General features: G+C 60.8%; 110 protein-coding genes, 1 tRNA gene and 2 pseudogenes (1 of these 113 cut by a window edge). 42 read left to right on the top strand and 71 right to left on the bottom strand.

Translation table 11 applies throughout. The features are described 5' to 3' along the window. Window positions 1-426 carry the 5' portion of a lipoprotein-releasing ABC transporter permease subunit gene (locus Q0O99_RS04810; RefSeq protein WP_293749111.1) on the bottom strand. The gene continues 843 nt to the left of window position 1, outside the view, so 426 of the gene's 1,269 nt are visible here — the first part of the coding sequence; its start codon is at window positions 424-426; the stop codon falls past the left edge of the window. A 187-nt stretch (window positions 427-613) separates the two neighbouring features. Here Q0O99_RS04810 and Q0O99_RS04805 point away from each other — a divergent pair, with 187 nt between their 5' ends. Genes Q0O99_RS04805 through recJ form a run of 3 tightly spaced genes read left to right on the top strand, consistent with a single transcriptional unit; the run spans window position 614 to window position 4,012 of the window. Further along, the gene (locus Q0O99_RS04805) at window positions 614-1,312 is read left to right on the top strand and encodes a DUF2076 domain-containing protein (protein WP_293749109.1); all 699 of its coding nucleotides are present in this window, start codon (window positions 614-616) and stop codon (window positions 1,310-1,312) included. Between the two features lie 21 nt (window positions 1,313-1,333). Further along, entirely contained in the window at window positions 1,334-2,284 is a 951-nt protein-coding gene (locus Q0O99_RS04800; protein WP_293749107.1) for a hypothetical protein, read from the top strand. Between the two features lie 18 nt (window positions 2,285-2,302). After that, window positions 2,303-4,012 carry a single-stranded-DNA-specific exonuclease RecJ gene (gene recJ / locus Q0O99_RS04795; RefSeq protein ID WP_293749105.1) on the top strand — a complete coding sequence of 570 codons (1,710 nt, stop codon included), beginning with the start codon at window positions 2,303-2,305 and terminating at the stop codon, window positions 4,010-4,012. A gap of 121 nt (window positions 4,013-4,133) precedes the next feature. Here recJ and coaD read toward each other — a convergent pair whose 3' ends face one another. Both coaD and rsmD read right to left on the bottom strand, forming a co-directional pair. Continuing rightward, complete coding sequence (gene coaD / locus Q0O99_RS04790; protein ID WP_293749103.1) at window positions 4,134-4,640, bottom strand: pantetheine-phosphate adenylyltransferase; 507 nt, start codon at window positions 4,638-4,640, stop codon at window positions 4,134-4,136. Beyond that, window positions 4,637-5,335: a 16S rRNA (guanine(966)-N(2))-methyltransferase RsmD gene (gene rsmD / locus Q0O99_RS04785; protein WP_293749101.1), complete on the bottom strand. Its 699-nt coding sequence runs from the start codon at window positions 5,333-5,335 to the stop codon at window positions 4,637-4,639. The genes coaD and rsmD overlap by 4 nt, the downstream gene beginning before the upstream one ends. Before the next feature lie 240 nt (window positions 5,336-5,575). On the opposite strand from rsmD, the gene Q0O99_RS04780 reads away from it, so the two are divergent. Then, window positions 5,576-6,112 carry a hemerythrin domain-containing protein gene (locus tag Q0O99_RS04780; protein ID WP_293749099.1) on the top strand — a complete coding sequence of 179 codons (537 nt, stop codon included), beginning with the start codon at window positions 5,576-5,578 and terminating at the stop codon, window positions 6,110-6,112. An 18-nt stretch (window positions 6,113-6,130) separates the two neighbouring features. Here the strand turns inward: Q0O99_RS04780 and Q0O99_RS04775 are convergent, their stop codons facing one another. After that, on the bottom strand, window positions 6,131-7,495 hold the full coding sequence (locus Q0O99_RS04775) for a pitrilysin family protein (protein WP_293749147.1): 1,365 nt from the start codon (window positions 7,493-7,495) through the stop codon (window positions 6,131-6,133). A 56-nt stretch (window positions 7,496-7,551) separates the two neighbouring features. Then, complete coding sequence (locus Q0O99_RS04770; RefSeq protein ID WP_293749097.1) at window positions 7,552-9,000, bottom strand: pitrilysin family protein; 1,449 nt, start codon at window positions 8,998-9,000, stop codon at window positions 7,552-7,554. Window positions 9,001-9,028: 28 nt separating this feature from the next. Here Q0O99_RS04770 and ftsY point away from each other — a divergent pair, with 28 nt between their 5' ends. From ftsY to Q0O99_RS04755, 3 genes are all read left to right on the top strand, one after another. Beyond that, a complete protein-coding gene (ftsY, locus tag Q0O99_RS04765) occupies window positions 9,029-10,057 on the top strand; it encodes a signal recognition particle-docking protein FtsY (protein ID WP_293749145.1) in 1,029 nt (342 codons plus the stop codon). 156 nt (window positions 10,058-10,213) lie between these two features. Continuing rightward, complete coding sequence (rpoH, locus tag Q0O99_RS04760) at window positions 10,214-11,146, top strand: RNA polymerase sigma factor RpoH (protein ID WP_293749095.1); 933 nt, start codon at window positions 10,214-10,216, stop codon at window positions 11,144-11,146. Between the two features lie 108 nt (window positions 11,147-11,254). Next, window positions 11,255-12,262, top strand: coding sequence for a tripartite tricarboxylate transporter substrate binding protein (locus tag Q0O99_RS04755; RefSeq protein ID WP_293749093.1), 1,008 nt, complete (start codon window positions 11,255-11,257; stop codon window positions 12,260-12,262). 56 nt (window positions 12,263-12,318) lie between these two features. Here the strand turns inward: Q0O99_RS04755 and Q0O99_RS04750 are convergent, their stop codons facing one another. Genes Q0O99_RS04750 through Q0O99_RS04730 form a run of 5 tightly spaced genes read right to left on the bottom strand, consistent with a single transcriptional unit; the run spans window position 12,319 to window position 16,372 of the window. Further along, window positions 12,319-12,927, bottom strand: a complete 609-nt coding sequence (locus tag Q0O99_RS04750) for an SCO family protein (protein WP_293749091.1) — start codon at window positions 12,925-12,927, stop codon at window positions 12,319-12,321. A 10-nt stretch (window positions 12,928-12,937) separates the two neighbouring features. Further along, entirely contained in the window at window positions 12,938-13,834 is an 897-nt protein-coding gene (gene cyoE / locus Q0O99_RS04745) for a heme o synthase (protein WP_293749090.1), read from the bottom strand. Then, on the bottom strand, window positions 13,831-14,961 hold the full coding sequence (locus Q0O99_RS04740) for a heme A synthase (RefSeq protein WP_293749088.1): 1,131 nt from the start codon (window positions 14,959-14,961) through the stop codon (window positions 13,831-13,833). The genes cyoE and Q0O99_RS04740 overlap by 4 nt, the downstream gene beginning before the upstream one ends. A gap of 3 nt (window positions 14,962-14,964) precedes the next feature. Continuing rightward, the gene (locus Q0O99_RS04735) at window positions 14,965-15,678 is read right to left on the bottom strand and encodes a redoxin domain-containing protein (RefSeq protein WP_293749086.1); all 714 of its coding nucleotides are present in this window, start codon (window positions 15,676-15,678) and stop codon (window positions 14,965-14,967) included. Beyond that, window positions 15,629-16,372 (bottom strand): SURF1 family protein, encoded by a 744-nt coding sequence (locus tag Q0O99_RS04730; RefSeq protein WP_293749085.1) that lies wholly within the window; start codon window positions 16,370-16,372, stop codon window positions 15,629-15,631. Before Q0O99_RS04730 ends, Q0O99_RS04735 begins: the two co-directional genes overlap by 50 nt. Before the next feature lie 14 nt (window positions 16,373-16,386). On the opposite strand from Q0O99_RS04730, the gene Q0O99_RS04725 reads away from it, so the two are divergent. Further along, window positions 16,387-16,620: a twin transmembrane helix small protein gene (locus Q0O99_RS04725; protein WP_293749083.1), complete on the top strand. Its 234-nt coding sequence runs from the start codon at window positions 16,387-16,389 to the stop codon at window positions 16,618-16,620. A gap of 115 nt (window positions 16,621-16,735) precedes the next feature. Here Q0O99_RS04725 and Q0O99_RS04720 read toward each other — a convergent pair whose 3' ends face one another. From Q0O99_RS04720 to Q0O99_RS04685, 8 genes are all read right to left on the bottom strand, one after another. Then, the gene (locus Q0O99_RS04720; RefSeq protein WP_293749081.1) at window positions 16,736-17,617 is read right to left on the bottom strand and encodes a cytochrome c oxidase subunit 3; all 882 of its coding nucleotides are present in this window, start codon (window positions 17,615-17,617) and stop codon (window positions 16,736-16,738) included. A gap of 42 nt (window positions 17,618-17,659) precedes the next feature. Then, window positions 17,660-17,875 carry a DUF2970 domain-containing protein gene (locus Q0O99_RS04715; protein ID WP_293749079.1) on the bottom strand — a complete coding sequence of 72 codons (216 nt, stop codon included), beginning with the start codon at window positions 17,873-17,875 and terminating at the stop codon, window positions 17,660-17,662. Next, window positions 17,872-18,501, bottom strand: coding sequence for a cytochrome c oxidase assembly protein (locus tag Q0O99_RS04710; protein ID WP_293749077.1), 630 nt, complete (start codon window positions 18,499-18,501; stop codon window positions 17,872-17,874). The genes Q0O99_RS04715 and Q0O99_RS04710 overlap by 4 nt, the downstream gene beginning before the upstream one ends. 10 nt (window positions 18,502-18,511) lie before the next feature. Next, window positions 18,512-18,622: a cytochrome oxidase small assembly protein gene (locus tag Q0O99_RS04705; protein ID WP_293749075.1), complete on the bottom strand. Its 111-nt coding sequence runs from the start codon at window positions 18,620-18,622 to the stop codon at window positions 18,512-18,514. Window positions 18,623-18,633: 11 nt separating this feature from the next. Continuing rightward, on the bottom strand, window positions 18,634-20,250 hold the full coding sequence (ctaD, locus tag Q0O99_RS04700; protein WP_293749073.1) for a cytochrome c oxidase subunit I: 1,617 nt from the start codon (window positions 20,248-20,250) through the stop codon (window positions 18,634-18,636). 32 nt (window positions 20,251-20,282) lie between these two features. Continuing rightward, the gene (coxB, locus tag Q0O99_RS04695; protein WP_293749071.1) at window positions 20,283-21,455 is read right to left on the bottom strand and encodes a cytochrome c oxidase subunit II; all 1,173 of its coding nucleotides are present in this window, start codon (window positions 21,453-21,455) and stop codon (window positions 20,283-20,285) included. Between the two features lie 75 nt (window positions 21,456-21,530). Then, window positions 21,531-22,007, bottom strand: a complete 477-nt coding sequence (locus tag Q0O99_RS04690; RefSeq protein ID WP_293749069.1) for a DUF2244 domain-containing protein — start codon at window positions 22,005-22,007, stop codon at window positions 21,531-21,533. Window positions 22,008-22,102: 95 nt separating this feature from the next. Beyond that, on the bottom strand, window positions 22,103-23,020 hold the full coding sequence (locus tag Q0O99_RS04685; protein ID WP_293749067.1) for a biotin synthase: 918 nt from the start codon (window positions 23,018-23,020) through the stop codon (window positions 22,103-22,105). 89 nt (window positions 23,021-23,109) lie between these two features. Here Q0O99_RS04685 and Q0O99_RS04680 point away from each other — a divergent pair, with 89 nt between their 5' ends. Beyond that, on the top strand, window positions 23,110-23,856 hold the full coding sequence (locus Q0O99_RS04680) for a ComF family protein (protein WP_293749065.1): 747 nt from the start codon (window positions 23,110-23,112) through the stop codon (window positions 23,854-23,856). Between the two features lie 22 nt (window positions 23,857-23,878). Further along, window positions 23,879-24,376, top strand: a complete 498-nt coding sequence (gene trmL / locus Q0O99_RS04675) for a tRNA (uridine(34)/cytosine(34)/5-carboxymethylaminomethyluridine(34)-2'-O)-methyltransferase TrmL (RefSeq protein WP_293749063.1) — start codon at window positions 23,879-23,881, stop codon at window positions 24,374-24,376. On the opposite strand, the gene Q0O99_RS04670 is transcribed toward trmL, so the two are convergent. From Q0O99_RS04670 to Q0O99_RS04660, 3 genes are all read right to left on the bottom strand, one after another. After that, complete coding sequence (locus Q0O99_RS04670; RefSeq protein ID WP_293749061.1) at window positions 24,367-24,822, bottom strand: MaoC family dehydratase; 456 nt, start codon at window positions 24,820-24,822, stop codon at window positions 24,367-24,369. The two genes, trmL and Q0O99_RS04670, sit on opposite strands and share 10 nt — an antisense overlap. Window positions 24,823-24,892: 70 nt before the next feature. Continuing rightward, window positions 24,893-25,147, bottom strand: a complete 255-nt coding sequence (locus Q0O99_RS04665) for a hypothetical protein (protein WP_293749059.1) — start codon at window positions 25,145-25,147, stop codon at window positions 24,893-24,895. Beyond that, window positions 25,144-25,503: a hypothetical protein gene (locus tag Q0O99_RS04660; protein ID WP_293749057.1), complete on the bottom strand. Its 360-nt coding sequence runs from the start codon at window positions 25,501-25,503 to the stop codon at window positions 25,144-25,146. The genes Q0O99_RS04665 and Q0O99_RS04660 overlap by 4 nt, the downstream gene beginning before the upstream one ends. A gap of 409 nt (window positions 25,504-25,912) precedes the next feature. On the opposite strand from Q0O99_RS04660, the gene uppS reads away from it, so the two are divergent. Beyond that, a complete protein-coding gene (gene uppS / locus Q0O99_RS04655; RefSeq protein ID WP_293749055.1) occupies window positions 25,913-26,608 on the top strand; it encodes a polyprenyl diphosphate synthase in 696 nt (231 codons plus the stop codon). A gap of 19 nt (window positions 26,609-26,627) precedes the next feature. Here the strand turns inward: uppS and Q0O99_RS04650 are convergent, their stop codons facing one another. Both Q0O99_RS04650 and Q0O99_RS04645 read right to left on the bottom strand, forming a co-directional pair. Next, a complete protein-coding gene (locus Q0O99_RS04650; RefSeq protein WP_293749053.1) occupies window positions 26,628-27,176 on the bottom strand; it encodes a transcription termination/antitermination NusG family protein in 549 nt (182 codons plus the stop codon). Window positions 27,177-27,344: 168 nt separating this feature from the next. After that, window positions 27,345-27,644 carry an H-NS histone family protein gene (locus Q0O99_RS04645; RefSeq protein WP_293749051.1) on the bottom strand — a complete coding sequence of 100 codons (300 nt, stop codon included), beginning with the start codon at window positions 27,642-27,644 and terminating at the stop codon, window positions 27,345-27,347. A 270-nt stretch (window positions 27,645-27,914) separates the two neighbouring features. On the opposite strand from Q0O99_RS04645, the gene Q0O99_RS04640 reads away from it, so the two are divergent. Further along, entirely contained in the window at window positions 27,915-28,742 is an 828-nt protein-coding gene (locus tag Q0O99_RS04640) for a symmetrical bis(5'-nucleosyl)-tetraphosphatase (RefSeq protein ID WP_293749049.1), read from the top strand. A gap of 9 nt (window positions 28,743-28,751) precedes the next feature. Here the strand turns inward: Q0O99_RS04640 and Q0O99_RS04635 are convergent, their stop codons facing one another. The 4 genes from Q0O99_RS04635 to Q0O99_RS04620 all read right to left on the bottom strand — a co-directional run bounded on the left by Q0O99_RS04635 (window position 28,752) and on the right by Q0O99_RS04620 (window position 33,575). Then, window positions 28,752-29,390: a Smr/MutS family protein gene (locus Q0O99_RS04635; RefSeq protein ID WP_293749047.1), complete on the bottom strand. Its 639-nt coding sequence runs from the start codon at window positions 29,388-29,390 to the stop codon at window positions 28,752-28,754. Window positions 29,391-29,449: 59 nt separating this feature from the next. Then, on the bottom strand, window positions 29,450-29,854 hold the full coding sequence (locus Q0O99_RS04630; RefSeq protein ID WP_293749045.1) for a group II truncated hemoglobin: 405 nt from the start codon (window positions 29,852-29,854) through the stop codon (window positions 29,450-29,452). Between the two features lie 42 nt (window positions 29,855-29,896). Next, window positions 29,897-32,461, bottom strand: a complete 2,565-nt coding sequence (locus Q0O99_RS04625) for an FtsX-like permease family protein (protein WP_293749043.1) — start codon at window positions 32,459-32,461, stop codon at window positions 29,897-29,899. Window positions 32,462-32,567: 106 nt separating this feature from the next. Continuing rightward, window positions 32,568-33,575 carry a LysR substrate-binding domain-containing protein gene (locus Q0O99_RS04620; protein ID WP_293749041.1) on the bottom strand — a complete coding sequence of 336 codons (1,008 nt, stop codon included), beginning with the start codon at window positions 33,573-33,575 and terminating at the stop codon, window positions 32,568-32,570. Between the two features lie 106 nt (window positions 33,576-33,681). Here Q0O99_RS04620 and Q0O99_RS04615 point away from each other — a divergent pair, with 106 nt between their 5' ends. The 4 genes from Q0O99_RS04615 to Q0O99_RS04600 are packed head-to-tail and all read left to right on the top strand — an operon-like array spanning window position 33,682 to window position 39,719. Beyond that, the gene (locus Q0O99_RS04615; RefSeq protein WP_293749039.1) at window positions 33,682-34,929 is read left to right on the top strand and encodes an aminotransferase class V-fold PLP-dependent enzyme; all 1,248 of its coding nucleotides are present in this window, start codon (window positions 33,682-33,684) and stop codon (window positions 34,927-34,929) included. Between the two features lie 34 nt (window positions 34,930-34,963). Then, window positions 34,964-37,081, top strand: coding sequence for a hydantoinase/oxoprolinase family protein (locus Q0O99_RS04610; RefSeq protein ID WP_293749037.1), 2,118 nt, complete (start codon window positions 34,964-34,966; stop codon window positions 37,079-37,081). Next, a complete protein-coding gene (locus Q0O99_RS04605; protein WP_293749035.1) occupies window positions 37,078-38,751 on the top strand; it encodes a hydantoinase B/oxoprolinase family protein in 1,674 nt (557 codons plus the stop codon). The genes Q0O99_RS04610 and Q0O99_RS04605 overlap by 4 nt, the downstream gene beginning before the upstream one ends. Then, the gene (locus tag Q0O99_RS04600; protein ID WP_293749033.1) at window positions 38,748-39,719 is read left to right on the top strand and encodes a Bug family tripartite tricarboxylate transporter substrate binding protein; all 972 of its coding nucleotides are present in this window, start codon (window positions 38,748-38,750) and stop codon (window positions 39,717-39,719) included. The genes Q0O99_RS04605 and Q0O99_RS04600 overlap by 4 nt, the downstream gene beginning before the upstream one ends. Before the next feature lie 79 nt (window positions 39,720-39,798). Here the strand turns inward: Q0O99_RS04600 and Q0O99_RS04595 are convergent. Beyond that, a tRNA-Met gene (locus Q0O99_RS04595) sits at window positions 39,799-39,875 on the bottom strand. Between the two features lie 84 nt (window positions 39,876-39,959). Here Q0O99_RS04595 and Q0O99_RS04590 point away from each other — a divergent pair. Both Q0O99_RS04590 and Q0O99_RS04585 read left to right on the top strand, forming a co-directional pair. After that, entirely contained in the window at window positions 39,960-40,787 is an 828-nt protein-coding gene (locus Q0O99_RS04590) for a fumarylacetoacetate hydrolase family protein (RefSeq protein WP_293749031.1), read from the top strand. Between the two features lie 3 nt (window positions 40,788-40,790). Continuing rightward, entirely contained in the window at window positions 40,791-41,786 is a 996-nt protein-coding gene (locus Q0O99_RS04585; protein WP_293749029.1) for an asparaginase, read from the top strand. Between the two features lie 10 nt (window positions 41,787-41,796). On the opposite strand, the gene Q0O99_RS04580 is transcribed toward Q0O99_RS04585, so the two are convergent. The 3 genes from Q0O99_RS04580 to Q0O99_RS04570 are packed head-to-tail and all read right to left on the bottom strand — an operon-like array spanning window position 41,797 to window position 44,641. After that, window positions 41,797-42,975 carry an MFS transporter gene (locus tag Q0O99_RS04580; protein ID WP_293749027.1) on the bottom strand — a complete coding sequence of 393 codons (1,179 nt, stop codon included), beginning with the start codon at window positions 42,973-42,975 and terminating at the stop codon, window positions 41,797-41,799. A gap of 60 nt (window positions 42,976-43,035) precedes the next feature. Further along, complete coding sequence (locus tag Q0O99_RS04575) at window positions 43,036-44,013, bottom strand: tripartite tricarboxylate transporter substrate-binding protein (protein ID WP_293749026.1); 978 nt, start codon at window positions 44,011-44,013, stop codon at window positions 43,036-43,038. A gap of 37 nt (window positions 44,014-44,050) precedes the next feature. After that, entirely contained in the window at window positions 44,051-44,641 is a 591-nt protein-coding gene (locus Q0O99_RS04570) for a carboxymuconolactone decarboxylase family protein (RefSeq protein WP_293749024.1), read from the bottom strand. A 267-nt stretch (window positions 44,642-44,908) separates the two neighbouring features. On the opposite strand from Q0O99_RS04570, the gene Q0O99_RS04565 reads away from it, so the two are divergent. Both Q0O99_RS04565 and Q0O99_RS04560 read left to right on the top strand, forming a co-directional pair. Next, on the top strand, window positions 44,909-45,607 hold the full coding sequence (locus Q0O99_RS04565; RefSeq protein WP_293749022.1) for a glutathione S-transferase N-terminal domain-containing protein: 699 nt from the start codon (window positions 44,909-44,911) through the stop codon (window positions 45,605-45,607). An 8-nt stretch (window positions 45,608-45,615) separates the two neighbouring features. Then, window positions 45,616-46,320, top strand: a complete 705-nt coding sequence (locus Q0O99_RS04560; protein ID WP_293749020.1) for a hypothetical protein — start codon at window positions 45,616-45,618, stop codon at window positions 46,318-46,320. Here Q0O99_RS04560 and Q0O99_RS04555 read toward each other — a convergent pair. The 11 genes from Q0O99_RS04555 to Q0O99_RS17525 form a co-directional block, all read right to left on the bottom strand. Next, window positions 46,317-46,808, bottom strand: coding sequence for a GNAT family N-acetyltransferase (locus tag Q0O99_RS04555; RefSeq protein ID WP_293749018.1), 492 nt, complete (start codon window positions 46,806-46,808; stop codon window positions 46,317-46,319). The genes Q0O99_RS04560 and Q0O99_RS04555 overlap by 4 nt on opposite strands. Continuing rightward, a complete protein-coding gene (locus tag Q0O99_RS04550) occupies window positions 46,805-47,701 on the bottom strand; it encodes an isocitrate lyase/phosphoenolpyruvate mutase family protein (RefSeq protein ID WP_293749016.1) in 897 nt (298 codons plus the stop codon). The genes Q0O99_RS04555 and Q0O99_RS04550 overlap by 4 nt, the downstream gene beginning before the upstream one ends. After that, on the bottom strand, window positions 47,698-49,113 hold the full coding sequence (locus Q0O99_RS04545) for an FAD-dependent oxidoreductase (RefSeq protein ID WP_293749014.1): 1,416 nt from the start codon (window positions 49,111-49,113) through the stop codon (window positions 47,698-47,700). Before Q0O99_RS04545 ends, Q0O99_RS04550 begins: the two co-directional genes overlap by 4 nt. 4 nt (window positions 49,114-49,117) lie before the next feature. Next, window positions 49,118-49,720, bottom strand: coding sequence for a cysteine hydrolase (locus tag Q0O99_RS04540; RefSeq protein WP_293749012.1), 603 nt, complete (start codon window positions 49,718-49,720; stop codon window positions 49,118-49,120). Next, window positions 49,717-51,789 carry a hydantoinase/oxoprolinase family protein gene (locus tag Q0O99_RS04535; RefSeq protein WP_293749010.1) on the bottom strand — a complete coding sequence of 691 codons (2,073 nt, stop codon included), beginning with the start codon at window positions 51,787-51,789 and terminating at the stop codon, window positions 49,717-49,719. Before Q0O99_RS04535 ends, Q0O99_RS04540 begins: the two co-directional genes overlap by 4 nt. Then, on the bottom strand, window positions 51,786-53,468 hold the full coding sequence (locus Q0O99_RS04530; protein ID WP_293749008.1) for a hydantoinase B/oxoprolinase family protein: 1,683 nt from the start codon (window positions 53,466-53,468) through the stop codon (window positions 51,786-51,788). The genes Q0O99_RS04535 and Q0O99_RS04530 overlap by 4 nt, the downstream gene beginning before the upstream one ends. A 5-nt stretch (window positions 53,469-53,473) precedes the next feature. Then, complete coding sequence (locus Q0O99_RS04525; RefSeq protein ID WP_293749006.1) at window positions 53,474-53,977, bottom strand: 3-isopropylmalate dehydratase; 504 nt, start codon at window positions 53,975-53,977, stop codon at window positions 53,474-53,476. Further along, window positions 53,974-55,254 (bottom strand): 3-isopropylmalate dehydratase large subunit, encoded by a 1,281-nt coding sequence (locus tag Q0O99_RS04520; protein WP_293749004.1) that lies wholly within the window; start codon window positions 55,252-55,254, stop codon window positions 53,974-53,976. Before Q0O99_RS04520 ends, Q0O99_RS04525 begins: the two co-directional genes overlap by 4 nt. Beyond that, the gene (locus Q0O99_RS04515; protein ID WP_293749002.1) at window positions 55,251-56,243 is read right to left on the bottom strand and encodes a tripartite tricarboxylate transporter substrate binding protein; all 993 of its coding nucleotides are present in this window, start codon (window positions 56,241-56,243) and stop codon (window positions 55,251-55,253) included. Before Q0O99_RS04515 ends, Q0O99_RS04520 begins: the two co-directional genes overlap by 4 nt. A 68-nt stretch (window positions 56,244-56,311) precedes the next feature. After that, entirely contained in the window at window positions 56,312-57,022 is a 711-nt protein-coding gene (locus tag Q0O99_RS04510; protein WP_293749000.1) for an ABC transporter ATP-binding protein, read from the bottom strand. Further along, on the bottom strand, window positions 57,019-57,195 hold the full coding sequence (locus Q0O99_RS17525) for a hypothetical protein (RefSeq protein WP_367185193.1): 177 nt from the start codon (window positions 57,193-57,195) through the stop codon (window positions 57,019-57,021). The genes Q0O99_RS04510 and Q0O99_RS17525 overlap by 4 nt, the downstream gene beginning before the upstream one ends. A gap of 15 nt (window positions 57,196-57,210) precedes the next feature. On the opposite strand from Q0O99_RS17525, the pseudogene Q0O99_RS17520 reads away from it, so the two are divergent. Beyond that, window positions 57,211-57,387, top strand: a pseudogene (locus Q0O99_RS17520) (hypothetical protein); the annotation flags it as partial. Here the strand turns inward: Q0O99_RS17520 and Q0O99_RS17515 are convergent. From Q0O99_RS17515 to Q0O99_RS04480, 6 genes and pseudogenes are all read right to left on the bottom strand, one after another. Beyond that, window positions 57,316-57,795 (bottom strand): annotated as a pseudogene (locus Q0O99_RS17515) (ABC transporter ATP-binding protein); the annotation flags it as partial. The pseudogenes Q0O99_RS17520 and Q0O99_RS17515 overlap by 72 nt on opposite strands. Beyond that, window positions 57,792-58,769: a branched-chain amino acid ABC transporter permease gene (locus Q0O99_RS04500; protein WP_293748996.1), complete on the bottom strand. Its 978-nt coding sequence runs from the start codon at window positions 58,767-58,769 to the stop codon at window positions 57,792-57,794. The pseudogene Q0O99_RS17515 and the gene Q0O99_RS04500, both read right to left, overlap by 4 nt. Continuing rightward, the gene (locus tag Q0O99_RS04495) at window positions 58,766-59,638 is read right to left on the bottom strand and encodes a branched-chain amino acid ABC transporter permease (protein WP_293748994.1); all 873 of its coding nucleotides are present in this window, start codon (window positions 59,636-59,638) and stop codon (window positions 58,766-58,768) included. The genes Q0O99_RS04500 and Q0O99_RS04495 overlap by 4 nt, the downstream gene beginning before the upstream one ends. A gap of 27 nt (window positions 59,639-59,665) precedes the next feature. After that, complete coding sequence (locus tag Q0O99_RS04490; RefSeq protein WP_293748992.1) at window positions 59,666-60,868, bottom strand: ABC transporter substrate-binding protein; 1,203 nt, start codon at window positions 60,866-60,868, stop codon at window positions 59,666-59,668. 19 nt (window positions 60,869-60,887) lie between these two features. Further along, window positions 60,888-61,691, bottom strand: a complete 804-nt coding sequence (locus tag Q0O99_RS04485) for a GntR family transcriptional regulator (protein ID WP_293748990.1) — start codon at window positions 61,689-61,691, stop codon at window positions 60,888-60,890. Between the two features lie 228 nt (window positions 61,692-61,919). Then, entirely contained in the window at window positions 61,920-63,491 is a 1,572-nt protein-coding gene (locus Q0O99_RS04480; protein WP_293748988.1) for an acyl-CoA synthetase, read from the bottom strand. Between the two features lie 60 nt (window positions 63,492-63,551). Between Q0O99_RS04480 and Q0O99_RS04475 the strand changes: the two genes are divergently transcribed. From Q0O99_RS04475 to miaB, 4 genes are all read left to right on the top strand, one after another. Further along, window positions 63,552-64,127 carry a DUF2889 domain-containing protein gene (locus Q0O99_RS04475; RefSeq protein WP_293748986.1) on the top strand — a complete coding sequence of 192 codons (576 nt, stop codon included), beginning with the start codon at window positions 63,552-63,554 and terminating at the stop codon, window positions 64,125-64,127. Between the two features lie 30 nt (window positions 64,128-64,157). Next, a complete protein-coding gene (locus Q0O99_RS04470; RefSeq protein WP_293748984.1) occupies window positions 64,158-64,439 on the top strand; it encodes a YlcI/YnfO family protein in 282 nt (93 codons plus the stop codon). Then, window positions 64,436-64,753: a type II toxin-antitoxin system RelE/ParE family toxin gene (locus Q0O99_RS04465; RefSeq protein ID WP_293748982.1), complete on the top strand. Its 318-nt coding sequence runs from the start codon at window positions 64,436-64,438 to the stop codon at window positions 64,751-64,753. The genes Q0O99_RS04470 and Q0O99_RS04465 overlap by 4 nt, the downstream gene beginning before the upstream one ends. Window positions 64,754-64,944: 191 nt before the next feature. After that, window positions 64,945-66,306, top strand: a complete 1,362-nt coding sequence (gene miaB, locus Q0O99_RS04460) for a tRNA (N6-isopentenyl adenosine(37)-C2)-methylthiotransferase MiaB (protein ID WP_293748980.1) — start codon at window positions 64,945-64,947, stop codon at window positions 66,304-66,306. A gap of 40 nt (window positions 66,307-66,346) precedes the next feature. On the opposite strand, the gene Q0O99_RS04455 is transcribed toward miaB, so the two are convergent. Next, window positions 66,347-66,742 (bottom strand): gamma-glutamylcyclotransferase, encoded by a 396-nt coding sequence (locus Q0O99_RS04455; protein ID WP_293748978.1) that lies wholly within the window; start codon window positions 66,740-66,742, stop codon window positions 66,347-66,349. A 191-nt stretch (window positions 66,743-66,933) separates the two neighbouring features. On the opposite strand from Q0O99_RS04455, the gene Q0O99_RS04450 reads away from it, so the two are divergent. Genes Q0O99_RS04450 through Q0O99_RS04440 form a run of 3 tightly spaced genes read left to right on the top strand, consistent with a single transcriptional unit; the run spans window position 66,934 to window position 70,169 of the window. Continuing rightward, entirely contained in the window at window positions 66,934-68,325 is a 1,392-nt protein-coding gene (locus Q0O99_RS04450; protein ID WP_293748976.1) for an aromatic ring-hydroxylating dioxygenase subunit alpha, read from the top strand. Continuing rightward, complete coding sequence (locus Q0O99_RS04445; protein ID WP_293748974.1) at window positions 68,322-69,803, top strand: glutamine synthetase family protein; 1,482 nt, start codon at window positions 68,322-68,324, stop codon at window positions 69,801-69,803. Before Q0O99_RS04450 ends, Q0O99_RS04445 begins: the two co-directional genes overlap by 4 nt. Window positions 69,804-69,839: 36 nt before the next feature. Beyond that, window positions 69,840-70,169, top strand: coding sequence for a 2Fe-2S iron-sulfur cluster-binding protein (locus Q0O99_RS04440; RefSeq protein ID WP_293748972.1), 330 nt, complete (start codon window positions 69,840-69,842; stop codon window positions 70,167-70,169). A gap of 116 nt (window positions 70,170-70,285) precedes the next feature. On the opposite strand, the gene ffh is transcribed toward Q0O99_RS04440, so the two are convergent. Continuing rightward, entirely contained in the window at window positions 70,286-71,668 is a 1,383-nt protein-coding gene (gene ffh, locus Q0O99_RS04435) for a signal recognition particle protein (RefSeq protein WP_293748970.1), read from the bottom strand. Between the two features lie 79 nt (window positions 71,669-71,747). Between ffh and Q0O99_RS04430 the strand changes: the two genes are divergently transcribed. The 6 genes from Q0O99_RS04430 to Q0O99_RS04405 all read left to right on the top strand — a co-directional run bounded on the left by Q0O99_RS04430 (window position 71,748) and on the right by Q0O99_RS04405 (window position 78,741). After that, window positions 71,748-72,551, top strand: a complete 804-nt coding sequence (locus Q0O99_RS04430) for an inner membrane protein YpjD (RefSeq protein WP_293748968.1) — start codon at window positions 71,748-71,750, stop codon at window positions 72,549-72,551. Continuing rightward, window positions 72,548-72,787, top strand: coding sequence for a PP0621 family protein (locus tag Q0O99_RS04425; RefSeq protein ID WP_293748967.1), 240 nt, complete (start codon window positions 72,548-72,550; stop codon window positions 72,785-72,787). The genes Q0O99_RS04430 and Q0O99_RS04425 overlap by 4 nt, the downstream gene beginning before the upstream one ends. 78 nt (window positions 72,788-72,865) lie before the next feature. Further along, window positions 72,866-73,456: a 1,6-anhydro-N-acetylmuramyl-L-alanine amidase AmpD gene (gene ampD / locus Q0O99_RS04420; RefSeq protein ID WP_293749143.1), complete on the top strand. Its 591-nt coding sequence runs from the start codon at window positions 72,866-72,868 to the stop codon at window positions 73,454-73,456. 446 nt (window positions 73,457-73,902) lie between these two features. After that, a complete protein-coding gene (locus Q0O99_RS04415; RefSeq protein ID WP_293749141.1) occupies window positions 73,903-76,782 on the top strand; it encodes a ribonucleoside-diphosphate reductase subunit alpha in 2,880 nt (959 codons plus the stop codon). 141 nt (window positions 76,783-76,923) lie between these two features. Next, a complete protein-coding gene (locus tag Q0O99_RS04410) occupies window positions 76,924-78,063 on the top strand; it encodes a ribonucleotide-diphosphate reductase subunit beta (protein ID WP_293748965.1) in 1,140 nt (379 codons plus the stop codon). A gap of 192 nt (window positions 78,064-78,255) precedes the next feature. Then, window positions 78,256-78,741, top strand: a complete 486-nt coding sequence (locus Q0O99_RS04405; RefSeq protein WP_293748963.1) for a histone — start codon at window positions 78,256-78,258, stop codon at window positions 78,739-78,741. A 77-nt stretch (window positions 78,742-78,818) separates the two neighbouring features. Here Q0O99_RS04405 and Q0O99_RS04400 read toward each other — a convergent pair whose 3' ends face one another. The 6 genes from Q0O99_RS04400 to Q0O99_RS04375 form a co-directional block, all read right to left on the bottom strand. Next, window positions 78,819-79,706: a zinc-ribbon and DUF3426 domain-containing protein gene (locus Q0O99_RS04400; RefSeq protein WP_293748961.1), complete on the bottom strand. Its 888-nt coding sequence runs from the start codon at window positions 79,704-79,706 to the stop codon at window positions 78,819-78,821. 19 nt (window positions 79,707-79,725) lie between these two features. Continuing rightward, a complete protein-coding gene (gene prmA / locus Q0O99_RS04395; RefSeq protein ID WP_293748959.1) occupies window positions 79,726-80,622 on the bottom strand; it encodes a 50S ribosomal protein L11 methyltransferase in 897 nt (298 codons plus the stop codon). A gap of 6 nt (window positions 80,623-80,628) precedes the next feature. Continuing rightward, window positions 80,629-81,978, bottom strand: coding sequence for an acetyl-CoA carboxylase biotin carboxylase subunit (accC, locus tag Q0O99_RS04390; protein ID WP_293748957.1), 1,350 nt, complete (start codon window positions 81,976-81,978; stop codon window positions 80,629-80,631). Between the two features lie 15 nt (window positions 81,979-81,993). Further along, the gene (gene accB / locus Q0O99_RS04385; RefSeq protein WP_293748955.1) at window positions 81,994-82,449 is read right to left on the bottom strand and encodes an acetyl-CoA carboxylase biotin carboxyl carrier protein; all 456 of its coding nucleotides are present in this window, start codon (window positions 82,447-82,449) and stop codon (window positions 81,994-81,996) included. Window positions 82,450-82,607: 158 nt separating this feature from the next. Beyond that, window positions 82,608-83,150: a TlpA disulfide reductase family protein gene (locus Q0O99_RS04380; RefSeq protein WP_293748953.1), complete on the bottom strand. Its 543-nt coding sequence runs from the start codon at window positions 83,148-83,150 to the stop codon at window positions 82,608-82,610. A 14-nt stretch (window positions 83,151-83,164) separates the two neighbouring features. Next, complete coding sequence (locus tag Q0O99_RS04375; RefSeq protein WP_293748951.1) at window positions 83,165-83,749, bottom strand: hypothetical protein; 585 nt, start codon at window positions 83,747-83,749, stop codon at window positions 83,165-83,167. A gap of 60 nt (window positions 83,750-83,809) precedes the next feature. Between Q0O99_RS04375 and mpl the strand changes: the two genes are divergently transcribed. Continuing rightward, entirely contained in the window at window positions 83,810-85,177 is a 1,368-nt protein-coding gene (mpl, locus tag Q0O99_RS04370) for a UDP-N-acetylmuramate:L-alanyl-gamma-D-glutamyl-meso-diaminopimelate ligase (RefSeq protein WP_293748949.1), read from the top strand. Between the two features lie 9 nt (window positions 85,178-85,186). On the opposite strand, the gene Q0O99_RS04365 is transcribed toward mpl, so the two are convergent. The 8 genes from Q0O99_RS04365 to Q0O99_RS04330 form a co-directional block, all read right to left on the bottom strand. After that, a complete protein-coding gene (locus Q0O99_RS04365) occupies window positions 85,187-86,308 on the bottom strand; it encodes a 3-deoxy-7-phosphoheptulonate synthase (RefSeq protein WP_293748947.1) in 1,122 nt (373 codons plus the stop codon). A gap of 233 nt (window positions 86,309-86,541) precedes the next feature. Further along, window positions 86,542-88,002, bottom strand: a complete 1,461-nt coding sequence (tldD, locus tag Q0O99_RS04360; protein ID WP_293748945.1) for a metalloprotease TldD — start codon at window positions 88,000-88,002, stop codon at window positions 86,542-86,544. Between the two features lie 75 nt (window positions 88,003-88,077). Then, window positions 88,078-88,965 carry an NAD(P)-dependent oxidoreductase gene (locus Q0O99_RS04355; RefSeq protein ID WP_293748943.1) on the bottom strand — a complete coding sequence of 296 codons (888 nt, stop codon included), beginning with the start codon at window positions 88,963-88,965 and terminating at the stop codon, window positions 88,078-88,080. Continuing rightward, window positions 88,962-90,149, bottom strand: coding sequence for a rod shape-determining protein RodA (gene rodA / locus Q0O99_RS04350; RefSeq protein WP_293748941.1), 1,188 nt, complete (start codon window positions 90,147-90,149; stop codon window positions 88,962-88,964). Before rodA ends, Q0O99_RS04355 begins: the two co-directional genes overlap by 4 nt. A 6-nt stretch (window positions 90,150-90,155) precedes the next feature. Continuing rightward, window positions 90,156-91,157 carry an NAD(P)H-dependent glycerol-3-phosphate dehydrogenase gene (locus tag Q0O99_RS04345; RefSeq protein ID WP_293748939.1) on the bottom strand — a complete coding sequence of 334 codons (1,002 nt, stop codon included), beginning with the start codon at window positions 91,155-91,157 and terminating at the stop codon, window positions 90,156-90,158. A 24-nt stretch (window positions 91,158-91,181) separates the two neighbouring features. Further along, window positions 91,182-91,661, bottom strand: a complete 480-nt coding sequence (gene secB, locus Q0O99_RS04340; protein WP_293748937.1) for a protein-export chaperone SecB — start codon at window positions 91,659-91,661, stop codon at window positions 91,182-91,184. A gap of 138 nt (window positions 91,662-91,799) precedes the next feature. After that, entirely contained in the window at window positions 91,800-92,060 is a 261-nt protein-coding gene (gene grxC, locus Q0O99_RS04335; RefSeq protein WP_293748935.1) for a glutaredoxin 3, read from the bottom strand. A gap of 27 nt (window positions 92,061-92,087) precedes the next feature. Further along, entirely contained in the window at window positions 92,088-92,489 is a 402-nt protein-coding gene (locus Q0O99_RS04330) for a rhodanese-like domain-containing protein (protein WP_293748933.1), read from the bottom strand. A 113-nt stretch (window positions 92,490-92,602) separates the two neighbouring features. Here Q0O99_RS04330 and gpmA point away from each other — a divergent pair, with 113 nt between their 5' ends. From gpmA to Q0O99_RS04315, 3 genes are all read left to right on the top strand, one after another. Continuing rightward, the gene (gene gpmA, locus Q0O99_RS04325) at window positions 92,603-93,340 is read left to right on the top strand and encodes a 2,3-diphosphoglycerate-dependent phosphoglycerate mutase (RefSeq protein WP_293748931.1); all 738 of its coding nucleotides are present in this window, start codon (window positions 92,603-92,605) and stop codon (window positions 93,338-93,340) included. A gap of 99 nt (window positions 93,341-93,439) precedes the next feature. Then, window positions 93,440-94,888: a S41 family peptidase gene (locus Q0O99_RS04320; protein WP_293748929.1), complete on the top strand. Its 1,449-nt coding sequence runs from the start codon at window positions 93,440-93,442 to the stop codon at window positions 94,886-94,888. Between the two features lie 26 nt (window positions 94,889-94,914). Then, complete coding sequence (locus Q0O99_RS04315; RefSeq protein WP_293748927.1) at window positions 94,915-95,697, top strand: molybdopterin-synthase adenylyltransferase MoeB; 783 nt, start codon at window positions 94,915-94,917, stop codon at window positions 95,695-95,697. Window positions 95,698-95,763: 66 nt separating this feature from the next. Here the strand turns inward: Q0O99_RS04315 and Q0O99_RS04310 are convergent, their stop codons facing one another. After that, complete coding sequence (locus Q0O99_RS04310; RefSeq protein WP_293748925.1) at window positions 95,764-96,219, bottom strand: thermonuclease family protein; 456 nt, start codon at window positions 96,217-96,219, stop codon at window positions 95,764-95,766. A 278-nt stretch (window positions 96,220-96,497) separates the two neighbouring features. Here Q0O99_RS04310 and Q0O99_RS04305 point away from each other — a divergent pair, with 278 nt between their 5' ends. The 3 genes from Q0O99_RS04305 to Q0O99_RS04295 are packed head-to-tail and all read left to right on the top strand — an operon-like array spanning window position 96,498 to window position 100,551. After that, a complete protein-coding gene (locus Q0O99_RS04305; protein ID WP_293748923.1) occupies window positions 96,498-97,496 on the top strand; it encodes a tripartite tricarboxylate transporter substrate-binding protein in 999 nt (332 codons plus the stop codon). 4 nt (window positions 97,497-97,500) lie between these two features. Continuing rightward, window positions 97,501-98,841 carry a sulfatase-like hydrolase/transferase gene (locus Q0O99_RS04300; RefSeq protein ID WP_293748921.1) on the top strand — a complete coding sequence of 447 codons (1,341 nt, stop codon included), beginning with the start codon at window positions 97,501-97,503 and terminating at the stop codon, window positions 98,839-98,841. 24 nt (window positions 98,842-98,865) lie between these two features. Further along, window positions 98,866-100,551 carry a SulP family inorganic anion transporter gene (locus tag Q0O99_RS04295; RefSeq protein ID WP_293748919.1) on the top strand — a complete coding sequence of 562 codons (1,686 nt, stop codon included), beginning with the start codon at window positions 98,866-98,868 and terminating at the stop codon, window positions 100,549-100,551. A 21-nt stretch (window positions 100,552-100,572) separates the two neighbouring features. Here Q0O99_RS04295 and Q0O99_RS04290 read toward each other — a convergent pair whose 3' ends face one another. From Q0O99_RS04290 to Q0O99_RS04265, 6 genes are all read right to left on the bottom strand, one after another. After that, window positions 100,573-101,529 (bottom strand): putative transporter, encoded by a 957-nt coding sequence (locus tag Q0O99_RS04290; RefSeq protein WP_293748917.1) that lies wholly within the window; start codon window positions 101,527-101,529, stop codon window positions 100,573-100,575. Between the two features lie 13 nt (window positions 101,530-101,542). Then, complete coding sequence (locus Q0O99_RS04285; protein WP_293748915.1) at window positions 101,543-101,932, bottom strand: cupin domain-containing protein; 390 nt, start codon at window positions 101,930-101,932, stop codon at window positions 101,543-101,545. 155 nt (window positions 101,933-102,087) lie between these two features. Further along, window positions 102,088-103,083: a glucokinase gene (locus Q0O99_RS04280; protein ID WP_293748913.1), complete on the bottom strand. Its 996-nt coding sequence runs from the start codon at window positions 103,081-103,083 to the stop codon at window positions 102,088-102,090. 12 nt (window positions 103,084-103,095) lie between these two features. Beyond that, window positions 103,096-104,076 carry a LacI family DNA-binding transcriptional regulator gene (locus Q0O99_RS04275; protein WP_293748911.1) on the bottom strand — a complete coding sequence of 327 codons (981 nt, stop codon included), beginning with the start codon at window positions 104,074-104,076 and terminating at the stop codon, window positions 103,096-103,098. 154 nt (window positions 104,077-104,230) lie between these two features. Next, a complete protein-coding gene (locus tag Q0O99_RS04270; protein ID WP_293748909.1) occupies window positions 104,231-106,588 on the bottom strand; it encodes a glycosyl hydrolase in 2,358 nt (785 codons plus the stop codon). Then, the gene (locus Q0O99_RS04265) at window positions 106,576-107,991 is read right to left on the bottom strand and encodes a hypothetical protein (protein WP_293748907.1); all 1,416 of its coding nucleotides are present in this window, start codon (window positions 107,989-107,991) and stop codon (window positions 106,576-106,578) included. Before Q0O99_RS04265 ends, Q0O99_RS04270 begins: the two co-directional genes overlap by 13 nt. 459 nt (window positions 107,992-108,450) lie before the next feature. Here Q0O99_RS04265 and Q0O99_RS04260 point away from each other — a divergent pair. Further along, a partial coding sequence (locus Q0O99_RS04260) for a glycoside hydrolase family 16 protein (RefSeq protein ID WP_293748905.1) occupies window positions 108,451-111,466 on the top strand: 3,016 nt, incomplete at its 3' end.

The following is a 111,466-nucleotide window of genomic DNA, read 5'->3' as shown; positions in this document are numbered from 1 at the left end:
TTGCGTGTCGTTCGACAAATCGCTGACTTCGGGCTCCAGAGCCGGGTCGATGCCGCGCACCAGCACGCCCTTCATGTCCTCGCCGCGCGCCAACAGGGCTTGCGCGGTGATGAAGGGGGCGGCGCCCAGCACCTGAGGGTGCGCCTTCAGGCGGGCCAGCAAGGCCGGCAAATCGGCCACGGCCGCGCCGTCGGCGGCATAGACCTCGATGTGCGAGACCACGCCCAACATGCGGTCACGCACTTCTTTTTGAAAGCCGTTCATCACGCTCAGCACGATGATGAGCGCGGCCACGCCCAGGCCAATGCCCATCATGGACACGCCCGAAATGAAGGAAATGAAACCGTTTCGCCGCGTGGCACGGCCGGCACGGGTATAGCGCCAACCCAGCACCAGCTCGTAGGGGATGTTTTTGAAAAAAGACATAGGCCGCTATTGTGACCAATCGACCGCGCCCATTGCGCAGGCAGACTCAAATAGGCAGGCCCACCGCCCTTCAGGGGGCCTGCGGTTTTTTGAACTGGCGGTCGGTGTGCCTTTGCAGGTGAGCGCCTGGACCGCTTGGTTTGTGTTTGTCCATAATGGCCCATCCCATGCCTGAAAGGTTCCTCTGATGAACACCACTGAACGTGACCAGCTGCAGCAATTTTTGAGCGCTTTGCGCCAGACGCGTGCCGACCCCAAAGACCCCACGGCAGACGGTCTCATCAGCGATGCGTTCAGGGCTCAAGCCGACGCCCCTTATCTGCTGGTGCAGCGGGCCATGGGTTTGGGCATGGCGCTGGACGCGGCCCAAATCCGCATTGCGCAATTGGAGGCGCAAAGCGCGCAACAGTTGGCTCAGCTGGCCCAATGGCGAGCGACCCAAACCACCCCAGCAAGCGCGCCCGCCTCCAACGGTTCTTGGATGTCGGGCGCGCAGGCTTGGGGCCGTGGGCCAGAAACACCTGCGAAAGCCATGCCAGTCCACAATGCCACGGCCCATTTCGCCTCCAACTCGCCTGTGGCCACACGCCCAGCAGCCATGCCTGCGCAGGCCCCCACCAGCGCTTGGGGTGGCGGCATGATGGCCCAAGTGGCCACCACCGCAGCGGGCGTGGTGGCGGGCGGCTTGTTGTTTCAGGGCGTGCAAAACCTCATGGGGCACAACAAGCCTTCACCCGCACCCAACGCCGACGCAGCCCCCGCAAACTCCCTCGCATCGCCCTCGGGCACCGCCCAAGATGAAAGCTTGCCTGGTCTGGTGTCGCCACAGGCATCGGCAGACGATGCGGGTGACAGCTCTTGGGACTCTGGGGAAGACTGGGCTTGAAACCCAAGTTTCATCTGGCCCATGCACTTGATCATTCCCTACGCCGCCAGCCATGCCCTCAACAGCCCTGAGAGTTGGGCTCGCTTGCAACTGCCGAATTTGCAAGCCGTGCTGGGCCTGATGCAGCGCCAGCACGTGCTGCAAGACCCTGAAACCGCACCGCTGCACTTGCCGCACGAACGCCTGCACGCCCAGGCGCTGGGATGGCCCCCTGCGGCCACTGCCCTGCCCTGGGCCGCCTGGCACCACTCCCAACAAGGCCACCCCCGCAATGCACCCCAAGCCTGGATGACGCCCTGCCACTGGCAAGTCGGCATGGACCAAGTGGTGATGGCCGACCCAGCGCATTTGCACCTGTCGGACGAAGAATCGCAGTCACTGCTGCAGGCCATGCAACCGTTTTTGCAAGAAGACGGCTTGCAAGTGACTTGGCACAGCGCCTGGCTGTGGCATGCCCAAGGGGCGATGCTGACCGATTTACCCACCCCATCGCTCGACCGGGTGATCGGCCAAAACGTCAAAGACTGGCTGCCCGACCACCCCGCGGCCCGGCCGCTGCAACGCCTGCAAAGCGAAATGCAGATGCTGCTGTACAACCACCCGGTGAACGACGCCCGCGACGCCCGCAGGCAGCACACCGTGAACGCTTTTTGGCTGCACGGCGCGGGCACGCTGCCCGTCACTGGCCCGGTGTCTGCGCCGCCCTCAGTGACCGTTTCAACCACCTTGCGGTCAGCCGCCTTGCACGGCCAAGTGCAGGCCTGGCAACAAGCTTGGCAACAACTCGATGCCAGTGCCGTGGCCGACTTGTTGCAACACGTCAAAACCACCGGCCAGGGTACGCTCAGCCTGTGCAGCGAACACACGGCCCACACTTACACAGCCGGGCCTGCGGCTTGGCACCAGCGGATCACCCGCCTGTTTAAAAAAACCTCCCCTGCAGCGGCACTCCAAGCCCTCATTGCCTCCTGAACTCTCCCTGAAGCCCCCATGAATTTGCTCACCCGAGATGTGCCCCCCCGCAGCGCCTGGGCGTTGGAACAAGCAGGCATCCACCCCTTGCTGGCCCGCCTGTATGCCGCCCGCGGCGTGTTGTCCAAAGACGAACTCGACGATGCACTGAACCTGTTGCTGCCCCCGGCCAGCATGCTGGGCACGCACGAAGCGGCAAAGTTGTTGGCCGATGCCATGGCGCAAAACAAGCGCCTGTGCATCGTGGCCGACTACGACTGCGACGGCGCGACCGCCTGCGCCGTGGGCGTGCGCGGCCTGCGCATGCTGGGCGCAAGCCACGTGAGTTATCTGGTGCCCGACCGCGTGGTGGACGGCTACGGCCTGACCCCACCGATTGCCGAGCGTGTGCACGCACAAGGGGCCGATGTGTTGATCACGGTGGACAACGGCATTGCCAGCGTGGCGGGCGTGCAAGCGGCGCAAGCCCTGGGCCTGCAGGTGCTGGTGACCGACCACCATTTGCCCGGCAGCGAACTGCCTTCGGCCGAAGTCATCGTCAACCCCAACCAGCCCGGCTGCAACTTCACCAGCAAGTCCATCGCGGGTGTGGGTGTGATGTTTTATGTGCTGCTGGCCTTGCGCGCCGAGTTGCGCCAGCGCGGCGTGTTCGATGCCAGCAACCAACCGAGGTTGGACGCCCTGCTGCCCTTGGTGGCGCTGGGCACGGTGGCCGATGTGGTCAAGCTCGATGCGAACAACCGCCGCCTGGTGGCGCAAGGTTTGCGCCGCGTGCGGGCGGGCGCATTGCCCCCCGGCATGTCGGCGCTGATGCGGGCCGCCAGCCGCGAAACCGCCAAGGCCACCACCTTTGACTTTGGTTTTGCCTTGGGGCCGCGCATCAACGCGGCAGGCCGCCTGGCCGACATGACCCTGGGCATCGAATGCCTGTTGACCGACGACGCGGGCCGCGCCGACGAGTTGGCCAAACAACTGGATGCGATCAACCGCGAGCGCCGCGTGATCGAGGGCGACATGCGCGAAATGGCGATGGAAATGGCCGAGTCGCTGTTTGACGAAGGCGACGAGCCGCCCCCGGCCATTTGCGTGTTCGACCCGGATTTTCACGAAGGCGTGGTCGGCATCGTGGCCTCGCGCATCAAGGACAAGCTGCACCGCCCCACTTTTGTGTTCGCGGCCAGCAGCGCGCCGGGCAAGGAGCACGAACTCAAAGGCTCAGGCCGCTCGATTGCGGGATTTCATTTGCGCGACGCGCTCGATCTGGTGGCCAAGCGCGCCCCGGGCGTGTTGCTGCGCTTTGGCGGGCACGCCATGGCGGCAGGTTGCACGGTGGCCGAAGAACACCTCGATGTGTTTGAGGAAACCCTGAACCAGGTGGCCCTGGAATGGCTGGACGCCGCCACGCTGCAACGCCGCCTGGAAACCGACGGGCCGCTGCCTGCCGAATACCGCCGAGTCGATTTGGTGGACATGTTGCACCACGAGGTCTGGGGCCAGGGCTTTGCACCGCCCGTTTTTTGCGAAGAGATCGAGATCGTGTCGCAGCGCCTGGTGGGTGAGAAACACCTGTCGCTCAAGATGAAGCACCAGGGCCAACCGGTCGACGGCATCTGGTTTGGCCGCACCGAGCCGCTGCCTGCGCGCGTGAAGCTGGCTTATCGGCTGGACGCCGACGAGTGGCAGGGGCAAAAGCGGGTGCGGTTTTTGGTCGAAGGCGCGGAGGTTTGAAGAATGTCGGACCTGAAGGCCCGACCTACAAGTCGAGTTGGGCAAGTAAGAGGTGTAGGCCCGACATTGCCTACGGGGCCATGTATCTGTAGGTCGGCGGCTTCAGCCCCGACATGCACCTTCATTGCTTGGTCGCGACCTTGGCCTGCAAGGCGTTGAGCACCGGGGCGGACACCAGACCTGACACATCACCGCCGAGCTTGGCGATTTCGCGCACCAGCGTACTACTGATGTGCTGCACGTGGGCGCTGGTATACAGAAAAACCGTGTCGATTTCAGGCGCCAGGTGGCGGTTCATGCCCGACATCTGGGTTTCGTAGTCGTAATCGGTCAACGAGCGCAGGCCGCGCACGATCACTTGGGCGTTTTGCGCCCGCACAAACTCCACGATCAGGCCGTCAAACGGCAGCGCCTTCACGTTCGGGCAATCAGCCAGCGCGGCTTTCGCTAAGGCCACGCGCTCGTCCAGGCTGAACACGGTTTTTTTGTGGTGCGCCACAGCCACGGCAATGATGACCTGGTCAAACATCTGTGCGGCACGGCGGATCGCGTCTTCGTGGCCCAGCGTCAGCGGGTCAAAGGTGCCGGAATAAACAGCGGTCACAGCGGCATTGGCAGATCGGCTCATAGCGTGTCTCCTTCAACAGGAATGGCAATAGAGGTGGGGGCAGATTCAGGACTGACCCGTTGCAACAAATGCGCATGCACCGCACCTGCCTTCAGGTGGCGCTCGCTGTGCAAGCCCAAAGCACCCAGCGCCTGGGCAGGCCAGGCCACAGGCGCCTCCAGGTAAATCCAGCCGCCCACGGGCACGGCACGGGCCGCCGCTTTGAGCGCAGGCTCAAACCAGGGGCCATCAAAAGGCGGATCGATGAAGACCAGGTCCACACTGCCCGCAGGCAAACGGCCCAAAGTGCTCACCGCGTCGCCGCGCTGCACGCTCACCATGCTGGCTTTCAGGCGGGCGGCGTTCTCTTGCAAATCGCGCACCAGCACGGCGTCTTGCTCGACCATCAGCACATGCGCCGCGCCACGCGATGCAGCCTCAAGGCCCAGCACACCTGTGCCTGCAAACGCGTCCACACAGCGCCAGCCGCTCAGGTCCTGGCCCAGCCAGTTGAACAGGGTTTCGCGTACACGGTCGGGCGTGGGCCGCAAGCCTGGTTTGTCCAGCACCTTGAGTCGGGTGCGACGCCACTGCCCGCCGATGATGCGGATCTCGTGCGAGGGCGGGCCTTTGGGCACCGGGTTTTGGGGCTTTTTGGCGGCGGCGTGGCGGGCAGCGCCGTCTTTCGATGCGCGTTGGGAAGGGGATGAGGGCATAGGCTGCAAGTGTAAAGGGGCGCAGAGGGGCTGAGCAGGCCCCCATCCGATGCGCACCCAACGCCACCCAAGGCACTGGCCTCATTCCTGCGCTTTGGCCTGGTTTTCAACCGTTTCAACCGGGTTTGATCTGTGTCATTGGCCACGCATGATGCACATCAAATCCGGCTCAGATCGCACTGGGCAAGGCGGGTGTAGCCCCTTAAAGTGATGCCTACCTTTTCAAGAGGAACACTCCTCATGCACAACAGCGACCAAGATACCAACGCCCCGATCACGCATTTCGCCAACGGCCACTTGAGCATCTTTGCGCAGTTGTCGCGCTTGGGCGATTTGCCTGCTTTGCTGGGGCCTGCGGCCCAGGCGCGAAAAATTGCCAACGAATCCTTGGCCTTTTTTGACAAGGCCTTGCACAGCCACCACAGCGAGGAAGAAAAAGACCTCTTTCCGGCGGTGGCCCAAAGCGCACAAGCCGGTGCCGAACGCCTTCAGGTGGACACGCTGATCGAGCAACTGACCCACGACCACCGGGCTTTGGAAAAACTCTGGGCCTCGCTGGCGTCAGGCTTGCGCAAAGTGGCCAAGGGCCAGGACACTGCACTCGATGTGCTGGCGCTGCAGGCCATGGTGCAGCGCTACCAGGCCCACGCCCAGTTGGAAGAACAGGCTTTTTTGCCCTTGGCGCAAAAGGTTTTGGGGCGCAACGGCAACCACATGGCGGCTTTGGGCCTGAGCCTGCACATGCGGCATGTGCCGCAATTTGCGGCGTACATTTGACCCGGCCAAAGGCCCCGATCAGGGCGCAGCACCCACCACCACGGTCACCATGCGCTCGGGCTGCAACACCCGGGCCATGGCGCGTTGAATATCGGCGGCGCTGACGCGCTCGATTTGCTGCGTCCAGGTGCTCAGGTAGTCCAGCGGCAACCGGTTCCAGGCGATGTTGGCCACGTTGTCCAGCAGCTTGCGGTTGCTGTCAATGCGCAGCGCAAAGCCCCCCACCAGGTTCGATTTGGCCGCTTGCAATTCGGCCTCGGTCGGGCCCTGGCGCACAAAATTTTGCACCACCTCTTGGGCCACGGCCACTGCTTGCGTGGCCTGGTCGGGGCGGGTTTGCAGCCCCACAGTGAATGCGCCAGCGTGCAGGCCCGGGGAAAAAGCGCTGTACACGCTGTAGCTCAGGCCGCGTTTTTCGCGCACCTGCTCGGTCAGGCGCGAGACAAAACCGCCGCCGCCCAAAATGTGGTTGCCCACCAGCAGCGCAAAAAAATCGGGGTCGGTGCGCTTATAACCGGGCTGACCGATCAGCACATGGGCCTGGGCCGAGTCAAAGGGCAAGTTCAGGTTTTGTGCGGCGACCAACGGGGCCACTTCGGGCACGGGCGGCAGGCTTGGGCAAACTGATTCGCGGGGCCACTGCGCCAGCAGGCGCTGCACCAAAGCATCGGCCTGAGCCCGGGTCAAAGCCCCCACCACGCTCACCGTGGCGCGGCAAGCGCGCAAAGCCTGGGCGTGCAGATTTTTCAGGTCTTGCGCGCCGATGCGCGACAAGCTCTCAGGTGTAGCACGAAAGCCATAAGGGTGAGTGCCATACACCGCCTGCGCAAAGCGCTGCTGCACCACCGTGCCGGGCTTGGTCAGCGACTCTCGGATGGACGCACTGATGCGCTCGCGGTCGCGCAGCCACAGGGCTTCAGGAAAAACCGGGTGCGCCATTTGACGTGCGGCCAAGGCCACAGCTTTGTCCAGCAGATCCGGGTAGCTCAGGCTGCGCAGGCCAAAGCTCATGCGGTCACCGCCTGCGCTGCCCCCAAAGCTCGCCCCCAAGTCAGCCCAGGCTTCGCCAATCTGGTTTTCATCCAGGGCCTGGGGGTACGGGCCTTGGCCCTGTCCTTGAACTTGTGGCTCAGCGCGGGTGCCATTGGCCATTTGCCCCGCCATGACCGAGGCCAGGCCCGCCTGCGCCGCCGGATCGCGGCGGCTGCCCGCGTCGATGTCGATCTGCACATCGACCATGGGAATGGCGTGGCTCTCGACCAAAAACACGCGCGCACCGCTGGGCTGGGTCCAGTGTTGAATAGGCAAGGACGCGTGCGCCCACCCCACCGCGCCCCAGCAGGCCAGCACCAAAGCTGAACGGTGCAAAGCCCGTGCGGTCATGGACCAAGATGGCATCAAAAACATGGGGGGTGTGACTTTCAAGAGATGCGCGCGGTTCAATGGCGGGCTCCCGGCGCGGCGCGACGCGCACGGGGCTGGCCCGACAAAGGCTGAGGCAGCAAGGTGGCCACGGTGAGGTTGTCGTCACCAAAATACTTTTGCGCCACGGCCTGCACCTGGGCGGGCGTGACTTGGCGCAAACGGGCGATCAGCTGCGCCCCGTAGTCGGGTGGCAGTCCCAGCGTCCAGGCCACGCCCAGTTCACGGGCCTGGTTGAACACCGAGTCGAGTTTGTAAATTTCGCTGGCCACCCATTGGGTTTTCACGCGCTGCAGCTCGGCCTTGTTCACGCCTTCGGTGGCCACGCGCTGCACTTGTGCGCGCAAGGCGGCTTCGAGTGCTTGTGGCGTTTGGCCTTTGGCGGGCACGCCTTCCAGGTAAAAGAACTGTGGACCCCGGCCCATGAGGCCGTTGTAGGCCCCGGCGCTGTCAGCCAAGCGCTTGTCGCCCTGCGTCAGGGCGCGGTCCAGACGCGCACCGCTGTAGCCATCCAGCACGGCGGCCAACACGGTCAAAGCCAAGGCGTCGTCATGCTCGGGCGTGACCGCCAAGCTGGCCAGGCGCGGCACCTTGAAGGCCAGCGCCACATACGACTGCTCGGCCGGAGCTTTGAATTCGAGGCGGCGCAGGCCTTGCTGCGCCGGCTCGTCCCGGGGTTTGCGATCGGGCACCGCTCGGGTCGGGATGCTGCCGTAATACTGGTCGGCCAGCGCCTTGACTTGCAACGGGTCTACATCGCCCGCCACCACCACGACCGCGTTGGCCGGGGTGTACCACTTGCGGTAAAAGTCACGGGCGTCTTGCGCTGTCATGGCCTCCAGATCGCTCATCCAGCCCACGATGGGGCGGCGGTAGGGCGAGGCCGACAAAGCGGTGGCCGAGAGCATTTCGTGCAACTGCGCGCGGGGGTTGTCGTCGGTGCGCAGGCGGCGCTCTTCCTTCACCACCTCCAGCTCTTTGGCGAACTCGGCATCGGGCCACTGGTTGTTGGCAAAACGGTCCGACTCCAGGCGCATCACGGCTTCGAGTTGGCGGGAGGGGATTTGCTGGAAGTAACCGGTGTAGTCCTTGGCGGTGAAGGCGTTTTCTCGCCCACCCAAGGCCGCCACACGGCGCGAAAATTCGCCTGGTACCAGCGTGGGCGTGCCTTTGAACAGCATGTGTTCCAGCACATGGGCCACGCCGCTGGTGCCGTCCACCTCGTCCATGGAGCCCACGCGCAGCCACACCATGTGCACCGCGGTGGGGGCACGGCGGTCGGGTTTGACCCACAAGCCCATGCCATTGGCCAAAGTGAAGGTGTGGACTTGGGCCGCGCTGGCTGCTGGGGCCTGGCCTGTGGGTTGTGAGGCCGTTTGACCTTGCGGGGCCAGCGCCGTGGCGCTGAAGCTGCTGGCCAGCAGGGCTGATGCCAGCGAAAGTCCCAAGAGAAAGTTTGGTTTCATAGAATGCATGATCCTTGAAATCCACGACATGTTCAGCTTCTTCAAAAAAAAATCCCCCCCGCCCGAGGTGCCATCGCCTCCCGCGACGATTGCGCCCCCTATGGCGCAGCCTGCCGCACCAACGCCGACGCAGCCTGAACCCGCGCCCGCACCGGCCGCCCGTCAGGGCTGGCTGGACCGCCTGAAAGCGGGCCTGCGCAAAACCGGCTCCAGCATCACCACCGTCTTCACCGGCACACGCATCGACGACGAACTGTACGAAGAGCTGGAAACCGCGCTGCTGGTGGCCGACACCGGCGTCAAAGCCACCGAGCATTTGCTGCATGACCTCAAGCGCCGGGTCAAAGAGGCCAAAGCCACCGAGCCGTCTCAGGTCAAAACCCTGCTGGCCGACGCCATCACCGACTTGCTGACGCCCCTGCAAAAACCCTTGTCCATTGGCGACCACCACCCCACCGTGATCATGGTGGCGGGCGTGAACGGCGCCGGCAAAACCACGTCCATTGGCAAACTGACGAAACACCTGGCCGACGAGGGCCTGAGCGTGCTGCTGGCCGCCGCCGACACTTTCCGCGCCGCCGCCAAAGAGCAACTGGCTGTTTGGGCCACCCGCAACACGGTCGAGATCATCAGCCAACAAGGCGGTGACCCGGCCGCCGTGAGCTTTGACGCGGTCAGCGCGGGCCGCGCCCGGGGCCGCGATGTGGTTCTGGTGGACACGGCAGGCCGCCTGCCCACCCAAACGCATCTGATGGAAGAGCTGAAAAAGATCAAGCGCGTGGTGCAAAAGGCCGATGGCACCGCCCCACACGAGGTGCTGCTGGTGATCGACGGCAACACAGGTCAAAACGCCTTGGCTCAGGTCAAGGCCTTTGATGACACACTGGGCCTCACGGGCCTGATCGTCACCAAGCTGGACGGCACCGCCAAGGGCGGGGTGCTGTGTGCCATCGCCCGCGAAAAGCCGATTCCGGTCTATTTCATTGGCGTGGGCGAGAAGCTCGAAGACCTGGAAACCTTCAACGCCCGCGAGTTTGCCCAAGCCCTTTTGAGCTGAAAGCCCCAGCCAGCGCCGTGGCCCAGCGCACAGACGGACCCAGCTCCCCCTCTTAAAATCAGGGAAAACCCGAGGAACCTCAGACCCCCGAGGCCGTCCTTTAGCACTCCTCACCAGAGAGTGCTAATATTGGGGTATTCTGAAAGGAGTTCTGGTATGAACATTCAAACTGGTTCCCCCGCCACAGCCATTGCGCTGAGCAATCCTTGGGCGGTCGTGCCCTCGCTCGGCCACTTGGACGCCTACATCTCTGCGGTCAACCGCATGCCCATGCTCACCCTTGAGGAAGAGCAAGAGGCCGCCCGCCAACTCAAAGCCAACGACGACCTCGAAGCCGCGCGCAAGTTGGTGCTGTCGCACCTGCGTTTGGTGGTGTCGGTGTCTCGCCAATACCTAGGCTACGGCCTGCCGCACGGCGACCTGATCCAGGAAGGCAATGTGGGCCTGATGAAAGCCGTCAAGCGCTTCGACCCCGATCAAGGCGTGCGCCTGGTCAGCTACGCGCTGCACTGGATCAAAGCCGAAATCCACGAGTACATCCTGAAAAACTGGCGCATGGTCAAAGTGGCCACCACCAAGGCCCAACGCAAACTGTTCTTTAACCTGCGCTCGATGAAGCAAGGCTACAAGGCCGATGCCGATGAAGGCACCCACCGCGACACCCTGACACCCGACCAGGTGGATTCGATGGCGCACAGCCTGAACGTCAAGCGAGAAGAAGTGCGCGAGATGGAAATGCGCATGTCCGGCGGCGATGTGCTGCTGGACCCCGCCCCATCGGACGACGGCGAGCAGGCCTTTGGCCCCATCGCCTACTTGGCCGATGTGAACCACGAGCCCACCGCCATGCTTGAAGCGCACGAGCGCGACGTGATGTCCAGCGATGGCCTGGCCACGGCCCTCAATGCCTTGGACGAACGCAGCCGCCGCATCGTGGAAGAGCGCTGGCTCAAGGTCAACGACAACGGCTCGGGCGGCATGACGCTGCACGACCTGGCCGACGAATTCGGCGTGAGCGCCGAGCGCATCCGCCAGATCGAAGTCGCGGCCATGAAGAAAATGAAAAAGGCCTTGGTCGAGTTCGTTTGACCGCAGGCCTTGTGAGCCACCTTTGATTCAGATACCCGGTTTTGTCCGGGTATTTTATTGGCCACAGTGCGCTAAAGTCAGGGCAGTTTTGTTTTGAAAGCAACCACCATGACCATTCGCACTTCCGCTGGTTTTTCTCGCCGCCATTTGGCCCAAGCTGTTGCCGCTGCTTTGGCTTGGGGACTGACGCCATCATGGGCCAACCCAGCGGCCACGGGGGCATGGCCCACACAAACCGTGCGCTTGGTGGTCGGCTTCCCGGCTGGCTCCAGCCCCGACCTGACGGCCCGTGCGCTGGCCGAGCCTTTGTCCAAGGCCTTGGGCCAAAACGTGATCGTCGAGAACAAAGTGGGGGCTGGCGGCAACATCGCCGCCGACTTCGTGGCCAAGTCCACCGACGGCCACACCTTGGGCCTGATGATTAACGGCAACATGACGATTGCCCGCATCCTGAACTCCAAGGTGCCTTATGACCCCCTCATGGACCTCGCGCCCATCAGCCTGATCGGCAAAGCGCCCCTGGTGCTGACTGTCCCAGCCAATGCACCCGGTCAAACTGCCGCCGAATGGTTGAGCCTTGCCCAAAAGGCAGGCAACCAACTCAGCTACGCCTCGCCCGGTGTCGGCACCGTGGCGCACCTGGGCATGGAGCTGCTCAAAACCAAAGCCGGCATTGCGCCTGTGCATGTGCCCTACCCAGGCAACCCGCAAATCATCACCGCCATGTTGGGGGGCCAGGTGCAGCTGGCTTTGCTGCCACCGGCCATGGCGGCCGCCCAGGTGCGCGGCGGCAAACTGCGGGCCATTGGGGCTTCGAGCACCGGGCGCAGCCCGGTGGCCGCCGAAGTGCCCAGCCTGTCCGAAATCGGCGTGAAGGATTACCAACTGGAAATCTGGAACGCGGTGGCCGCCCCGGCTTCGATGCCCGCTGCTGTGGCCACCCAACTGTCGGCCATGGTCAGCGAGATCGTGCGTGCCCCCGAGATGCGTGCGCGTTTGTTCCAGCAAGGCTGGCAGGTGGTGGGCTCTTCGCCTGAGGGCTTGCGCAACCGGATTCAGTCAGACACAAAAGCTCTGGGCGACATCATCCGCAGCCAGAAGATCGAGTTGAACTGAAGCCCTGAATCGGTCTTTGAAGCGGCGTGTTCAGCCCCGAGCCCTGCGGCCCGGGTTCACTTGCCGTCGAGCAAAATCTTCACGTCGGCAGCCAGCGTCTCGGCACCGCTGGCGTGGCGGTTGTACAAGCGGATGCGGCCTTTCGGATCAAAGGTGAAACTGCCCGCCGAGTGGTCCAGGGTGTAACTGGTGGGGGTTTTACCTTCGACCTTTTTGTAATAGATCTTGAAGTCTTTGGTGACTTTGGGCAGTTGCTCGGCCGAGGGGCGAAAGGCCACAAAATCCGGTCCGAAATTGGCCATGTAGGCCTTGAGCAACTCCGGTGTGTCGCGCTCGGGGTCGACGGTGATGAAGATGCCCTGGAGCTTGGCCCCATCGGCACCCAGCAACAGTTTGGCCTGGGACATTTCCTGCAAGGCGGTCGGGCAAACATCAGGGCACTGGGTGAAGCCAAAAAACACCACCACGGCCTTGCCCGCAAAGTCCTTCAGGGTGCGCACTTGGCCGTCTTGGTCACTCAACTCCCAGCCTTGGGCGTAGTCGGCCCCGGTGATGTCCACACCGCGAAATGAAGGTTTGTCCGCGCCGCAGCCGCTCAAGCCCCACACCGCGCCGGCCAAACCCAGGACCAGGGCGGCTTTCGAAAAAATTCTGCGTTGCGACATGCCTGAAGCCCTAAAAAATGTAGTGGTCCAGCAGCAAAGCGGCAAACAAGGCGCTCAGGTGGATCAGTGAAAAACGGAAAGTCTTTCGGGCCAGCTCGTCCGAATAATCTCGGTACAAGGCCAACGCATAGCCGATGAAACCGATGCTCAGCACCACTGCGGTGGCCAAGTAAAGCCAGGAGCTCATGCCGTAGACAAAGGGCATCAGGCAGGACGCCATCAGCACGATGGTGTAAAGCAAGATTTGCAAACGGGTGAACGCGTTGCCGTGCGTCACGGGCAACATGGGCAAGCCCGACTTGCGGTAGTCCTCGACCCGGTAAAGCGCCAGCGCCCAAAAGTGCGGCGGGGTCCAGAGGAAGATGATCAAGAACAGAATCAAGGCTTCAGGCCCCACCTGACCGGTCATCGCAGCCCAGCCCAGCACCGGGGGCATGGCGCCACTGGCTCCGCCAATCACGATATTTTGCGGCGTGAGCGGCTTCAGGATCACGGTATAGACAATGGCGTAACCCACAAAGGTGGCAAACGTAAGCCACATCGTGAGGGGGTTCACAAACACATACAGCACCAACGATCCCAAGGCGCACAAGGCCGCAGAAAACACCAAGGCCTGGCGGTCGCTCAACTCGCCTTTGGCGGTGGGCCGCCAAGAGGTACGCTTCATTTTGGAATCGATGGTCTTTTCAACCAGGCAGTTGAAGGCCGCCGCTGCCCCCGACACCAGCCAGATGCCAAGGCAGGCCCACAAACCCAGCTTCAATTCGGCCAGACTAGGCACACCGGGGACGGCCAGCACCATGCCGATCAGGGCACAGAAAACGATCAATTGAACCACGCGCGGTTTGGTCAGCGCGTAATACTGTTGCCAGACATTCATGGGCAAACGGGCGATGGCGACGGTCATTCGGCAAACTTTTCGGAAAGGGGAACACGCCCTGAATTATCAACCCGACTGACGCTCAAAGCCCAAGTCAGTGTCAAGGCCATGGCAGCCGCTCCTCCGGTGTGCATCACGGCAGCCAGCAAGGGCCAGCCCAGCACCACATTGCTCAACCCAGTGGCGAACTGTAAGGCGCACAGGCCCAACAACCAGCGCCCGGCTGCGGCCAGGCCCGGCTGCCCACGCAAACGCCAGCCCAACCACAACAGCACCGCCAACACCAGCCAAGCGGCCGAGCGGTGCACAAAATGAATGGATACCAGCGATGCGAAAGGCAAGAGTTCACCCGCCGGGGTGTAGCCCAGTTCACGCCAAAGGGTGAAGCCTTGCCAGTTCATCTCTGGCACCCACTGGCCGTGGCAGGTGGGGAAATCCGGGCAGGCCAACACCGCGTAATTGGTGCTGACCCAGCCACCCAAGGCAATTTGCAGACACAGCAAAACAAAGCCAGCCCACAGACCTGCGCGCCATAGCGACGGCAAGGGCCGCGTGCCTGCACCGTCGTAGCGGACGGCTTGCGCCATCAACAAAACCAACAAGCCGATGCCGCCCATCAGGTGCAAGGTGACGATGGCCGGAAACAGCTTCATGGTCACCGTGAGCGCGCCAAACGCCCCTTGCATGCACACCCACACCAACGTGAGCGTGGGCAACCAAGGGCTCACCTCACGGCTTTGGCGGCGCAGCCACCAGGTCATGGCGGCCAACGTCAGGATCAGGACGCCCACCCCCGTGGCCAAGTAACGGTGCACCATCTCGATCCAGGCTTTGCTGTGCGTGACCGGTCCGGTGGGCATGGCCGTTTGAGCCGCCGTGATTTCGGCCTTGGCCCCCATGGGCGTGGCGCTGCCGTAGCAACCTGGCCAGTCGGGGCACCCCAAGCCGGAATCGGTCAGCCGGGTGAACGCCCCAAACAGCACCAGATCGAAGGTCAAAAACAAGGTGATCAGGGTCAAGGCCTTGAGCCGCCCCGATGGCGTGGTGCTGCGCTGGCGCCACAGCCACCAGCCCAAGGGCAGTGCTGCCACCGCCAGGCCCACGGCCATGAGCTCCAAAATGGGCTCCAGGTTGTACAGGTCCACTTCGGTCATGACTCAGCGTCCTGCATTGTCCCAAGACGAGGAGGCCTTGAGCAAGCGCTCCAGATCACGCTTGGCTTTGGAGGCACTGGGCACGTCCATGTTGGCGGGGAAACGCATCATGAAGTTGCCCATCGGATCGACGACGTACAAATGGTCCTGCAACTGCTGCCCTGGGGCCGGGCTGATCCAGCTTTGCACCGAGGCCGCATCCAGGCGCAGCACATGCGCCATGTTCAAGGCAGGCAAGAGACCAGAGGCCACAGGCGTATCGTCGGTGACCAACCAGACGCGGTCGACCCGGTCCTTTTCGCGGGCCAAAATTTCGCGCAATTGGCGCTGAAAATACAGGTTTTGTTGGCAGCGTTCATCGCAAGCGCCCGGCGCGACAGTCACCAACAACCACTGGCCTTTGAGGCTGCTCAGCGTGACCGATTCGCCCTGCAGGTTTTTGGCGCTGATCTGAGGCATGTCTTTTTGCGGCTGGATCAGCTCGCCATACACACGACGGCCTTCGGGGCGGATCACGTAATAAGTGAAATACGAGGCGATGACCGGAGAAGCGCAGACCAGCATCATGAGGATCATTTTCCAGCGGCCCATGCGGGTGCGCTGAGCATCGGCTTGCACCACTGAACCGGGGTTGGGCAAGTCGTGCACCGTCATGGCCAGGGGGCTGTCAGGCAGGTCGTTTTTGGCGGCGGGGTTGGACAATTTGGAACCAGACATAAAGTAAAGCGATCAGGCCACTCAGGCCAAACCATTGGAAAGCGTATCCGTGGTGCTTGGCGACACCACTGGCCACCACGGGCCATTCGCGCAGCAGGCCTTCCGAGGGCCCGCCCGACTGCAGTAAGGTGACTTCGAGCACCTTCAAGCCCGATTCTTGACGGTAAGCGGTCAGGTCGAGATTTTGCCGTATCGGACCCGTCTCGGCGCCACCGAAGTCATAGAGCCTTGAAGGCCATGGGGCCAAATGGCCCTCGACTTGAATCCGGTCTTCAGACGTCTGCACTGGCGGCAATGCGGCACGGTCAGTGAAAGATCGCTGCGCCCAACCGCGCTGCACCACCAAGACCTCGCCCGTGCCTTCGATCTGCAACGGGGTTAGCACAAAAAATCCAGGCTTGGCATTCATCTGCCGGTTGTCCAAGTACACCGTGTGGTTGGGCAGCCATCGTCCCGTCACCACCAAGCGGCGGTGAATCAACGCGCTGCGCTGCGCCACACCTTCAGGCCCACCACTCAGGGTGCGGCCGTCCAGCGCCTCTTTGCTCGCTTGCTGTGTGCGCGCATCTTGCAAAGCGGTTTTCTCCTCGGCGCGGCCAAGCTGCCACAGCCCCAGAGAAAAGGTGATGGCCACGCCTGCGGAAGCCACTGCCAGCACCAGCCATCTTTTCCAGTGAAGGGGTTTGTCAGTCATCGGATAATGTGCCCATGAAAATTCTTGTCGCCATCGCGTTTCTTGCCATTTTGGTCAGTCTGGGCTCGGCCCTGATGTACATGATGCGGGGCAGTGCCCCACCCGTTGAGGGCCAAGCACCCAAAAAAGGCAACATGGCCACCGCGCTGGCCTTCCGTGTCGGCTTTTCCATTGTCCTCTTCATCTGCGTTCTGGCGGCCTGGAAATTGGGCTGGATCCAGCCTACAGGCATTCCTCCAGGGGCTTGATCGAGGCTTCGATCTTTGTGGCCACCGCCATGTCGATTTGATCGGCATTTTTGCGTCATCCATCTCCAACAAAAAAGCGCCCTTGGGCGCTTTTTTGTTGGGGCCAAGGGCAGGCTTACATCCAATACACCAGGATGTACAAACCCAGCCACACCACGTCCACAAAGTGCCAGTACCAAGCCGCACCCTCAAAGCCGAAGTGACGGTCTTTGGTGAAGTGGCCTTTTTGCAAACGCAGGGTGATGAACAAGAGCATCAACATGCCCACGAACACGTGAAAGCCGTGGAAACCGGTCAGCATGTAGAAAGTAGAGCCGTAAATGCCGGAAGACAATTTGAGGTTCAGATCACCCCAAGCGTGGGCATATTCGTAACCCTGCACCAAGAGGAAAGTGACGCCCAGCAACACCGTCATCCACATGAACTTGATGGTCTTGCTGCGGTCACCCACCTGCAGGGCATGGTGAGCGATGGTCAAGGTCACGCCCGATGTCAACAGCAAAGCGGTGTTGATGGTCGGCAACCAGAAAGGGCCCATGGTTTGGAAGGGCTCAACAAAGCCGGCTGGCGAGGTGGTGGCACCGGCCACCACGCTGGGCCATGCGGCTTTGAAGTCAGGCCAAAGCAGTGCATTTTCCAAGCTGCCGAGCGCAGGGATCGAGTGTGCCCGGGCCCACCACAGTGCGGTGAAGAAGGCACCGAAGAACATGACTTCGGAGAAAATGAACCAGGTCATGCTCCAACGGAAAGACAAATCGATTTTGCGACCGTACATGCCGGTTTCGCTTTCGTGCACGGACTCAGAGAACCACTGGTACAAAACGATCAACCACCATGCCATGCCGAAGAACAGGCAATACATGCCCCAGTCGGCACCGTTGATCCACTGACCAGCACCCAGAATCAGGAAAAACAGGCCGATGGCGGCCATCACCGGGTGACGCGATGGGTGCGGAACGTAGTAATAAGGCGTGGTGCCGTGTGCTGCTGAACTCATGGGGACTCCTGCTCTCTCTTATTCGAAATCAAACGATGCGGGTTAAAGGCCAATCGGCTGTGCCACCACCCAATTGACCAGGGCGATCAGCCCCAAAACAAACAACAATGCCATCCCGATGGCCACACCGATGATGTGGAAGGGGTTGAGCTTTTCAATGTCTTGCTGCGATTCGGAATTCTTGCGAAGCCCGACAAAGGACCACAGCACCACTTGAATGGTGCGCAGCCATGAAGTTTGACGAACAGGCGCTGTCATGAACCCCAACCTGTCTTGACCGTGACGGGCTGTACGGCAGCGGCCAATGGTGCGGTCGGTGCCACTGGTGTTTTGCCACCCACTTCAAAGAAGGTGTAGGACAGCGTGATGGTGGTCACGTCTTTGGACAACTTGGGGTCGATCACGAAGGCCACAGGCCAGGACTTCTTTTCACCCGGCTCCAGTGTGTACTGGTTGAAACAGAAACACTCGAGTTTGTTGAAATGGCTGGCAGCCTGTTGTGGGGCATAGCTGGGAATGGCTTGGGCAGCCATGCGGCGGTTTTGCACGTTTTGAAATTCGTACATCACGGTGCTCAGCTCACCAGGGTGAACCTGCATGGAGCGTTTTTCCGGCTTGAAATCCCAAGGTCCGCGCACATTCGCATCGAATTCCACGGTGATGGTTCGGCTGGTGTCCACTTGGCTGTTGCGCAACACTTCGGCTGCTTTGCCCGCCTTGGCGTTGCCCGGGACCTGCGTCTCAGAAATCGACAGGATGTTGATGCCCGTGATCTCGCAAATGGCCTTGTAAATGGGCACCAGCGCATAGCCGAACCCGAACATGCCAGCGGTGACGATCGCCAACTTGCCCACCATCTTCACATTTTCACCGCGCAGGTTCATCTTGGTTCTCTCAGGAATTCAAGATCAATATCTTGGCCACAAAACCAGCCAACACAACGCAGGCCACCGAAGCCAAGATCAGGCCCAGGCGCACGTTGCTTTTTCTTTGTTCAGGGGTCATGGCCGTGTCCATCAACCAATCACGCGGGTGGCTGTAGCGTCCAGCTTGGGCGGATTTTCGAAGGTATGGAAAGGTGCTGGCGAAGGCACTTCCCACTCCAGGCCTTCAGCGCCTTCCCAAGGCTTCTGCGGGGCTTTTTCGCCCTTCCCTAGCATACAAGGCAAGACCACGAATAAGAAGAAATACACCTGAGCGAAACCGAAGAAGAAGGCACCCACCGAGGCGATCATGTTGAAGTCGGTGAACTGCATGGGGTAGTCGGCGTAGCGACGGGGCATGCCAGCCAGACCCAGAAAGTGCATTGGGAAGAAGGTGATGTTGAAGGAAATCAGCGACCACCAGAAGTGGATCTTGCCGCGTGATTCGTTGTACATCACACCCGTCCACTTGGGAATCCAGAAGTAAACACCGGCGAACAGCGCGAACAAGGAACCCGCCACCAGCACGTAGTGGAAGTGGGCCACCACGTAGTAAGTGTCTTGCAACTGGATGTCAATCGGGGCCATGGCCAAGATCAATCCGGTGAAACCACCCATGGTGAACACAAAGATGAAGCCCACCGCAAACAGCATCGGGGTTTCAAACGTCATGGAGCCGCGCCACATGGTGGCAATCCAGTTGAAGATCTTCACAGCGGTCGGCACGGCGATCAGCATCGTCGCGTACATGAAGAACAACTGACCGGTGACGGGCATGCCGGTGGTGAACATGTGGTGCGCCCACACGATGAACGACAGGATGGCAATGGACGATGTGGCGTACACCATGGAGGCGTAACCGAACAGTTTCTTGCGCGCGAAAGCAGGCACGATGTGGCTGATGATGCCGAATGCCGGCAAGATCATGATGTACACCTCGGGGTGACCGAAGAACCAAAAAATGTGCTGGTACATGACCGGGTCACCACCACCCGCGGGGTTGAAGAAGCTGGTACCAAAGTGACGGTCAGTCAAAGTCATGGTGATCGCGCCCGCCAACACGGGCATCACGGCAATCAGCAGGTAAGCGGTGATCAGCCAAGTCCAGGCGAACATGGGCATTTTCATCAAGGTCATGCCCGGGGCGCGCATGTTCAGGATGGTCACGATGATGTTGATCGAGCCCATGATGGAGGAAGCGCCAAGGATGTGCATCGCAAAAATCGCTGCATCCATCGATGGGCCCATTTGCAGGGTCAAGGGGGCGTAAAGCGTCCAGCCAGCTGCGGGTGCGCCGCCAGGCATGAAGAATGAACCCATCAGCATCAAGGACGCAGGAATCATCAGCCAGAAGCTGAAGTTGTTCATGCGGGCAAAAGCCATGTCAGCGGCGCCAATTTGCAAAGGAATCATCCAGTTTGCAAACCCCACAAAGGCCGGCATGATCGCACCGAACACCATGATGATGCCGTGCATGGTGGTGAACTGGTTGAACAACTCGGGGTTGACGATTTGCAAGCCTGGCTGGAACAACTCGGCACGGATGCCCAGGGCCAGCACACCGCCCACCATCAGCATGGCGAAGCTGAACAGCAGGTACAAGGTACCAATGTCTTTGTGGTTGGTGGCATACACCCACCGACGCCAGCCCGCAGGCGCGTGACCGTGGTCGTCATGGGCGTGATCGTGATGGTCGAGAACGGCACTCATCTTGATTTCCTTTGATTTGAATACGGTACGGTTTATTTGCGCGCGGCCAGAATTTCAGCCGGCTGCACAATTTGCCCGGTCTTGTTGGACCAGTTGTTCTTGGTGTAGGTAATCACGGCTGCGATTTCAGTGTCCGACAACTGCTTCCATGCGGGCATGGCACCGTTGTTTTGGCCGTTCAGCAACACAGCGATTTGCTTGGATTTGTCCGCGTCCAGGACGAGTGCGGAACCGTCAAGGGCTTTAATGGCACCCGCCGCTTTGCCGGTGGCTTGGTGGCAAGCCGCGCAGTTGGCAGCGTAAACTTTTTCACCACGCTTGGACAAATCGTCCATGGCCCAGACTTTGGCCGGATCATCGGCTTTGGCGGCTTGCTTTTTCTTTTCTTCCACCACCCATGCAGCGTAATCTTGTGCAGACAACACTTTCACATGGATGGGCATATACGCATGCTCTTTTCCGCACAACTCTTGGCACTGACCGTAAAAGTCGCCAGTTTTTTCAGCACGGAACCAGGTGTCACGCACGAAGCCGGGTATCGCATCTTGTTTGATGCCGAAAGCAGGCACCGCAAATGCGTGGATCACATCGTTGGCTGTGGTGATCACGCGTACTTTTTGGCCCACCGGAACCACCAACGGGTAGTCAACCTTGAGCAAATAGTTATCACCTTCGGGCTTGCCCGCATTGGACATGGCGCGATGGCCGGAATCCAGAGTTGAGATGTAACTCAGACCTTCGCCCTCACCCTTGATGTAGTCGTAGCCCCACTTCCACTGGTAGCCGGTGGCTTTGATGGTCAGATCGGCATTGGTGGTGTCTTTTTGCGCGACCAGAACTTTGGTAGCGGGCAAAGCCATCAAAATCACAATCACGAAAGGCACTGCCGTCCAGATCACTTCCACCGTGATGGATTCTGTGAATTTGGCTGGCTTGTGGCCGACCGACTTGCGGTGCTTCCAGATGGAATAGAACATGACCGCGAACACGGCAATGAAAATCACCGTGCAAAGGATCAGCATGAACCAGTGAAGCCATTGCTGCTCTTCGGCAATTTTGGTGGCAGCAGGGTGCAAATTGAGCTGATTGACCGCAGGGCCACCCGGCAAATCATTGACCGCATAAGCTGCCGTGGTTGCCCACGCGCCTGCAAAGATGCCCGCGCGGGACAGCAAAGAAGCCAATTGGTTGGAAATATTCTTCATGGTTCTCACTAACTTCCAAGACTCTGTTGAACTCAAACTTTTGGCCAAGCCGGGCGTCCCGTTTGGCCAGTGTCATCACGCTGAGCGCAATGCCCTCCTGATTTCTCGCGCCAGCACTTGCCGGAGCTCGGGCCTGACAAATCGGCCCACTTCGATGGATCGACCTTGACCTGACAACTCGATCAGGCTTTGGTCACCGGACTTGGGCTCAACCCGCACCCACTGGCGCTCAAATTCAGCCCGTTCCAGTCGGCCCGCCGTTTCCAGCTCAACCACCAGGTTGCTGCCTTGCAGGGAAATCATCTCTCCATCCGCGGCGTGTCGGGCATAGGTCAAAAAAGCCAACCCCACCACCGCCACCTCAACGCCTGCAAAGGCCAGCACCAAAGTGGCCCCCTGCATCCAGAAGAACACCCCGATGCCCAAGGACAGCGTGCACAACGAAAGGTACATCCAGCCCAACTGGACCGGCGTGACCGAGCAATTGCGTTTAAGCCGCCATTGAACAGCAGGGCCCGACACTTGCGCTAATTGGTAATTCTGATTTGACATCCGTCAACTTTCATTAACCCTACACCCTGTCAAGCCAGTTCTGTGATCAAAAACCTACTGATTTTACCTGAGATCAAATCATCTTTTGACAGTTCTCAAACTTTGTCCTGTATACCCCCACCCGATTGCAGCATAAGCCGCATCTGATCCAGACCGATTTGGGTTTTTGCGGCCATTTTCATGCGCGGTTGAGGCTTCAGGGCATGACCGTAAACAATCTCGAATCCCAAGGACAAGCGTCCGCCCTCTTCGGGGCGCGCCAGCGTCAGCAAGGCCTCTGACAAGCGTGAACGCCATTGGCGCGAACGCAAGCCCTGAAATCGCTGCACATGCAAATTGCGCCCCAGCCCCCGCAACTCGGCCAACAAAGTATCAGGGCTGGCATAGGTCAAGGTGATCCGCTCCATGTCCATGACCGGCTCGGCAAAACCGGCTTCCACCAGCATGTCCCCCCAGTCGTGCATGTCGGTGAACTCGTGCGCGGGCTCGGGCCAGCCCGCCTGGGCATACACCTGGCGCAAACCACGCAGCGTATCGGGGCCCAGGCAAGAAAACATCAAGAAACCATCAACCGCCAAGGCACGGTGCCATGTTTGCAGCAAGGCCTGGGGCTCGGCACTGGCATGCAGGTGCATGTTGGCCCACAGCATTTGCACCGAGTGCTCGGGTGGCAAACCTTCATGCCGCTTGGGGCCACGCCAGTGCTGCACTTGCCACCACGGCGTTTGAAGTGCCTGCCGGGTGGCCTGTGCATGCGTTGGCGGCTCTCCGGCCAGCCACACCTGCGCCTTGGGATAACGCTGCTCGAGCGCACGTTGTGCTGCCAGCCCGCCGCGCAGAGGCTTCCAATGCACCCACTGTTCCGGTTGCAGTTTGATGAAATCCAGCCGCTCCTGCATGCGCGTGGCCACCTCTTCATGCAGCCAAGGCGACTGTGCGTCCAACACAGGCAGGCCCTGCCAGCGGGCAGCGGCAACAGGGTCCAAAGAGGGGGGGCGAAGGGCTTGGGGCATGGGGCAGGGGTCTCAATGGAGCTGGGCCCGCTCAAGCTCCAACAGCTTGTGTGCTTGTTCTGTCAGCCCGGGCTGAGTATATTGACTGCATGAGACCCGCTTGGCTTCAGGGCTTGCTTGACACATCGACCGCGACGCGCCCTGGTGGGTTTTGGCGCTGGCTGCCCAGCCGCTGCGCCATTTGCCAAAGCTGGCCCCATTCGCCGCTGTGCGAGACCTGCATCAGCCGCTTTGCCCAACCCCAGCAGCGCTGCCCCAGTTGCGCCCTGCCCTTGCCATACCCTGCCAGGCGCTGCGGCGCTTGCCTGAAATCACCGCCCCCGCTGGACCTGTGCCTGACGGCCACCGCCTACGCCTGGCCCTGGGTGGACCTGATCGCCCACTACAAGTTTCAGCAGCAACCCGGCTGGGCCGGGGCTTTGGCCATGCTGATGCTGAGCACCCCTTTGGCGGAAGACGCACTCGACGAGGCCGACTGGGTGCTGCCGATTCCGCTGTCGGCCCAGCGTCTGGCCGAGCGCGGCTACAACCAGTCATGGTTGCTGGCACGCCAACTCAGCCCGCACAAAGCCGACGCCGGTTTGCTGCTGCGCACCCGCGACACGCCCTCGCAGCGCACCCTGCCACGGACCGAACGGCTGGCCAATTTGGTGGGGGCTTTTGCGGTAGAGCCTTTGCGGTCCGCGCAGTTGCGCGGCAAAAAGGTGGTGCTGATCGATGACGTGATGACCAGCGGTGCCTCCCTGCACACGGCGGCGCGGGTGTTGCGCGAGGCGGGGGCGGTGCAGGTCAGCGCCCTGGTGCTGGCACGCACCGAAGCGGGCAGCGACGCCTGAAGACCAATGCACAATACGGGCCATGTTCCATATCGTCCTGGTTGAGCCTGAAATCCCGCCGAACACCGGCAACGTCATCCGCCTGGCGGCCAACACCGGCTGCACGCTGCACCTGATCGAGCCCTTGGGGTTTTCAATGGACGACAAACACATGCGACGGGCAGGCCTGGACTACCACGAGTACGCCGACCTGCGGCGCCACGCCGACTGGCAGGCATTTTTGGCCCATGAAAAACCCAAGCCCGAGCGAATGTTTGCCCTGACCACGCGCGGCAGCCGAGCCGCCCACGGCGTGGTTTTTGCACGAGGCGATTGGTTGGTGTTTGGCTCGGAAACGCGGGGCCTGTCACCTGAGTTGCGCGAACAGTTCACCCCAGCCCAGCGCATCAAGCTGCCCATGCGCGACGGTCAACGCAGTTTGAATCTGTCGAACGCGGTGGCCGTCACCGTATTTGAGGCCTGGCGACAAAACGGCTTTGCCGGGGCCAACCCAGCGCCAGACCTGCCGCCTCAGGCGTAAATGCGCACCAGCGATTCGGCGGCACACACCGGTTTGTCACTCCCCTCGCGCTCCACCGTCACGTTCCACTGCAGCTGCAGGCCGTTCACATCAATAGGCGTGGCTGAATGTAAATGCAGATGGGCCCGCAAACGGCTGCCCACCGGCACCGGTGCCATGAAACGCACCTTGTTCAAGCCGTAATTGACGCCCATGCTTTTGGCACTGACCAGAATGGTTTTGTCAAAAAACTGCGGCAACAAGGACAAGGTCAGAAAACCGTGCGCGATCGGTGCGCCAAAGGGGCCTTGCTTGGCCCTTTCCACATCGACGTGGATCCACTGGTGATCCCCCGTGGCCTCGGCGAACTGGTTGACCTGTTGCTGGGTGATGGTCACCCATTCGGACACGGCCACATCCTGACCGACACAAGCGGCCAACTCGGCCAAGTTTGCAAATGTTTTCATAGGCTTGACTTTATTCACCTGCGCGTCTTCAGGCTGTCGGTGACGTGACACCACCCAATGGACCTTGGGCTCAAGCAGGGGGAGCGGCCTCCTTGGCACTGATCTGCCGGAGCTCTTCACGCAAACGGGCCAATTCGGCGCGGTAGTTTTCGGCATCGCCGTAATCGGCAAAGCCGTGGTAATGCGCATGCGCTTGCATCCTGCGGCGGGCGTGCTTGATGGGACACCAGTATTTTTCGGTCAGTGCTACCACCTCGCGGCCATAAGCCATCAGGCCGTTGCCATATGAACAATAAGCGCAGTTGATTTTTTCCAGCCAATTCAAATAAGCCAGGTGCGTTCGGTCGTACACAAAATACGAAGAGCGCTTGACTCGGGGAATGCCACACAAGGGGAAACACGCCCATTGGTAGAGCGTGACGAAGGCATCGAGAAGCAACATGGGCCCAGCACCGGGTAAATGAAGGGCACGCACAGCACATGGCGCCAATCGGCCGTGAGCACATAACCGAGCAAGCCCTCCTTGAAGCGCTTTTGCTGGGCCAGCACCTCTTTTTCAAAGCGCACCTTGCGCTCTTCGAAGTCGGCCTGCCACTGCTGTCGGTGGCTTTTGGCCTCTTGCTCAATGGCCGCTTCCAGCTGCTGGATACGGTCCAGAAATTCCTGAATTTGAGATTTCATGGGGGTCTCCTTGGAAGTGCACGGACAGACAAAAAGCCAGCGCTTCGACCGCCATTGGCGTTCGTCAAAACCTGCGGGCATTGGCGCTCGTAAACGGTGCAACGCCCATGGCACCCGATCACCCATCAGATCACCTTAACACCACCCAAGGCCTGACAACAACCCAGGCCCGCGCACGGCTGGCAAAAGACGGGCCCAGGACATGGCGCAGGGCACACTTCGGGCAGTGTGGCAACGCCTGCATGACCTGTTGCACCAAACCCTGCTTGCTTTGCTGGCCTGGTTGGCCCTTTCCCGGGCTGAAAGATCACGCACGGCGACCCCTCAGTTCAACCTGGCAGCAGAGCCAGTAAAATCAATTACTGTTACAAAGCGAGTCCCTCTGTTGCACCTGTCACCCACTGCCCCTTTGCCACAGCACATTGCCATCATCATGGACGGCAACCGCCGTTGGGCAAAAAGACGCTTCATGCCTACAGCTTTGGGACATGCAGCGGGGGCACAGCGGGTGCGTGACATCGTCAAAGCCTGCGCAGAAATCGGCATCCCCCAACTGAGCCTATTTGCCTTCAGCACCGAAAACTGGAAACGTCCCGAAGAGGAAATCAGCAGCCTCATGGGCTTGTTCACGACTTACCTGAAAAAGGAAATTCGCAACATGAACACCAACGGGGTGCGGCTGAAGGTGTTGGGCGACACGGGCCGGTTTTCTCCCGCCTTGCAAACCCTGATCGCCGATGCCCAAGCCCAAACGGCGAACAACCGAGTCATCACCTTGAACATTTGCGCCAATTACGGCGGCCGATGGGACATGCTCCAGGCCACCAAAGCCTGGCAAAAGGCGCACCCCAACGAGCCGCTCGACGCTCTGACCGAAGAAATCCTGGCCCCGTACCTGAGCACGGCCGACGCACCGGAGGTGGATTTGCTGATCCGCACGGGCGGGGAGTCCCGGGTGAGCAACTTCCTGCTCTGGCAAGCGGCTTATGCCGAATTGTTTTTCTGCGACGAACTCTGGCCGGACTTCACAAGCCAAACCCTGAAACAGGCGCTGTCCTGGTTTGCCACGCGCGACCGGCGCTTTGGCTCCTCTGCCCCTCTGTGACGCGGAGGCTGGCCCCGCTTCAAACGCTGGCTTCGACCTGGTGGTGATCCACCTGAACCACTGTGGGCCGCCCCAAAATCTCCAGCAGTACAGCCACCCTTTTGCTGGACACGTTGTGCACCAAACCCTCGATGGCACCCAATGCGGTGTGCTTCAGAAGCACTTTCTGACCTATCTTGAGGTGGTTCAGCTCTTCGATCGTAGCCTGATGGCGCAATTGCTCCATCAGGCGAATCCGCTGCACCACATCGTCCGTCACCAGGGCGGGCTCAAAGCCAAATCGAACGATCGTGGTCACGCCTTTGGTGCTGCGCACGGCTGAAATGCTTTGCCCTGAACGGCTGGGTCGAAACAGGATGTAGCGTGAAAACATGGGCTCAAAGAGCGCGACCGGGCCTTGTTCGGTTTTTTTGAATTTTTTAAACAACGGCAAATAGGCTTCAAACCCTTGCCGTGCCAGATTGACCTGCACCAAGGTCTCTTGCCTGGGTTTGGTGTAAGCCAAATACCACCGGTCAACGGTCTGATTTTCAACGTCACCGTGATCCAAATCGTTAATTCCGCTCATTCAAAATTTGTAGTTTTATTTTAAAAATGTATTGTATGGCCAGCTGGGGGCACCTCAGACGACCAGACAGTAAAAACCCCGCCAAGGCGGGGCTGCGGGAACATTCTCTTGGAATGGCAACATCTGTCGGGCTCACAGTTTCATGAGCCGTTCAAATGGCTGTCCATTTCAGGCAATGACAAATGGCGTGCGGTCTTTGCCTTCGATCCACTTGGGGGCTTTGCCGCGACCCGTCCAGGTCTGGCCTGTTGCTTCGTCGCGGTACTTGGCTGCCACCTTGCTGGCGGCCTTGACTGCACCAGTTTTGGCGCCTCGACCTGGGAAAATATCCTGGGCCGTCAAGCCATACTCGGCCACCAAGTCGCGGACTTTGGCCACAGCGCTTGAAATTTCATTTTGACGGGCTTGGGCAATGGCCAACTCCAAAGCTTCGCGCTGCTGCAATAATTCTTTATAAGTTTGTGACATGGTAAGCATTCCAATTAAAAATATGAAGTGGCGAATATACAGCAAACTGCGTCTTCATTTGAAAAAACATCTGCTTTTTTTGAATAACCCCGAGACGATAGATTATTTCGACAGGTACATTGACTGAGATTAACGACATTGAAACCCGATTCCACCCATTTATACCAATTTTGGTACTAACAACGGTTGGCATTTTCGCGCACCGGGCTGACAATTCCAACCGATTGGCCCAATTAAGACAGGAAACCTTGTTTTAAATCAAAGGAAGAAATGGCTGTTTACTGGATCGGTGATATTCAAGGCTGCGATGCCCCGCTGGGCCAATTGCTGGACAAGGTGGCGTTTTCACCCAGCCGTGACCACTTGATCGTGCTGGGTGATCTGGTTAATCGCGGCCCGGATTCCGCCGGCGTGCTGCGCCGATTGATGGCATTGCAAGGCAGTGTGCAGTGTGTGCTGGGTAACCACGATTTGCATGCCTTGGCTGTGGCTTTTGGCCACAGCCGCCCCAAACGGCTGGACACGCTGGATGGCCTGCTGCAAGCGACCGACCGCTGCGCACTGATCGATTGGCTGCGCCAGCAGCACTTGGCGCTTTGGTCTCACAAGGTTTTGTCGGTGCACGCGGGGGTTTTGCCTGGCTGGACCCTGGACAAAACCTTGTCCTTGGCAAGCGAAGTGCAAGCCGTTTTGCGCGGGCCAGATTTGCCGTATTTTTTGGCCCACATGTATGGCAACGCGCCGGCCGCTTGGCGCGACGATTTGGAAGGCCTGGATCGATGGCGCATCGTGGTCAACGCCTTGACGCGCCTGCGCTTGTGCGCTGCCGATGGCACCATGGAATTTGCCACCAAAGCAAGTGCTGCTCAGGCGCCAGCCGGCTTCATGCCCTGGTTCGATGTGCCGGGACGGCGCACATCCGACATCACAGTGGCCTTTGGCCACTGGTCTACGCTGGGCCGACAAGCCCGCAGCGACGTCTGGGCTTTGGACACGGGTTGCGTCTGGGGGGGCTGCCTCACCGCGATGCGCCTTGGAGAAGACGGGCAGCATCAACGTGTTCATGTGGCATGCGAGCAGGCGCAGGTGCCGGGTTGATGGCAGGCCTCAACCGCCTGGCTTGAGCAAAACCAACAAGGCGCCTGCCCCGCCCTCGGCCGGCTTGGCCTGAACGAAAGCCATGACCTGATTTTTTTGCACCAGCCAGCTGTGCACTTTGGACTTGAGAACTGGCGTTTTGCCGGGCGAGCCCAAGCCTTTGCCATGCACCACGCGCAAGCAACGCAAGCCTTGACGTTGCGCCTGTCGGATGAACTCGGACAGTGCCGCGCGGGCTTCGTCGGTGCGCAGGCCGTGCAGATCGATCTCACGCTGAATCGACCAATCACCCTTGCGCAGCTTGTGGATCACGTCACGGCCAATGCCCGGACGGCGAAAACTCAGCGCGTCATCGGTGTCGAGCAAGGTGCTGGCATCGAATTCGTCGCTCAGGCAATCGCGCAGCACCGCTGCGTTGTCCTTGTGGTGTTGGTGCGCAATCGGGGCTGGACTGGGGCCGTCCAGCTGAACTTGGCCGTGCGCAGGCAAGCGCTGCACGACACCCACTGCTCGCACAAACAGGTTGCTTTCGGCCTCGCGCTGGCGCGCAGCCAAAGCCTCAGCAGCCGCCTCGGCCTGGGCTTGCGCGTGGGCTTGGGCCAGCTTCTGGCGGACTTTTTTCAGGTCTTGCAAGGCGTTGATTTTCACGGGAAATCCTGGCTGGACGTTGGTGGGCGTGCAGGACGCACAAGCAGATCGGATGCGCCTCAATCGCCCCGATTGCGCATCCAATCGCCGGTCTTGAAAAAGCTGGCATTCAGCCGCTCGCGCAGCACGGGGTCCACATGCGTCTCGGTCATGGCCTGGTCCATGCAGGCCAGCCACTGGTCGCGCTCGAGGACGCCAATCGAAAACGGCATGTGGCGCATGCGCAAACGCGGATGGCCAAATCGCTCGGTGTAATGCTCAGGCCCACCCAGCCAGCCGCACAAAAACCAAAACAGCTTGTCGCGGGCACCATCCAGGGTGTTGCCGTGCGCGTCGCGCAGCGCCTTGTAGCCTGGCTCGATGTCCATCAGGTCATAAAAGCGGTCAACCAAGCTGCGCACAGCCGCTTCGCCCCCGATCCAAGCAAACGGACTGTCCAAGGGCGGCTTTTCTTCGGTGTTCATAGGGCTCGATGGTGCAATGTGCAAAGGGGCAAGCCAACGGCTTTACTGCGCCGATTGGCGCAAAGTCTGCACCACCGGCTGGCGCAACACGCCAGCCAGACTCAGGCTGGCGGCACCCCAGGCCAGCAAGGCTCCAACCAGGCCACCGGCCAAGGGGGCCCACAGGGGCGGCTGCCAAGGAAATTCAAAGGCATAACGGGCCAAGGCCCAGCCCACCAGCAGGGCCATGGCGCTCGCCATGAACCCGGCCAGGCAACCAATGCCCAACAGCTCAGTGCGCTGCACCTGCGCCAGCAGGCTGCGGCCCGCGCCCAGCGCCCGCATGATGGCGTATTCGCGCTCACGCGCTTGGCGACTCGCGCCCACCGCGGCCAACAAAACCATCAGGCCCGCCGCCAAGGTGAAGGCAAACAAAAACTCCACAGCCCGGATCACCTGGTCCATGACCCGCTGGACCTGCGCCAGTGTGCTGCGCATGTCCACACTGGTGATGTTGGGGAAGGCATTGACCATGGCGTTTTCAAAACCTGGCATTTCCTTTGGCGACTGAAAGGCAGCCATGTAGGTCATGGGCAAGTCGGGCATGTGCGAGACCGGAAACAGCATGAAGAAATTGGCCCGCATGGAGGCCCAGTCCACCTTGCGCAAAGAGGTGACCCGCGCCTCGTGTGGCTGACCGGCAATGTCAAAACCCAGGCGGTCCCCCAGCTTCAGGCCCAGCGCCTGGGCAATGCCCTCTTCAACGCTCACGCCATCGGCCTCTTCAGCCTGCCAGCGCCCGGCCACCAAGGGGTTGTGTCCGGGCAAGACCGCGCTGTGCGAGAGGTTGACTTCACGGTCAACGAAACGTTTGCCCCGGTCTGCTTGCAGGTCATCGGGGCCGATGGCCCGGCCATTGATGGCCACCAGACGGCCCCGGATCATGGGGAACCAATCGGGCGCCTCAACACCAGCTTTTTTCAGGTGCGCCAAAAAGGCCTCGGCCTGATCGGGTTGCACATTGATGACAAAGCGGTCGGGCGCATTCACCGGCGTGGCCTGACGCCAGCTGGCGATCAGGTCGGTGCGCAGCAAAACCAGCAAAGCCAACGCCAACAAGCCCACCGACAAAGCACTGACCTGCACCACGGCAAACACCGGCCGCGCCGCCACTTGCCGCGTGGCCAAGCGCAACCAGCGCGGGGCCGATTCATCGGGCACCGCACGGCGTAGCAAAAACAAAGCTGCCGCCGCCAGAGCGGCAAACACCAGGAGCGCCACTGCAAAACCGCCGACCGTGATCAGGCCCAGCGTCAAGTTGCGGCTGACCATGAGCAAAGTGACGGCAAAGCCGAGCAGGCCCATCACCAACACCAGGCCCGAGCGCACCTGCACATGGCCCAGGTCACGGCGAATCACGCGCAGCGGCGGCACTTTGGCCAACTGCAACACTGGCGGCAAGCCAAAGGCCACCAACAGCGTCAAGCCCATGGCCAGACCCATCAGCGCGGGCTGCAGTGTGGCGCCGGGTAAGTTGGCATCGACCAACCCCACCAGCAATTGAACAAAACCCAGGTGCACGCCATAACCGGCCAGCACCCCCAGCAAGCTGGCCACCAGGCCAGCGCCCAGAAACTCTAGGCCATAACTCAATGTGAGTGTGCGCTGGCTTTGCCCCAGGACCCGAAGCAAGGCACAGGCGTCCAACTGCCGCTCGGCAAAGCTGCGCGCTGCCAAGGCCACGGCCACGGCGCACAGCAAAGCGGCCAGTAAAGCCACCAGGTTCAAAAACTGCGAGGCCCGGTCCAAGGTCTGGCGCATCTCTGGGCGGCCGCTGCCCAGCGACTCGACTTTCACGCCGCGCACCTCGGGCTTGTCGGCCTCGGCTTGCGCCCAAGGCAAAAACTGGCCCACGGCAGCATCGCTGCCCGCCACAGCCATGCGCCAGCTCACGCGGCTGGCCGGCTGCACCAGGCCCGTCGAGGCCAAGTCGGTCATGTTCATCATCACACGCGGGGCAAAGCCCATGAAGCCCGCGCCCCGGTCGGGCTCGCGGGTGATGGTGGCGCCGATGCGCAAGCTGCGCTCGCCCAAGCCCAGCTTCTGGCCGACTTGCACATTCAAGGCCTCGAGCAAGGCCGCATCGACCCAAACCTCGCCCTCGGGCGGAATGCTGGCCGCGCTTTGGCCAGCGATCTCCAAGCGGCCACGCAAGGGATAACCGGGCTCCACGGCTTTGAGGGCCACTAAGCGCGTGGCGGGTGGGGCAGCGGGTGACGTGGAAGATGGCGTGTCAGGTGGGGAGGCGGCAGCCGGCGCGTTCATGGCCCGCGCCATGGTCGGGAAACTCACGTTGGTGTTGCTCTGCAAACCGGCATCGCGGGCCTTTTGCACAAAGGCATCGGGTGTGCGCTGGTCGCTCACGACCACCGCATCGCCGCCCAGCAATTGGCGCGCATCGCGCCACAGACCCGACTGCATGCGGTCGGCCAAAAAACCCACCGCCGTCAAGGCCGCCACGGCCAGCGCCACCGACACCATCAACAGGCGCAACTCGCCCGCGCGCAGGTCACGCCACAACTGACGCGCACCCAACTTCAAACCATGCATCCAAGACTGATTGTTCATCCCCAGACCATAACCGAGGGGCGAAGGTCTGGCAGGGCTGGGGGCTTGGCGGGCGCCTGACGCATGCCCGATGTGAGCACCCCATCGGGTCCCAGATAGGTTGGTTTTAAGCCGCACGGCCCCTGATTATGGATTGCTCGCGCGCCAACTCATACGCGGCCTGAACAAAGGATTCCTCCAGGTCTTCCCCCGCAGGGGTCGGCTGGGCATCCGACCAGCGCACGATGGCCACCCGTGCTCCGTCAATCGTTTCCTGGATGGGCACCCTGCACAAGCCACTGGCTTGCATGCGCGAGGCGTGAACCTCCATCGGCATGGCCGCCACCAAATCACTGTGCCGGGCCAGGGTCTCCAAGCCTGTCAGGGTCTGACAGGTCACCGTGCACAGGGGCTCAGCCAAACCAGCCTGCTGAAAGGCACGGTCCAAACCCCGGGCGACCGAACTCTCTAGGCTGGGCAATACCCATTGAGCCCCCACCAACTGCGACAAACTGTGGACGTTTTGCAGCGGATGTCCGGGGCGCACCACCACGGACACCGTGGTGGCATAGAGCGCGCGGGTGACGAACTCAGGCCCCAATTGTTCAGCTGGCAAAGACATCACGGCAAAGTCAGGCGCGCCTTCGCGCAAACCGCCCAACTGAAAACTGGGCGGCACGATGTTCAATTGCACCCCCGGCCAACGCAGCCGAAATGCCGGAATCACCTGGGGCAACAAGGCCATGGTGGCAAAGTGGGACAGCGCCACCACCAAACGTCCTTCTTTGTGGCCCCGTCTTTGCTGCACATCCTCACCGGCTTGACGGGCTTGGCTGCGAATCGCGCGGGCGCGCGGCAGCAAGGCCAAACCATATTCCGTGGCCTGCACGCCGCGCAAGCCTCGCTCGAACAAGGTGACCCCGAGAGACTCTTCCAGACGGCGCAGTTGTTTGCTCACGGCCGGTTGCGAACTGCCCAGCTTGCGAGCTGCAGCCGTCACACTGCCCGCGTCCGCAATTTCAGCCAGCAGCACCAGCGCAGCCGGGTCAGGCATGCCGGCTGGGGTCGACTTGCGGGGCTGCCCGTCGTGGAAAGAGGTGATGGGACCAACTGCAGAGCTTGCGGATTCAGACATCGGGTTACCCATAACAAAAAGACATGATTATTACCTTTTAAAGACTTGTTGGAATACCAACCCCTGACTACCATGGCCTTGTCTGTTCCACGATTCGGAGTCTTGTTTGCCACTGACCCTTGCCGATTGCATGCAGCTGGATGCCCACGACCCCGGTCACAGCCGTTTGGCCCAGTTGGGGGACCGCTTTGACCCGGGCACGCCCGGCACGCTGTATTTCGATGCCAACTCGATCGGGCCCATGCCGCGCACGGCACCCTTGAAAATGCAGGCCGTGCTGCAAGACGGTTGGGCCAAGTCACGGCGGCGCAGCTGGAACGAGCTGGACTGGCTGGAGCAGCCCCGCACGCTCGGTGCCTCGATGGCCCACCTGATCGGGGCGGGCAGCAACGATGTCCGGGTCACGGACACCACCAGCATCAACCAATACAAGTTGTTGCGCTATGCGCTCAGCGTTGCAGCCCCCCGCCGAGTGATCGTGCTGGAACGCCACGTGTTTCCCTCCAACCGCTATGTGGCCGAAGCCATCGCCCGGGACCATCTGGCCGAGCTGCGCTTCATCGACGGTGCGTCCGATTTGCGTGCGGCTCTGGCCCCGCAAGACGTGGCCGTGGTGGCCTTGTCCCATGTGGATTACCGCAGCAGCACGCGGCTGGACATGGCCGATTTGAACCGCTGCATTCGCGCGGCGGGTGCCTTGAGCCTTTGGGATCTGTCACATTCGGCGGGTGCCGTGGCCGTGGCCCTGCGCGAAAGCGACAGCGACTTGGCGGTGGGATGCGGCTACAAATACCTGTGCGGCGGACCTGGCGCACCGGCATTTTTGTACATCCACCCGCGCTGGGCCGATGCCGCCTGGCCTGCCATCTCGGGCTGGATGGGGCATGCCGACACCTTCGCTTTTGAGCCCAACTACAGGCCAGGCGCAGGGGCCGACCGTTTTTTGGTGGGTACCCCCGCTGTCCTGGCCAATGCGGCTTTTTCGGCTGCGGCACAACTGTGGCGCGAGGTCGACCCGCTGGCCCTGAACCAGCGCCACAGGTCATTGACCGACACATTGATTCAACTCTTCGATGAACAGTGCGCCCCTTGGCCCCTGCACTTGGCCAGCCCACGACGTCACGCCCAACGTGGCGGCCATGTGGCCCTGCAGTTCGATGGGGCCGCCGCATTGGCGCAAGCCCTGGTCGCGCAAGGCGTCATCGTTTCTTCGCGCAAACCCGACGCTTTGCGTTGGGGCGTTCACCCCTTGACCACGACCCATCAACAGCTGTGGTCGGCGGTTCAGGTCTTGCGGCAATTGCTGGTCAGCGGCAGCTGGCAGGACACCCGCTTTGAACGCCCCATGGTCTGAACCTTTTTGCCCCTGCCCTCCCCACCGGACCTCCATGATCGTCACCGCCATACCGATTGCCCAAACGAACGCCCCGATACGCCTGGCCGCTGACATCGGCGGCACGTTCACCGATGTGGTCCTTGAAACGCCCTCACGCCGACACAGCTGCAAAGTCTTGACCACACCACGCCAGCCAGAACTGGCCGTGATGGAGGGACTCGATCGCCTGCTCAAAACCTCGGGTCTCGAAGCTGCCCGCATCGAGCTGTTCGTCCACGGCACCACATTGGCCACCAACGCCCTGATCGAGCGCAAGGGTGCGCGCACAGCTTTTGTCACCACCGAAGGCTTTCGGGATGTTTTGGCCATGGGCTTTGAAAAACGCTTTGATGCCTACGACACGAACCTGGAGGGGCCAACCGAGCTGGTGCCCAGACCTTGGCGCTTGACGGTTCGCGAACGCATCGCGGCCGATGGCACGGTGCTGCTGGAGCTCAATGAAGACGACGTCAGAACGGTCGGTGCCCAGATGCGAGATGCGCACATCGAAGCAGTGGCCATCGGGTTCATGCACGCATGGGGCCACCCCGCACACGAACAACGGGCCCGCGACATCCTTGCGCCCATGCTCGGGCCGGATGTGAGCATTTGCCTGTCCTCGGAAGTGTGCCCCGAGATCCGGGAATACGAGCGTTTTTCCACCACCGTGGCCAACGCGTACGTGCGCCCCCTGATGGGCAGCTACCTTTTTCGCCTACAGGACAGCATCCGGCAAAAAGGCCTGCACTGCCCCATGTTGCTGATGATGTCGGGCGGCGGGCTGACCACGCTGGAGTTGGCCGCTCGCTTTCCGATCCGTCTGGTCGAATCCGGCCCAGCGGGCGGTGCCATTTTGGCTGCGCATCTGGCGCGAGAATGCGGCCTGGACAAGGTGCTGGCCTTTGACATGGGAGGCACCACCGCCAAAATTTGCCTGATCAACAACGGCCAGCCTGAAAGGTCACGCCGCTTCGAAATTGGCCGGGTTTGGAAAAACCTCAAAGGCAGCGGCTTGCCCATCCGCATTCCGGTGATCGAACTGGTGGAAATTGGTGCTGGCGGCGGCTCCATCGGCCGGGTCGATGCCCTGCAGCGCATCACGGTCGGACCGGATTCGTGTGGTTCCGAACCGGGCCCCGCCTGCTATGGGCGCGGCGGCGAACTGCCGGCGGTCACAGACGCCAACGTGGTGCTCGGCCGCATCGACGCCGAACGCTTTGCCTCAGGCCGGATGCCACTGGATGCGACATTGGCCCAGCAAGCCCTGATGAGCCATGTCGGCAAAGCTTTGGGCATGGACGCCTTCTGGGCCGCCGCAGGCATCAGCGAGATGGTCGAGGAAAACATGGCCAATGCGGCCCGTGTGCACGCCATTGAGCGCGGTCAAGACTTAGGGAACTTCACCATGGTGGCGTTTGGCGGTGCTGCACCCTTGCATGCTGGTCGACTCGCCCAAAAATTGGGCATCACCCGCGTGATGGTCCCCGCCGGCGCCGGGGTCGGCTCGGCCATCGGCTTTTTACGTGCGCCAGTGGCCTTCGAGGTGGTGCGCAGCGATTTGTCCGTTTTGTTGACGATGGACCCCCAAGCGATCGAGTCCCGGCTAGCGGCCATGCATGCCGAAGCACTGTCGGTGGTGGAAACCGCCAGCGCAGGGGCACCCTTGGAAGTGCTCAGAGTGGCCGAATTGCGTTATGCCGGTCAAGGACATGAACTGCGTGTCCGCCTGCCTCCCGCATCAGACGGCCCCATCGATCTGTCAGCCCTGGCTGCACTTGTAGAAGCTTTTGAAAAATCCTACGAACAAATTTACGGGCTGCGCATACCCGATGGCGAAGTCGAGGCGGTCACCTGGTCGGTCACCGTCTCCACCCTGCCGCAAGCCGTGCAGCCGATCGCCTTGCCTGAAGCGACTCGCCAACGAGAACCCTTATCGACACGGCCGGTTTGGGAGCCCGCGCTGGGCGAACCACGCGAGTTTGGCCTGCACTGGCGCTTTGACCTTCACAGCGGTGAGCAAATCGCAGGCCCCGCTTTGGTGGCCGAAGACGAAACCACCATCGTCGTTCCCGCAGGCTGGATGGCGCGGCTGGATGAGCAAGGCCATTTGATGATGGAGGCTCAATCATGAGCACGCACATGCTGCACGCCATTCGCACACAGGTGATGTGGAACCGGCTGATTTCAGTGGTCGAAGAACAAGCCCAAGCCTTGCTGCGCACCGCATTTGGTTCGGTGGCGCGGGAAGCGGGTGACCTCTCGGCCGGTGTCTACGACACGAAAGGACGCATGCTGGCCCAGGCCGTCACGGGCACGCCCGGGCACGTCAACACGATGGCTGTCGCTGTGGGGCATTTCCTGGCAAGGTTCCCACTGAAAAGTCTGGTCGCAGGGGATGTGCTGGTGACCAACGACCCCTGGATGGGCACCGGGCATCTGTTTGATTTTGTGGTCGTGACCCCGGTCTTTGTCGGGCAACGACCGGTGGCCTTGTTTGCATCCACCTGCCACACCATCGATGTGGGTGGACGCGGCTTCACAGCCGATGCTGCTTCGGTGTTTGAAGAGGGCACCTGCATTCCCCACCTCAAACTGGTGCGGGCCGGAGCGCTCAATGAAGATGTGCTGGCCATCATCCAGGCCAACTCTCGCAACCCCATCGAGGCCAGAGGGGACATCCTGTCCTTGGTCAGCAGCAACGAAGTGGGCAGTCGCCGCCTGGTCGAGATGATGACCGAGTTCAAACTGGCGAGTCTAGACACGCTGGCCGAGCACATTCTTGAGCAATCAGGACGCGCCACCCGCGAAGCCATCGCGCGACTGCCCGATGGACAATGGCGCGCCGAAATGACCATCGACGGCCATGAACATCCCGTGCGCCTGGTGGCCACCCTGCACAAGCAAGGCGAACAGATCCGCGTGGATTACGCAGGCACCAGCGTCGCATCACGCATGGGCATCAATTCGCCCAAATGCTACAGCGACGCTTATTCGGTCTTCGGCCTCAAATGCCTGATCGCGCCCGAGGTCCCGAACAACGCCGGCTCCCTGGCCCCCTTCGAAGTGATTGCCCCCGAGGGAAGCATCGTTCATCCTCAACGGCCCAGCCCGGTCACCGCTCGGCATGTGATCGGACAGATGCTCCCCGACTTGATGTTTGGTTGCTTGGAGCAAGCCCTGCACGGCCAAGTACCGGCCGAATCGGCCGGCAGCATCTGGGTGCTGGCTATGAGCCGGCATCCCGCGCAAGGCAAGGCCTTCAATGTCATGAGTGTCGGTTTAGGCGGCACGGGCGCACGCCCCACCAAAGATGGTTTGTCGACCACCGCTTTTCCAAGTGGCGTCGGTGGCATTCCGGTTGAAATCACGGAAGCGCAATCACCACTGGTGTTCTGGGAAAAAGTGTATTTGCCCCACTCGGCCGGTGCCGGTCAGTGGCGCGGGGGCCTGAGCCAGCGCATCGTGATCGGCACCCGTGACGCAGTGGGTTTTGACTGCTCGGCCGCCACCTTTGACCGCCGTGCCTACCCGGCCCGTGGCCGCAATGGCGGCATGTCGGGCACCCCCGGACGGGTCGAGATTCAATCGGCCAGTGGTGTGCCAACCCCACATGAAAGCAAAAGCACCATTCACATCCCGAACGGTGGACGTCTTTGCATTGAACTGCCCGGCGGCGGTGGTTTTGGTCCACTCGAACAACGAGACCCGGCGCTCTGCGCGCAGGATACGGTCAACCATGCGACTGCCCCCCCAGATCTTTCACCCCTGTCCTTCAACCCACTCCCCAGGAGTTCTTCATGAAACTGATCCAACGTCTGACGTATTCATTTTTTCTGCTGCTCATGGCGCTGCCATGGTCAGCACACTCCGCCGATTACAACGGCACGATCCGCATTGTGGTGGGATTCCCGCCTGGGGGAGCGACCGATGTTGTCGCGCGCATTATGGGTGAAAAATTGCGCGTGATCATGAACCAGCCGGTCATTGTGGAAAACAAACCCGGAGCCGGCGGCATGGTTGCCACGCAACAGCTCAAGGCTGCAGCGCCCGACGGCGCCATGGTGATGCTGACCATCGACCATTCCCATGTGATCATTCCCCTGACCTTCAAGGCGCCCGGATACGACCCTATCAAGGACTTCACAGCCTTGGCAGGTGTCGCCAGTTATTACAACGTCATGGCCCTGTCCAGCACAATTGCCGCCAAAACCCCTACGGAGTTTGGCACCTGGCTCAAAGCCAATCCGGGCAAGGCCAATTACGGCATCCCTGCCGTCGGCAGCGTGCCCCAATTTGCGGGTCTGCTGGTGGGCAAGTCACTGGGCACACCCATGGTGGCCATTCCTTACCGGGGTGGCGCACCCCTGGTCCAAGATCTGCTGGGTGGGCAAGTGCCCGCAGGATTTTTGTCCCTGACCGAATCCATCGAGCACCACCGCAATGGAAAAATGCACGTCATGGCCGTATCGGGCACCAGCCGTGCCAAATCAGCACCCGACATTCCCACCTTCCAGGAGTTGGGCATCAAAGGGGTCGACAAGAACCCCTGGCTGGCATTTTTTGGCCCCAAAGGCTTGCCGCCCGAATTTGTGGACCGCTTCAGCCGTTCGGTGGCCACGGCCCTGGCGGACCCAGAAGTCGTTGAAAGAATGTCCAAATTGGGCAATGTGGCCACCTACGCCAACCCAGTTCAACTGCAGGAATGGGTGTCCTCTGCCACCTTGCACTGGGGTCCGGTCATCAAGGAATCAGGGTTCGAATTGCAATGACAACGTGACTGAAAAAGTCACGCGGGCCTGAGCAGGCGCAAAAAAAGGCCATTCGATGAATGGCCTTTTTGAATGATTTTGGTGGTGATAGGTGGATTTGAACCACCGACATCAGCATTATGAATGCTGCGCTCTAACCAACTGAGCTATATCACCTGAGTTTGTTGGCACAAGCCACCAAGCCAAAAATTATACACAAGATTTCCGGGTATACCGGCAAGTTGGCGTAACAATTGGCGCATGAAACAGCCAACACCAAAACCAGCCGACCAGGAAACCTGTCAACAAGCAGCCCAAGTGATTTGGGACCATTGGCAATCAGGCCAAGTGCTGAGCAAGCTGCCCGAGGCCAGCCGACCCTGGACGGCAGCGCAAGGCTACGCCGCACAAGCGCAATTGCCCACCGTGTCCGGCCGTCAGGTGGTCGGCTGGAAAATCGCTGCCACCAGCGCCAACGGACAATTGCACATCAACGTGAGTGGCCCATTGGCAGGCCGCTTGTTGTCGGGTCAGGTGTTTGAAAGCGGCGCCACCGTGCCGTCTGCCGGCAACCGCATGCGTGTGGCCGAGCCGGAGTTTGCCTTTGCCATGGCGCAAGACCTGCCACCGCAAGCCGCGCCGTACACCCCACAGCAAGTCATGGCCGCCGTGGCCAGTTTGCATCCGGCCCTGGAGGTGCCCGACTCGCGGCTGGAACCCTTTACCGCAGCGGGAGAAGCACAACTGCTGGCCGACAACGCCTGTGCCCGCCACTTGGTGCTGGGCCCGGCCGCGCCCGATGTCTGGCGCGAGCTGGACTTGAGCACCTACCCGGTGAAGGCCCGGGTCGAACAGGGCAACCTACTGAAGTACACCCGTGAGGGCACGGGCGGCAATGTGCTGGGCGACCCGCGCATCGCCCTGACCTGGTTGGCCAACCAGCTGTCGAGCTTGGGCATCACCTTGCAAAAGGGCCATGTGGTGACCACCGGCACCTGCATGGTGCCACTGGAGCTGCAGCCCGGTGACAGCGCCAGCGCCGATTACGGCCCGCTGGGCCGTGTTGAGATGATTTTTTCGGAGACTTGAACCATGACCCAACCCACATTGGCCCTGATTGGCACCGGCGGCACCATCGCAGGCGCAGCCAGCGCCGCATCCAGCAGCACCGATTACCAACCCGCCAGCCTGAGCCTGGCCGCCGTGGTCGACACCGCGCCGGAACTGCGCCAGCGCTACGCCATCGAAGTCACCCAGCCCATGCAACTGGCCAGCTACGACGTGCGGCCCGAGCATTGGCTCGATCTGCATGCCGCCGTGATGCAAGCGGTGCACAACCCCGATGTGGTGGGCATCGTGGTCACCCACGGCACCGACACGCTGGAAGAAACCGCCACCTTTTTGCACCTGAGCGTGGACACGCACAAACCCATCGTGGTGGTGGGGGCCATGCGCCCCGCCACGGCCTATTCGGCCGATGGCCCGGCCAACTTGCTGGACGCCTGCAGTGTGGCCGCCTGCCCCGGTGCGCGGGAGCGCGGCACCTTGGTGGTGATGAACGGTCGCATCCATTCGGGCCTGTGGGTCGGTAAACGCCATGTGAGCAGTGTCGAGGCCTTTGACAGCCCACTGGCCGGTGCCGTGGGCGAGGTTGCCGATCAAGCGGTGCAGTGGTTCCGCAGCGCTGGGCGCGCACCCACCGTGGCCTGGAAAACGCCAGCCGCTTGGCCTCGGGTGGACATCGCCGTGGCTTATGCCGGGGTGGACGAGACCGCCCTGCGCGCCTTTGTGGCCGCCGGGGCGCAGGGCATCGTGCACGCCGGGTTTGGCAACGCCAACACGCCCACGGCCTACCGCGCTTTCATTCAGTCATTGCCTGCACAAGGTGTGTTGCTGGCCCGCTGCGCCCGCTTCATCACCGGCAGCGTGACGCGTGCCAGCGTCTACGCCGATGCGCAACACGGCATCCTGACCGCAGGCCCACTGCCACCGCACAAGGTGCGCATCGTCATGCTGCTGGGCCTGGCGCACGGCATGGATGGGCCCGCGATTCAAACCTGGATTGACCAGATTTTGCTGGCCGGCTGAAACCCGCTGCTCAGCGCGGTCGCTGAGTCCAATACAGCACCGTGCCACTGATGCTGGCCATGACCATGAGGCCCACAAAACCGGCGCGGTAGGTGCCAAACAGGCCCGACAAGGCGCCGAACATGGGCGGCCCCACGACCACGCCCAAAAACGTGAAAGCCAGTGTGCCCCCTGTGGCCATGCTGGCCATGCCGGGGGGGGCGCGGCGGGCCACTTCGGCCAAGTACACGCCGTTCCAGCCGATGGCCGAGGCCCCAAAGCCCACCAAAATGGCGATCACCACAGCGTGCGGCGTGTCGGTGGTCAAAAAGGCCGAGGCCAAAGCGCCCAAGGCCATCATGCTGGCCAGCAGCAGCAACATGCGCCGAGCGCCCAACCAGCGGTCAGCCACATAACCCCAGACCACGCGCCCGCCAATGCCGCCCAACTGCGTGACCGACAAAGCCAGCCCCGCCGCCACCAGACCGTAAGACAAATCGTCGTGCAAAAAAGTCACCAAATACGTGGTGAGCGACAGCTGCACCATGGAAAACATGAACGAACAAGACGCCATGGTGAGCAGTGACCGATGCGCCAGCACCAGACGGATGGGCTCGATCAAACTGCCCCAGCGGATGCGGGTGTCCGGTTGGCGGTCGCTGTCCAGCTCTGCCCGCAGGCTTTGCGACACCCAGGCGCACAGCAGGCAAACCCCTGCCACCGCCACCAAACTGAGTTGCCAATTGCCCAGCAGCGCCAAAGGCGGCACCACCGCACCCGCCAGCATGCTGCCCAAGGGCACACCGGTTTGCTTGATGGAAAACACCAGCGACATTTGGTGCTTGGGGGTGGTGCGGGCCAACAGGTGCGAGCTGGCCGGTGTGATCGGGCCATAACCCAGCCCAATCAAAACCGCGCCCAGCACCATGCAAGGCATCCAAGGCACAGCGCACAAGATCAAGCCCAAGGCACACAAGACCAGGCCCCACTGGCTCACGCGAATGGCCCCCATGCGGGCCACCGTGGCGCCGCCCATCAAGGTGGCCACCATGGCGCCGGCATAAGTCACCGACACGTACAAACCCACCAAGGCGGGCGAGACCTGCAATGTCTGCGCCACCACGGGGGCCACCACGGGCAGGCTCAACAAGGCCATGGCGACCATGGCTTGGATCACCAGGGTCAGCAGCAAGGGCCACCAGTTGCTCATCGTTTCATCTCCCGTACAGGCGAGAAGACCTCCAGGGGGCCGCAGCGATCACACCCAGCATCAGTTGGCTTTGACGCCCGCCTTGACCAACAAGCTGCCCAAAGTGTCGATCTCGTTTTTCAGGTGGGCCCGCAAGGCTTCTGGCCGCGCGAGCTCCACGCCCACGGCCGAAATGCCCATGGCCTCCAGGCGCTGGCGCACCTCCGGGTCGGCCACTGACTTTTGCAGGGCCGAGGTCAGCTGATCGAGCACTGGCTTGGGAGTCCCTTTGGGCGCATATAGGCCAAAGGAGATGTTGATGTCAAAGCCTTCCACACCGGCATCGCTGATGGCGGGCACTTCAGGCAATTGGGGCAAACGGGCTTTTCCGGCCGAGGCATAGGCCTTGATTTTGCCGCCCTTGACCGAGGGCACTGTGCCCGAGGTCTGGTCACACAAAATGTCCACCTGGCCGCCCATCAGGTCGGTCAAGGCCGGGCCCGTGCCCTTGTAAGGGATCTCGTTGAGCTTGACGTTCAGCGCGTTCATCATCATCAGGCCGCACAGGTGCGAGGCCGAGCCCACGCCCGCATGCGCCAGGCTGACTTTGCTGCCGTTGGCTTTCACGTAGGCCACGAACTCGTTCAGGTTTTTGGCCGGGAACTCGTTGCGCGCCACGATCACCATGGGGCCGCTGGTGGCCCGGCCAATCGGCTCAAAATCGTCCACCGGGTGGTAAGGCAGGCTTTTGTACATGGCCACATTGGTGGCGTGGCTGACGTGGATCATCAGCAAGGTGTAGCCATCGGCTTTGGCGCGGGCCACTTTGGCCGTGCCAATCGAGCCCGAGGCGCCAGCGGTGTTGTCCACCACGATCTGCTGGCCCAGGTGCTTTTGCATGGCCCCGGCAAACAAGCGCGTGATGGTGTCACCCGGGCCGCCTGCAGCATAGGGCATGACCATGGTGACGGCGCGGTTGGGAAAGTCTTGCGCCGAAACCTGAAAAGCGCTGAGGGCCAGCAGCAGGGCCAAGCCGGTGCGAATGAAACGAATGTGCATGAAAGTCTCCTTTTTTTTCAGGCCGCAGTGTGACCGATCAGGCCAACAAGCGTTGGCGGATTTCCAGAGGGCTCAACACCTGAAGGGGTTCAGCGCCGCCACCGGGAATGCCCACTTGCGTGGCGTTCAGCAGCATGGACACCATCACATAGGTGCCCGACAAGACCGTCAGGTCCACCACCGCCTGCTCACCCATGCAGGCCACGGCCTCTTGCCACAAGGCATCGGGCACGCGGTGGTTCAGTGAGAGTTGAATGCAAAAGTCATACACCAAGCGTTCGTCCTCTTGCATGCGGCTGGGCCGTCGGCATTGCTGCAAATCAAGCATCACCGCGTCCGACAAACCCGCCTTGCGCGCAATGGGTTCATGCGCCCACCACTCGAATTGCGCGTTCGAGATGCGCGCCTGGATCAGAATGGCCAACTCGTTCAGGCGTTTGTTGACCGAGGTCTTGAACCGCAGGTAGTCCAGAAAGTCAAAGGCACGCCGGGCCATCTCAGGGCTGCGCAACAGCGCGTTGTAGGGGCCGCCGAGGGCCGCGCTGGACACCTTGAGGATGTCATCGGCCAACGGCCGCACCTCGGGGGGCAATTCGTCGTAACGGATCTGGGCGAATCGTTCGGTCATGAAGCGTTCCTGCAAAAAATAGGGAAGACACCAGCGCTCGATAACCAAAGCCTGTACAGCCGCGTTAAACAGGCAAGATGCACTGAGCAACGCGCGAACCTAACAACAAAGCACAGGCTTCTGAGTCACCCACATGACTGGCAAGCCGCCACGCTTGGCCTGGGTCTGGGCCACACTTGCTGCTGCTTGCCCTTGCGTGGACGCTTTGGCCATGAACACTTGGCCTGTTACGCTTTTACCCTTAACCCCTGTGGACGGAACCCTCTCATGCTGAAATTTTTCTTCAACGCTGCGCCCAACCCCATGAAGATCACCCTGCTGCTCGAAGAGCTGGCCCTGCCTTTTGAGGCCGTGCCAGTGGACACGCGCAAGGGCGAACAATTTGCGCCCGCCTTCCTGGCTGTCAACCCCAATGCCAAGGTGCCTGCCATCACCGATGGTGACGTGACTGTGTTCGACAGCAACGCCATCTTGCTGTACTTGGCCGACCGCGAACAAAAATTTGTGCCCGCCATGGCGCAGGCCAAAGAGCGCGGCGCAGCCCTGTCCTGGTTGCTCTTCATCGCCAGCGGCATCGGCCCCTTTTCCGGGCAATCGGTGCACTTTCGCCACGCCGCTCCTGAGCCCAAAGACTACGCCCTGAACCGCTACGACTTTGAAGCCCACCGCCACTGGGGCGTGCTGGAAAAGCACCTGGCGCAAAACACTTACATGCTGGGCGAGCACTACAGCATCGTCGACATGGCCCTGTGGGGCTGGGCCCGCATGTTGCCTTATGTGCTGGGCACGGGGGATGCCACTTGGACGCAGTACCCCCACATCAAACGCCTGCTGGATGGGGTCAACGCCCGCCCGGCGGCCCAGCGTGCCGAGGCCTTCAAGACGCGTTACACCTTCAAGACGGAAATGGACGCGGACGCCAAAAAATTCATGTTCCCGCAAAACGAACGGCTGAACAACGCCTGAGGTTCACCGTGAACCTGACAGGGGGGTGGCAGTGGCATTGGCGTGCCTGGCGTTCGCAAAAACGTTGGGCACCCGCTGCGGCAGAAATTTCAGATTGGCTGCTGGCGCAAGCCATGCCGCGTCAACAACTGGTGTTGATCGGACCGAGCGCAGGCTGGATGTTGCCCACCGAATGGCTGACTCAATTTGAGGAAGTGCATGCCTGGGACATCGACCCCTTGGCGGCACCTTTGTTTCGCTGGCGTCATGGTCAAGCTTTGAAGCGTGCAGGCACGCGCCTGAACCTGCACACCGGCGATGGCTTGGCGCAACTGGATGAATTGACACGCACCCTGCCCAGCGCCTTCTTCTGGTTTGACAACGTCCTGGGGCAATTGCGTTTCACTGACCCCTCGCCGGATGCCGTAGAGCAGCGCTTGAAAAATTTGCAGCGCCAGCTCAAGAGCGTGGCATGGGGCAGCGTCCATGACCGGATGTCAGGCCCCCACACCCCTGGCACCCACTTCTCTGTGGCCTGCCGCAGTGTGGCCGGATTGGCCATGGAAACCCCAGAAGGGCAGGCCTGGCTGCTCCAAATGGGGGCCATCAGTCCTTGGCTGGACCACTTGACCGAAGGCGTCTTGCCCCAAGGCACGCCTGTGCAGTACACCGCGTGGCCATTCAAACCGCGGTATGCGCATTGGCTCGAAATGGGCTGGACTGTCGCTGCCTAGTGCCGCAAGTCCAGCGCCCAATACTGGCCCACCAGATCGTGTCCAAACGAATGGTGCTTCTCTTCAGACAACAACACAAAACCCGCGGTTTGGTAGATCTGCCTGGCCGCGTGCAGGATGTCGTTGGTCCACAAACTCAGTGTTTGGTAGCCCCGGGCTTTGGCAAAAGCGATGCACTCCTGGGTCAAGCGCCGCCCCAGACCCGTGCCGCGCACCTCGGGCTCCACATACAACAAGCGCAGCTTGGCCTCGGTGTCCGAGACCTTGACCACAAACGCTGAACCCACCACCCGGCCCTCGCACTCGGCGATCCAGGCGTTTTCTTTTTCCGGGTCAAAATTTTTCACAAACTGCGCCGCGATCTCGGCCACCAAGGCCTCGAAGGTGCCGTCCCAGCCGTATTCCTGCGCGTACAAAATGCCTTGCCGATGCGCCACCCAGCCAATGTCACCCACTTGCAGGCTGCGCAAAACAAGCTTGGGCGTCATGCCTTGTCACCGCTTTCATAACGCTGCCCCAGCGCCAGCAATTGCGGTGTCTCAATCACCGCATTCAAGCCGTCGAAATCGAGCATTTTCTCTTGCCAGGGCCGCGTGGTCTGGTGCGTGTGCAAGCTGGCGTAATAGCCTTGCAGCGTGTGCAACACGGCCCGCGCCGTGCCACCCGGGAAGATCACGATCTTGAAACCGCGCTCACCCAACTCTGCCGCGCTTTGCACCGGCGTCTTGCCGCCTTCGACCATGTTGGCCAATAGCGGCACACGCTTGGCGAACTGCGCGCAGGCACGGTTCATCTGCTCATCCGAGCGCAAAGCTTCGATGAACAAGGCATCGACGCCGCATTCCAGATAGCGCTCGGCCCGCTCCAGTGCGGCGTCCAGACCTTCCACCGCCACCGCATCGGTGCGCGCCAAAATCAGCGTGTTTTTGTCGTGGCGTGCGTCCAGTGCGGCGCGCAGCTTGCCTTGCATCTCGGCCACCGGTACCACGCCCTTGCCGTCCAAATGGCCGCAACGCTTGGGGAAGGTCTGGTCTTCGATCTGGACCATCGCGGCCCCGGCGCGTTCGAAGTCGCGCACCGTGCGCTGGGTGTTGAGCGCATTGCCAAAGCCGGTGTCGGCGTCCACGATCACCGGAATGTTGACGCGATCGGTGATGTGGGCCAGGGTCTGCGCCACTTCGGTGGCGGTGGTCAGGCCAATGTCCGAGCGGCCCAGCCGCGTGTAGGCGATCGAAGCACCCGACAAATACAGCGCTTCAAAGCCGGCTTGTTGCGCCACCAGCGCGGTGAGCGCGTCGTACACACCGGGGGCCAACAGGGCCTGAGGTTGTTGCAGGCGCTGGGTCAAAAAGCATTGGGCCAAGGTGGTGGGCTGACTCATGGTGCCGAATCCTTCAAAAGTTGTCGCGCGGTGTGGGCGGCGATGTGCCCACCCGCGATGGCGCTGAGCAAACCGTTGCCCGACAGATAGCCCCAAACCGCCTGACCCGACACACCCCGCGCCGCGCCGCCTGCGGCCAGCAGGTTGGGCAAGGGCGTGCCGTCTTGTCGCAGCACGCGGGCTTGCGCGTCGATGTCGAGACCGCCTTGGGTGTGGAACAAGGCACCCGTGACCTTGATGGCATGGAAAGGGGCTTGCAGCGCGCGCTTGAAACTGCGGCCTGTCACCGTGTCGGTGCCGGGTTGCACGGCGTTCAAAGTGGCTTGCAAGGCCTCTGGTGGGCAGCCGATCAGTTGCGCCAAGGCAGTCGCATCTGCGGCATGCTGCACGGCGCCAGCGGTTTGCGCCGCCACAAAATCGGGGAACGCTTGTGCAAACGCGAGCAGCGCATCGTCGAACACATTCCAGGCCACACCGCCCGGCTGCGCCAACACATGCACCGCTGCCTCGGAATAGCCTTGGGTTTCATCGTGAAATCGCTGGCCTTGGGCATTGATCTGCACGCCACCTTCCATCATCAGCGCCCACGAGATCAAAGCGCCTTGCGGAATGGCCCATGAGCCATGGCCCTGGTAAGCCCCCAAGTCGGCCAGGCGTGCGCCCAGCAGTTGGCCCCAGGCGATCGCGCTGCCATCGTTGCCCACATGGCCTGCATAGGTGGCCTCGGCCATGTCGGGCAGCAGGTCTTGCACCATGGCCGTCGCCCCACCAAAGCCATTGCAAGCCAGCAGCACCGCATCACAACGGATGCGCTCGGTTTGCCCGTCGGGCCTCACGAAACCTACGCCGTGGATGCGTTGGTCCGCATCGGCCCACAACTCGGTCACTTGCGCTTGCGTCAAAACCACCACGCCTGCAGCATCGGCTGCGGCTTGCAAGCGGCTCATCAAACCCGCGCCGGTTTTTTCGGGTACGGCATGCATGCGGTGGGCGCTGTGGCCGGGGTACAAAAAGTTGTCGAGCACTTGCCAGGGCAGTCCGTGGTGAACCGCCAAGGCGTCCATCGCTGGGCCGATGTGCTGCGCATAGGCCTGCACCAGATGCGGCGCGGCTTGCCCGTGCGCCTTGGACTGGATGTCGGCAGCAAAGGCTTGAACGCTGTCGGTGATGCCTTGCGCCTGTTGCGCCAGGGTACAAGGCGCCGGGATGAAGCCGGAAGACAAAGCCGTGGAACCCGCTGCAAACGCATCACGCTCCAGCACCACGCACTGAATACCCCATCGGTGCAAGGCGAGCGCCGCTGTCAGGCCGCAAGCGCCTGCGCCCACGATGACCAAGGGCGTGTGATCCCCGGCTTGCACGTCAGCTGGAAATTCGTCAGCCGGGCGAACTTGCGGCAGCGGCGCGTTCATGGTTTCAGCCTAAGAGCTTCAAAAAAGTGGCACTGTCCATCACCTCGCCCACCGATGCCATGTCGGCCAGCGCCGCCTGGTGCGCGGCTTCGCTGAAAGCGGCGCAACCGTCCGACAACACAACGACGTGGTAGTCGCGCACATGGGCGTCACGCACCGTGCTGGCCACACCGCCATTGGTGACAATGCCGCAGACCACCAGCGTGTCGATGCCCGATTTTTTCAGCACCCAGTCGAGCTGCGTGTTGAAGAAGGCCGAATACGCCACCTTGAACACCGACACATCGACCAGCGGGGACAACACATCGACATTGGCCTGCCCTCGGCTGCCCGGGGCGAAGTCGCCCTTGCGCAAAAACGGGCGGCGCTCTTTCAGGTGGGCCGAGATCATCGGCTCGCCCTGCGCATCGGGCCACAGGGTGAACAGGCTGGCCGTGACCAGGCCGCCACGGCCTTTGATGGCACGCGCCACCGGGGCCACGCGCTCGGGCAGCTTCACCGCCTCAGCGCTCAGGGTGTTGCCCCGGGCATAGGCCCCGTCAGGGGCCAGAAAATCGTTTTGCAGGTCGACAATGACCATGCCCAATGTCGCGTTCTTCAAGTTCATGCTGTGCGCTCCACCAACAAGTTGCCCAATGTGTCGACCCGTCCTTCAAAGCCCGGCTCCAACCACACCGTGGTGTCGGGCTGTTCCAAAATCGCGGGGCCTTGCACCACGGTGCCCACGGGCAGGCTCAGGCGCTCATAGCGCTGGGCCGTCCACCATTGGCCCTGGTGGTACACCTGCTGCTCGCCCACCGGGGTGGTGCGGCCCTCGCCTTGCGGGGCCAGCACCGCCAAATCGAACTTGGGACGCCGCCCGATGCGCGCATAGCGCAGGTTCATCACCCGGATCACCGGGCCTTGCAGCACGCGGCCAAAGGCGTGATGGTAAGCCGCTTCAAACGCCGCCAACAAACCCGCTGCAATCAAAGCTTCGCGCTTGACAGGCACTTGCAGTGTGTGGGTTTGGCCCATGTAGAGCATGTCAAAGCTGATGACTTCATCGACCCGCACAAAGTGGACACCCGCAGAATCCAAACGCACCTGGCAAGCCTTGGCCAATGTGTCCAAGCGTTGCAGCAACTCGGGCCAAGCCACATCGGCCAGTGCCACATTCAAGGTTTGCACCGCGTCGTGGCGCATGTCGGCCATCACGCAGCCGAGCGCCGAGGTGACGCCCGGGTAACGCGGCACGATGCCGGTGGTCACACCCACCTCGCGCATCATGGCGCACACATGCAGACCGCCGCCACCGCCAAACGGCATGTAAGCAAACTGGCGCGGATCATGGCCACGCTCGATTGACACCACGCGGATCGCGCCGGCCATCCGGGCATTGGCGACTGTCAAGATGGCTTCGGCCGCGGCCATCGCCGTCAAACCCAAAGGCTCGGCCACATGCAGGGCAATGGCTTGTTCGGACAAGCCCGAATCGAGTTTGTTCAGCAAGCCGCCACCCAAAGGCCGGTCGGCCGCGATGCGACCCAACAGCACATTGGCGTCGGTCACCGTGGGCCGGGTGTTGCCGCGCCCATAGCAAGCCGGGCCGGGAATGCTGCCGGCCGACTCGGGGCCCACTTGCAGCATGCCACCCGCATCGACCGAAGCGATCGAGCCGCCCCCAGCGCCGATGGTTTCGATCTGGATCATGGGCGAGCGCACCACCAAGCCAAACTCGATGGAGGTTTGTGCGGCCAGCGCCGCCTCGCCACCGGCCACCAACGACACATCAAACGAGGTGCCGCCGATGTCGCCAGTGATGACGTTTTCAAAGCCCGAAGCGCGGGCGATTTCGGCGCAAGCCATCACGCCCGCTGCGGGGCCTGACAACGCGGTGCGCACCGGCACATCGCAAGCAGTCTGGCGCGACATCACGCCGCCATTGCTTTGCACGATCAGCAATTCACCGCCAAAGCCTTGGGCACGCAAATCGCCATCGAGCCGCTGCAAATAGCCGCCCACCACCGGCTGCAACGCCGCATTGAGCGTGGCCGTGGAGCAGCGCTCGAACTCGCGGATTTCAGGCAGCACTTCGCTGGCCGCCGTCACATAGCTGTTGGGCCAGATTTCGCGCACAGCAGCGACTGCGGCTTGTTCATTGCCGGGGTTGGCATAGGCGTGCACAAAGAACACACACACGGCCTCGCAGCCTTCCGCCAGCAGGGCGCGGGCTTGTTCGCGCACTTGTTCCAGATTCACAGGTGTGTGCAGTTGGCCATCGGCCAGCACGCGCTCGTCTACCTCCAGACGCCAGGCACGGGGGACCACGGGCGTGTAGCTGCCGCGCAGGCCCCAGGTTTGCGGGCGGTCGCGGCGGCGCATCTCCAGCACGTCGCGAAAACCGCGTGTGGTGATGATGCCGGTGCGGGCGATCTTGCGTTCCAGCAAAGCGTTGGTGCCCACGGTGGTGCCGTGCACGATGGTGGCGATGTCTTTGGCGCCTTCGGCACCGGTGACTCCGGTCACTTTGGCGATGCCGTTCATGAAACCCCGGGCTTCTTCACCCCGGGTCGAGGGCACTTTGACGATGCGGGCCTGGCCGGTTTTTTCGTCCAACACAAACAGGTCGGTGAAGGTCCCGCCGACGTCCACGCCCACCACCCAATGCGGTTGATTCACAGACTGCTCGCTCATGCTTGTTCCTTGGTGTAACCCAGTGCCACATCGCTGGCGCGGTCTTGTTCTGACCGGTCTGCCGGGTTGCCCCAGCCTCCGCCGCCGGGTGTTTGCAGGCGCACGCGGTCGCCTTTTTTCAACTGGATGCCCAGCATTTTGGAGACCATGGGCGGCGTCTTCCACTCACCGTTTTGACAATATTCAAACACGTTGGGCAAAGCCGGTTGGCCGCCGTGGATGCCCTTAGGGGCCGACTTGCCGCGCTCGCCAAAGATGAAGGCCTCGGCACTGTCTTCGAGCAACTCGATCTCATAGATCGCACCCAAACCGCCCCGGTGCTGGCCGTCTCCGCCCGAGCCAGGGCGCAAGGCCCATTGGGTGAAGCGCACCGGGTAGGCCGCCTCAAGAATTTCCATCGGCGGGATCGTGGCGGTGGAGATCGGCGCGTTGCCGTGCGACAAACCGTCGCCATCCGAATGGCCGCCGTGCCCGCCGCCAAAAAAGCTGAACATCACCCAGCGCTGGCCTTGGCGTTTGTCGTCGGTGCGGTGCCCGGCGATCGACAAGGCGTTGATGGTGCCGTAAGCATGGGCCACCGCCCGCTTGGGGTCGGCCAGGGCGGTGGCGCTGAAGATCACATCGATCATGCGCAAAATCGTTTCGGTGTAGCCGCCCACCGGCCGGGGCCGCGACGCGCTGATGACCAAGCCATCAGGGATGACGAAGTCCACCGCGTCGAGCACACCCGCATTGGCCGGCACATCGGGGAACACATGCTTCAAAGCCACATAACAAGCGGCCACGGCTGTGGCCCGCGAAATGTTCACCGGCCCGGCGCACTGCGCCGAGGTGCGCGAAAAGTCCAGCGTCAAGCGGTCACCGGCCACGCTCATGTCGAGCGCAATCGTCAGCAGCTCGTCTTTCACGCCGTCGTTGTCCAGCACGTCTTCAAAACTGTAACGGCCGTCGGGCAGGCTGCCGATGTGCGAGCGCATCAGGCGCACGGCTCGCGAGCGCAACTCCGCCAAGGCCTGCGCCACTTTGGCGTCGCCGTATTCGTCGAGCAAGCCGTCCAGGCGACGTGCACCCAATTCGAGCGCGGCCAGCTGGCCGTTCAGGTCGCCCCACAGGCTGTCGGGCAGGCGGGTGTTGGCGCGCAGAATCGCCAACACATCGTCGCCCAGTACACCGCCGCGCAAGATGCGCACTGGCGGGATCTGCACCGCTTCTTGCCAGCACTCGGTCGCGGCCGGGTTGTAGTTGCCGGGCACCGCACCGCCCACGTCGTGCCAGTGCGCGGCCGAAGCCAAAAAGCAATACAGCTGCCCGTTGCGAAAGCAGGGCTTGACCAGCTTGAAGTCGTTGGCGTGGGTGCCGCCTTCGTAGGGGTCGTTGAACAGCCACACATCGCCCGGCTGCATGCCACCCCGCTCAGCCGCCACGCGCATGGCGGCGCGCACGGCAAAAGCCATGGCCCCCACAAACACCGGCAGGCCCGACTTGCCCTGGATCAGGGTGTCGCCAGTGATGGCGTCGTACAGGCCGTGGCAGGCGTCGTGCGCCTCGGCAATGATGGGGTTGAAGGCGCTGCGGTAGAGCGTCGCGTCCATCTCATCGGCGATTTGTTCGAGCCGGCCGCGCAGCACGGCCAGGGTCACGGGGTCCATGGCAGCGGGTGTTTGTGAAGCTGAAACCATTGGGTTCATCCTTGTTGTTTTTGTTTGAGCAAGGGCAGCAAACCACCTGCATCGACCATGTCCATCAGAAAGTCGGGAATGGACGCACACGCGAGCGCCTGGCCGTTGGCACGGCGCACCTGAGGTGTGTCGCCGAGAAAGTGCAATGCCACACGCTCGCCTTCTTCGATCTTGTCGGCTTCGGGACAAGTCAGCAGCAGCAAGCCCAGGTTGAAAGCGTTGCGGAAATACAGACCGCTGTACGACGGCGCGATCACCGCCGCAAGCCCCAAGTGCCGCAGCACCCCTGCCGCCTGCTCGCGGGATGACCCAATGCCAAAGTTGGCCCCAGCCACGATCACATCGCCCTCTTTCACGCCCGAGGCGAAGTCACTGCGCACCGCCTCCAGGCAATGCCAGCCGATCACTTCCAGACCGTGCTTCATGTAGGCGCCAGGGGCCAGCGCATCGGTGTCCACATCGGCACCCACACGCCAAACTCTTGCGTTTTCGAAACAGCGCTTGTTCATGCCCACACCTCGCGTGCATCGCTGATGCGCCCGCGCAAGGCCGAAGCCGCCACGGTGTAGGGCGAGGCCAAATACACGTTCACACTGGCCGGGCCCATGCGGCCCTTGAAGTTGCGCGCTGTGGTCGAAATCACGGTGGAGCCTTCTGGGAAAGTCGCGCCGTAACCCGCACACGCACCGCAGCTGTTGGGCAGCACCGTAGCCCCGGCGTCCAGCAAGGTTTGCATCACGCCTTCTTGTGTGGCCTGGGCTTGTTCACGGGCACTGGCCGGGGCCACCATGAGCTGCACCCCAGCGGCGACACGCTGGCCTTTGAGCACCGAAGCGGCGGCCCGCAGGTCTTCCAGCTTGGCGCCGGTGCAAGCGCCGATGTAGGCGATGTTGGGGTGGATGTTGGCAAACTCGCCCACATCCCGCGTGTTGGCCGGGCTGTGCGGCGCTGCCACCTGGGGGCTGAGGCTGCTTGCATCAAAGCTGCGCTGTTCAAACTCGGCATCTTCGTCGGTGTGCCACTGCTCAGCCCCGGCCAAATGCGCCGGGTCCACACCCACACCCCGCAGGTAGTTCAAAGTGGTCTCGTCGGCGGCGATCAGGCCCGCCTGCGCACCCATCTCGGCGCTCATATTGGACAGCGTCATGCGCTCGGCCATCGACAGCGCCTGCACGGCAGGCCCTGCGAACTCCACGGCTTGGTATTGGCCACCGTTCATGCCAAATCGCCCGACCATGTGCAGCATCATGTCCTTGGCCGACACACCGGCTTGCAAACGGCCCGACCAATGCATGCGCAAGGTACGCGGCACCTGCACCCAGATCTGACCGGTGACGCAAACGCCCAGCATCTCGGTCGCACCGATGCCAAACATGTAGCAACCAAAGGCACCGCCCGTGGGCGAATGCGAGTCGCCCCCCACGCACAACATGCCGGGCTTCAAATGGCCGCGCTCGGGCAACACCACATGGCAAATGCCTTCGCTGTCGATCACATGCGGCAGCTGCCATTGTTTGGCGGTGTCGCGCGCAATCTGCACGATCTGCTGCGCGTCCGCGTCTTGTGCAGGCACATAGTGGTCCAGCACCAGCACCACTTTGTTTTTGTCCCAAATTTGAGCGCCCAACTCGTCGAGCATGGGCTTCAGACGCCGTGGACCGGATGAGTCATGGAACATGGCCAGGTCGACGTTACAGGTGACCACCTCGCCCACGGCCACATGGGCGCGGCCAGAGGCGCGGGCGATGAGTTTTTGCGCCAGGGTTTGCGAAACAGCCGCGCTCATTCGGGTTTGGCTCCGGCGTACTGCACCACCTTGCGCCAGCGCACGATCTCGCTGTCGACAAAGCGGGCAAATTCTTCCGGGCTGTTGCCCACCGGCGTGGCCCCTTCGTTTTCGATGCGGCGCTTGACTTCGGGCGACTGCACGGCGGCACGGGCGGCATCGGCCAACTTTTTGGCCACATCGGGGCTCATGCGCCCCGGTGCAAAAAGCCCAAACCAGGCGCTGGACTCGTAGCCTGGCAAGCTCTCGCCAATGGCGGGCACGTCTGGGAAAGCCGCCAGACGCTTGGCGCTGGTCACCCCCAAGGCCTTGAGCTTGCCCGCCTTGATGTGCGACTGCACATTGCCCACCGCCGCAAACATCAGGTCGACTTGCCCAGCCAGCACGTCTTGCACCGCCGGGGCCGTGCCCCGGTAAGGGATGTTGACAATGAACACGCCAGCCTGCATCTTGAACGCATCACCCGCCATGTGCAAAGACGAGCCCAGCGCGCCAATCGCAAAGTTCAGCTGACCCGGTTTGGCTTTGGCCAGCTTGACCAGCTCGGCCGCGTTGTTGGCAGGCACCTTGGGGTGAGCCACCAAAATAGATGGCGAAGTCGACACCATGGTCAGCGGCGTGAAGTCTTTCACCGGGTCAAACGGCAAACTGGGGTAAAGCGAAGCATTGATGGCATGGCTGGTGAAGCTCATGAGCAGCGTGTTGCCATCGGGCGCGGCCTTGGCCACGACGTCGGCAGCCAGGTTGCCGCCCGCGCCGGGCTTGTTCTCGACCACCACCGTGCGGCCCAGCTGTGTGCCCAGCACCGTGGCCAGCGTGCGGGCCATGGTGTCGGTGGTGCCGCCTGCAGGCGCACCCACCAAAATCTTGATGGGCGGCTGAGCTTGGGCTTGCGCACCCCCCGCCCAAGCGGCACAGGCCAGGACCGTGACCAAGACCCAGGCGCGGCGTATGGTTGTGGTGCGGTGCGAGCATTTTGTGTGTGTCATGCGGTTGTCCTCGGTGTTAAAAATTCAATCGGGTTTCGGGGGCTTGGGGCCAACACAACCCACCAGCTTTACATGCCCAAATAGGCTTGCCTGAGCGCGTCACTGGCCAACAACTGGGCCGGTGTGCCGGTGAAACGGATCTGGCCGTTTTCCATCACATACGCACGGTCAGCGATGTCGAGCGACTGACCGACGTTTTGCTCCACCAGCAAGATCGCCAAGCCGCTGCTGCGCAGCTGCGAGATCAGGCCAAACAACTCTTCCACCAAGAGCGGGGACAAACCCAGCGAGGGCTCGTCCAGGATCAGCAAACGCGGCTCGGCCATCAGGCCCCGGCCAATCGCCAACATCTGCTGCTCGCCGCCGCTCAAAGTGCCCGCCAACTGCGCCACGCGCTCTTTCAATCGCGGAAAGGTTTCGTAGACCTTGTCCAGGTTTTGCAGCTTATGCTCGCGCCCCCGCGTGAAAGCCCCCAGCTCCAGGTTCTCGTGCACGCTGAGGTTGGGGAAGACCTTTCGGCCTTCCGGCACCTGAATCAAACCGTGCTTGACCACCTGGCGCGAGTGCAGACCGGTGATGTCTTGCCCGTCAAAGCCCACTTGACCCCCACGCGCGGCCACCAGACCGCTGAGCGTGAGGTTGAGCGTGGTCTTGCCCGCGCCGTTACTCCCGAGCAGCGCCACCAGCTCACCGGGCATGACCTGCAGGTCCACACCGCGCAAGACCTCGACCACGCCGTAGCCGGATTTGAGGCCCTGCACATGCAACAAAGCGCTCATGCCTGAACCTCCTGCACTGTTTTGGCTTGGGCCGCGTTCTTTTGCAGACGTTCGGCGGTGCCGTGACCCAAATAGGCCTCCACAACGGCTTTGTTGTTCGTCACCTCGGCCGGTGTGCCTTGGGCAATCAGCTGCCCCTGCGCCAGCACCCAAACCTCTTGCGCCAGGCTCATCACCGCTTGCATGACGTGCTCGATCATCAGCACCGTGACGCCGCTTTGGGCAATGCCTTGCACCACCGGGATCATCTCGGCAATTTCCTGCGGGTTCAGGCCTGCCAGCACCTCGTCAAGCAACAGCAAACGCGGGCGCGTGGCCAGTGCGCGGGCCAGCTCCAGGCGCTTGCGGCCGGCCACTGTGAGGTCGCTGGCCAGCTTGTCCAGCTGCGGGCTCAGGCCCACCTGATTGGCCACCGACTTGGCAAATTCAAGCGCCTCGGCGCGACGCGGCAAATGCAGGTGCGCCCCCACGGCGATGTTTTCACGCACCGTTTGCGCTGCGAAAGGCTGCACGATCTGGAAAGTGCGCGTCAGGCCCATGCGGGCATTCAGGTGCGGCGGCTGGCCCGAGATGTCTTGACCGGCAAACACCACACGGCCGGTGTCCGGCGTCAGAAAGCCGGACATGAGCGCAAACAAAGTGGTCTTGCCTGCACCGTTGGGGCCGATCAGGGCGCTGAGACGCCCCTCGGTCACCGACAGGCTCACGTTTTGCACGGCCTTCAAGCCGCCAAACGACTTGCCCACGCCCTCGATCTGCAGCAGCGTGCTCATGGTTTGTCTCCGTCTGACTTGCTGCCACGCAACCACTGCAGCGGGGTGATGGTGCCCAACCCCGCAATGCCGCGCGGCAAGAACATCACGATGACGATCAACACCACGCCATAAATCACCATGTTGATGCCTGGCAGTTGCCCAAACAAATTGCGTGTGAGGTCGGCCAGGAGATGCAAGCTGACAGCCCCCAAGAGCGGCCCCCACAGCGTACCCATGCCGCCCACAATCGCCCCCACCAAAGCCTCGACCGAGGTGTGCGAACCAAAGGCAATGCCGGGGTCGATGTACTGAAACACCTGCACATAAAAAGCCCCGCCAGCACCCATCAGTCCACCCGACAAGACGGTGGCAATCAGCTTGACGCTGAAGGGGTTGACACCAATGGCGCGGGCCGCGTCTTCGTTGTCACGCACGGCCTGCAGGTAAGCGCCAAAACGGGAGTGGCGCAACCAGGCGGTGATGCACAGCGCCAGTGTGACCAGACCCAGCATCAGCCAGATGAACCCGGCGCGGTTGCCAAACTGCATGTTGGCCGCCGACTCGTTGAGCGGCAGCATCAGGCCCACACCCGCACCGGTGAAGGGCACCGAAGTGGCCAAAATTCGGAACACCTCGGCAAAGGCCAGCGTGACCAGCGCAAAGTAAGAGCCCTTGAGGCCATAACGGAACGAGGCCGCGCCCACAAACGCCCCGACACCCGCTGCAAAAGCCATGGCCAAGGGCAGCGCCACCCAGGGGCTCAGGCCCCACTGCATTTGCGCAATGGCTTGCACATAAGCGCCCGTGCCGAAAAACAAAGCATGGCCAAAAGAAAATTGACCGCCAAAACCGCCCAACACATTCCAGGCTTGCGACAGCAAGCAGGCGTACAAAGCGGTCATGACAAAGTTGAGCACCACCCCCGACTGCGTGAAAAAGGGCACCGCCCCCACCACCAGCACAAACAGCGCGATGTTGCGAAAGTCTTTCATGCCTTCGCTCCAAAAAATCCTTGCGGCCGGAGCAAAAGCACCGCAATGAAAATCACAAAAATACCGACCTGCCCCAGCGATTCACCCAACAACAAACCACCCAGCGACTCGACCACACCAATCAGCAAACCGCCGAGCAAGGCGCCGGCAAAACTGCCCATGCCGCCCAGCACCACGATGGTGAAGGCGACCAGCACAAAGCCATTGCCCACCTGCGGGTTGACGTAATAGGCCGGCATCAAAAAGCAGGCCGCAGCGCCCAGGCTGGCCAGCCCCAATCCAAAGCACATTGCGTACACATGGTCCACATCGATGCCCATCAAGCGTGCGCCTTGTTTCTCTTTGGAGACGGCGCGGATGGCGCGGCCCAAGTCGGTTTTCTGCACGATCAGCAGCAACACCGCCGACACCACCAAGGCGCCTGCAAAAGACACCAGCTTGGGCAGCGCGATGAAGGCCGGGCCAATCTCGACGGTGGTCAAGGTGTAGGCCGTTTCAATGGTGCGCGTGTCGGATTTGAAAAACAGCAGCGCTAAATTTTCGAGCACGATGGAGATGCCCAGCGTGACCAGCAAGATGTTTTCATCCTTGCCGTGGCTGGCGCTGTTGATGACGCCGCGCTGCAGCGCGTAGCCCAACACAAACATGGCGGGCACCATGATGGGCAGGGCCATGTAGGGATCGACCCCGAAGTGTTGCTTCAACATGTACACGCCATACAACGCCACCATCAAAGAGGCGCCGTGCGCGAAATTGATGATGTGCAAAACGCCATAAATGAGCGTGAGGCCCAGCGCGATCAGCGCATACACGGCACCGGTGGTGATGCCATTGAGCACCGAAGGAAACAGGATGTTGAAGTCCAGCATCGGGGTCTTTCAGTTCAACAAACCAGATCAGCCCTTGAGTGGGAAGATGGGTTCAATTTCACGGTAATCGCGCGGCACGATCACCTTGATGTCGCCTTTGTGGACCTGGGTCATCAAAGGCTGTGCGCCGATGTTTTGGCCATTGACAAACTGCGTGGGGCCGTAGGGCATGATGTGGTTGGAGAACTTGCTTGAAGCCAGCGCATCGATGATGGCGGCGCGGTCGGTGGACTTGGCGCGCTCAATCGCATCGGCCAGCAGCATCATGGCGGTGTAGGTCATGAACACTTCGTAGCTGAAGAACTGGCCTTGCGCTTCCACGCGCTTGCGCAACTCGGCCGAGCGCTTGTCCTTGGGATTGAACCAGTGGTTGCAGTCGATGATGCCGTTGGCCGCTTCTGGGAATTCCTTGACGAACTTGTAGCTCGACGCCGCGCCGCCCAGCACCGAATAAATGGCCTTGGGTGTGATTTTTTGCTGCTGCAAAGTGCGCACCAGCAAGGCATATTCGTTGTAGTAGTTGGCCGGGATCAGTATGTCGGGGTTGACCTGCTTGATGCGCAGCGCAATGTTGTTGAAGTCACGCGTGGGGTTGGCGTGCTTGATGATTTCTTTCACCTCGTAGCCGTAGCCGGGCAGTTCTTTGGCCAGCAAGTTGGCCGTGCCCGTGCCGAACAAGGACTCTTCGTGCACGATCATCACGGTGCGGGCGGGCTTGCCTGCAGCGGTGTTCAAAACATGCAAGCTGGACACGGCCACTTCGGCGCACTTTTTGTAACCCGGGCCAAAGCGGAAGGTGTTTTTCAGACCGCGCTCGACGATCTGGTCGGCCACGCCGACATCGACCACATGGGGCAGGTTGTATTTGGCAGCTGCTTGCGTGGTGGCCAGGCAAATGGCCGAGGCGAAGGCCCCGACCACGGCGCTCACACCGGCTTCGTTCATCTTCTCGATTTCAGCCGTGCCCACTTGCGGGCTGGACTGCGCATCGCCGAGCAGGGCTTCGATCTTGGCGCCGCCCAGCGACTTGATGCCGCCGGCCTTGTTGATGTCTTCGATGGCCATCAATGCACCCATGCGGCACTGCTGGCCCGAGTAAGCCAAGGCACCCGTCACCGGGTGCAAAACACCCACTTTGATGGGCTTGGGCTGCGCCCCGCCCACCAGTGGAAAGGCGAGAGCCGAGGCCGCAGCAGCGGACTGGCCCATGAAAGTGCGACGTGAGGTCATGAGAACATCCTTGAAAAAGTTAATGAAAGTTGGCGGACAGCTCTTGGCTTACCCACACCTTGGCATCGATGCTGCCAACGCGGGATAACTGCATCTGGTATTCGTACCGGTCCGGTCGGTACAAGCCATGCAGCCATTGGACGGGACGTTCGTCCTCGTCGTAAATCAAACGCCGCACCGCCAACAAGGCCGATCCGACGGACACATCCAGGTGTTGGGCCATGCCCACATCGGCCAAACGGGCCGAGATGGTTTGCTCGGCCCGGCCCACTTTGACGCCCGATTCTTCGAGCAGCACCAAAATGGGTTTTTGCGCCAATTCGCGCTTGCCAAACCCCGAAGAAATCGCATCGGGCACCCAGGTGGTGATGTGCGACAGCGGGCCCTCGGGTGTGCTGCGCACGCGTTCGGCTTTTTGCACCATGCTCATGGCGGGCAACTTCAATGCTGCAGCGACATCCACGGGCGCACGCATGTGCTCCACGCTCAGCACCTTGACCTTGGTGCGCATGCCCATGGTGACCAGGTTCTCCAGCAAACCGGTCAAGCGCGCCTGCCGGCCAGAGGCCATGGTGGAGGCTTGCATCTGCACCTGTTGCGCCCGCGCCGCGACGGGCCGCGTGCCGCGCCCGGGTTCGCGCTGAATCAGGCCCTCTTCGGCCAACTGCGACAAGGCCCGGCGCACCGTGACACGCGCCACACCAAACTGCCCCATCAAGGCCAACTCGCCCGGCAAACCCTGGTCGAACCGGCCTTCGCGCAACTGCTCACGCAGCACCAGATAAACCTGGTGGTACTTGGGCAAAGGCAGATGGGCATCCATGACACTATGGTCAAACAGTCCCATTGTTCTGTCAATAGGACAATCAAGTCTTATGCATAGGACATTTGATCAGGGATTTCCCTTGGTACATGCACCTCTTCATACCTGTCACCCCGGCCCCCGAGCCGGGGTCCATGCTTTCGCTTCCCTTGAGCAATCCTGAATACCTGGATCCCGGATCAAGTCCGGGAAGACAGACAGGCCGCCTCGCGCTCAACGCCCAACGCCTCACGCATAACGAACCCGCAAATCCCGCTTGAGCAGTTTGCCGCTCGGGTTCTTGGGCAGCGTATCGGTGAAGACCACGCGCTTGGGTGTCTTGAAGCCCGCCATGTGTTGGGCGCAATGCGCCATCACCGCCGCTTCATCGAGCGTCTGCCCGGCCTTGACCACGATCACGGCCGTCACGGCCTCGACCCACTTCGGGTCGGGCAGGCCGATCACCGCCACTTCGCTGACTTGTGGCAAGCGGTAAATCATTTCCTCGACCTCGCGGCTGGCTACGTTTTCGCCGCCGGTCTTGATCATGTCCTTTTTGCGGTCCACCACAGAGATGTAGCCCTCGTCATCGATCATGCCCAGATCGCCACTGTGGAACCAATCACCCTCAAACGCCGCCCGGGTGCGCTCGTCGTCGTGAAAGTAGCCCAGCATCAAATGCGGGGAGCGGTGCACGATCTCACCGACCTCGCCCACGGCCACATCCTGCATGTCGTCGTTCACCACGCGGGTTTCGACGTTGCGCACCGCCTTGCCGCATGAACCCAGCTTGCGCAGTTGGTCGTCTGGGCCGAGCAGGGTGGCCAGCGGCGCGATTTCGGTTTGGCCATACAGGTTCCACAAGCGCACCTTGGGCAGGCGCGACGCCAACTCTTTCAGCACCTCCACCGGCATGATGGACGCACCGTAGTAACCCTTGGCCAGCTTGGCCAGTTTTCCCGCGTCCATCAGGGGCGAGCGCAACAGCGCAATCCACACCGTGGGCGGCGCAAAGAAGCTGGTGATGCCGAACTTTTCGAGCATCGGCAGCAGGTTGTCGGGGGTGGGCTTGGACGTGATGACGTTGGTGCTGCCCATGTAAATGGCCGGGCCAAAGAACACATCGAGCTGGGCGCAGTGGTACAGCGGCAGCGCATGCAGGGCGACATCCTGCTCGGCGATTTCGGCGTCGATCACGCAGCTGACGTATTGCCACATGACGGCGTCGTGGGTGAGCTGCGCGCCTTTGGGCGATGACTCGGTGCCGCTGGTGTACACGATCTGCGCCACGTCGTAGCTGCCCAGTTGCACATCGGGCAGCGCATCGGGGCAGGCCACCAGCGTGTCAAAGCTGTGCATGCCCGCCACCGGCTGACTCGGGTCTTCGGATGGAAGCCAAATGAACTGCTGCACCTGCGTGTCAAGCTTGGCTGCAGCCTGCGCCAGCTCGGCCAAGCCACTGTCGGTGGCCAAGGTTTTGGCGCCTGCGTGGCGCAAGATGTAAGCCACTTCTTCGGCCTTGAGCATGAAGTTGATCGGCACCATGACCGCGCCCCGGCGGGCCAGCGCAAAGCGCAGCGCCGCAAAACCGTGCGAGTTGCGCGCCAGCACGGCCACCTTGTCACCCTCGGCCACGCCGATGCGGGCCAGGCCTGCGGCCAGGCGCGAGACCAGCGCATCGAACTCGGCATACGACCAGGTGGTGCTGCCACACACGATGCCGGTCTTGGCGGGCAAGCGGATCGCAGTGCGGCGCAGGGCATCGGCAATCGTCTGGCGGCGAACGACAGGGTGAATAGCGGTGGTGACAGCGTGCGACATGTTCAGGGCTCCTGCGTGGATATGATCGGAAGATTGAACACCAGACCCGCGAGAATTCCATTGGCACTTCCACCACCCTCCCCCCGAAAACTGTCGCATACGCGAACCGTGGTGTACCAAGGCTATGACCGCGTAGACGGACTGTGGGACATCGAAGCCGAGCTGACCGACGTCAAGACCTTCAGTTTTCAGGTGCCCAACGAACGGCTTTTCCCCGGCGATGAGCCGATCCACGGCCTGAAAATTCGCGTGACGCTCAACGACCAGATGGTCATCCAGGACGTCGCCACCTCCATGGACAACATCCCTCACCAAGAATGCGTTGGCGCGCCACATGGCATGCACAAGCTCATCGGTTGCACCATGGGCCCGGGCTGGCGCAAGCTCATCAACCAGCACGTGGGCGGCACCGACGGCTGCACCCATCTTCGCGAGATGCTGTTCAACATGGCCACGGCCGCTTACCAGACCCTGCCCTCAGGCCAATGGCAGCGCCGCGAACTGGCAGGCCAGCCCCACCCCGAAATGACCCAAGCGCCCTATTTCCTGGGCCAATGCCACAGTTGGGCCTATGACAGCCCGACGGTGCAAAGGGCATACCCGATGTTTTTCAAGCCGAAGGTGAATTCGGAATAATGCGAATTGCATTTGCAATACAATTCATCCATGAAAACAGCCACCATTCCCCCCATCCGTGTGGCCCCGGCCTTTAGGGGCGAAATCGAGAGCGTCCTTGAACAAGGCGAGTCACTTTCTCAATTCGTTGAAAACGCGGTTCGCCAAATCGTTTTGAAGCGACAAAACCAAACCGAGTTTGTGCGCCGTGGCATGGCAGCCATTGAGGAAACTCAGCGTTTGGTCAACGGCATCGCCGCTGATGATGTCTTGGCCCAACTCGATGCCAAACTGGCTGCAGCACGCAAGACCCTGGCACAACGCAAAGCATGAACTTCACAGTTCAGTTCAGCGCCGCTGCCAATGAAGATTTGCAGCGAATTTTTGATTTCCTGATCCAGCGCGAGCTGGACAGTCCAACCGGGGATATGGCTATCCCCGAAAAAGCGAGACATGCCATACATGCTGGCATTGGCCTGTTACAAACATCGCCTTTTGTATGTCGCAAAGTCGGAGACAGCCCTTTTACTCGCGAATTGATCATCGCTTTTGGCAGCACAGGCTATGTGGCGCTCTTTGAAATCATCAACGACACCACGGTCATCGTCGGTGCCATTCGCCACCAGCGCGAAGACGACTACCACTGAGCAGTTCAACCAGGCAATGCCAAGACGACATCGGCCATGCTGCCCCTGCGATAATCCCCCCTCCCAGCGCCCCAAGCGCTTCCCCTCAACAGCCTCTGGATCTACACCATGAACCGCTGCACTTTGGCCCTTTTCGGGCGTCCTTTGCTTTGCCTTGACTTCATCACCTCCCTTGACTCCGTGGAGGCCGCATGAGCAAGAAGGTCTTCATCAAAACCTTTGGCTGCCAGATGAACGAGTACGACTCAGACAAGATGGCCGATGTGCTGGGCGCGGCGCAAGGCTATGAGCCCACACAAAACGTGGACGAGGCCGATCTGATTTTGTTCAACACCTGCTCGGTGCGCGAGAAGGCGCAAGAAAAAGTGTTCAGCGATCTGGGCCGGGTGCAGCACCTGAAAGCCAAGGGCGTGCTGATTGGCGTGGGCGGCTGCGTGGCCAGCCAAGAGGGTGCCGAGATCATCAAGCGTGCACCTTATGTGGACGTGGTATTTGGCCCGCAAACCCTGCACCGCCTGCCCGAACTGCTGAATGAGCGTGAGCGCAAGCAGCGCCCGCAAGTGGACATCAGTTTTCCCGAGATTGAAAAGTTCGACCACCTGCCCCCCGCCAAGGTGGACGGCGCCACCGCCTTTGTGTCGATCATGGAAGGTTGCAGCAAATACTGCAGCTACTGCGTGGTGCCCTACACCCGGGGCGAAGAAGTGTCGCGCCCCTTTGACGACGTGCTGGTCGAAATCGCCGGTCTGGCCGCGCAGGGCGTGAAAGAGATCACCCTGCTGGGCCAGAATGTGAACGCTTACCGAGGCAAGGTGGGTGGCAACACCATCACAAACAGCACAAGCGCTGTGGAGATTGCCGACTTTGCCTTGTTGTTGGAGTACGTGGCCGACATGCCGGGCATCGAGCGCATCCGTTACGTGACCAGCCACCCGAATGAGTTCACCCAGCGCCTGATCGACGCTTACGAAAAAATCCCCAAACTGGTGAGCCACCTGCACTTGCCGGTGCAGCACGGCTCGGACCGCATCTTGATGGCCATGAAGCGCGGCTACACCGCCATGGAATACAAGAGCACGATCCGCAAGCTGCGAGCGATCCGCCCCGACCTGTCGCTCAGCAGCGATTTCATCGTGGGCTTCCCCGGCGAGACCGAGGACGACTTCCACAAGATGATGAAGCTGATCACCGATGTGGGCTTTGACACCAGCTTCAGCTTCATCTTCAGCCCCCGGCCCGGCACACCTGCGGCCAACCTGCACGACGACACGCCACACGCCGAAAAATTGCGCCGCCTGCACCACCTGCAAGCCACCATCGAAGCCAACGTGCAGCGCATCGGCGAAAGCCGCGTGGGCACGGTGCAGCGCATTTTGGTGGAGCGCCCATCACGCAAGGACGCCACCGAGTTGGCTGGCCGTACCGAGTGCAACCGGGTGGTCAACTTCCCCGGCGGCCCGAACATGGACCGCCTGATCGGTCAAATGGCGGATGTGCGCATCACCCAAGGCCTGTCGCACTCGCTGCGCGGGGAGTTGGTGATCCGCGATTGAGGCGGGCATGACGAACTTGAAGTTGCCGACCTGCGAGGGATCAAGACTCACGCCCGACTTCGCGGATATAGCGTCGGTAGTCACCATGTGGAATGGGCACGCAGCCATCCACAGGGCCGTTGTACACATAGGTCTGCACCCTCTGGCCTTGCAGCGGGCCGCTGAGTACGGTCACTTCTTCGCGCCAGTATTGAGACGCGTCGCGGTCGCCAGGCACCACGCCTTCGACCCCATCCAGACGGGTCAGATGCGCGTCATCGACCTCATAGACTTCGCCAGTGACTGGCCCGTCGCCCTGAAGCAGCCCGGGGTAATGGCCCACATCGATCAATCGACCCGCGATATGGGCTGGCCCCACAAAGCGGGCGCCGAGCAATTCGGCCTCTAGGCGCAGACCGGGCATCAAGGTGCCGTAGATGAAAAGAGCGTGTGTCATGGGGTGGATTTTGCGTCAATTCGGTCACTATGGTCAGTCCAAAATTGACACGCATCAAGCCCCACTCACTGTGTCGCCTGTTGGCAGGACCCGCCCACACAGCCGTTTAAACTGATCGGCCAGAGACTTGCGTGGTCCACCCATGTGGACGCACGCCAATGGCAGACACAAGGCGCAAGCCAGAGGCCCCCATGAAAGCAGCGCAAAACGAACTGATCACCCGCATTGGGCCGGGCACGCCCTGCGGCGCAGTGATGCGCCACTATTGGCAGCCCGTGGCGCTGGTGGACGAGTTCAACCCCGCGCTCGACCCGCGCATGGCGATTCGCCCCGTCAAAGCCGTGCGCATTTTGGGGCAAGACCTGGTGCTGTTTCGCAACGCGCAGGGCGACTATGGCTTGCTGGACCGCGACTGCCCGCACCGCGGGGCCGACCTGGCCTTTGGCCGCAACGAAGGCGATGGCCTGCGATGCCCTTTTCATGGCTGGAAGTTTGACGTCACGGGCCAGTGCATCGAAACGCCTGCCGAACCCAACGGCAGCACCTTGTGCAACCGTGTGCGCCAGCGCAGCTACCCGATCATTGAGCGCAGCGGCATTGTGTTTGGCTGGTTCGGCCCTGACGGCCAAACACCGCCACCGCTGCCCGCCATCGATGCTTTCAGCGCGCCGGCCAGCCACACCTTCGCTTTCAAAGGGCTGTGGCATTGCAACTGGTTGCAGGCGTTTGAGGTGGGCATTGACCCGGCGCACGCGTCTTATCTGCACCGATTTTTTGAGGACGCGTCGCTCGAAGGCAGCTATGGCCGCCAGTTTCGGGGCGCGAGCGCGGGCGATGTGCAAGGCGAGCGCTGGCCCATGACGCGGGTGATGCGCGAGCTGGACCAGCCCGAAATTTCATTTGAGCCCACCGACTCTGGTCTGCGTTTGACGGCCCTGCGCCCAATCAACGAAGCGCTCACGCATGTGCGGGTGACGAATGCGCTGTTTCCGCACACTTTTGTGATTCCCTTGTCCGAGACCATGACCATCACGCAGATGCATGTGCCGGTGGACGACACGCACACCTATTGGTATTCGGTGTTCACCAGCTTTGCCGGGCCGGTGGACAAAGAGGCCATGCGCAGCCAGCGTCTGCCCTCCGTTACCCTGCCCGACTACATCCCCAAAGTGGGCCAACACAACCACTGGGGCTTCAACCCCGAGGAGCAAATGACCCGCACCTTCCTGGGCATGGGCGAAGACGACATCAATGTGCACGACCAGTGGGCCTGCGAGAGCATGGGCGCGATCCAGGACCGCACCCGCGAGCACCTAGGCACCAGTGACAAAGTGATCATGGCCAACCGCCGTATCTTGCTCAAAGCCATCGAGACGGTGCAGGCTGGGGGCTTGCCGCCCGGCTTTGCACAACACGCCGTGGCCAGCCAGCGCACCGGCCCCGACACGGTGGACGGCATCGCCCCCAGCGGACAATGGCCGCAATGGTGGCGCGAGGCCTGCGACGCCAAACGCAGCGGTGCACAGTGGGATGCCGCCCTGCCAGGCCATGCGCCCACCCCAGCCGACACGAGTGCGGCATGAGCTTCGCTGAACGTTGCGGCCTGCACAGCCGCGAACGCCAAGCGGCTTGCGCGCAATTGGTGCGGCAGGTCGAAGCCTCGGACATCGAGCTGATCCGCTTGAGCTGGTGCGACCTGCACGGCGTGGTGCGCGGCAAGACCCTCGTGGCTTCGCAACTGCGCCAAGCGCTGGCCAACGGCATCGGCATGGTCAGCACCTTGCTGCTCAAAGACAGCTCGGACCGCACCGCCTTCAAGGTGTTCGAGTCGGGCATCGACGAGACCCTGCCTGGCTTTGCCGGGGCCAGCAATTTCACGCTCATGCCCGACCCGGCCAGCTGGCATGTGCTGCCTTGGGCCGACAAGACCGGCTGGCTGCAGTGCCAACCCTACTTCGCCGACGGCCGCATCGTGCCACTCGATTCGCGCCATGTGCTGCAGCAAGCCGTGCAGCGCTTGGCCGATCGCGGCTGGCACATGCGCTGCGGGCTTGAAATCGAATTCCACATCTACCGCCTGAAAGACCCGCTGCTCGGGCCAGACCTGGACCCAGACCGCGCCGCTTGGCCCGGCCCCGCGCCCGAAGTCAGCCTGATCCACCCGGGCTACAACTTGCTGACCGAAGGATGGATGGACCGGGCCGAAGAGCCGCTGCGCATCGTGCAGCGCACCGCGCAGGCGCTGGGCCTGCCGCTGATCTCGCTGGAAATCGAACTCGGACCCAGCCAGGTTGAAGCGGTGTTTGACGTGAGCGATGCGCTGACCGCCGCCGACCACATGGTGCTGTTTCGCAACGCCACGCGCCAAGCACTGCGCCGCGCCGGTTACCACGCCACCTTCATGTGCCGCCCGCCGTTTGAACACATCATGTCGAGCGGCTGGCACCTGCACCAATCGGTCTGCGAGTTGGGCACGGGCCGCAATGTGTTCATGCGCGACACACCCGCCCCGGGCAGCAGCGCTCGCGATGCAAAGCAGGTGCTGAGCGATGCGGGTGCGTTCTGGCTGGCCGGTTTGTTGGCGCACGCCCCGGCGCTCACCGCCCTGTGCACGTCCACCAGCAATGGCTATGGGCGCTTTCGGCCCAACGCCATGGCGCCGCAGTCGATTTTGTGGGGGCGCGACAACCGGGGCGCCATGCTGCGTGTCATCGGCGCGCCGGGCGACAGTGCTACCCGCATTGAAAACCGCTTGGGCGAACCAGCGGCCAACCCTTATCTGTACATGGCCTCGCAAATTCATGCGGGGCTTCATGGCGTGGACGCGCGGCTGCAAGCGCCGCCAGCCACCGAAACGCCTTATGCTGCAGGCGCTGCCTCCATACCGACGTCTTTGGCCGATGCGGTGCAAGCGCTGCAGCAAGATACGGTCTTGTGCCAAGCCCTGGACCAGCCCTTGGTGGATTACTACAGCACCATCAAGCTGGCCGAGCACCGGCGCTTGACCCAGGCCGAAGATGCGACGGAGTTTCACAAGCGCGAATACTTCGGCCGAATTTAACAACCCCTAGAAAGCGCGATTGAGCGCGATGCACTGATGATCACGATCCACATGCAAGCCCACCACCCCGCACAAGCCCCGCTCACCCTGCAAGCCCAGCCTGGGCAAAGCCTGATGCAAGCCGCTGTTGACAACAATGTGCCGGGCATCCAGGCCGATTGCGGTGGGTTGATGACCTGCGCCACCTGCCATGTGGTGGTGCATGAAGACTGGTTGAAGCAGCTGCCACCCATGGGCAGCGATGAGGACGGCATGCTGGCCTTCACCGCCCAAACGCGTGAACTGGGCAGCCGCCTGTCGTGCCAGATCATGCTGACCGAGGCGCTGGACGGCCTGCAGGTGAAGCTTCCCGCAAGCCAATATTGAACAGTATTTGTAGGTCGGCGGCTTCAGCCCCGACATGCAGCCTGCGCATCAACCAGCAGCGTCGGAGCTGAAGCCCCGACCTACGGGGTGTCGGCACGATGGTTGTCGGGGGCGCTTCAGCGCGGCATGCCGGGAAAGCCGCCGCCGCCCATCATGCCTTTCATGGCCCCCATGCGCTTCATCATTTTCATCATGCCGCCACCGGACATTTTCTTCATCATGTCCTGCATCTGCTCAAACTCTTTGAGCATGCGGTTGACGTCTTGAACCTGAACGCCAGCGCCCGCTGCGATGCGGCGCTTGCGGGTCGCTTTGATCAGCTCGGGTTTGCTGCGCTCTTTTGGCGTCATGCTGTGGATGATCCCTTGCTTGCGGCCGATGTCTTTTTCGACCTTGCCCATGTCCATCGACGCTGCCTTGGCGCTCATCTGGCTGGGCAGCTTGTCCATCAAACTCGACAACCCGCCCATTTGCTTCATCTGCTGGATCTGCGCCAAAAAGTCGTTCAGATCAAAGCCACCACCGCTCTTGACCTTGGCCGCCAACTTTTGCGCAGCCTCCATGTCCACGCCTGCCGTGACCTGCTCGACCAGGGCCACGATGTCACCCATGCCCAGCACGCGTCCCGCGTGACGCTCGGCGTCGAACACTTCCAAGCCATCAATTTTTTCACTGGTACCGGCAAACTTGATGGGCACGCCCGTGATCTGGCGCACCGACAGGGCTGCACCACCGCGTGAATCGCCGTCGAGTTTGGTGAGCACAATGCCCGTCAAAGGCAAAGCGTCGCTGAAGGCCTTGGCGGTGTTGGCCGCGTCCTGGCCCTGCATGGCGTCCACCACGAACAGGGTTTCGACCGGTTTCAATTCGGCATGCAGAGCTTTGATCTCGGCCATCAGAGCTGCGTCAATCGCCAATCGGCCCGCAGTGTCGACCAGCAACACATCAAAGAAGTGCTTGCGGGCGTAATCGATGGCGGCGCGGGCGATGTCGATGGGCTTTTGGTCGGGCGTGCTGGGAAACCAGTCAGCGCCGGCTTGCGCGGTGACGGTCTTGAGCTGCTCTATGGCGGCGGGGCGGTACACGTCGCCCGAGACGGTCAGCACTTTCTTTTTGCGCTTTTCAATCAAGTGCTTGGCCAGCTTGGCGGTGGTGGTGGTTTTACCGGCACCTTGCAAACCGGCCATCAGGATCACGGCAGGCGGCTGCGCGGCCAGGTTGATGTCCGACACGCCCTCGCCCATGGTGGCGGCCAACTCGCGGTTGACCACACCCACCAGCGCTTGGCCTGGCTTCAAAGAACCCATGACTTCCTGACCCAGGGCTTTTTCTTTCACACGGGCAATGAAATCGCGCACCACCGGCAAGGCCACGTCGGCTTCGAGCAAAGCCATGCGCACCTCGCGCAGCATGTCGGCCACGTTCGATTCGGTGATGCGGGCCTGTCCGCTGAGGGTCTTTACTAGGCGTGAGAGTTTATCGGTCAGGGCGGAGGCCATGGGGGGGAATCCAGGAAAAACCGGTCAAGCGGGATGGCGAAGCCCCAGCGGCCGCGCCTGAAAGGCTAAACTCGGAGCCATGATTTTAGCGAGTGCACCTTTGTGGACGCTGCCCTTCTCGGCATTGGCAGCCTTTGCCTATGCCTTACCCGCTCTGGTGCCCCGCCACCTGAGTGATGTGAACGCACGCCGCCTGCTTTGGCTGGCTTGGGTTTTGCACGCCATCAGCTTGCTGCTGCTGCTGCTGGGGCCGGTACGCTTCGGTTTTGCCCCGGCTTTGTCGGTCACCGCTTGGCTGGTGGTCTTGGCTTACATGATTGAGACCCAGTTTTTCCCCAAACTCAAGGTGCGCTGGGCGGTGGGTGGCCTGGGGGCGGTCACCGTGGTGATGGCCTGGGTGTTTCCAGGAGCCTTGCTCACCACCCAGGCGTCAGCCTGGTTGCCCCTTCACTTTGCGCTGGGTTTGTCGGCCTATGGCATGTTTGCCGCGGCGGTGGTGCACGCCTGGATGATGACCCGCACGGAACATGACATCCGCCAGGCGCAAGAAGGCTCCAGCGGTTTGCCGCTGTTGACACTGGAGCGCCTGACCTTTCGCTTTGTGACCGCCGGCTTTGTGCTGTTGACGGCCACTTTGGTGGCAGGCGCCCTGTTTGGCGAGGCCCTGTATGGCCAAGGCCACAACCCATGGCGCTGGGACCACAAACGCGTCTTTGCCGTCCTGTCTTGGATCACCTTTGCCACCTTGCTGGTGGGCCGCAGCCAATGGGGCTGGCGGGGCCGCCGCGCCGTGCGGGTGCTCTACATCGGCGCGGGCTTGCTGCTGCTGTCTTACGCGGGTTCGCGCTTTGTATTGGAAGTCTTGATGGGACGCGTGGGATGAAATACCTGATTTGGCTCTTGGTCATTGTGCTGGCCATCTGGGCTTTCAAGCGCAGCCGTCGCGTCAAATCAGACGCTCCCAAAGCACAGCCCCCAGCCCCGGCCACACCCACCAACATGGCGGTCTGCCTGCATTGCGGCATCCACTTGCCGCAAGACGAAGCCGTCACGGGTGAAAAAGGCCTGTACTGCAGCGCCGAGCACCGCGCAGCTGCACAAGACCGCAACCCCGTGTGACAAACCGGGGCCTGCTTGCTGCGCCGAGAGAGCTGAAGATTCATGGCCCACGCCGACCCCCAACGCCCTGGCCCAGCCATGCCCGACCATCCCGCTGAACCCACCAGCCTTTGGGACCACGGCTGGCACGCTGGCGCTCAAAGGCTGGATTCGCCCAACTTTGGCCCCAGGCCCCCAGGCGCCTGCATCGATTTGCTCGTCATCCACTCCATCAGCCTGCCGCCCGGCCATTACGGCGGCCAGGAGGTGCACGCGCTGTTCACCAACCAGCTCGACTGGGAGGCCCACCCGTACTTCTCACAAATCCGGGGCCTGCAGGTGTCCTCGCACTTCTATATCCGGCGTGACGGGCGCCTGTGGCAATTTGTCAGCGCCGACGATCGGGCCTGGCATGCCGGACAGTCCGAATACAGAGGACGCCCCCAATGCAATGACGACTCGATCGGGATCGAACTCGAGGGCCTGGAGGGCGATGTGTTCGAGGACGCCCAGTATGAGCAACTGAGTCGGCTGTGCCTGGACTTGCATCGGCACTATCCCATTGCACATGTGGCGGGCCATGAGCACATTGCGCCAGGCCGCAAAGGCGATCCGGGAACGGGCTTTGACTGGCAACGCCTGAAAGCGACCCTCCAACTGCCCGATCACTGTTTTCCTGTGTGTTTTTGATGCGACAGAAAAAAATAATTTTTAGCTTTTTTTACGTTTTAAAAATTTTTTTACCAGTTGAAGTCCACGGCCTGGTCATCTGGTACAGAAGTGAAATCGGGCGATTGAGAAAGAAAAGCCTTCGGAAGTCGCATTGCGACTGGCATTGGTCTGCAAAACCCCTGATTGGTTGATTTTCAGAGGCTTTTTTCAGCCTCTGAAAACCCATGCGTGGCGCCTGAGCCAAGGAACACCCAGCGCATTCACTCCAGGGCTCTGATCAGAGCCCGTACACTACCTGTAGTGGCTTGTCATAACCCCGGACACCAGATATAGTGTCTGGTACAAATTCTCACGAACATGCCAGAGCGGTATTTCAAGCCTTTTTGACCTGTACAACCCAGACCATCATTACAAAAATGACCATGCAAATTGACCTGACCATCCCCGCCACTTCTTCCGGCCTGATGAACCTGCCTGTAGACCGGTTTGGTGCTGCCACGGTGCACCCCCTCAACCACTACCAGATCATCCGCCGCAACGGTGCAGTGGTGCCTTTTGAGCCCAACAAGATCGCCGTGGCCATGATGAAAGCCTTTCTGGCGGTGCACGGCACTCAAGGCGCAGCGTCCGCCAGTGTCCGTGAAGTGGTCGAAGAATTGACCCAGAACGTGGTGCGCGCCCTGATGCGCTCCCGCCCCGGTGGCGGCACTTTTCACATCGAAGATGTGCAAGATCAGGTCGAGTTGGGCCTGATGCGCAGCAGCAACCATGAAGTGGCCAGGGCCTATGTGCTGTACCGGGAGCGTCGCACGCAAGAGCGCTCACAGCAAAACCAGCAAGCCGCGGCGGTCGTGAAGGAGCCTTCATTGCATGTCTTGGACGGTGGCAAGCGCATCGCACTGGACCTGAACTACCTCAAATCCTTGATGGTCAACGCCTGCGCCGGCCTGGGCAAAGACGTGAGCCCCGAGCCGATCCTGGCCGAGACCATGCGCAACCTGTACGACGGTGTGCCCATGGAAGAGGTGTACAAGGCCTCCATCCTCGCATCGCGCACGCTGATTGAAAAAGACCCGGACTACACCTACGTCACCGCGCGCCTGCTGATGCACACCATTGCCAAGGAAATCCTGGGCAAGGAAGTGGCACAAGACCAAATGGCCGAGGAATACATCAACTACTTCCCCCAGTTCATCAAAAAAGGCATCGACAACGACCTGCTCGACGCCAAGCTCGCACAGTTTGATCTGAAAAAACTGGCCGAAGCCCTCAAGCCCGAGCGGGACCTGCAGTTCGACTACCTGGGTCTGCAAACCCTGTACGACCGTTATTTCCTGCATGTGCGCAAGCAACGCATCGAAATGCCCCAGGCTTTCTTCATGCGCGTGGCCATGGGTTTGTCAATCAACGAAGTCAACCGCGAAGCGCGCGCCATCGAGTTCTATGAAATTCTGTCGTCGTTCGACTTCATGTCGTCCACCCCCACTTTGTTCAACAGCGGCACTTTGCGCCCCCAACTGTCCAGCTGCTACCTGACCACTGTGCCCGACGACTTGGATGGCATTTATGAATCCATCAAGGAAAACGCCCTGCTGTCCAAGTTTGCAGGTGGTCTGGGCAACGACTGGACACGCGTTCGCGCCATGGGCTCGCACATCAAGGGCACCAACGGCGAATCGCAAGGCGTGGTCCCCTTCCTGAAGGTCGTCAACGACACGGCTGTGGCGGTGAACCAAGGCGGCAAGCGCAAAGGTGCGGTCTGCACTTACCTAGAGACTTGGCACCTGGACATCGAGGAATTCCTGGAGCTGCGCAAAAACACCGGCGACGACCGCCGCCGTACGCACGACATGAACACCGCCAACTGGATCCCAGATCTCTTCATGCGCCGCGTCATGGAAAAAGGTGACTGGACTTTGTTCTCGCCCTCAGACTGCCCCGATCTGCACGACAAATTTGGTGCAGACTTTGAGAAGGCCTATACCGCTTACGAAGCCAAAGCAGAGCGCGGTGAAATCAAGCCCAGCAAAAAACTGCCCGCCAATGACCTGTGGCGCAAGATGCTGTCGATGCTGTTTGAAACCGGCCACCCTTGGATCACATTCAAAGACGCCTGCAACGTGCGTTCACCCCAACAACACGCTGGCGTGGTGCACTCTTCCAACCTGTGCACCGAGATCACGCTCAACACCAGCGACACCGAAACCGCCGTCTGCAACCTGGGCTCGGTCAACCTGTCGCGCCACCTCAAAGACAGCGCCAACGGCAAAGTGCTGGACCACGACAAGCTCAAGAAAACCATTTCCACAGCCATGCGCATGTTGGACAACGTGATCGACATCAACTACTACGCTGTCAAAAAAGCCCGTGACTCCAACATCCGCCATCGCCCGGTGGGCTTGGGCCTGATGGCTTTCCAAGATTCACTGTACGAAATGCGCATCGCATACGCTTCACAACAGGCCGTGGATTTTGCCGACCAGTCAATGGAAGCCATTTGCTATTACGCTTACTGGGCTTCGACTGAGCTGGCCAAAGAACGTGGCCAGTACTCCAGCTACAAGGGCTCTTTGTGGGACCAAGGCATCTTGCCTTTGGACACCATCGATCTGCTGGCCCGCGAGCGCGGTGGTTATGTGGAAGTCGACCGCTCGGCCACCATGGACTGGGATGCATTGCGCCTGAAGATCCAGGCTGACGGCATGCGCAACTCCAATTGCGTGGCCATTGCCCCCACCGCCACGATCTCCAACATCATTGGCGTGGATGCCTCCATTGAGCCCTGCTTTGGCAACCTGTCCGTCAAGTCCAACCTGTCTGGTGAATTCACCGTCATCAATGGCTACTTGGTGCGTGACTTGAAACGCCTCGGCCTGTGGGACGACGTGATGGTCATGGACCTCAAACACTTTGATGGTTCTCTGCGCCCCATTGACCGTGTGCCGCAAGACATCAAGGCTTTGTACGCCACCGCTTTTGAAGTTGAAACGACCTGGTTGGTTGAAGCAGCGGCACGTCGCCAGAAATGGATTGACCAAGCACAATCGCTCAACATCTACATGGCCGGCGCCTCGGGAAAAAAACTCGACGACACCTACAAACTCGCTTGGCTACGCGGCCTGAAAACCACCTACTATCTGCGGACATCCAGCGCCACACAAGTGGAGAAATCCACGGTCAGTTCAGGCTCGCACAATGCCGTGTCGGCATCGGGTGCGCCCAGTGTTGGCATGAGTGCCATCGAGGCCGCTGTCGCTGCTGCACAAGCGCAAATGGCCACGACTCCAGCCACCGACATCAAGTTCTGCGCCATCGACGATCCAGGTTGCGAAGCTTGCCAGTGATGGGCCTTACACACAGCAGCGCACTTGAGTGCGCTGTTCGATGCAATGGAACAACACTTCATGCATTGCTGGTGTCCTAAATAGGCGAACGGCTTTGCAATTTGTGGTCATGCTTTCATAATTTAATAACTGGAATTTTTTATGCTGTCCTGGGACGATCAAGTCACACCCACCTTGCAACCTGCAATGCCCTCCTTCATTGGCGCAGACAACTCTGCCATCAAGGCCACGCCGTCATCAAACACAGCCGCACCTGCTGCACCGCGTCGAATGAATGCCGCCGACAAGCGCATCATCAACGGCAAAACCGACGTCAACCAGTTGGTGCCGTTCAAATACAAATGGGCTTGGGAAAAATACCTGGCCACTTGCGCCAACCACTGGATGCCGCAAGAAGTCAACATGAATCGCGACATCGCTTTGTGGAAAGACCCGAATGGTCTGACCGAAGACGAACGCCGTATGGTTAAGCGCAACCTCGGCTTCTTCGTCACGGCCGACTCGCTGGCGGCCAACAACATCACCTTGGGCACCTACCGCCACATCACGGCCCCTGAATGCCGTCAGTTCTTGTTGCGCCAAGCTTTTGAAGAAGCCATTCACACCCACGCTTACCAATACATCACTGAGTCATTGGGATTGGACGAGAGTGAGATTTTCAACGCCTACAACGAAGTCAAATCGATTCGCGACAAAGACGAGTTCCTGATCCCGTTCATCAACGTGATCATGGACCCCCACTTCAAGACGGGCACCCTGGAAACCGACCAGACCTTGCTCAAGTCGCTGATCGTATTCGCTTGCCTGATGGAGGGGCTGTTCTTTTACGTGGGCTTCACGCAGATCCTGGCTTTGGGTCGCCAAAACAAAATGACCGGTGCTGCTGAGCAGTACCAGTACATCCTGCGTGACGAGTCCATGCACTGCAACTTCGGCATTGACATGATCAACACCATCAAATTCGAAAACCCACAGCTGTGGACCAACGAATTCAAAGCCGAAATCAAGGAACTGTTCCTCAAAGCGGTTGAATTGGAATACCAGTACGCAGAAGACACCATGCCCCGCGGCGTCTTGGGCATGAACGCATCCATGTTCAAAGGTTATCTGCGCTACATTGCTAACCGCCGCGCCACTCAGATCGGCCTGGAGGCTCTTTTCCCCAACGAAGAGAACCCCTTCCCCTGGATGAGCGAGATGATCGACCTGAAAAAAGAACGCAACTTCTTTGAAACTCGGGTCATCGAATACCAAACTGGCGGGGCTTTGTCCTGGGATTGATTTTCTGACCCCCTATCTCATGTCCTACCTCTTCGAGCCACACGCTGCAAAGTCTCCCGACTTTGGGCGGTGTGGCTTTTCCGCGTTCATGGCGCTGGGGATTTCCCCAGCGTCATGGATCGCTTTGTGCAATCCAACAAGCACCAAGCGTTCCCTTTCCGTTGAGTTCTCAACTTGATCAAGGAGAAAATCATGGCAACTGCAAAAAAAGTAGCGGCAAATAAAGCTGCTCCAGCGAAAAAGGCCGCACCGGCCAAAAAAGCGGCTCCAGCTACAAAAGTAGCCGCAGCCAAAAAAGCTGCTCCCGCAAAGAAAGCCGCTCCTGCCAACAAAGCAGTAGCAGCCAAAAAGCCAGCAGCGAAAAAAGCAGCACCGGCCAAAAAAGCCGCTCCCGCCAAAAAAGCAGTAGCAGCCAAAAAGCCAGCAGCGAAAAAAGCAGCACCGGCCAAAAAAGCCGCAGCCAAGAAAGCTGCTCCCGCCAAAAAAGCAGCACCAGCCAAAAAAGCCGCAGCCAAAAAAACTGCTGCCAAAAAGCCTGCTGCCAAAAAAGCGGTTGTGAAAAAAGCAGCCAAAAAACCAGCAGCAAAGAAGGCATCCAAAGCACCCGCTGCCCCGGCTGCTCAAACGACTCTGAATCCTCAAGCTGCGTGGCCGTTTCCTTCGGCCGCCAAGCCCTGATTCACAGTTCAGGCGTTAGCCACAAAGCCCGTCACTGGCAACAGTGCCGGGCTTTTTTTGCACCGGATCGACCCGCATCAAGGGTAGAAACTCAGCACACGGTAATCGCTGAAGACCCTGTCTGGGGACACCAGAACTTTCAAGCTGCCCGACCACGACTGCCCTGGAGACAAGGTGAGCGGGGCCCCGGCCTGCGCGGGCAAAACCACGGTGCGCAGCACCAGCTTGCCTTCTTGATCCATCAAACTCAACTCCAAGGCCGTCATGCCAAGGACACGGTGCGTGGAGTTGCGCACAGACCAAGACAAGGCATGGTCCTCGCTGCGTTGCACCAAGCTGGCGCTGTCGATAACCATGCCCTCTGGATCGCGCAGCGGACTGACTTGGCAACCGATAAACTCGCACACATGTCGAATCATGGGTTCACTGTCAGGCCATGAAGCCGCAATGGCATCTTTTTGCACATAGGCCCATTGCATCACCAGCAGCAAAGCCAAGGTCAGCACCCCATAAGGCGCAAACCATGCCCTGGATGGCAACGCTTTGGAAACCTTGGGGGGGCTTGGCAAGGGCTCAGACGCCAAAGGCTCAGGTTTAAAACTGGACAATGCCTCTTCAAAAGCGGCCAGCTCGGCTTGCGCTGGCCGGATGTGTGCAGGCGAGCTGCGGTCTTCTTTTGTCAACAAGTTGTCGAGCGAGATGCGGTCCGCAGAGTCGGCCACCAATTCGACGGGTTGCGCCGCGTCAGCCGAAGGGTATGGGGGACTGTCTCCCGTGCCAGGATCAGGCACTGCGGGAAAAACAAGGGACCCGACGCCAGCAGGGTCCCAGCGCAGCACCAGCCCCGTGCTGTCAAACGCATGGCCACAGGCACCGCAGCGCAACCAGCCTTTGGCAGCATGCACATGCAGCGCCTTCAGCTGATAAACCATGGCGCACGAAGGGCAGCGGGTGATCCTGTTCATGGCCCGATTGTAGACAGGCTCAAGCAGGCCGAGACACCGCCTTGGCCGTCATCAAAATCCAGCCTTCTTGGGTGTCGGCCACTTCGAGGACAACCCATGGGGCGTAGGCGGCCTTGAGTTCCTCGGCCTGCCGCTCGAGGATACCGGCCAACACCAAATGGCCGCCCGGGGCCACATAAGAACACAGCAGGGGCGCCAATACCTTCAAAGGTGTGGCCAGGATGTTGGCCAGCACGGTCTGGTACTGGCCCTGCGCTTTGTCTGGCAAACCGGCCTTCAACTGCACGCCGTTGGCCTGCGCATTCAACTCGGTGGACGTCACAGCCGCTTCGTCGATGTCCACTGCATCGATCTCGGTGGCGCCATATTTGGCTGCGCCGATGGCCAATATGCCCGAGCCGCAACCGTAATCGAGCACGCGCTGCGCCTGCACCCCGTATTGGGCAATCCAGCGCAAACACATGCGGGTGGTCGGGTGGGTGCCAGTGCCAAACGCCAGACCCGGATCGAGTCGGATGATCTGCCGGGCTTGCTCAGGCGGCTCGTGCCAGGTGGGGACGATCCAGAAATCGGGGGTCACTTCGACCGGCGCAAATTGCGACTGGGTCAGGCGCACCCAATCTTGGTCCTCCAGGGTCTGGATGCCGAGCAACTGGCAGTCCGCAAAAAAATCTTGCGCCCCCAACAAAACCGCAGCCTCCCGGGCCGCCGCTTCCTGGGCAAACAGCGCCACCATGCGCGAACGCTGCCAACCGTCTTTGGGTGGCGGCATGCCCGGTTCGCCAAACAGCGCTTGTTCGGCGGGCGTCTGTGCGTCTGCGTCTTCCACCGACACACTCAACGCGTCCAGGGCATCGAGCGCATCGCTCAGCACGTCCACCCGGTCTTCGGGGCACAGCAGGCTCAGTTCAAACATAAAGGGTCAGCGCTTGTGCTGGCTCAGCCAGTGTTCCAGGTAATGGATGTTGGTGCCGCCTTGCATGAACTTGGCGTCCACCATCAGCTCGCGGTGCAGCGGTATGTTGGTGTTGATGCCTTCGATCACCGTCTCATTCAAGGCGGTCTGCATGCGGGCCAAGGCTTGCTCGCGGGTATCGCCATGGACGATCAGTTTGCCGATCATCGAGTCGTAGTTGGGGGGCACAAAGTAGTTGTTGTAGACGTGCGAATCCACCCGCACGCCTGGCCCACCCGGCATGTGCCAGGACGTGACACGGCCGGGCGAAGGCGTGAACTTGAAAGGGTCTTCGGCGTTGATGCGGCATTCGATGGCATGGCCCCGAATCTGGATCTGTTTTTGGGTGAAGGGTAGGCGCTCACCGGCTGCCACCATGATCTGCGTTTTGACGATGTCCACGCCCGTGACCCACTCCGTCACCGGGTGCTCGACCTGCACGCGGGTGTTCATCTCGATGAAATAGAACTCGCCGTTTTCGTAGAGAAATTCGAAGGTGCCCGCACCCCGGTAATTGATCTTCTTGCAAGCGGCCACGCAACGCTCGCCGATCTTCTCGATCAGTTTGCGCGGGATGCCAGGCGCTGGCGCTTCTTCGATCACTTTTTGGTGACGCCGCTGCATGGAACAGTCGCGCTCGCCCAAATACACCGCATTGCGGTGCTTGTCGGCCATGATCTGGATTTCCACATGGCGCGGGTTCTGCAGGAACTTTTCCATGTACACCGCCGGATTGCCAAATGCGGCACCGGCTTCGGCTTTGGTCATTTGCACGGCGTTGATGAGCGCCGCCTCGGTGTGCACCACGCGCATGCCGCGACCGCCGCCGCCACCTGCAGCCTTGATGATGACCGGGTAACCCACAGATTTGGCGATGCGGCGAATTTGCACCGGGTCATCGGGCAATTCACCTTCCGAGCCAGGTACACAAGGCACGCCGGCGCGGATCATGGTTTGCTTGGCCGAGACCTTGTCACCCATGATGCGGATCGACTCTGGGGTCGGTCCAATGAACTGGAAACCACTTTTTTCAACCCGTTCGGCAAAGTCTGCGTTCTCGCTCAAAAAGCCATAACCGGGGTGAATGGCTTCAGCGTCGGTCACCTCGGCCGCCGAAATGATGGCCGGCATGTTGAGGTAGCTCAGCGACGACGAAGCAGGCCCAATGCACACGGCTTCTTCGGCCAGTTTGACGTATTTGGCTTCTTTGTCGGCTTCGGAATAAACCATCACCGCCTTGATGCCCAACTCACGACAAGCGCGCTGGATGCGCAAGGCGATTTCGCCGCGGTTGGCGACCAGGATTTTCTTGAACATGAAATCCCCGTGGCTTTATTCGACGATGAAAAGAGGCTGACCGTATTCCACGGCCTGGCCGTTTTCACACAGGATCTGCGTGACGGTGCCGGATTTGTCGGACTCGATTTCGTTGAGAATTTTCATCGCTTCGATGATGCACAGGGTATCACCCTCCTTGACCACGGAACCAATCTGGATGAAGGGGGCCGAACCAGGACTGGACGAGCGGTAGAACGTGCCGACCATGGGCGACTTGACGGCGTGACCCGCGGGCGTTGCAGGCACCACGGGGGCGGCCTCCACCGCGGCCGCGGGTGCAGCCACCACAGGGGCTGCGACCACGGGTGCAGCTTGTTGCATCACCACCGGTTGGGCAACGCCCATGCTCTTGACAATGCGAACTTTGCCTTCGGCTTCGGTGATTTCCAGCTCAGACACATTCGAGTCAGACACCAGGTCAATCAGTGTTTTGAGTTTGCGCAAATCCATAGATCCTCCATTGCTTGTGCACTTGTAATGGGTTGAATTTACACCAAATTTCAGTAAAAGCCTTGAATTTATCTTTTCTTGTCCGAACAGGCATGCGCCTACCAGACGATTCAGCGGCATGAGGGCGCACACTCCTTTGGCATGGGGTATGGGACTTGTCAGGCGACAGCACTGCGCCACTGCATCAGATCGTCAGACGAGAGCTGACCCATCTTTTGGCGCCAAATGCTGCCATCTGCCTTGAAAAACACGGTAAATGGCAAGCCACCCACCGCATTGCCCAAGGATTTGGCCAAATGGGTTCCTTCCAATCCGGCCAGTCCCACCGGAAAACCCAATGCCTGCCTGGACAGAAACTTACGCACCGCACTGGGCTGGTCAATGGCCAACGCCACCACTTGATGCCCAATGGCGGTGTTTTTCCGCCAGAAGGCGTCAATCAGGGGCAACTCTTCGATGCACGGTGGGCACCAAGTGGCCCAAAAGTTCAGCAGCAAGGGTTTACCCTGGAAACTGGCCATGTTCAAGGCTTCGCCCCCAGGCGTCTCGAACTGCTGACTCCAAAATGGGTGCTTCCCCACGTCCACCACCTCTTGAGGCTCAAAACGTCGCATGGCCACGCCGACCCCGGCCACAAGGGCCGCCGCACCGGCACCCCAAATCAGATGGCGCCTGGACCCGATTTCAATTGGTTGGTTCATGTTCCCATTTTCTTTCATGCCGCCAGCAGGCGCTCCAAGGCCGCCAAATCCCCCCGGGGCGAGCGGCCTTGCGCGTCGGGCAGCAAAGCCCCGCGCAGATCGTCCAGATCGTAAATGCGCAGGTGCACCCCCACATCTTCGTTCAACGCGTCACAAAAACTGTGCAGACTCAGCAAATCCACATCATCCCCGTGCAGCCCCCGCGCCGTTTGCACGTCGTAACGCTGGTTCTGGTTGATCAAGGCGATCTCAGCCGATTTGGGGTCGTCGCAAAACAAGGCCAGGTCCACATCGCACAGGCGCGTGGCCCAACCCTGCCAGACGGCACCACCCAAGTGCGGGCGAAATTCGGCCAGGCGCTGCATCCAGACCCTTGCCAATTCGCGCAAGGCCAGCAACTGGGCTGGCTGCGTGTCGGCGCAAAAAAAGGCAATGTAGTCGCGCACCTCGGTCTCGACCACGTCGTTGGTGGGCAAGGCCGTCCGGTTGGGCAGGCCTAGCTCTTTGAGGGCTCGGTGCTTGGCCGGACCAAAAGCCAAGCCTTCTTCCACCACCAAACGGGCGGCGGTGGCGGCAATTTCAAGGGCAAGGTCGTTCATGGGCACCGATTGTGACCCGAGCGAGGCGAGACCGTGCCGATGCCACCCTAAAATCTGGGAATGCATATACATATTTTGGGCATCTGCGGCACCTTCATGGGCGGCTTGGCCGCGCTGGCCCGGGAGGCTGGCCATCGAGTCACCGGTTGCGACGCGGGCGTTTACCCACCGATGAGCGACCAATTGCGCGCTTTGGGCATCGAGCTGATCGAAGGCTTTGACGCCGAACAAATGGCCTTGAAGCCCGATGTGTACGTGATCGGAAACGTGGTCAGCCGTGCACGACGGCCCGACGGCAGCCCCAAATTTCCGCTGATGGAAGCCATTTTGGAAGCCGGCGCGCCCTACACCAGCGGCCCGCAATGGCTGTCAGAGCACGTCTTGCAAGGCCAGCATGTGCTGGCGGTAGCGGGCACCCACGGCAAAACCACCACCACGTCCATGCTGGCCTGGGTGCTAGAACGGGCCGGACTCGCACCCGGCTTTTTGGTGGGCGGCGTGCCGCTGAACTTTGGCGTCTCGGCCCGCCTGGGGGGGGGGCAATACTTTGTCATCGAGGCCGACGAGTACGACACCGCCTTCTTTGACAAGCGCAGCAAATTTGTCCACTACCGCCCACGCACCGCCATCCTGAACAACCTCGAATTCGACCACGCCGACATCTTTGACGACCTGGCCGCCATCGAGCGCCAGTTTCACCATCTGGTGCGCACCGTCCCGGGCTCGGGTCGCGTGGTGGTCAATGGCCTAGAAGAAAGCCTGACGCGTGTGCTGGGCCAAGGCTGCTGGAGCGAGGTGCGCACGTTTGGCGCTGCCGTGAGCGACTTCGTGGCCGAGGGCGAGCCTGCGCAATTCAAGGTGCTGCAAGCCGGCAAAGCGGTGGCGCAGGTGCAGTGGGGCATTGGCGGCGTGCACAACCAGCTCAATGCGCTGGCGACCATCACCGCCGCCGAACATGTGGGGGTGAACCCTGCCATGGCCGCACAGGCGCTGGCCAGTTTTGAAAACGTCAAGCGCCGCATGGAAGTGCGCGGCAGGGTGCAAGAGACCACCGTTTACGACGACTTTGCCCACCACCCCACGGCGATCCGCACCACCGTCAATGGCCTGCGCCGCCAGGTGGGCGATGCCCGGATCCTCGCGATTTTTGAGCCGCGCAGCAACACCATGAAGCTGGGCAGCATGAAAGCGCAACTGCCTTGGAGCCTGGCAGAAGCCGATCTGGCCTTTTGCCACGCGGGTGGTTTGGGTTGGGACGCCGCCGCCGCCCTTTCGCCCATGGGCTCCAAAGCGCAAGTGGGTGCCAACATAGACGAGGTCATTGCGCAGGTGCTGGCACAAGTGAGGCCCGGTGACCACCTGCTGTGCATGAGCAACGGCAGCTTTGGCGGGATTCACGCCCGACTTTTGCGGGCGCTTGCCGCCTGAGCCTTTCTCTCAGCGGGCGCGACGCGCCTTCACCGCATCCGACAGCACCTGCAACACGCCCACACTGTTGTCCCAGCCAATGCAGGCGTCGGTGATGCTCTGGCCGTAAGTCAGTTTCGCCACATCGTGCTGGCCGGGCGTGAACTTTTGCGCACCATCCACGATGTGGCTCTCGACCATGACACCAAACACCTGGCGTGAGCCGCCGCTGATTTGCGTGGCAATGTCTTGGGCCACATCGATCTGGCGCTCGTGCTTTTTGCTGCTGTTGGCATGGCTGCAGTCCACCATCAAGGTGGCGGGCAACTTGGCGGCATCGAGCTCTTTGCAGGCCGCTGCCACGCTCTGGGCGTCGTAGTTGGGGGCTTTGCCGCCGCGAAGAATCACGTGGCAATCCTGGTTGCCCTGGGTCTGCACGATGGCAACCTGGCCATTCTTGTGCACCGACAAAAAGTGGTGGCCCCGGGCAGCGGCCTGGATCGCGTCGGTCGCGATTTTGATGTTGCCGTCCGTGCCGTTCTTGAAGCCGATGGGCGCCGACAGGCCCGAAGCCAGCTCGCGGTGCACCTGGCTCTCGGTGGTGCGCGCACCGATGGCGCCCCAACTGATCAAATCGCCAATGTACTGGGGCGAGATCACGTCGAGGAACTCGCTGCCAGCGGGCACGCCCTGGCGGTTGATCTCGATCAGCAGTTGGCGGGCGATGCGCAGGCCTTCGTCGATGCGAAAACTCTCGTCCAGGTAAGGGTCGTTGATCAAGCCCTTCCAGCCCACGGTGGTGCGGGGCTTTTCAAAGTAAACGCGCATAACGATCTCCAGCGTGTCGGCGTATTTTTCGCGCAGGGGCTTCAAGCGCCGGGCGTAGTCCAGCGCCGCAGCCGGGTCGTGGATCGAGCAAGGGCCAATGATGACCAGCAAACGGTCGTCTTGGCCGTGCACGATTTTTTGAATGGCTTTGCGGGTTTGGGCGATCAGGGTTTCCGTCGCCGTGCCAGCAATCGGGAAGAATCGGATCAAATGTTCTGGAGGCGGGAGCACAGTGATGTCCTTGATGCGTTCGTCGTCGGTCTGGCCTTTGCGGTCGGCGGCATTCGGATACCAGCTCTCAGGGGCAGTGGTTTTGGCGTTCATCGTGGACTCCTCAATTGAAAAAACAGGTGAAAAAAAACCGCCGGGCTTTGGGGCTCCGGCGGTGTGTATCGAGATGTTCGGGTGCTTATGCGCTCGCCTCTCGTCCGCCGGGGACTGAGAACCAAAAATAAAAAAAGTAAAAAAAAGCGGAGCGCGAAGACATGGGGTTCAATGTATCACAGGTGAATGACAGTTTCTGACAGGCCCGCCAAGGGCAAACCCTTGGGCACGGCTCACGCGGTCCCGCCCACCGTCAGGCCGTCGATGCGCAAGGTCGGCTGACCGACACCCACCGGCACGCTCTGGCCTTCTTTGCCGCAGGTGCCCACGCCCGAGTCGAGCTTCATGTCGTTGCCGATCATGCTGATCTTCTTGAGCGATTCGGGGCCGCTGCCGATCAAGGTCGCACCTTTGACGGGGTATTGGATCTTGCCGTTTTCCACCCAGTAAGCCTGGCTGGCCGAGAACACGAACTTGCCGCTGGTGATGTCCACCTGGCCGCCCGCAAAGTTGGTGGCGTACAAGCCCTTTTTGATGCTGGCCACGATTTCCTCGGCGCTCTTGTCGCCGCCCAGCATGTAGGTGTTGGTCATGCGCGGCATGGGCACATGGGCGTAGCTTTCGCGGCGGCCATTGCCCGTGGGCTTGACGCCCATCAGGCGGGCGTTCATCGAGTCCTGGATGTAGCCGCGCAAGATGCCGTCTTCGATCAGCACATTCTTTTGGCTGGCGTGGCCTTCGTCGTCCACGTTCAGCGAGCCCCGGCGGTCGGCCATGGTGCCGTCATCCAGCACGGTGACGCCCTTGGCCGCCACACGCTGGCCAATGCGGCCGCTGAAAGCGCTCGATCCCTTTCTGTTGAAGTCGCCCTCCAGCCCGTGGCCCACGGCTTCGTGCAGCAGCACGCCGGGCCAGCCATTGCCCAACACCACGGTCATCTCGCCTGCGGGCGCGGGGCGAGCTTCGAGGTTGATGAGCGCGGCCGACACGGCTTCTTGCACATAGCTTTCGATCATGGCGTCGTCAAAATAAGCCAGGCCAAAGCGACCACCGCCGCCAGCGCTGCCCACTTCGCGGCGGCCGTTTTGCTCGGCGATCACCGTCACGGACAAACGTATCAAAGGGCGCACATCGGCCGCCAGCGTGCCATCGGCGCGGGCCACAATGACCACGTCGTATTCGGTGGCCAGTCCCGCCATGACTTGCACCACACGGGGGTCTTTGGCACGGGCAATTTTTTCCACATGGCCCAGCAAGTTCACTTTGGCCGTACTGTCCAGCGTGGACATCGGGTCCAGCGCGGGGTAGAGCGAACGGCTGGCCGAAATCTTGCGCGCTGGCACCTTGATGCGCTTGTTTTGCGCAGCAGACGCAATGGAGCGAACCGTCATGGCCGCGTCCATCAAAGAGGTTTCGGAAATGTCATCGGAGTAGGCAAAGGCGGTTTTTTCGCCCGACACGGCCCGCACACCCACGCCTTGGTCGATGCTGAAGCTGCCGGTCTTGACGATGCCCTCTTCCAGGCTCCAGCCTTCGGAGCGGGTGTACTGGAAGTACAGATCAGCGTCATCGACCGCGTGAGCCTTGATGGCGTTCAGGGCTTGAGTCAGATGGGTTTCGTCAAGACCAAACGGGTCAAGCAACAGGGACTTGGCCGTGGCCAAGCGTTCAATGGTGGGTTCGCGTGAAATCATGTTGTCCATTGTAGGCACGGATCAAGACCCTTGCCCACACCGGACAGCCCCCAATGTCCGCGGCAAGCCGCGGCTTCAGCACTGGCGCATGACTTTGAGCAAGACGGCATCGTCCAGATCGGCCCAACCCTGCCCCAGGGCTTGTGCAAACAAGTCCCTCGCCAAACGACCTAAAGGGGGATCAAAGGCCGCATCGTCAGCGGCCTGCACGGCCAAGCCCGTGTCTTTGGCCAGCAAAGTGACGTGGGCACGGGGCTCGAAGTCCCCTGCCAAAGCCCGGCGCATCCTGTCCGAGCCAATCCAGCTTTGACCACTGGACGCTTCAATGACCGACAGCGTGGCTGCAGGGTCTAGCCCCAGCCGCTCAGCCAAGGCCATGGCTTCAGCAGCGCCCGCAAGATTCACCGCAGCCAGCAAATTGTTGACCAGCTTGGTGCGGGCGCCGTCCCCTGCGCGGGTTCCGACGCGAAAAACTTGCTGGCTCAAGGCGGTCAACAGCTTCTGGCTGCGCTGCCACACCGCATCGGAGCAAGCCACCATCAAACTCATGGTGCCCTGTTGGGCCCGCACAGGCCCCCCGGACATGGGGGCATCGATGAAGCCAACGCCCATGGGCGCCAAACGCTCAGCCTGGCTTTGCACCGTGGCTGGCCCCAAGGTTGGACACAGCATCACCGACTGACCCGGCTTGAGCACCGGACCAGCGCCCCCCTCGCCCCAAAGCACCGCCTCGGTTTGCGCAGCATCCACCACGACCACCATCAACACGCCGTCGGGCGCCAGCAGGCGGGCGGCCTCCATGGCAGAGCCACAAGCGACCGCCCCCAAGGCCACCGCCTGCAACTGAACCTGTGGGTGAATGTCGTGGACCGCCACCGACCAGCCCAAACCACGCAAACGGGCCAGCATGCCACCGCCCATGTTGCCCGCACCCACCACCGCGACCTGCATCAGATTCGTCATGTTTGCACCAGTTGTTTGGATTTCGCAATCGACATCAAAATTCCCAAAGCCAGCCCCAAGGTCACCATGGCCGTTCCGCCATAACTGATGAAAGGCAAGGGCACGCCCACCACCGGCAAGATGCCGCTGACCATGCCGACATTGACAAAGGCATAGGTGAAGAAAATCATGGCCATGCTGCCCGCCAACAAGCGGCTGAACAAGGTGGGCGCTTGCATGGCAATGACCAAAGCCCGGTAAATCAGGAAGAACAAACTGGCCAGCAAAAGCAAGCCCCCGAGCAGGCCGAACTCTTCACCCAAGGCCGCAAAGATAAAGTCGGTGGTGCGCTCTGGAATGAACTCCAGGTGGGTTTGTGTGCCCTGCATGAAGCCCTTGCCCCAAAAGCCGCCCGAGCCAATGGCGATCATGCCCTGGATGATGTGAAACCCCTTGCCCAGCGGGTCACGTCCCGGGTCCAGCAAGGTGCACACCCTTTGGCGCTGGTACTCGCGCAGCACATGCCAATCCACATCGGGCTGGCACAGGCTGGGCTCCATGATCACCAGCACCACGATGCCCACCAACCCCAAACCAACGGGCGGCAAAATCCAGCGCCAACTGAGCCCGGCAAAGAAAATCACAGCCAGCCCCGCCGCCAGCACCAGCAAGGAGGTCCCCAGGTCGGGTTGCCTCATGATCAGGCCCACGGGAATGCCCAAAATCAGCAAGGCCACCGCGAAGTCAAACGGCCGCAACTGCCCCTCGCGTTTTTGAAACCAGGCGGCCAACATCAGTGGCAAAGCAATTTTCAAAATCTCGCTGGGCTGGATCACCACCCCCAGCTTGAGCCAGCGCGTGGACCCTTTTTTGGTGATGCCAAAAAGGGCCACCGCCACCAGCAAAATCACGCCCACGATGTACACCGGAACGGCCCAATCCATCAATTTCGAAGGCGGAATTTGCGCCACCACAAACATGATGACGCCCGCAATCAGCATGTTGCGGCCATGGTCAACAAAGCGGGTGCCGTGGTCATAACCTGAGGAATACATGACCAACATGCCCAGACAGGCCAGCAGAAAAACGGCGAAGGCCAAAGGCCCGTCAAAACCATCGATCAAACGCATCCCCCGCTGCAGCGCGGTGGGTTTTTGAAAGACAGAGGCCGATGTCAACGGGCCTTGGCGTGCGGTCTTGTTCATGGCAAATCAGGCGAATTCGCCCTTGGGGTCGCGCCCCATCAGGGCCAGCACCGCCTCACGGGCGCTCAGGCGAGCGTCCAGCAAAGCCACCACCGCCTCGGTGATCGGCATGTCCACGCCCAAGGCGCGGGCACGTTGCAAGACGGTGCGGGCGCTGTAAACCCCCTCAGCCACATGGCCCAGTGAAGTCACCGCCTGATCGAGCGACTGGCCTTGGGCCAGCAGCAAACCCACTTTGCGGTTGCGGCTCAGGTCCCCCGTAGCCGTCAACACCAGGTCGCCCAGGCCGGACAATCCCATGAAGGTGTCGCCCTGAGCCCTCAGCGCCAGACCCAGGCGCGTCATCTCGGCCAGACCCCGAGTAATCAGGGCAGCGCGCGCATTCAGGCCCAGACCCAGGCCATCGCACAAGCCCGTGGCGATGGCCAGCACGTTCTTCACGGCCCCGCCCACTTCCACCCCCACGATGTCGTTGTTGGCATACACACGCAAAGACGGGCCATGGAAAGCCTGCACCAAGGCATGGCGCACACAAGCATGGACACTGGCAGCGACCAAAGCCGTGGGTTGCTGCAGCGCCACCTCCAAGGCAAAACTGGGGCCGCTCAACACACCGGCCATTAAGTTCGGGGCCACCTCGGCCTGCACCTCATGGGGCATCAACCCGGTGCCCGATTCCAGCCCCTTGCAAAGCCAGGCCACAGGTACGCTCACCTCCGACATGGCCGTCAGCACAGCGCGTAAACCCGCCATGGGCGTGGCAATGACCCACAATCCGCAGTCAGAAGAAGACGTCAGCAACGACGCCAAAGGGGCCGATGAAATTTCAAGGGAGTCGGGCAAGGATATGCCCGGCAGGTAACGGGCGTTTTGCCTTTGCTTGCGCAAAGCTTTGGCCTGGACGGCATCGCGTGCGTGCAAGGTGACCGCATGCCCACCCGGGTGCCTCGCCGCCGCCAACGCCATGGCGGTGCCCCAAGCGCCGGCACCCATGATGGTGATCTGCATGGTCCGGCTGACCCTTGGACCGGCTTACTGCGTGATCGCAGCGGCCTGCTCGGCTTGCTGGACTTGTTGCTGCTCGTACATGGCCTGGAAGTTGATCTCAGCCAAGTGCACCGGCGGAAAGCCCGCACGCGTGATCAGGTCGGCCACGTTGCCACGCAGGTAGGGATACACGATTTGAGGGCAAGCGATGCCCATGACGGGGCCCATCTGGTCGTCGGGCAGGTTGCGGATTTCAAAAATGCCGCCCTGCTTGCACTCGACCAAGAACACGGTCTTGTCGCCGATTTTGGTGTGCACGGTGGCGGTCACGCAAACTTCAAAAACGCCTTCGGCCACGGGTGTGGCTTCCACGCCCAACTGGATGTCCACATTGGGCTGCTGCTGGTCCAGCAAGATGCCCGGCGAATTGGGTTGCTCCAGCGAAGCCTCTTTGAGGTAAACACGCTGAATCTGGAACACGGGGGCTTGGGCTTCGGTGGCGGGGGTGACAGCGGTATCGGTCATGGGAAACTCTTAGGTATGAAATGAAAGTGCCGGAAAAACCGGACAGGTGGAGGGAGGAGACAGTCGCATTATCGGCCATCCCAGCCGCCCCAGCGTTCGTTCAGAGCCATGCAAAGTCTGAACAGCGGGTGGTGCAGTTCAGGCCGCCTGCAGCAAAGGCACCAGGCCGCCTTTGGCGTCCAGGGCCATCAGGTCATCACAGCCGCCCACATGGGTCTCGCCCACATAAATCTGAGGCACGGTGCGGCGACCCGTGATTTGCATCATGTGATCGCGCTGGGCCGGATCGGTGTCGATGCGGATTTCTTCGATTTGCTCGACCCCTTTGGACTTGAGCAACTGCTTGGCCCGAACGCAATAAGGGCAAACGGCGGTGGTGTACATCTTGACGGCTTGCATGAGAATTCCTTAATGGCAAATGAGAAATCAGGCTTTTTCAGTTGGCATGCTGGCCGCAGTCCAAGCGCGCAGACCGCCTGAAAGCGACTGGGCGTTGTCGTAACCCAGCTTGCGTGCAGTTGCAGCGGCACGCGCCGAACGCGCACCCACCTGGCACACCATGATCACCTGGGCCGACTTGTTCTTGACCACTTGGCCCAGCTTGTCTTCGAGCTGACCTAAAGGCAAGTTTTTGGATCCGATGACATGCCCCCGTGCAAATTCGTCGGGCTCGCACACATCAATCACCACGGCTTTCTCACGGTTCATCAGCTGCACCATGGTCTGCGGGTCCAGACCGCTGCCCTTGGTCAAAACAGGCAACAACAAGGCAAAGCCCGACCCCAAAGCCAGGGCCAGCAACATCCAGTTATCAGTCAAAAAATTCACGGGACAGACCTTTATTCATCAGAAAAACGCCGCTTTGTCAGCGGACGCAGAAGTCGCAATTCTAAAATGCCGGGCTTAGCCCTGTTTTAAAACGCCTCCAAGGCCTCTTTTCTATGTACAAACTTGTCCTCATTCGCCACGGCGAATCCACCTGGAACCTGGAAAACCGTTTCACCGGCTGGACCGATGTGGACCTGACCCCCACCGGCGTGAGCCAGGCCATGTCGGCCGGCCAACTGCTCAAGGCCGAAGGCTGGGACTTTGACCTGTGCTACACCTCGGTGCTCAAACGCGCTATCCACACCCTCTGGTACACCCTGGACGAAATGGACCGCACCTGGCTGCCGGTGGTCAAGGACTTCCGCCTGAACGAGCGCCACTACGGCGCACTGCAAGGCCTGAACAAGGCCGACATGGCCCAACATTACGGTGACGAGCAAGTGCTGATCTGGCGTCGCAGCTACGACACGCCCCCACCCACGCTGGAAGCCAACGACCCCCGCTGTGAACGCAGTGACCGCCGCTACCCCGATCCGGCCCTGGTGCCCCTGACCGAATGCCTGAAAGACACCGTGGCGCGCGTGCTGCCCGCCTGGAACGACAGCATTGCCCCCAACATCCGGACGGGCAAGCGTGTCTTGATCACCGCGCACGGCAACTCGATCCGCGCCCTGATCAAGTACCTGGACGGCATCTCTGAGAGCGACATCGTGCACTTGAACATCCCCAACGGCATCCCCTTGGTGTACGAGCTGGACGCCAGCCTCAAGCCCATTCGCCACTACTACTTGGGCGACGCCGAAGCCGCTGCCAAAGCCGCTGCTGCAGTGGCCAGCCAGGGCAAAGCCTGACCGCACAAGGCCCTTTACAGGAAATTACACACCAAGCCCCACGGCGCGGGGCTTGCGGGTGTATATTGGATTGAACTTCACTGAACACGTACTCGCAAAATGGGACACAAACTCAAGATCGCCGGTTGGCTCAGCGTGGGCGCCTTGGCCGGCGCCCTCACCACCGTGTCGTTGCAGACCGTGGCACGCGGCAACATGGCCCCCCTGCCCCTTGAAGAACTGCAGCAGTTGGCCGCCGTATTTGGCATGGTCAAGAGCGACTACGTTGAGCCGGTGGACGAGAAGAAACTCATCACCGAAGCCATCTCTGGCATGGTGTCCAGCCTGGACCCCCACTCACAATACTTTGACAAAAAGACCTTCAAGGAATTTTCTGAAGGCACGTCGGGCCGTTTTGTCGGCGTGGGCATCGAGATCAGCCAGGAAGACGGTGTCGTCAAGATCATCTCGCCCATCGAAGGCTCACCCGCCGACCGTGCAGGCCTCAAACCCAACGACCTGATCACCAAAGTAGACGACACCCCGCTCAAAGGCCTGTCGCTCAGCGAAGCGGTCAAGCGCATGCGTGGCGAGCCCAAAACCAAAGTGGTGCTCACGGTTTTCCGAAAAGACGAAAACCGCACCTTCCCGGTCACCATCATCCGCGAAGAAATCAAGACCCAATCGGTCAAATCCAAGCTGATCGAGCCCGGCTTCGGCTGGATCCGCGTCTCCCAATTCCAGGAACGCACCGTCGAAGACTTCGCCCGTAAGATCGAAGAGATGTACAAGCAAGACCCCCAGCTCAAGGGCTTGGTACTGGACTTGCGCAATGATCCGGGCGGCCTGCTGGATGCAGCAGTGGCCCTGTCCGCCGCCTTCCTTCCCGACAACGTCACGGTAGTCACCACCAACGGCCAGTTGGCCGAAAGCAAATTCACCTACAAGGCATCACCCCAATTTTGGCGTCGCAACAACAGCAACGACCCCATCACCCGCATGACTCTGGCCACTGGCGGAGCCCTGAAAAAAGTGCCCCTCGTGGTGCTGGTCAACGAAGGCTCGGCCTCGGCCAGTGAAATCGTGGCCGGTGCCCTGCAAGACTACAAACGCGCCACCCTCATGGGCAGCCAGACCTTTGGCAAAGGCTCGGTGCAAACCGTGCGACAACTGGGCCCAGACACCGCCCTCAAAATCACCACGGCCCGCTACTACACGCCCAACGGCCGCGCCATTCAGGCCAAGGGCATCGTGCCCGACGTGATGCTCGATGAGACCGAAACCGGCAACGTCTTTGCGGCCCTTCGCACCCGCGAAGCCGACTTGGGCAAACACCTGTCGAACGGCAAAGAAGCCGAAGAAGCCAAAAACCCCGCCCGCGAAAAAGCCCGTGAAGAGGCCATGAAAAAGCTGGAAGAAGACGCCAAAAAACCACTTGCCGAACGTCGCCTGCCTGAATTCGGTTCGGACAAAGACTTCCAACTGGCCCAAGCCCTTAAGCAACTCAAAGGCCAGCCCGTCAAAGCCAGCACCACACTGGCCGAACGCAAAGTCGATAAGAAAGACTGATCGCCAGCCACTGACGGACGCCGCCCATGGATGACACGCAACTGCTGCGCTATTCGCGGCACATCCTGCTCAACGAACTGGGCATCGACGGGCAGGAAAAACTGCTGGCTTCACACGCACTGATCATTGGCGCAGGCGGCCTGGGCTCACCGGTTAGCCTGTACCTGGGCAGTGCAGGTGCAGGTCACATCACCGTGGTCGATCACGACCACGTTGACGCCACCAACTTGCAGCGCCAAATTGCCCACACGCTGGACCGGGTAGGCCAATTCAAAGCCGATTCGGTGCGCACGGCGATTGCGCAAATCAACCCCGACGTGGTGGTCACCGCCATCACCCAACGTGCCGATGCGGCCTTGCTGGACACCCTGGTGGCCCAAGCCGATGTGGTGCTGGACTGCAGCGACAACTTTGAAACCCGCCAGGCTGTGAACCTGGCCTGTGTGGTGCACCGCAAACCCCTGGTGTCGGGCGCGGCCATCCGCATGGACGGACAAGTCTCGGTGTTTGACAGCACACAGCCCGATGCGCCCTGTTATGCCTGCATCTTCCCGCCCGCCCAATTGCCCGAAGAAACCCGCTGCGCCACCATGGGTGTGTTCGCACCGCTGGTGGGCATCATCGGTACGGTGCAAGCGGCAGAAGCGCTCAAGATTTTGAGCGGCATGGGCAGCCACATGGCAGGACGCCTGCTCATGCTAGATGGGCGCGAGCTCTCATGGACCGACATCCGAATGCAACGCAATCCGGCTTGTCCGGTGTGTGCGGCGCACCGAGAAGACATGGATCCCGGGTCAAGCCCAGGATGACCCATGCAGGTCACCCCGAGCCCCGAGGTCCACTCTTTCGCCATATTGAAGCACTCTTGAATGCGCTCAATTGCCATGGCAGTTGCCATGAAATTTTCTGAACAAGGCGGGCGACATGGCGGCTTCCTGCGCCGCAAAAATGCCTTTTTTTTGTTTCTCTGCCTGGCGCTGCAAGGAGGCATAAGGGCCTTTGCCGGTGCGAAAACTGTAGGCCCATGCCTGACCTGAGCGCACCATCTCGGCGCCCAAATCCACGCCTTCAACCGACAAACGCCCAATCTGCCGACCATACGAATCCTGACCACGATCGCTCACTTGAACCGGCTTGCGCAGGGCCAAGACCATCATGGCCTCACGCGCCTCGCGCCCGCCGGGCTGACAAGACTCGGGCGCGTCGATGCCTTCAATGCGCAGCTTGACCGGTTCACGCTGCCCCTCGCGCACCACCTCGACGGTGTCACCGTCCATCACCCAGCTCACCCATCCAGACCAGACCTCGGCTCTGGCTTGCACCTGACTCATGGCCTTGTCCCCTGCAGCAAAAGCGCCCCCCAGCCAACACTGCACCAGTGCCCCAACCAAACAAGCCCTCAAGCTGGGTCCCAGCACGCGCGACCAACAGCCCCGACGGTGCATCAACAGGTTTTCAATCGAAGCCTCTGGTCGAGAAAGAGACGGCGGCATCAGGGTTTTCCGGGTGAATGGTGGATATCGGCCATTGTCGGTCAAGCCACTACACTCCTATTTGCACAGCTTTTTGAAGCCAGTGCACTTGACGCCCAACACCCACGGATGCCTACATGAAACCCTTTTCGCCCCTTCTCCGCCAGCGCATTGGCACCTTCAGCCGCCGCAGTTTGGGCCTGTTGGCCCTGTCTTTGGCGGCTCTCTCGCCCAGCCTGCAGGCGCAAGAAAAACCACCGCTGAAAATCCTGGTGGGCTTTCCACCTGGCGGCTCGGCCGACGTATTGGCCCGCATGGTGGCCGATGCGCTGCGCGATGACTTTGGCACCATCGTGGTGGACAACAAACCTGGCGCTGGCGGACGCATTGCCCTGAACCTGGTCAAAGCCGCCAAGCCCGATGGCCAAACCGTGATTGTGTTGCCCAGCGGCCCCATGGTGCTGTTTCCACACGTCTACAAAAAGCTCGACTACGACGCGGTGAAAGACTTCACGCCCGTCTCGCAAATCGCACGCTTCCAGTTTGGTGTGGTCTCTGGCCCCGCCAGCAACGCAAAAACCGTGGCCGAGATGGTGTCCAAAGCCAAGACCGACCCGGCTTCTGCCAGCTACGGCACACCCGGTGCAGGCACCTTGCCGCACTTCATGGGGGTCTTGCTGGAGCAGTCAGCGGGCATCAACCTGAACCACATCCCCTTCCAAGGCGGTGCACCGGCCAACGCGGCGCTGCTGGGCGGCCACATCGGCTACAAGTTTGACGTGGTGTCCGAAACCGCCGAAATGCACCGCGCAGGCAAAGTGCGCATCATTGCCGTCACCGGCGGCCAGCGAGATTCGCAAGTGCCCGAAGTACCCACCCTCAAAGAGTCGGGCATCAACATGGAAGCCACGGCCTGGTTCGCCATGTACGGCCCCGCTGGCCTGAAAGGCGATGTCCTCACGCGCCTCGAAAAAGCCATGATAAAGATCGCCCGCGACCCGGCCATGAAAGACAAAATGATCAAACTGGGCCTTGAACCGATTGGCTCGAACTCTGTCGATCTGGCCGCCGCGCAGAAAGCCGACCTCAACCGTTGGGAAAAACCCATCAAAGCCACGGGCGTGCAACTGGACTGAACGCATGACACACACCACCTCAGCGCGTCCCAACATCATCTTCATCGTCGCTGACGACCTCGGCTTTGCCGACCTGGGCTGCTACGGGGGGCGTGACGCGCAATTCGGCAAGGTCTCGCCCGTGCTCGACCAGTTGGCTGCGGGCGGCCTGAAGTTCACACAGGGTTATGCCAATTCACCCGTGTGCTCGCCCACCCGCTTTGCGCTCATGACGGCGCGCTACCAGTACCGCCTGCGCGGCGGTGCCGACGAGCCCATCAACAGCCGCAGCCGGGGCAGCGCCGTGTTGGGCTTGCCGCCCGAACACCCCACGTTGCCGTCCCTGCTCAAAGCCAGCGGTTACCGCACCGCCTTGATCGGCAAATGGCACCTGGGCTACCCACCGCACTTCAGCCCGCTGAAATCGGGCTATGAAGAATTCTTTGGCCCCATGTCGGGCGGGGTGGACTACTTCACGCATTGCGCCTCCAACGGTGCGCATGACCTCTTCACCGGCGAAGACGAAACACCCGAAGACGGCTACCTGACCGACATGATCTCCAAGCGGGCGGTTGACTGCGTCGAGCGCATGGCACCCGGCGCATCAGAAGGCACACCTTTTTTCTTGAGCCTGCACTACACCGCGCCGCATTGGCCCTGGGAAACACGCGAAGACCATGCGCTGGCGGCTGAAGTGAAAGACAACATCTTTCACCTGCATGGCGGCAACATCCACACCTACCACCGCATGATCCACCACATGGACGAAGGCATTGGTTGGGTGGTGGAGGCACTGAAAAAAACCGAGCAACTCGACAACACCCTGATCGTCTTCACCAGCGACAACGGCGGCGAGCGTTTCAGTGACAACTGGCCGCTGGTGGGCGGCAAGATGGACCTGACCGAAGGCGGCATCCGCGTACCGTGGATCGCGCACTGGCCCGCCGTCATCGCGCCGGGCGGCACCTCCACCCAGCAATGCATGACCATGGACTGGTCGGCCACGATGGTCGAACTGGCAGGTGCTCAAGCCGATGCCACGCACCCATTTGACGGCGTGTCGATGGCGCCCGTGCTGCGCGATGACCAGCACCAATTTGAGCGGCCGCTTTATTGGCGCATGAACCACCGGGGCCAGCGCGCTTTGCGCATGGGCGACTACAAATACCTGCGGGTGGACGGCAACGACTACCTGTTCAACATCCCCGCCGACGAACGCGAACGCGCCAACCTAGGCGGACGCCAGCCCGAGCGCTTGCAAACCATGCGCGCCGCCTGGGAAGCCTGGGACGCCACCGTGCCCGCCATCCCAGAAGATGCCACCGTGAGCCTGGGCTACTCGGTCAAGGACATGCCGCAGCGCTGATGGCCCTGGCGGCTAAGATCGGGCATGCCTGATATGCAACGATTTTTGACATTCCGCCAATGGCCGCGGTTGACCGCGCCTCTGGCCCGCACCGAAGTGTTGGCGGGTTTGACGGTGGCGCTGGTGATGATTCCCCAAGCCGTGGCCTATGCGGGCCTGGCGGGCATGCCGCTGGTCACCGGGCTTTACACCTGCTTGATCCCGGCGCTGTTGGCCGTGCTGTTTGGCAGCGCCAACCGCTTGTCGGTGGGCCCGGCAGCGCTCACTTGCGTGCTGATCGGCGCCTCTCTCACGGGCATGGCAGAGCCTGGCTCTGCAGAATGGGTGGCTCTGGCGGTGTGGTTGTCGCTGCTGTCGGGAGCCATTCAGCTGCTGCTGGGGCTGGGCCACTACGGCTGGTTGATCAATCTGGTCAGCGCCCCGGTGATGATGGGCTTCACCCAGGCCGCGTCTTTGCTCATCATGGCGTCGCAAGTGCCCGGATTGCTGGGGGTCAAAGCCTGGAGCTGGGATGTGCAGCACTGGCCGGTGTGGCTGAGCGGCTGGCCGGCGTGGTTTGGGCTGGGCAGTCTAGCCATCTTGCTGCTGCTGCGCCACTTCAGGCCGCGTTGGCCCGGCATCATGATCGTGATGGGCGTGGCCTCGGCCGTGGCCTATGCCACCGATTATCAGGAGCACGGCGCGGTGGTGGGTTTGTTGCCCTCGGGTCTGCCGGATTTTTATTGGCCAGAGTGGCCTGGGCTGGACAGGCTCAACCAGCTGTGGGTGCCTGCCTTGGTGATCGCGCTAGTGAGCTTTTTAGAGACGGCGTCCAGTGCCCGCATCGAATGCCGCCGCGAGGGCAAGCGCTGGGATGACAGCACCGAGCTCTTCAGCCAAGGGCTGGCCAAGCTGGCCTCAGCCTTTTCGGGCAGCTTTGCCACCAGCACCTCGTTTTCACGCTCGGCCCTCATGCTCTATGCCGGTGCACGCTCAGGCTGGGCGGTGGTGGCCTCGGTGGGCTTTGTGCTGCTGGCTTTGCTGATCCTCATGCCGGCGCTGCAATTTGTGCCGCGCTCGGTCATGTCGGCCGCCGTGATCGTGGCCGTGCTAAACCTGTTTCAGCCTCGCCAGTTTTTGACCGTTTGGCGCGTGGGCCGCATCGAGACCATGACGGCGGGCATCACCTTTGCCATGACCTTGTTGACCGCGCCGCGCATTTACTGGGGGGTGATGACCGGGGTGCTGGTGGGCCTGAGCCACTTTTTGCACACCCGCCTGCACCCGCGCATCATTGAAGTAGGCCTGCACCCCGACGGCAGCCTGCGCGACCGCCATCTTTGGAAGTTGCCCCCGCTGGCACCGCACTTGTATGCGATGCGCTTGGACGCGGAACTGGACTTTGCCGCCGCCAGCGACTTTGACCGCGCCATCACCGACCACCTGGCCCAGCACCCCGATGTGAAACATGTGTGCCTGTTTGCCCAGCCCATCAACAGGATCGACGTGACGGGTGTTGAAACCTTCGGCCAGTTGCACCGTCAGTTGGCCAGCCGGGGCATCAGCTTGCACATCAGTGGGATGAAGCTGCCGGTGGAGACCACCTTGCGCAGGGCCGGTGAGTTGGCCGAAGGGCAGCACCTCAAGCTCTACCGCACCGACACCGAAGCCCTGCAGGCACTCAAAGCGCTGGACCCGCTCCCATCCGACATCGCCGCAGCCGCCATCTGAGCGACCACGCCGGTCAATACCTCAGGTCAGCGCCTTTTCGAACTCCGACAAGCGCTTGTAGATCGAGCGCAACTCGGTGATGTCGGTCCAGCGCTCGATCAGGTACGAAAACGCGTCGTTGACCTTGCCAAAGGCATTGCTCACCTGTTGGATCACGCCCAAGGTGATCAAGCCAGCGAACAGCGATGGTCCCATCAAGAGGAACGGAAAGATCACCATCATCTGGCCGTAAAAATTGCTCCACAGATGAAAGTAGGCGTAGTGGTTGAACAGCCGGAAATTGTTCAGCCGTACCCCCGTGAACAACTCGAGCACCGTAGGCAAATGCATGCGGCTGCGCTCGTCCTCGGCAAACACCAGGTCCTTGCGCAGTGCCGCCTCGGTGCGCTGGTTGTTGTACTCCAGCCCCGGCAGGCGTATGCCCACAAACCACGAAATGACGGTGCCGCCCAGCGCCGTGGCCAGCGCCACCCAAAACAACGAGCCCTCAAACTGCAACCAGACAATGGCCATGCCCGTGGACAGAGCCCACAAAATCGGAATGAACGACAGCAAAGTGAGCATCGCCCGGACCAAACCCAGGCCCAGGTTTTCGGTCTGGCGGGCAAAGCGCATGCAGTCTTCCTGAATGCGCTGCGAGGCGCCTTCGACGCTGGCATCGGTGCCCTGCCAGCGCGGCAGGTATTCCTCGGTCAAGGCCTGTCGCCAGCGAAAGGCGAAGTGAGAAGCCAGATACGTCTCCAGGCTGCGCAGCAACATGAACGGGAACGCAATCCACGCAAACTGCCACATGAAACCCCAGAACTTCTCCAGCCCGCCGGCTTGTTCAGGCTTTTGCAAGAGGTCATAAAACTCGCCGTACCAAGCGTTCAGCTTGACGGTCTGCTGCACCGTGATGAACACCAAAGCCACCAGAACGAACAAACCGCCCCAGGCCCACAAGGCCCAGCGGCGAGAGAGAAAAAAACTGCGGAACATGGGCTCTTCTGATTCAGGGGTTGACGCTGTCGACCGTCTCGGTCTTGAAGTCTGCGGGCAGCACCACTTCGAGCAGTTCCAGATCCTCGCTGTGCCCCAGTTCGCGGTGGCGAATGCCCGGCGGTTGGTGCACGCACGAGCCGGCCTCTAGCCGCACCGCACCCTGCCCTTCGTATTCAAACTCAATCCAGCCCTTGAGCACATAGACCAGCTGAAACTCGGTGACATGCAAATGCGGCTGGCTGGAGAATTCATGCCCCCCGGCAGCGCGGATCACACTGGCCGTGACACGCCCTTGCGTGGCCTGTTGCAGCCCCAAATCACGGTACTCAAAAAACGAGCGCAGACCGCGCTCGAACTGCGCATCTTTGGCGTGCGTCACCACAAAACCTTGCGTTGTCATGGGTATCTCCTGTGAACTTGGCTGAATTGATTTGAAAAATCATGTCCATCCTAAGGCCAAGTGACCCTTGAATCACAACCCGGGCGACGCCTTTGTCTGTCACCCCAGGCGAGTTCTATTTTTGTCACCCCGGGCTAAGCCGCAAGGGAGACAAATTAAGGATTCATGGGTCTTACACCCAATGCCATGGCACAGCCAACCAATGCCGGTTGTTCTTTGCGAATGACATAAGTTGGGATCTCCATCATGTATTTTTGAAAACGGCCTTTCGCTTCAAAGGCAGCCCGGAAACCCGATTGTGCAAAGTACTCACCCAATTGACCGATGACGCCACCACCGATGTAAATGCCTCCCCTGGCGCCCAAAGTCAAAGCCAAATTGCCAGCTGTATTCCCAAGGAAGCGGCATAGCCGGCCCAAGGCCTCCTCACATGCTGGGTCAGTGGCGGCCATTCCACGCTGACTCACCTTCACCGCATCCAAGGGTTCAGCTGCTGTTCCGTTGAGAATACAAATGGCCTGATACAAATTCTCTAAACCCATGCCAGAAATCACTCGCTCAGCCGAAACATGAGGGAACATCTGCCAGAGGGTTCTCAAAATGTCAGCTTCACGCTCGCACGACGGTGAAAGACTGACATGTCCGCCTTCACCAGCAATCGGAACCCAATCTCCATGGCGGGACCGAACCAAATACGACACACCTAATCCAGTTCCGGGGCCAATCATGCCTTTGGGTGCATTTTCTACAGGTGATCCCTTGCCAATTTGCTCTAAATCGTTGGTGCCAAAAGCGGGTGCGGCCATGGCCATGGCTTCCCAATCGTTCAGCATGAGCAATTTTTCAAGACCTAAAGTCTGTCGTGTTTTTTCAATCGAAAATCGCCATTCGTTATTGGTCATCTCCACGACATCGCCAAGAATGGGGTTGGCTATGGCAATGCAAGCATTGACAACCTTTGGATTGCCAATTTGATGCAGATAAACAGTCACTGCGGTGGCCAAGTCTGGAAACTGTCCTGTTGAAAGTACCTTGACCTGAGAGATCGGGGTCTTGTTGCCATACACCAATGCAAACCGAGCATGGGTTCCGCCCACATCTCCGAGTAGAAAGGGCAATGTTGCGTTTGGAGTTGGTTGATTCTCTGGCATCGGTATGCGTTTTCAGCGTCGATTGATTCGCGTCGACTCACGCACCACCAATTCAGCCGCGACCAACCTGGAAGGTGGATTTTGCTTGTTCAAGATGTCAATCATCGCTTTCGCCGCCGAAACCCCGATTTCATATACGGACTGCCGAACCGATGTCAAAGGCGGCAAAGTGAATGCGGAATGCGGAAGGTCGTCAAAGCCGATCAATGAGATGTCTTCTGGTACCCGCAAGCCCGATCTGTGCAAAGCCAAACGCGCTCCATAGGCCATCTGATCATTGGCCGCCAGCACGGCGGTAAACTGCACACGCGCATCAAGCAAGGTGTTCATGGCACGAAACCCGCCAGCCTCTTGGTAATCGCTGTACACGATCAACTCAGCGTCTGATGCCATCCCTTTTTTGGAGGCCTCGTCTTTAAAGCCTTGCAAGCGCTCAGCGGCATCCGGGTGATCCAGTGGCCCAGAAATGAAAGCCACACGCGTGTGACCCAAGGCATGCAAATGGCGAACAGCCAAACTGGCACCCTCGGTATTGTCAAAGTCAATACTGAACAATCCGATCGCACTCAAACGCCTGCCCGTGACCACCACCGGGATATTGGAGGCCATCTCGACCAAGGTTTCATCGGCCAACTTGCCCGTCAAGACAATGATGCCGTCCACCTTGCGCTCTTGCAGCATGAAAAGCCTGTTCTTTTCCTCGGCCTCGTTCCAATGCCCGCTGACAAACAAAGGCACGTAATTGGCTTTATGCAACTCGTCTTCGATGCCGCGCAAGGCCTCGCCGTAGTAAGGGCTGTCAATGAACTGCGTCAACACGCCAATGCTCATGGTGCGTCCGCCAGCCAAACTGCGTGCCGCTGGATCGGGCCGAAAACCCAATTCCTTGATCACCGCCTTCACCAAGGCTTGTTTTTCCTCGCTCACCTGGGCCGTACCGTTCAAGATGCGCGAGACGGTGCTGGGCGACACGCCCGCTTGCTTGGCGACCATGGTGAGGGTGGCGCGATGTCCCGAAACCCGCATGACCGTTGTAGGCGGCTGATGCAAAGCTGCGGTGTTTACCTTTGACATGGTTCTTTTTTAACTGTTGGCTGTTAATTATGACGGAGCATCATTGTCAACGACCTTGCGGATAACGATCAGTTCATGGTCCAACAAAACGCGCTACTTTTTTGGGTTCAACCGACATCACAACGCCATCGGAGAAACGAACTTCAAGGGGCTTTTCCGATGGGTTGTATGCCAAATATGTTTTTTTCTTGGTCTTGGGATCCATAAAAACCGCGTGCGACATCACATTGGCCCATACGGAGCTGTCCGGTACGCCCATTTCTGCGAGCGCATACAACCAAAAAAATGTTCTTGATCTCGTTTCACCAACTTCTACTGAACCCCTGGGATTCCAACTTTCCAAAGCCATGACGGGATTTTTAAGTGCTAACAAGCTTGCATAGATGTCTTGCCAGATGTCATGGGTCGTGCCGTCAGATTGACCCGAACGATCGTAGAGTCGTCGCGCCTCTTCAGCTGCGCGACCAAAATTTTCGACATAACCGGTGGGCAGTTGAGTCAAGTAGACCGATGCCGGGGTGATGGGCAGCAAATTGATGCCCATGATCTGCCGGGGCTCCTCGGTCCACCAGGTGCTGAAACCATAGCCCCCACCAAACACCATGCTGGCCAGCGGTTGGCGGTAGTCGGGATGGAACACATTGCCATGCGCATTGAACCAGTAGTGCAGCACCGAAGCAGACTCGGTGGCGTACAGGTACATGCCCAAGGCCTTGAGCGCCGGGTCGGCGGTGGCCTGACCCCACTGCGCGATGGCCGCCCAGGCATGGATGGCTTCGGAAGAAGACTCCTGGTCGTTGCCCAGCCCAAAGAACTCGCTGTTGCCACGCGCCCAGGAATGGCCCTCGTAGACGTCAAAATTTCTCAGGAAGGGAAAGTCCACACGCTTTCTTTGCGCCGTGGCGATATCGCGGACCAGCAGGTTGACCATGCCGCCCCATTGTTGGGCCGAGGCCCACTGCGGGTCGCGCCGGGCCAGGTGGGCCGCCGCCATGATCCAGTAACCATAGTGGAAGTGGTGGTCGTTCATGGCGGAGACGCTGAAGTACTCCTCTGGATAGCCCAGCACCGTGCCCACGCCCGCATCGTGGGCAAAGTAGCTCAGGCCTTTGCCAGAAAACCAAGACTCCAGGCGCTGCTTGAGCACCTTCTCCATCTGGGCGGCGGTCGATTCATCGCCTTGTTGCTCGGCGATGGTCATCAGCTGGGTCACCGCGCCGAGCGCCTTGCCCGTCCAGTAAGTGCCATTGCCCATCTTGCCAAAGAGGCTGTTGGCGCGGCGCCGGTCACCCACCAGCAATTCATTCAGCGTCTGGGCCGGCGGCTTATTCAGCAGCGCAGGCCACATGGGCATCAGCCCGTTGACCCTGAGCTCGGTGCGAAACGTGTGCCCGCTGGAAATCGCAATCGGGCCGCGCACCGAGGGCAATTGCCCGAGCACGGGCGCAGGGCTGACCTGGGCACGCCGGTGGTGCAGATACAGGCCCATCAAGGGCTCGGCCGCCACACCGTCCATGGGCCGGGTCGTCATGCGGTAGTCGGTGGTGACCAGGCTTTGGGCCTCGTCATAGGCCCATTGCACTTGGGTGTCTTCGACAAACACAAAAGCCGCGTCGGCATAGGCCTTGAGCGTGGTCGCATCGGACTGCGGCAGGATGCCGATCGAGAAGTAGCGCGCCTGCTCGCTGAACTTGACGCTGACCTTGTCCGCTGGGCCACCCGAGAGTTGCGCGCCTGCCGGCAAGTACAGGCCATACAGTTGGCCGCGTGCTTTGAAGTAGTGAACTTGCTTGTTGCCCGTCGTGCTCGCCGGCATGTCCGCGGCTTGCACGCCCGCGCCCAATTGGATGTGAATGCCGCCACTGCTGATCTCGAAGTAGCCAAACGGGCTGCCGTGCAGGATGTGGCTGCGCAGATAAGCCTGCTCGCGGGCCATCTCGACCGTGATGTTCCAGTCGCCGGCGTAGCGCAAGCGCGCGTCCTGGGGCTCAAAGTCCGAGGGTGCGACCGTGAAGTCCGCTTGGTGAGGGAAGGTCACGGCCGTGGTGCCCGTGCTGCCTGCGGCCCAATTTTTGAGGCCCGAGATCGGACCGGTGCGCCCTTGTGGCAAGCCCATTTCCATGCCTTTGGCCGTGGCCTTGAAGGTCAAAGGGTGGGCGTGCAAAACGTCGGACCAAGGCCCATAAGCCAGGGACGAATACCAAGTGTTGGTGGTCACCGCCCGCTTGAGCATGTCGCCGGACCGAAAAGGCGCCGGTTTTGGCCGCACCGACTCGCCCGGTTTGGGCGCCAACCAGATGGCCCCAGCCCCTACGGCAGCGGTGGGCCCCTGCGCACTGGCAGTGCCCGGAAAAATAGCTGCCATGAACGCCAGCAGGCCAGCCGCCAGGGTGATCCGCCGATCCCCTGAGGATCTGGTCAGAAGGTCCATGTCAATCCCGCTGTGGCGCCATAGCCGACGCGGTCATAGAGGGGGTTGGCTGCCAAGAAGTTGTTGTTGGGCATGCTCACAGGCGCGGGGCCAATTTTCTGAAATTGCGAGCGAGAAAGCCCCAAGGTGACGGTCAGCCCTTTGTCGATTTCCGGGACCTTGCGAGCCATGCCCACATTCAGGTGCAAGGCCGAATTGCTTTGACCCCACTCCTGCGGGTTTTTGGACGAAGCCTTGCCAAAGTAGGCAGCGCTCACGGTGTAGGTGTACAGGCCTTGGTAATGGCTCCAGCCCAGCATGGCGTCGACTGCGGTGGCTTGGAAGCCCAGATAGGCACTCGATTTGGGCCCGTAGTTGAAACCTGGATCCAGACCGAAAATGCACTCAGCGCGACTGAGGCTGTAGTTACAGGACGCCGCTGAGCCCGACCACTGGCTGCGCCTAACGCCCCAAGTCAGCATGTTGCTGGTGTTGGGCCAATGGTTGCCCTGCAGGGTCACCACACTTTGGCTGGGCTTGGCGGCTTTGCGTGGCGTGTTTTGGTCAAGTGGAATGGCATCGGGATCGCCAATCCAGCCAACCAAAGCCGATTTGCCAAAAGCGGTCTGCTTGGCCCCTTGGGCCGACTGGATCGTCAGCTCAATCAGGTTCTTGGCGTTCGAATACTGCAAGAACAGCTCGATCGCCTTGGGCTGTGTGGGGCTGGTGCCCGCGGCGGTGAGGCTGGGCTCGACCATGAAGGTGTTGAGCTTGCTGGAGGCAGCGGTCAACTCAGCGGTGAGTTTGCCCGAGCCATCTTCAAAGGTGGGGGAGGTCAAGCGCACTGCCCTGGGCAAAATGCCGTAGCCCGCGCCGGAGTCGGCCCAAACGCCCGACAGCCCGACGGGAAAGGAAAACGCATCGGAGCGCGACCAGGATCGAGACAGCTGTGTGCCCAGCTTGAGCGCACCCAGGTCGGGCCGGCTGATGCCCACAAAACGCTCGGTGTAGTCCAGGTTCAAAGGACCGCTGTCGTTGGGACGGTAGTCCAGGTCTGGCGCTTTGAAAAAGCGGGTGGCCTGGTCGCCGCGCCAGCGGTAGGTCAGCCGAGCTTCAAAACCCACCGCACCCGCGGTCTCTTTGGCCCAGCCCAAAGACAACTGCTGCATGCTCAACTCAGAGGACTTGCCAGCCCGGGTGGTATTTTCAACACCCGGCTTCGACTCGGCATTGCGGCTGTCTGACTTGTATGTCGAGTCATCGTTGGAGACGATGCGTGCCCCCTCGGCGCTGTGGGACCACTCGTGCTTGGTGAAACCGGTGATGTCGAACTTGCTGCCATCCGGCGCTTCGAAGGAGGCCGCCAACAGCGATGCCGGAGAAGCCAGGATCAGGGCCAGAACACGAGGTTGAAGTGAGTGCATATGCGTCGACACGAGTGAAGAGGTTGGCAGTCCGAAGGACAAGAAAGGACCTGAAATTGGGAAAATAGGCTTTATTTCATGAAAGCCCTTTCAAGCCATAGTTTCCTACGTGCCCACACCACAGTCAATCGGCAATCGGGGCCGATCGCCTAGAGAAAACCCTTGGTTTTGATCTGATTGAACAGACGAAAAATCAGCCACTTCACTCGTGAAAATGCTGTTTATAAATGTCTGTTTGCGAGATCCGCCAAGCCAGGATTTGAAATGGGCTGACCGTTCAGGACGAGCGAAAGTCCTGGAAAATTTCAGGAAATTTTATGAATTGAGGGAAAACGCCAATGGAATGGCCCGCCAATCACCTCTATTGTCCTGTTTATGAAATCGCTTTCATAACGTATTTCAACACCGCACATCTTTGCGAATCCGACTTCAGTCGCCTCCACCGTCACAAGGAAGACCATGGCTCAGAAAAAGCTGCCCGACACGCACAACCCAGCTGCAATCGAAATTGCAGCGGCGGCATCACCTTCTGGGTCGCAGCCCCCGGTATCCACCATGAAGTCAACGCCAGCGCCCTTGACAGCCACCGGCCGAGCCGAGCGCGCCCCAAAACCAGCGGAACTCCTGAAAAAAAGCAAGCGTCTGACGGTTGAAGAAGAGATTTCATTGCAGGCCGAAGCCAGCGACCAACAAAGTGCGCAGGCGGCAGAGAACGCAACGCTTGCAAACGCCGCCGTGGGCGCTGGCACCGATACAACCAACCCACTCAGCGCCCTGACCACGGCCATCGACGGGTCCCCCAACCAAGTCGGTGGCTTGCAGTTGGCACAGCTCGAACTGCCCGTACCGCCCTCTACCAGCACTGGCGGAGGCACGGTCATCAGCACAGCCGCCGCATCGACCGCGTCCTTCGGTGGCTTGGGAGGGCTGTTTGCGGGTGCTGCGGCCCTGGGCTTGGCGGGGGGCGGTGGCGGTGGCGGCAAATCTGCAGGCTCGACGGTGCCATTGAGCAATGCCAATAACGCGCAAACCACAATACCTGGCCGCCTGGTCAATGGCTACATTGAAGGTGCGATCGTGTTCCAGGACAACGACGACGACGGCATTCAAGACGCAGACGAGCCTTCCGACGTCACCGATTCCGAAGGCAATTTCACCCTGGTTGGTGCGAGCGCCACTGGCGGCCCCTTGGTCTCCAAGTCAACCGTCGACACCATCGACAAATCCACCGGTCTGCCCGTGACCAATGTCTTCAAGGCACCTGCCAATGCCAGCGTTATTTCTCCGCTGTCCACGCTGATCGAAGCCGGCGTGTCAGAGGCCAGGATCAAACAGATTTTCGGTATCAGCGTTGAATCGCTGCTGGACTTCAACCCGGTCTCCACAGCCCTGACGGGCGACGATGGCGATGCCATCGAAGCGTTGAAATTCAAGGCCGCCGCCATCATGGTGTCCAACCTGATGGACGTGGGCAGCAGCCTGATCCAGGGTGCCAATGGGGGAGCTGCCAGTGGCTTTTCAGCCAAAGTCGTCGACAGCTTGGTCAAAGCCATTGGGGCATCCGGTGCCGTGGACTTGAGCAACTCCCAAACGATCACTTCTGTGCTCACCCAGGCCGCTCAGGCTGCGCAGGTGACCATCACGTCACAAATGACGGCCGTAATGGAGGAAGCCGGTGCCCAGCTCGAAACAGCCAGTGGCCTGTTGGCGACCTTTTTGAATCCCTCTGTGACTTCGATGGACAGCGGAGCCCGCCAAGATGCACTGCGGCGGATGGCTCAGATCGAACTGGTCGTGCAAGACAGCGTGGCTGAAAAAGTCAATGCTGCGGCAGGCTCGGGTGACCCGGCTAAGCTTAAAGACCTGCGAGATCTCGGCGACGGTTTGGTGCAAGCGGTTGATGACGCAGTACCTCCTGCTGTCGTTTTCTTTGAGACTCTGAACTTCGAATCGGGTCAATCGATCACAGTCACCGCCGTGCAGAACGCCATCGCTTCGCCTTCTGTGCAGGCCGATGGCAACCACGTGATGAAGCTGATCAAGCCTGCTGGTGATGGTGGAAAGTTCGCACACGTCACCTTGTCGAACGGGGAAACATCCAGCATCAAAACCATCACGCCGCTGGATTTTTCAAGCACGACCGAGTTGGGCATGTGGGTGCACTCCGCTCAAGCGGGTACCAAGGTACGCTTGGAAATTGGCGATTCCGCCAGCGGCGGCTATGAAATCAACGACAAAAACTGGGTCGCTGTCGAGACCGCAACCACCAAGGCAGGTTGGGAATACCTCACGTTTGACTTCAGTGAGCCTTCCAGCCGCTGGATCAACAATGCTGGCAAAGGTTACGCCTTCACTACCGCATTGAAAGACGGCGTGAAGTACGACATGCTCAACGTCTTTTTTGACTTGGACTCGAGCAAGTTAACGGACCAAACCTATTACTTCGATCAACTGGGCTACGCCCAGTCAAGCCCAAGTCAGGCACCTCAGGACATTGCCTACCAAAGTGCCTCTGCCATCCCTGCCGGTTATACCCTGGCCTTCGGCGAGGAGTTTGGCGGCGACATCTCTGCCTCTGGCACTACAACAAAAACCGCCGTCGACTCCAGCAAGTGGACCTTGGAAACGGGCAGAGGCCCCAACAACGACGGCTGGGGCAATGGCGAATCACAGACCTACAGCAACACCTTAGACAACGCCTACGTGCAAAACGGTGCGCTGCACATCGTGGCGAACAAGACAGGCAGTGACATCACATCCGCGCGCCTGAAGTCTGTTGTTGACCTGGAGCCATATGGCTATATGGAGGTCAAAGCGAAATTTTTTGACCCATCCACAACGCTGACCACTGCCAACACCGAGACCTACATGACAGGCGCATGGCCAGCCATCTGGATGCTGGGGCAGGGCACATGGCCCGATACGGGCGAGATCGACGTGATGGAGTGGACGCAACAGTATTTCAACACCAGCCAGGTGCAAGCTGCCTTGCACTTCAAGGGGACCGGGGAAATCCAGACCTACGGCGACACCCAGATAAAGAAGGACACGACTCTGAGCAGTCCCGTGACCGACTTCCACACCTACCAGGTGTGGTGGACACAAGACTACATCCGTTTCGGTGTGGACAGCAACAACGACAACGCCTACTACGAATACAAAAAACCCAGCGGCGCCACATCGGCCAATTGGCCTTTCGACAACCCGATGGACATCATCCTGAACATGGCTGTCGGCGGTACCTATGGTGGGACCGTACCCTCAAACAATTTCTCATATGTGATGGCGGTGGATTATGTGAGGGTGTATCAGGCGAATGAAGTCACCACCAATTTCAGCTCTCTGGATTTCGATGGCGCAGCCAGTGCCTACAAACTCGAGGGGTTTTCTGGCGCCTCAGCAGAACAGGCCACCGATCCCACAGACAGCACCAACAAGGTCGTCAAATACACCGAGACCGCCAACGCCAACTTCT

It is taken from the genome of Limnohabitans sp. Rim8 (assembly GCF_945901735.1).
In the GTDB taxonomy this organism is placed as follows: Bacteria; Pseudomonadota; Gammaproteobacteria; order Burkholderiales; family Burkholderiaceae_C; genus Limnohabitans_A.
Note: the sequence above shows the minus strand (reverse complement) of the source record. Positions and strands in the feature narration are given on the sequence as shown.

Excerpts from the sequence above, each read along its gene's own strand:
- Q0O99_RS04805 (WP_293749109.1), top strand. The coding sequence starts at position 614 with ATGAACACCACTGAACGTGACCAGCTGCAGCAATTTTTGAGCGCTTTG.
- Q0O99_RS04800 (WP_293749107.1), top strand. The coding sequence starts at position 1,334 with ATGCACTTGATCATTCCCTACGCCGCCAGCCATGCCCTCAACAGCCCT.
- recJ (WP_293749105.1), top strand. The coding sequence starts at position 2,303 with ATGAATTTGCTCACCCGAGATGTGCCCCCCCGCAGCGCCTGGGCGTTG.
- coaD (WP_293749103.1), bottom strand. The coding sequence starts at position 4,640 with ATGAGCCGATCTGCCAATGCCGCTGTGACCGCTGTTTATTCCGGCACC.
- rsmD (WP_293749101.1), bottom strand. The coding sequence starts at position 5,335 with ATGCCCTCATCCCCTTCCCAACGCGCATCGAAAGACGGCGCTGCCCGC.
- Q0O99_RS04780 (WP_293749099.1), top strand. The coding sequence starts at position 5,576 with ATGCACAACAGCGACCAAGATACCAACGCCCCGATCACGCATTTCGCC.
- Q0O99_RS04775 (WP_293749147.1), bottom strand. The coding sequence starts at position 7,495 with ATGACCGCACGGGCTTTGCACCGTTCAGCTTTGGTGCTGGCCTGCTGG.
- Q0O99_RS04770 (WP_293749097.1), bottom strand. The coding sequence starts at position 9,000 with ATGAAACCAAACTTTCTCTTGGGACTTTCGCTGGCATCAGCCCTGCTG.
- ftsY (WP_293749145.1), top strand. The coding sequence starts at position 9,029 with ATGTTCAGCTTCTTCAAAAAAAAATCCCCCCCGCCCGAGGTGCCATCG.
- rpoH (WP_293749095.1), top strand. The coding sequence starts at position 10,214 with ATGAACATTCAAACTGGTTCCCCCGCCACAGCCATTGCGCTGAGCAAT.
- Q0O99_RS04755 (WP_293749093.1), top strand. The coding sequence starts at position 11,255 with ATGACCATTCGCACTTCCGCTGGTTTTTCTCGCCGCCATTTGGCCCAA.
- Q0O99_RS04750 (WP_293749091.1), bottom strand. The coding sequence starts at position 12,927 with ATGTCGCAACGCAGAATTTTTTCGAAAGCCGCCCTGGTCCTGGGTTTG.
- cyoE (WP_293749090.1), bottom strand. The coding sequence starts at position 13,834 with ATGACCGTCGCCATCGCCCGTTTGCCCATGAATGTCTGGCAACAGTAT.
- Q0O99_RS04740 (WP_293749088.1), bottom strand. The coding sequence starts at position 14,961 with ATGACCGAAGTGGACCTGTACAACCTGGAGCCCATTTTGGAGCTCATG.
- Q0O99_RS04735 (WP_293749086.1), bottom strand. The coding sequence starts at position 15,678 with ATGTCTGGTTCCAAATTGTCCAACCCCGCCGCCAAAAACGACCTGCCT.
- Q0O99_RS04730 (WP_293749085.1), bottom strand. The coding sequence starts at position 16,372 with ATGACTGACAAACCCCTTCACTGGAAAAGATGGCTGGTGCTGGCAGTG.
- Q0O99_RS04725 (WP_293749083.1), top strand. The coding sequence starts at position 16,387 with ATGAAAATTCTTGTCGCCATCGCGTTTCTTGCCATTTTGGTCAGTCTG.
- Q0O99_RS04720 (WP_293749081.1), bottom strand. The coding sequence starts at position 17,617 with ATGAGTTCAGCAGCACACGGCACCACGCCTTATTACTACGTTCCGCAC.
- Q0O99_RS04715 (WP_293749079.1), bottom strand. The coding sequence starts at position 17,875 with ATGACAGCGCCTGTTCGTCAAACTTCATGGCTGCGCACCATTCAAGTG.
- Q0O99_RS04710 (WP_293749077.1), bottom strand. The coding sequence starts at position 18,501 with ATGAACCTGCGCGGTGAAAATGTGAAGATGGTGGGCAAGTTGGCGATC.
- Q0O99_RS04705 (WP_293749075.1), bottom strand. The coding sequence starts at position 18,622 with ATGACCCCTGAACAAAGAAAAAGCAACGTGCGCCTGGGCCTGATCTTG.
- ctaD (WP_293749073.1), bottom strand. The coding sequence starts at position 20,250 with ATGAGTGCCGTTCTCGACCATCACGATCACGCCCATGACGACCACGGT.
- coxB (WP_293749071.1), bottom strand. The coding sequence starts at position 21,455 with ATGAAGAATATTTCCAACCAATTGGCTTCTTTGCTGTCCCGCGCGGGC.
- Q0O99_RS04690 (WP_293749069.1), bottom strand. The coding sequence starts at position 22,007 with ATGTCAAATCAGAATTACCAATTAGCGCAAGTGTCGGGCCCTGCTGTT.
- Q0O99_RS04685 (WP_293749067.1), bottom strand. The coding sequence starts at position 23,020 with ATGCCCCAAGCCCTTCGCCCCCCCTCTTTGGACCCTGTTGCCGCTGCC.
- Q0O99_RS04680 (WP_293749065.1), top strand. The coding sequence starts at position 23,110 with ATGAGACCCGCTTGGCTTCAGGGCTTGCTTGACACATCGACCGCGACG.
- trmL (WP_293749063.1), top strand. The coding sequence starts at position 23,879 with ATGTTCCATATCGTCCTGGTTGAGCCTGAAATCCCGCCGAACACCGGC.
- Q0O99_RS04670 (WP_293749061.1), bottom strand. The coding sequence starts at position 24,822 with ATGAAAACATTTGCAAACTTGGCCGAGTTGGCCGCTTGTGTCGGTCAG.
- Q0O99_RS04660 (WP_293749057.1), bottom strand. The coding sequence starts at position 25,503 with ATGAAATCTCAAATTCAGGAATTTCTGGACCGTATCCAGCAGCTGGAA.
- Q0O99_RS04650 (WP_293749053.1), bottom strand. The coding sequence starts at position 27,176 with ATGAGCGGAATTAACGATTTGGATCACGGTGACGTTGAAAATCAGACC.
- Q0O99_RS04645 (WP_293749051.1), bottom strand. The coding sequence starts at position 27,644 with ATGTCACAAACTTATAAAGAATTATTGCAGCAGCGCGAAGCTTTGGAG.
- Q0O99_RS04640 (WP_293749049.1), top strand. The coding sequence starts at position 27,915 with ATGGCTGTTTACTGGATCGGTGATATTCAAGGCTGCGATGCCCCGCTG.
- Q0O99_RS04630 (WP_293749045.1), bottom strand. The coding sequence starts at position 29,854 with ATGAACACCGAAGAAAAGCCGCCCTTGGACAGTCCGTTTGCTTGGATC.
- Q0O99_RS04625 (WP_293749043.1), bottom strand. The coding sequence starts at position 32,461 with ATGAACAATCAGTCTTGGATGCATGGTTTGAAGTTGGGTGCGCGTCAG.
- Q0O99_RS04620 (WP_293749041.1), bottom strand. The coding sequence starts at position 33,575 with ATGTCTGAATCCGCAAGCTCTGCAGTTGGTCCCATCACCTCTTTCCAC.
- Q0O99_RS04610 (WP_293749037.1), top strand. The coding sequence starts at position 34,964 with ATGATCGTCACCGCCATACCGATTGCCCAAACGAACGCCCCGATACGC.
- Q0O99_RS04605 (WP_293749035.1), top strand. The coding sequence starts at position 37,078 with ATGAGCACGCACATGCTGCACGCCATTCGCACACAGGTGATGTGGAAC.
- Q0O99_RS04600 (WP_293749033.1), top strand. The coding sequence starts at position 38,748 with ATGAAACTGATCCAACGTCTGACGTATTCATTTTTTCTGCTGCTCATG.
- Q0O99_RS04590 (WP_293749031.1), top strand. The coding sequence starts at position 39,960 with ATGAAACAGCCAACACCAAAACCAGCCGACCAGGAAACCTGTCAACAA.
- Q0O99_RS04585 (WP_293749029.1), top strand. The coding sequence starts at position 40,791 with ATGACCCAACCCACATTGGCCCTGATTGGCACCGGCGGCACCATCGCA.
- Q0O99_RS04580 (WP_293749027.1), bottom strand. The coding sequence starts at position 42,975 with ATGAGCAACTGGTGGCCCTTGCTGCTGACCCTGGTGATCCAAGCCATG.
- Q0O99_RS04575 (WP_293749026.1), bottom strand. The coding sequence starts at position 44,013 with ATGCACATTCGTTTCATTCGCACCGGCTTGGCCCTGCTGCTGGCCCTC.
- Q0O99_RS04570 (WP_293749024.1), bottom strand. The coding sequence starts at position 44,641 with ATGACCGAACGATTCGCCCAGATCCGTTACGACGAATTGCCCCCCGAG.
- Q0O99_RS04565 (WP_293749022.1), top strand. The coding sequence starts at position 44,909 with ATGCTGAAATTTTTCTTCAACGCTGCGCCCAACCCCATGAAGATCACC.
- Q0O99_RS04555 (WP_293749018.1), bottom strand. The coding sequence starts at position 46,808 with ATGACGCCCAAGCTTGTTTTGCGCAGCCTGCAAGTGGGTGACATTGGC.
- Q0O99_RS04550 (WP_293749016.1), bottom strand. The coding sequence starts at position 47,701 with ATGAGTCAGCCCACCACCTTGGCCCAATGCTTTTTGACCCAGCGCCTG.
- Q0O99_RS04545 (WP_293749014.1), bottom strand. The coding sequence starts at position 49,113 with ATGAACGCGCCGCTGCCGCAAGTTCGCCCGGCTGACGAATTTCCAGCT.
- Q0O99_RS04540 (WP_293749012.1), bottom strand. The coding sequence starts at position 49,720 with ATGAACTTGAAGAACGCGACATTGGGCATGGTCATTGTCGACCTGCAA.
- Q0O99_RS04535 (WP_293749010.1), bottom strand. The coding sequence starts at position 51,789 with ATGAGCGAGCAGTCTGTGAATCAACCGCATTGGGTGGTGGGCGTGGAC.
- Q0O99_RS04530 (WP_293749008.1), bottom strand. The coding sequence starts at position 53,468 with ATGGTTTCAGCTTCACAAACACCCGCTGCCATGGACCCCGTGACCCTG.
- Q0O99_RS04525 (WP_293749006.1), bottom strand. The coding sequence starts at position 53,977 with ATGAACAAGCGCTGTTTCGAAAACGCAAGAGTTTGGCGTGTGGGTGCC.
- Q0O99_RS04520 (WP_293749004.1), bottom strand. The coding sequence starts at position 55,254 with ATGAGCGCGGCTGTTTCGCAAACCCTGGCGCAAAAACTCATCGCCCGC.
- Q0O99_RS04515 (WP_293749002.1), bottom strand. The coding sequence starts at position 56,243 with ATGACACACACAAAATGCTCGCACCGCACCACAACCATACGCCGCGCC.
- Q0O99_RS04510 (WP_293749000.1), bottom strand. The coding sequence starts at position 57,022 with ATGAGCGCTTTGTTGCATGTGCAGGGCCTCAAATCCGGCTACGGCGTG.
- Q0O99_RS17525 (WP_367185193.1), bottom strand. The coding sequence starts at position 57,195 with ATGAGCCTGGCGCAAGAGGTTTGGGTGCTGGCGCAGGGGCAGCTGATT.
- Q0O99_RS04500 (WP_293748996.1), bottom strand. The coding sequence starts at position 58,769 with ATGAAAGACTTTCGCAACATCGCGCTGTTTGTGCTGGTGGTGGGGGCG.
- Q0O99_RS04495 (WP_293748994.1), bottom strand. The coding sequence starts at position 59,638 with ATGCTGGACTTCAACATCCTGTTTCCTTCGGTGCTCAATGGCATCACC.
- Q0O99_RS04490 (WP_293748992.1), bottom strand. The coding sequence starts at position 60,868 with ATGACCTCACGTCGCACTTTCATGGGCCAGTCCGCTGCTGCGGCCTCG.
- Q0O99_RS04485 (WP_293748990.1), bottom strand. The coding sequence starts at position 61,691 with ATGGATGCCCATCTGCCTTTGCCCAAGTACCACCAGGTTTATCTGGTG.
- Q0O99_RS04480 (WP_293748988.1), bottom strand. The coding sequence starts at position 63,491 with ATGTCGCACGCTGTCACCACCGCTATTCACCCTGTCGTTCGCCGCCAG.
- Q0O99_RS04470 (WP_293748984.1), top strand. The coding sequence starts at position 64,158 with ATGAAAACAGCCACCATTCCCCCCATCCGTGTGGCCCCGGCCTTTAGG.
- Q0O99_RS04465 (WP_293748982.1), top strand. The coding sequence starts at position 64,436 with ATGAACTTCACAGTTCAGTTCAGCGCCGCTGCCAATGAAGATTTGCAG.
- miaB (WP_293748980.1), top strand. The coding sequence starts at position 64,945 with ATGAGCAAGAAGGTCTTCATCAAAACCTTTGGCTGCCAGATGAACGAG.
- Q0O99_RS04455 (WP_293748978.1), bottom strand. The coding sequence starts at position 66,742 with ATGACACACGCTCTTTTCATCTACGGCACCTTGATGCCCGGTCTGCGC.
- Q0O99_RS04450 (WP_293748976.1), top strand. The coding sequence starts at position 66,934 with ATGAAAGCAGCGCAAAACGAACTGATCACCCGCATTGGGCCGGGCACG.
- Q0O99_RS04445 (WP_293748974.1), top strand. The coding sequence starts at position 68,322 with ATGAGCTTCGCTGAACGTTGCGGCCTGCACAGCCGCGAACGCCAAGCG.
- Q0O99_RS04440 (WP_293748972.1), top strand. The coding sequence starts at position 69,840 with ATGATCACGATCCACATGCAAGCCCACCACCCCGCACAAGCCCCGCTC.
- ffh (WP_293748970.1), bottom strand. The coding sequence starts at position 71,668 with ATGGCCTCCGCCCTGACCGATAAACTCTCACGCCTAGTAAAGACCCTC.
- Q0O99_RS04430 (WP_293748968.1), top strand. The coding sequence starts at position 71,748 with ATGATTTTAGCGAGTGCACCTTTGTGGACGCTGCCCTTCTCGGCATTG.
- Q0O99_RS04425 (WP_293748967.1), top strand. The coding sequence starts at position 72,548 with ATGAAATACCTGATTTGGCTCTTGGTCATTGTGCTGGCCATCTGGGCT.
- ampD (WP_293749143.1), top strand. The coding sequence starts at position 72,866 with ATGCCCGACCATCCCGCTGAACCCACCAGCCTTTGGGACCACGGCTGG.
- Q0O99_RS04415 (WP_293749141.1), top strand. The coding sequence starts at position 73,903 with ATGAACCTGCCTGTAGACCGGTTTGGTGCTGCCACGGTGCACCCCCTC.
- Q0O99_RS04410 (WP_293748965.1), top strand. The coding sequence starts at position 76,924 with ATGCTGTCCTGGGACGATCAAGTCACACCCACCTTGCAACCTGCAATG.
- Q0O99_RS04405 (WP_293748963.1), top strand. The coding sequence starts at position 78,256 with ATGGCAACTGCAAAAAAAGTAGCGGCAAATAAAGCTGCTCCAGCGAAA.
- Q0O99_RS04400 (WP_293748961.1), bottom strand. The coding sequence starts at position 79,706 with ATGAACAGGATCACCCGCTGCCCTTCGTGCGCCATGGTTTATCAGCTG.
- prmA (WP_293748959.1), bottom strand. The coding sequence starts at position 80,622 with ATGTTTGAACTGAGCCTGCTGTGCCCCGAAGACCGGGTGGACGTGCTG.
- accC (WP_293748957.1), bottom strand. The coding sequence starts at position 81,978 with ATGTTCAAGAAAATCCTGGTCGCCAACCGCGGCGAAATCGCCTTGCGC.
- accB (WP_293748955.1), bottom strand. The coding sequence starts at position 82,449 with ATGGATTTGCGCAAACTCAAAACACTGATTGACCTGGTGTCTGACTCG.
- Q0O99_RS04380 (WP_293748953.1), bottom strand. The coding sequence starts at position 83,150 with ATGAACCAACCAATTGAAATCGGGTCCAGGCGCCATCTGATTTGGGGT.
- Q0O99_RS04375 (WP_293748951.1), bottom strand. The coding sequence starts at position 83,749 with ATGAACGACCTTGCCCTTGAAATTGCCGCCACCGCCGCCCGTTTGGTG.
- mpl (WP_293748949.1), top strand. The coding sequence starts at position 83,810 with ATGCATATACATATTTTGGGCATCTGCGGCACCTTCATGGGCGGCTTG.
- Q0O99_RS04365 (WP_293748947.1), bottom strand. The coding sequence starts at position 86,308 with ATGAACGCCAAAACCACTGCCCCTGAGAGCTGGTATCCGAATGCCGCC.
- tldD (WP_293748945.1), bottom strand. The coding sequence starts at position 88,002 with ATGATTTCACGCGAACCCACCATTGAACGCTTGGCCACGGCCAAGTCC.
- Q0O99_RS04355 (WP_293748943.1), bottom strand. The coding sequence starts at position 88,965 with ATGACGAATCTGATGCAGGTCGCGGTGGTGGGTGCGGGCAACATGGGC.
- rodA (WP_293748941.1), bottom strand. The coding sequence starts at position 90,149 with ATGAACAAGACCGCACGCCAAGGCCCGTTGACATCGGCCTCTGTCTTT.
- Q0O99_RS04345 (WP_293748939.1), bottom strand. The coding sequence starts at position 91,157 with ATGCAGATCACCATCATGGGTGCCGGCGCTTGGGGCACCGCCATGGCG.
- secB (WP_293748937.1), bottom strand. The coding sequence starts at position 91,661 with ATGACCGATACCGCTGTCACCCCCGCCACCGAAGCCCAAGCCCCCGTG.
- grxC (WP_293748935.1), bottom strand. The coding sequence starts at position 92,060 with ATGCAAGCCGTCAAGATGTACACCACCGCCGTTTGCCCTTATTGCGTT.
- gpmA (WP_293748931.1), top strand. The coding sequence starts at position 92,603 with ATGTACAAACTTGTCCTCATTCGCCACGGCGAATCCACCTGGAACCTG.
- Q0O99_RS04320 (WP_293748929.1), top strand. The coding sequence starts at position 93,440 with ATGGGACACAAACTCAAGATCGCCGGTTGGCTCAGCGTGGGCGCCTTG.
- Q0O99_RS04315 (WP_293748927.1), top strand. The coding sequence starts at position 94,915 with ATGGATGACACGCAACTGCTGCGCTATTCGCGGCACATCCTGCTCAAC.
- Q0O99_RS04310 (WP_293748925.1), bottom strand. The coding sequence starts at position 96,219 with ATGAGTCAGGTGCAAGCCAGAGCCGAGGTCTGGTCTGGATGGGTGAGC.
- Q0O99_RS04305 (WP_293748923.1), top strand. The coding sequence starts at position 96,498 with ATGAAACCCTTTTCGCCCCTTCTCCGCCAGCGCATTGGCACCTTCAGC.
- Q0O99_RS04300 (WP_293748921.1), top strand. The coding sequence starts at position 97,501 with ATGACACACACCACCTCAGCGCGTCCCAACATCATCTTCATCGTCGCT.
- Q0O99_RS04295 (WP_293748919.1), top strand. The coding sequence starts at position 98,866 with ATGCCTGATATGCAACGATTTTTGACATTCCGCCAATGGCCGCGGTTG.
- Q0O99_RS04290 (WP_293748917.1), bottom strand. The coding sequence starts at position 101,529 with ATGTTCCGCAGTTTTTTTCTCTCTCGCCGCTGGGCCTTGTGGGCCTGG.
- Q0O99_RS04285 (WP_293748915.1), bottom strand. The coding sequence starts at position 101,932 with ATGACAACGCAAGGTTTTGTGGTGACGCACGCCAAAGATGCGCAGTTC.
- Q0O99_RS04280 (WP_293748913.1), bottom strand. The coding sequence starts at position 103,083 with ATGCCAGAGAATCAACCAACTCCAAACGCAACATTGCCCTTTCTACTC.
- Q0O99_RS04275 (WP_293748911.1), bottom strand. The coding sequence starts at position 104,076 with ATGGTCGCCAAGCAAGCGGGCGTGTCGCCCAGCACCGTCTCGCGCATC.
- Q0O99_RS04270 (WP_293748909.1), bottom strand. The coding sequence starts at position 106,588 with ATGGACCTTCTGACCAGATCCTCAGGGGATCGGCGGATCACCCTGGCG.
- Q0O99_RS04265 (WP_293748907.1), bottom strand. The coding sequence starts at position 107,991 with ATGCACTCACTTCAACCTCGTGTTCTGGCCCTGATCCTGGCTTCTCCG.